The sequence below is a fragment of the Rhodococcus sp. SORGH_AS_0303 genome (assembly GCF_030819335.1).
Lineage (GTDB): Bacteria > Actinomycetota > Actinomycetes > Mycobacteriales > Mycobacteriaceae > Rhodococcoides.
Window position 1 is genome coordinate 3,564,855 of sequence record NZ_JAUTBO010000001.1, and the last position, 112,674, is coordinate 3,677,528.

115 protein-coding genes, 5 tRNA genes, 3 pseudogenes and 1 riboswitch (2 of these 124 running past the window's edge) are annotated in these 112,674 nt (G+C 68.8%); of the genes and pseudogenes, 60 read left to right on the plus strand and 63 right to left on the minus strand.

Features of this window, described 5'->3' with window-relative positions; genetic code table 11:
- Window positions 1-123: the 5' portion of a hypothetical protein gene (locus tag QE449_RS16780; RefSeq protein ID WP_307109197.1), read on the minus strand. It extends 1,116 nt beyond the left edge of the window; the window shows 123 of its 1,239 coding nt (coding positions 1-123); its start codon is at window positions 121-123; the stop codon falls past the left edge of the window.
- A 302-nt stretch (window positions 124-425) separates the two neighbouring features.
- Here QE449_RS16780 and QE449_RS16785 point away from each other — a divergent pair.
- The 3 genes from QE449_RS16785 to QE449_RS16795 all read left to right on the plus strand — a co-directional run bounded on the left by QE449_RS16785 (window position 426) and on the right by QE449_RS16795 (window position 1,616).
- Window positions 426-504 (plus strand) — tRNA-Arg (locus tag QE449_RS16785).
- Window positions 505-661: 157 nt separating this feature from the next.
- Window positions 662-1,048: a hypothetical protein gene (locus QE449_RS16790; RefSeq protein ID WP_307109198.1), complete on the plus strand. Its 387-nt coding sequence runs from the start codon at window positions 662-664 to the stop codon at window positions 1,046-1,048.
- Between the two features lie 13 nt (window positions 1,049-1,061).
- Window positions 1,062-1,616, plus strand: a complete 555-nt coding sequence (locus tag QE449_RS16795; RefSeq protein ID WP_307109199.1) for a hypothetical protein — start codon at window positions 1,062-1,064, stop codon at window positions 1,614-1,616.
- A gap of 1,808 nt (window positions 1,617-3,424) precedes the next feature.
- Here QE449_RS16795 and QE449_RS16800 read toward each other — a convergent pair.
- From QE449_RS16800 to QE449_RS16820, 5 genes are all read right to left on the minus strand, one after another.
- On the minus strand, window positions 3,425-4,705 hold the full coding sequence (locus tag QE449_RS16800; RefSeq protein ID WP_307109200.1) for a phage major capsid protein: 1,281 nt from the start codon (window positions 4,703-4,705) through the stop codon (window positions 3,425-3,427).
- Between the two features lie 18 nt (window positions 4,706-4,723).
- Entirely contained in the window at window positions 4,724-5,278 is a 555-nt protein-coding gene (locus QE449_RS16805) for an HK97 family phage prohead protease (RefSeq protein WP_307109201.1), read from the minus strand.
- A 273-nt stretch (window positions 5,279-5,551) separates the two neighbouring features.
- Window positions 5,552-5,842: a hypothetical protein gene (locus QE449_RS16810; protein WP_307109202.1), complete on the minus strand. Its 291-nt coding sequence runs from the start codon at window positions 5,840-5,842 to the stop codon at window positions 5,552-5,554.
- 164 nt (window positions 5,843-6,006) lie between these two features.
- Window positions 6,007-6,252, minus strand: coding sequence for a hypothetical protein (locus QE449_RS16815; protein ID WP_307109203.1), 246 nt, complete (start codon window positions 6,250-6,252; stop codon window positions 6,007-6,009).
- Window positions 6,245-6,457: a hypothetical protein gene (locus QE449_RS16820; protein WP_307109204.1), complete on the minus strand. Its 213-nt coding sequence runs from the start codon at window positions 6,455-6,457 to the stop codon at window positions 6,245-6,247. The genes QE449_RS16815 and QE449_RS16820 overlap by 8 nt, the downstream gene beginning before the upstream one ends.
- 82 nt (window positions 6,458-6,539) lie before the next feature.
- On the opposite strand from QE449_RS16820, the gene QE449_RS16825 reads away from it, so the two are divergent.
- Window positions 6,540-6,689: a hypothetical protein gene (locus QE449_RS16825; protein WP_307109205.1), complete on the plus strand. Its 150-nt coding sequence runs from the start codon at window positions 6,540-6,542 to the stop codon at window positions 6,687-6,689.
- Window positions 6,690-6,843: 154 nt separating this feature from the next.
- Here QE449_RS16825 and QE449_RS16830 read toward each other — a convergent pair whose 3' ends face one another.
- From QE449_RS16830 to QE449_RS16845, 4 genes are all read right to left on the minus strand, one after another.
- A complete protein-coding gene (locus QE449_RS16830; RefSeq protein WP_307109206.1) occupies window positions 6,844-7,299 on the minus strand; it encodes a hypothetical protein in 456 nt (151 codons plus the stop codon).
- The gene (locus QE449_RS16835; protein ID WP_307109207.1) at window positions 7,293-7,988 is read right to left on the minus strand and encodes a hypothetical protein; all 696 of its coding nucleotides are present in this window, start codon (window positions 7,986-7,988) and stop codon (window positions 7,293-7,295) included. Before QE449_RS16835 ends, QE449_RS16830 begins: the two co-directional genes overlap by 7 nt.
- 153 nt (window positions 7,989-8,141) lie before the next feature.
- Window positions 8,142-8,312, minus strand: a complete 171-nt coding sequence (locus QE449_RS16840) for a helix-turn-helix domain-containing protein (protein WP_307109208.1) — start codon at window positions 8,310-8,312, stop codon at window positions 8,142-8,144.
- Between the two features lie 248 nt (window positions 8,313-8,560).
- The gene (locus QE449_RS16845) at window positions 8,561-9,733 is read right to left on the minus strand and encodes a site-specific integrase (RefSeq protein ID WP_307109209.1); all 1,173 of its coding nucleotides are present in this window, start codon (window positions 9,731-9,733) and stop codon (window positions 8,561-8,563) included.
- 202 nt (window positions 9,734-9,935) lie between these two features.
- Between QE449_RS16845 and QE449_RS16850 the strand changes: the two genes are divergently transcribed.
- Together QE449_RS16850 and QE449_RS16855 are read left to right on the plus strand one after the other, a co-directional pair.
- The gene (locus QE449_RS16850) at window positions 9,936-10,832 is read left to right on the plus strand and encodes a DUF3089 domain-containing protein (protein ID WP_027504176.1); all 897 of its coding nucleotides are present in this window, start codon (window positions 9,936-9,938) and stop codon (window positions 10,830-10,832) included.
- 681 nt (window positions 10,833-11,513) lie between these two features.
- Window positions 11,514-12,851 (plus strand): DEAD/DEAH box helicase, encoded by a 1,338-nt coding sequence (locus QE449_RS16855; protein ID WP_051612974.1) that lies wholly within the window; start codon window positions 11,514-11,516, stop codon window positions 12,849-12,851.
- On the opposite strand, the gene QE449_RS16860 is transcribed toward QE449_RS16855, so the two are convergent.
- A complete protein-coding gene (locus tag QE449_RS16860; protein ID WP_027504177.1) occupies window positions 12,831-14,114 on the minus strand; it encodes an MFS transporter in 1,284 nt (427 codons plus the stop codon). The genes QE449_RS16855 and QE449_RS16860 overlap by 21 nt on opposite strands.
- A 69-nt stretch (window positions 14,115-14,183) precedes the next feature.
- Between QE449_RS16860 and QE449_RS16865 the strand changes: the two genes are divergently transcribed.
- Both QE449_RS16865 and QE449_RS16870 read left to right on the plus strand, forming a co-directional pair.
- The gene (locus QE449_RS16865) at window positions 14,184-16,244 is read left to right on the plus strand and encodes an ATP-binding cassette domain-containing protein (protein ID WP_027504178.1); all 2,061 of its coding nucleotides are present in this window, start codon (window positions 14,184-14,186) and stop codon (window positions 16,242-16,244) included.
- Window positions 16,241-16,972 (plus strand): energy-coupling factor transporter transmembrane protein EcfT, encoded by a 732-nt coding sequence (locus tag QE449_RS16870; protein ID WP_027504179.1) that lies wholly within the window; start codon window positions 16,241-16,243, stop codon window positions 16,970-16,972. Before QE449_RS16865 ends, QE449_RS16870 begins: the two co-directional genes overlap by 4 nt.
- A gap of 3 nt (window positions 16,973-16,975) precedes the next feature.
- Here QE449_RS16870 and QE449_RS16875 read toward each other — a convergent pair whose 3' ends face one another.
- The 13 genes from QE449_RS16875 to QE449_RS16935 form a co-directional block, all read right to left on the minus strand.
- Window positions 16,976-17,407 carry an SRPBCC family protein gene (locus QE449_RS16875; RefSeq protein ID WP_027504180.1) on the minus strand — a complete coding sequence of 144 codons (432 nt, stop codon included), beginning with the start codon at window positions 17,405-17,407 and terminating at the stop codon, window positions 16,976-16,978.
- 68 nt (window positions 17,408-17,475) lie between these two features.
- Window positions 17,476-19,137 carry a cation acetate symporter gene (locus QE449_RS16880; RefSeq protein ID WP_231476145.1) on the minus strand — a complete coding sequence of 554 codons (1,662 nt, stop codon included), beginning with the start codon at window positions 19,135-19,137 and terminating at the stop codon, window positions 17,476-17,478.
- Window positions 19,134-19,496, minus strand: a complete 363-nt coding sequence (locus tag QE449_RS16885; protein WP_027504182.1) for a DUF485 domain-containing protein — start codon at window positions 19,494-19,496, stop codon at window positions 19,134-19,136. The genes QE449_RS16880 and QE449_RS16885 overlap by 4 nt, the downstream gene beginning before the upstream one ends.
- A 141-nt stretch (window positions 19,497-19,637) precedes the next feature.
- Window positions 19,638-21,371: a cation acetate symporter gene (locus QE449_RS16890; protein WP_027504183.1), complete on the minus strand. Its 1,734-nt coding sequence runs from the start codon at window positions 21,369-21,371 to the stop codon at window positions 19,638-19,640.
- 31 nt (window positions 21,372-21,402) lie between these two features.
- Window positions 21,403-21,759: a hypothetical protein gene (locus tag QE449_RS16895; RefSeq protein WP_027504184.1), complete on the minus strand. Its 357-nt coding sequence runs from the start codon at window positions 21,757-21,759 to the stop codon at window positions 21,403-21,405.
- Window position 21,760: 1 nt separating this feature from the next.
- On the minus strand, window positions 21,761-22,585 hold the full coding sequence (locus tag QE449_RS16900; RefSeq protein ID WP_051612976.1) for a LytTR family DNA-binding domain-containing protein: 825 nt from the start codon (window positions 22,583-22,585) through the stop codon (window positions 21,761-21,763).
- A 33-nt stretch (window positions 22,586-22,618) separates the two neighbouring features.
- Window positions 22,619-23,758 carry a sensor histidine kinase gene (locus QE449_RS16905; RefSeq protein WP_037184426.1) on the minus strand — a complete coding sequence of 380 codons (1,140 nt, stop codon included), beginning with the start codon at window positions 23,756-23,758 and terminating at the stop codon, window positions 22,619-22,621.
- A gap of 29 nt (window positions 23,759-23,787) precedes the next feature.
- Window positions 23,788-24,966: a lipase family protein gene (locus QE449_RS16910; protein ID WP_051613065.1), complete on the minus strand. Its 1,179-nt coding sequence runs from the start codon at window positions 24,964-24,966 to the stop codon at window positions 23,788-23,790.
- 77 nt (window positions 24,967-25,043) lie between these two features.
- Entirely contained in the window at window positions 25,044-26,675 is a 1,632-nt protein-coding gene (locus QE449_RS16915; protein ID WP_027504188.1) for a Na+/H+ antiporter, read from the minus strand.
- A 24-nt stretch (window positions 26,676-26,699) separates the two neighbouring features.
- Window positions 26,700-26,888: an antitoxin gene (locus QE449_RS16920; RefSeq protein WP_027504189.1), complete on the minus strand. Its 189-nt coding sequence runs from the start codon at window positions 26,886-26,888 to the stop codon at window positions 26,700-26,702.
- A 5-nt stretch (window positions 26,889-26,893) separates the two neighbouring features.
- Window positions 26,894-28,015: an MBL fold metallo-hydrolase gene (locus QE449_RS16925; RefSeq protein WP_231476150.1), complete on the minus strand. Its 1,122-nt coding sequence runs from the start codon at window positions 28,013-28,015 to the stop codon at window positions 26,894-26,896.
- A gap of 51 nt (window positions 28,016-28,066) precedes the next feature.
- Complete coding sequence (locus QE449_RS16930; RefSeq protein WP_051612977.1) at window positions 28,067-29,749, minus strand: cytosine permease; 1,683 nt, start codon at window positions 29,747-29,749, stop codon at window positions 28,067-28,069.
- 160 nt (window positions 29,750-29,909) lie between these two features.
- On the minus strand, window positions 29,910-30,644 hold the full coding sequence (locus QE449_RS16935) for an enoyl-CoA hydratase (RefSeq protein ID WP_027504192.1): 735 nt from the start codon (window positions 30,642-30,644) through the stop codon (window positions 29,910-29,912).
- A gap of 93 nt (window positions 30,645-30,737) precedes the next feature.
- Between QE449_RS16935 and QE449_RS16940 the strand changes: the two genes are divergently transcribed.
- From QE449_RS16940 to QE449_RS16970, 7 genes and pseudogenes are all read left to right on the plus strand, one after another.
- Entirely contained in the window at window positions 30,738-31,823 is a 1,086-nt protein-coding gene (locus QE449_RS16940; RefSeq protein WP_307109210.1) for an NAD(P)-binding domain-containing protein, read from the plus strand.
- Window positions 31,820-33,460 carry an ABC-F family ATP-binding cassette domain-containing protein gene (locus QE449_RS16945; RefSeq protein WP_056446899.1) on the plus strand — a complete coding sequence of 547 codons (1,641 nt, stop codon included), beginning with the start codon at window positions 31,820-31,822 and terminating at the stop codon, window positions 33,458-33,460. Before QE449_RS16940 ends, QE449_RS16945 begins: the two co-directional genes overlap by 4 nt.
- 136 nt (window positions 33,461-33,596) lie before the next feature.
- Window positions 33,597-33,885, plus strand: a pseudogene (locus tag QE449_RS16950) (helix-turn-helix transcriptional regulator).
- Complete coding sequence (locus tag QE449_RS16955; RefSeq protein WP_037183974.1) at window positions 33,882-34,448, plus strand: hypothetical protein; 567 nt, start codon at window positions 33,882-33,884, stop codon at window positions 34,446-34,448. The pseudogene QE449_RS16950 and the gene QE449_RS16955 overlap by 4 nt, the downstream one beginning before the upstream one ends.
- On the plus strand, window positions 34,445-35,341 hold the full coding sequence (locus tag QE449_RS16960; RefSeq protein WP_027504196.1) for an ABC transporter ATP-binding protein: 897 nt from the start codon (window positions 34,445-34,447) through the stop codon (window positions 35,339-35,341). Before QE449_RS16955 ends, QE449_RS16960 begins: the two co-directional genes overlap by 4 nt.
- Window positions 35,338-36,559, plus strand: a pseudogene (locus tag QE449_RS16965) (ABC transporter permease). The gene QE449_RS16960 and the pseudogene QE449_RS16965 overlap by 4 nt, the downstream one beginning before the upstream one ends.
- 20 nt (window positions 36,560-36,579) lie before the next feature.
- On the plus strand, window positions 36,580-38,067 hold the full coding sequence (locus QE449_RS16970; RefSeq protein WP_307109211.1) for a carboxyl transferase domain-containing protein: 1,488 nt from the start codon (window positions 36,580-36,582) through the stop codon (window positions 38,065-38,067).
- Here QE449_RS16970 and QE449_RS16975 read toward each other — a convergent pair.
- Window positions 38,048-38,578 (minus strand): CGNR zinc finger domain-containing protein, encoded by a 531-nt coding sequence (locus tag QE449_RS16975; RefSeq protein ID WP_307109212.1) that lies wholly within the window; start codon window positions 38,576-38,578, stop codon window positions 38,048-38,050. The genes QE449_RS16970 and QE449_RS16975 overlap by 20 nt on opposite strands.
- A 165-nt stretch (window positions 38,579-38,743) precedes the next feature.
- Window positions 38,744-39,424 carry a GPP34 family phosphoprotein gene (locus QE449_RS16980; RefSeq protein ID WP_307109213.1) on the minus strand — a complete coding sequence of 227 codons (681 nt, stop codon included), beginning with the start codon at window positions 39,422-39,424 and terminating at the stop codon, window positions 38,744-38,746.
- A 42-nt stretch (window positions 39,425-39,466) separates the two neighbouring features.
- Here QE449_RS16980 and QE449_RS16985 point away from each other — a divergent pair, with 42 nt between their 5' ends.
- Window positions 39,467-41,350: a propionyl-CoA synthetase gene (locus tag QE449_RS16985; protein WP_222640864.1), complete on the plus strand. Its 1,884-nt coding sequence runs from the start codon at window positions 39,467-39,469 to the stop codon at window positions 41,348-41,350.
- A 13-nt stretch (window positions 41,351-41,363) separates the two neighbouring features.
- On the opposite strand, the gene QE449_RS16990 is transcribed toward QE449_RS16985, so the two are convergent.
- From QE449_RS16990 to QE449_RS17000, 3 genes are all read right to left on the minus strand, one after another.
- Window positions 41,364-42,719 carry a deoxyribodipyrimidine photo-lyase gene (locus QE449_RS16990; protein WP_307109214.1) on the minus strand — a complete coding sequence of 452 codons (1,356 nt, stop codon included), beginning with the start codon at window positions 42,717-42,719 and terminating at the stop codon, window positions 41,364-41,366.
- Window positions 42,720-42,757: 38 nt separating this feature from the next.
- Window positions 42,758-43,693 carry a triacylglycerol lipase gene (locus QE449_RS16995; RefSeq protein ID WP_307109215.1) on the minus strand — a complete coding sequence of 312 codons (936 nt, stop codon included), beginning with the start codon at window positions 43,691-43,693 and terminating at the stop codon, window positions 42,758-42,760.
- A gap of 151 nt (window positions 43,694-43,844) precedes the next feature.
- Window positions 43,845-46,022 carry a glutamine synthetase III gene (locus QE449_RS17000; protein WP_027504203.1) on the minus strand — a complete coding sequence of 726 codons (2,178 nt, stop codon included), beginning with the start codon at window positions 46,020-46,022 and terminating at the stop codon, window positions 43,845-43,847.
- A 232-nt stretch (window positions 46,023-46,254) separates the two neighbouring features.
- On the opposite strand from QE449_RS17000, the gene QE449_RS17005 reads away from it, so the two are divergent.
- The gene (locus QE449_RS17005; RefSeq protein WP_307109216.1) at window positions 46,255-46,962 is read left to right on the plus strand and encodes a response regulator transcription factor; all 708 of its coding nucleotides are present in this window, start codon (window positions 46,255-46,257) and stop codon (window positions 46,960-46,962) included.
- Entirely contained in the window at window positions 46,959-48,278 is a 1,320-nt protein-coding gene (locus QE449_RS17010; protein ID WP_222627756.1) for a sensor histidine kinase KdpD, read from the plus strand. The genes QE449_RS17005 and QE449_RS17010 overlap by 4 nt, the downstream gene beginning before the upstream one ends.
- 25 nt (window positions 48,279-48,303) lie before the next feature.
- Here QE449_RS17010 and QE449_RS17015 read toward each other — a convergent pair whose 3' ends face one another.
- Together QE449_RS17015 and QE449_RS17020 are read right to left on the minus strand one after the other, a co-directional pair.
- Complete coding sequence (locus tag QE449_RS17015; protein WP_027504206.1) at window positions 48,304-48,660, minus strand: FKBP-type peptidyl-prolyl cis-trans isomerase; 357 nt, start codon at window positions 48,658-48,660, stop codon at window positions 48,304-48,306.
- A 70-nt stretch (window positions 48,661-48,730) separates the two neighbouring features.
- Window positions 48,731-49,417, minus strand: coding sequence for a DUF2848 domain-containing protein (locus tag QE449_RS17020; RefSeq protein WP_307109217.1), 687 nt, complete (start codon window positions 49,415-49,417; stop codon window positions 48,731-48,733).
- 101 nt (window positions 49,418-49,518) lie between these two features.
- On the opposite strand from QE449_RS17020, the gene QE449_RS17025 reads away from it, so the two are divergent.
- Window positions 49,519-50,880: an MFS transporter gene (locus QE449_RS17025; protein WP_307109218.1), complete on the plus strand. Its 1,362-nt coding sequence runs from the start codon at window positions 49,519-49,521 to the stop codon at window positions 50,878-50,880.
- Here the strand turns inward: QE449_RS17025 and QE449_RS17030 are convergent.
- Window positions 50,877-51,518 carry a GntR family transcriptional regulator gene (locus QE449_RS17030; RefSeq protein ID WP_307109219.1) on the minus strand — a complete coding sequence of 214 codons (642 nt, stop codon included), beginning with the start codon at window positions 51,516-51,518 and terminating at the stop codon, window positions 50,877-50,879. The two genes, QE449_RS17025 and QE449_RS17030, sit on opposite strands and share 4 nt — an antisense overlap.
- A gap of 59 nt (window positions 51,519-51,577) precedes the next feature.
- Here QE449_RS17030 and QE449_RS17035 point away from each other — a divergent pair, with 59 nt between their 5' ends.
- Window positions 51,578-52,375: a carbon-nitrogen hydrolase family protein gene (locus QE449_RS17035; RefSeq protein WP_027504210.1), complete on the plus strand. Its 798-nt coding sequence runs from the start codon at window positions 51,578-51,580 to the stop codon at window positions 52,373-52,375.
- A 37-nt stretch (window positions 52,376-52,412) separates the two neighbouring features.
- Here QE449_RS17035 and QE449_RS17040 read toward each other — a convergent pair whose 3' ends face one another.
- Genes QE449_RS17040 through QE449_RS17050 form a run of 3 tightly spaced genes read right to left on the minus strand, consistent with a single transcriptional unit; the run spans window position 52,413 to window position 55,670 of the window.
- Window positions 52,413-53,720 carry a citrate synthase gene (locus tag QE449_RS17040; RefSeq protein WP_037183979.1) on the minus strand — a complete coding sequence of 436 codons (1,308 nt, stop codon included), beginning with the start codon at window positions 53,718-53,720 and terminating at the stop codon, window positions 52,413-52,415.
- Between the two features lie 52 nt (window positions 53,721-53,772).
- Window positions 53,773-54,699, minus strand: a complete 927-nt coding sequence (locus tag QE449_RS17045) for a carbohydrate kinase (protein ID WP_222627761.1) — start codon at window positions 54,697-54,699, stop codon at window positions 53,773-53,775.
- On the minus strand, window positions 54,696-55,670 hold the full coding sequence (locus QE449_RS17050; RefSeq protein ID WP_307109220.1) for an aldose 1-epimerase family protein: 975 nt from the start codon (window positions 55,668-55,670) through the stop codon (window positions 54,696-54,698). Before QE449_RS17050 ends, QE449_RS17045 begins: the two co-directional genes overlap by 4 nt.
- 53 nt (window positions 55,671-55,723) lie before the next feature.
- Here QE449_RS17050 and QE449_RS17055 point away from each other — a divergent pair, with 53 nt between their 5' ends.
- Window positions 55,724-56,470: a CPBP family intramembrane glutamic endopeptidase gene (locus QE449_RS17055; protein ID WP_307109221.1), complete on the plus strand. Its 747-nt coding sequence runs from the start codon at window positions 55,724-55,726 to the stop codon at window positions 56,468-56,470.
- Here the strand turns inward: QE449_RS17055 and QE449_RS17060 are convergent.
- Window positions 56,457-57,155: a TetR/AcrR family transcriptional regulator gene (locus QE449_RS17060; protein WP_307109222.1), complete on the minus strand. Its 699-nt coding sequence runs from the start codon at window positions 57,153-57,155 to the stop codon at window positions 56,457-56,459. The two genes, QE449_RS17055 and QE449_RS17060, sit on opposite strands and share 14 nt — an antisense overlap.
- A gap of 98 nt (window positions 57,156-57,253) precedes the next feature.
- On the opposite strand from QE449_RS17060, the gene QE449_RS17065 reads away from it, so the two are divergent.
- Entirely contained in the window at window positions 57,254-58,171 is a 918-nt protein-coding gene (locus QE449_RS17065) for an NAD-dependent epimerase/dehydratase family protein (protein ID WP_307109223.1), read from the plus strand.
- Here the strand turns inward: QE449_RS17065 and QE449_RS17070 are convergent.
- Together QE449_RS17070 and pdxH are read right to left on the minus strand one after the other, a co-directional pair.
- Entirely contained in the window at window positions 58,162-59,424 is a 1,263-nt protein-coding gene (locus QE449_RS17070; RefSeq protein ID WP_307109224.1) for an MFS transporter, read from the minus strand. The genes QE449_RS17065 and QE449_RS17070 overlap by 10 nt on opposite strands.
- A complete protein-coding gene (pdxH, locus tag QE449_RS17075) occupies window positions 59,421-60,032 on the minus strand; it encodes a pyridoxamine 5'-phosphate oxidase (protein WP_307109748.1) in 612 nt (203 codons plus the stop codon). The genes QE449_RS17070 and pdxH overlap by 4 nt, the downstream gene beginning before the upstream one ends.
- A 143-nt stretch (window positions 60,033-60,175) precedes the next feature.
- Here pdxH and QE449_RS17080 point away from each other — a divergent pair, with 143 nt between their 5' ends.
- The gene (locus QE449_RS17080; protein ID WP_027504219.1) at window positions 60,176-61,297 is read left to right on the plus strand and encodes a citrate synthase 2; all 1,122 of its coding nucleotides are present in this window, start codon (window positions 60,176-60,178) and stop codon (window positions 61,295-61,297) included.
- Window positions 61,298-61,385: 88 nt separating this feature from the next.
- Here the strand turns inward: QE449_RS17080 and QE449_RS17085 are convergent, their stop codons facing one another.
- The gene (locus QE449_RS17085) at window positions 61,386-62,414 is read right to left on the minus strand and encodes a hypothetical protein (RefSeq protein WP_307109225.1); all 1,029 of its coding nucleotides are present in this window, start codon (window positions 62,412-62,414) and stop codon (window positions 61,386-61,388) included.
- 103 nt (window positions 62,415-62,517) lie between these two features.
- On the opposite strand from QE449_RS17085, the gene serC reads away from it, so the two are divergent.
- From serC to QE449_RS17100, 3 genes are all read left to right on the plus strand, one after another.
- Window positions 62,518-63,639, plus strand: a complete 1,122-nt coding sequence (serC, locus tag QE449_RS17090; protein WP_307109226.1) for a phosphoserine transaminase — start codon at window positions 62,518-62,520, stop codon at window positions 63,637-63,639.
- Between the two features lie 127 nt (window positions 63,640-63,766).
- Entirely contained in the window at window positions 63,767-64,633 is an 867-nt protein-coding gene (gene sepH, locus QE449_RS17095) for a septation protein SepH (protein WP_307109227.1), read from the plus strand.
- An 82-nt stretch (window positions 64,634-64,715) separates the two neighbouring features.
- Entirely contained in the window at window positions 64,716-65,432 is a 717-nt protein-coding gene (locus QE449_RS17100) for a hypothetical protein (RefSeq protein ID WP_056446855.1), read from the plus strand.
- Here the strand turns inward: QE449_RS17100 and QE449_RS17105 are convergent.
- Window positions 65,429-65,704: a DUF2537 domain-containing protein gene (locus QE449_RS17105; RefSeq protein ID WP_222627779.1), complete on the minus strand. Its 276-nt coding sequence runs from the start codon at window positions 65,702-65,704 to the stop codon at window positions 65,429-65,431. The two genes, QE449_RS17100 and QE449_RS17105, sit on opposite strands and share 4 nt — an antisense overlap.
- Window positions 65,701-66,504 (minus strand): RNA methyltransferase, encoded by an 804-nt coding sequence (locus QE449_RS17110; RefSeq protein WP_307109228.1) that lies wholly within the window; start codon window positions 66,502-66,504, stop codon window positions 65,701-65,703. Before QE449_RS17110 ends, QE449_RS17105 begins: the two co-directional genes overlap by 4 nt.
- A 62-nt stretch (window positions 66,505-66,566) precedes the next feature.
- Between QE449_RS17110 and QE449_RS17115 the strand changes: the two genes are divergently transcribed.
- Entirely contained in the window at window positions 66,567-67,781 is a 1,215-nt protein-coding gene (locus QE449_RS17115) for a GNAT family N-acetyltransferase (protein WP_222640915.1), read from the plus strand.
- On the opposite strand, the gene QE449_RS17120 is transcribed toward QE449_RS17115, so the two are convergent.
- The 3 genes from QE449_RS17120 to QE449_RS17130 form a co-directional block, all read right to left on the minus strand.
- Entirely contained in the window at window positions 67,778-69,019 is a 1,242-nt protein-coding gene (locus tag QE449_RS17120) for an MFS transporter (RefSeq protein ID WP_051613067.1), read from the minus strand. The genes QE449_RS17115 and QE449_RS17120 overlap by 4 nt on opposite strands.
- Window positions 69,020-69,123: 104 nt before the next feature.
- The gene (locus QE449_RS17125; protein WP_056447507.1) at window positions 69,124-69,552 is read right to left on the minus strand and encodes a MarR family winged helix-turn-helix transcriptional regulator; all 429 of its coding nucleotides are present in this window, start codon (window positions 69,550-69,552) and stop codon (window positions 69,124-69,126) included.
- Between the two features lie 62 nt (window positions 69,553-69,614).
- Entirely contained in the window at window positions 69,615-71,069 is a 1,455-nt protein-coding gene (locus tag QE449_RS17130) for an NCS2 family permease (protein WP_027504226.1), read from the minus strand.
- Between the two features lie 52 nt (window positions 71,070-71,121).
- Between QE449_RS17130 and QE449_RS17135 the strand changes: the two genes are divergently transcribed.
- Both QE449_RS17135 and QE449_RS17140 read left to right on the plus strand, forming a co-directional pair.
- Complete coding sequence (locus tag QE449_RS17135) at window positions 71,122-71,385, plus strand: DUF2530 domain-containing protein (protein WP_051612979.1); 264 nt, start codon at window positions 71,122-71,124, stop codon at window positions 71,383-71,385.
- Window positions 71,386-71,524: 139 nt separating this feature from the next.
- Entirely contained in the window at window positions 71,525-71,659 is a 135-nt protein-coding gene (locus QE449_RS17140) for a hypothetical protein (RefSeq protein WP_261769702.1), read from the plus strand.
- On the opposite strand, the gene QE449_RS17145 is transcribed toward QE449_RS17140, so the two are convergent.
- From QE449_RS17145 to QE449_RS17155, 3 genes are all read right to left on the minus strand, one after another.
- Window positions 71,637-72,188, minus strand: coding sequence for a phosphatase PAP2 family protein (locus QE449_RS17145; RefSeq protein WP_027504228.1), 552 nt, complete (start codon window positions 72,186-72,188; stop codon window positions 71,637-71,639). The two genes, QE449_RS17140 and QE449_RS17145, sit on opposite strands and share 23 nt — an antisense overlap.
- Window positions 72,185-74,776, minus strand: a complete 2,592-nt coding sequence (locus tag QE449_RS17150; protein WP_307109229.1) for a sacsin N-terminal ATP-binding-like domain-containing protein — start codon at window positions 74,774-74,776, stop codon at window positions 72,185-72,187. The genes QE449_RS17145 and QE449_RS17150 overlap by 4 nt, the downstream gene beginning before the upstream one ends.
- A 125-nt stretch (window positions 74,777-74,901) precedes the next feature.
- Window positions 74,902-75,729, minus strand: a complete 828-nt coding sequence (locus QE449_RS17155; RefSeq protein ID WP_051613068.1) for a DUF3027 domain-containing protein — start codon at window positions 75,727-75,729, stop codon at window positions 74,902-74,904.
- Between the two features lie 52 nt (window positions 75,730-75,781).
- On the opposite strand from QE449_RS17155, the gene QE449_RS17160 reads away from it, so the two are divergent.
- The 4 genes from QE449_RS17160 (at window position 75,782) to QE449_RS17175 (ending at window position 79,385) form a co-directional block, all read left to right on the plus strand.
- A complete protein-coding gene (locus QE449_RS17160) occupies window positions 75,782-76,615 on the plus strand; it encodes a glutaminyl-peptide cyclotransferase (RefSeq protein ID WP_307109230.1) in 834 nt (277 codons plus the stop codon).
- A 69-nt stretch (window positions 76,616-76,684) separates the two neighbouring features.
- Window positions 76,685-78,364 (plus strand): MFS transporter, encoded by a 1,680-nt coding sequence (locus tag QE449_RS17165; RefSeq protein WP_307109231.1) that lies wholly within the window; start codon window positions 76,685-76,687, stop codon window positions 78,362-78,364.
- Entirely contained in the window at window positions 78,361-78,870 is a 510-nt protein-coding gene (locus QE449_RS17170; RefSeq protein WP_027504232.1) for a DUF2771 domain-containing protein, read from the plus strand. The genes QE449_RS17165 and QE449_RS17170 overlap by 4 nt, the downstream gene beginning before the upstream one ends.
- A 47-nt stretch (window positions 78,871-78,917) precedes the next feature.
- A complete protein-coding gene (locus tag QE449_RS17175) occupies window positions 78,918-79,385 on the plus strand; it encodes a hypothetical protein (RefSeq protein ID WP_307109232.1) in 468 nt (155 codons plus the stop codon).
- A 9-nt stretch (window positions 79,386-79,394) separates the two neighbouring features.
- On the opposite strand, the gene QE449_RS17180 is transcribed toward QE449_RS17175, so the two are convergent.
- The gene (locus QE449_RS17180) at window positions 79,395-79,814 is read right to left on the minus strand and encodes a cold-shock protein (RefSeq protein ID WP_027504234.1); all 420 of its coding nucleotides are present in this window, start codon (window positions 79,812-79,814) and stop codon (window positions 79,395-79,397) included.
- 280 nt (window positions 79,815-80,094) lie between these two features.
- Between QE449_RS17180 and QE449_RS17185 the strand changes: the two genes are divergently transcribed.
- The 4 genes from QE449_RS17185 to QE449_RS17200 all read left to right on the plus strand — a co-directional run bounded on the left by QE449_RS17185 (window position 80,095) and on the right by QE449_RS17200 (window position 83,084).
- The gene (locus tag QE449_RS17185) at window positions 80,095-80,313 is read left to right on the plus strand and encodes a hypothetical protein (protein WP_027504235.1); all 219 of its coding nucleotides are present in this window, start codon (window positions 80,095-80,097) and stop codon (window positions 80,311-80,313) included.
- A gap of 27 nt (window positions 80,314-80,340) precedes the next feature.
- Window positions 80,341-80,739, plus strand: a complete 399-nt coding sequence (locus tag QE449_RS17190; RefSeq protein WP_307109233.1) for a YccF domain-containing protein — start codon at window positions 80,341-80,343, stop codon at window positions 80,737-80,739.
- Window positions 80,740-80,828: 89 nt separating this feature from the next.
- On the plus strand, window positions 80,829-82,115 hold the full coding sequence (locus QE449_RS17195; RefSeq protein ID WP_307109234.1) for a glycosyltransferase 87 family protein: 1,287 nt from the start codon (window positions 80,829-80,831) through the stop codon (window positions 82,113-82,115).
- Between the two features lie 166 nt (window positions 82,116-82,281).
- Window positions 82,282-82,488: riboswitch (cyclic di-AMP (ydaO/yuaA leader) on the plus strand.
- Between the two features lie 8 nt (window positions 82,489-82,496).
- A complete protein-coding gene (locus QE449_RS17200; protein WP_307109235.1) occupies window positions 82,497-83,084 on the plus strand; it encodes a transglycosylase family protein in 588 nt (195 codons plus the stop codon).
- Between the two features lie 58 nt (window positions 83,085-83,142).
- On the opposite strand, the gene QE449_RS17205 is transcribed toward QE449_RS17200, so the two are convergent.
- Window positions 83,143-83,334 carry a hypothetical protein gene (locus QE449_RS17205; RefSeq protein WP_307109236.1) on the minus strand — a complete coding sequence of 64 codons (192 nt, stop codon included), beginning with the start codon at window positions 83,332-83,334 and terminating at the stop codon, window positions 83,143-83,145.
- Window positions 83,335-83,406: 72 nt separating this feature from the next.
- Here QE449_RS17205 and QE449_RS17210 point away from each other — a divergent pair.
- The 5 genes and pseudogenes from QE449_RS17210 (at window position 83,407) to QE449_RS17230 (ending at window position 90,481) form a co-directional block, all read left to right on the plus strand.
- Window positions 83,407-85,693, plus strand: a pseudogene (locus QE449_RS17210) (helicase-associated domain-containing protein).
- A 76-nt stretch (window positions 85,694-85,769) separates the two neighbouring features.
- Window positions 85,770-87,425: a DNA repair helicase XPB gene (locus QE449_RS17215; RefSeq protein WP_027504240.1), complete on the plus strand. Its 1,656-nt coding sequence runs from the start codon at window positions 85,770-85,772 to the stop codon at window positions 87,423-87,425.
- 1 nt (window position 87,426) lies between these two features.
- Complete coding sequence (locus tag QE449_RS17220) at window positions 87,427-88,110, plus strand: DUF3239 domain-containing protein (RefSeq protein WP_222627800.1); 684 nt, start codon at window positions 87,427-87,429, stop codon at window positions 88,108-88,110.
- Between the two features lie 41 nt (window positions 88,111-88,151).
- On the plus strand, window positions 88,152-89,435 hold the full coding sequence (locus QE449_RS17225) for a pyridoxal phosphate-dependent aminotransferase (RefSeq protein WP_307109237.1): 1,284 nt from the start codon (window positions 88,152-88,154) through the stop codon (window positions 89,433-89,435).
- Complete coding sequence (locus tag QE449_RS17230) at window positions 89,432-90,481, plus strand: AraC family transcriptional regulator (protein ID WP_056446817.1); 1,050 nt, start codon at window positions 89,432-89,434, stop codon at window positions 90,479-90,481. Before QE449_RS17225 ends, QE449_RS17230 begins: the two co-directional genes overlap by 4 nt.
- Here the strand turns inward: QE449_RS17230 and QE449_RS17235 are convergent.
- Window positions 90,470-92,059 (minus strand): GMC family oxidoreductase, encoded by a 1,590-nt coding sequence (locus tag QE449_RS17235; protein WP_307095500.1) that lies wholly within the window; start codon window positions 92,057-92,059, stop codon window positions 90,470-90,472. The genes QE449_RS17230 and QE449_RS17235 overlap by 12 nt on opposite strands.
- 1 nt (window position 92,060) lies before the next feature.
- On the minus strand, window positions 92,061-93,797 hold the full coding sequence (locus QE449_RS17240; RefSeq protein ID WP_307109238.1) for an aldehyde dehydrogenase family protein: 1,737 nt from the start codon (window positions 93,795-93,797) through the stop codon (window positions 92,061-92,063).
- A gap of 126 nt (window positions 93,798-93,923) precedes the next feature.
- Here QE449_RS17240 and QE449_RS17245 point away from each other — a divergent pair, with 126 nt between their 5' ends.
- Entirely contained in the window at window positions 93,924-95,141 is a 1,218-nt protein-coding gene (locus QE449_RS17245; protein ID WP_307109239.1) for a CdaR family transcriptional regulator, read from the plus strand.
- A 50-nt stretch (window positions 95,142-95,191) separates the two neighbouring features.
- A complete protein-coding gene (locus tag QE449_RS17250; RefSeq protein WP_222627809.1) occupies window positions 95,192-95,821 on the plus strand; it encodes an alpha-ketoglutarate-dependent dioxygenase AlkB in 630 nt (209 codons plus the stop codon).
- Here the strand turns inward: QE449_RS17250 and QE449_RS17255 are convergent.
- Window positions 95,787-96,863: a 3-deoxy-7-phosphoheptulonate synthase gene (locus QE449_RS17255; protein ID WP_307109240.1), complete on the minus strand. Its 1,077-nt coding sequence runs from the start codon at window positions 96,861-96,863 to the stop codon at window positions 95,787-95,789. The two genes, QE449_RS17250 and QE449_RS17255, sit on opposite strands and share 35 nt — an antisense overlap.
- A 244-nt stretch (window positions 96,864-97,107) precedes the next feature.
- Here QE449_RS17255 and QE449_RS17260 point away from each other — a divergent pair, with 244 nt between their 5' ends.
- The 3 genes from QE449_RS17260 to QE449_RS17270 all read left to right on the plus strand — a co-directional run bounded on the left by QE449_RS17260 (window position 97,108) and on the right by QE449_RS17270 (window position 99,113).
- Complete coding sequence (locus QE449_RS17260) at window positions 97,108-97,902, plus strand: DUF1206 domain-containing protein (RefSeq protein WP_307109241.1); 795 nt, start codon at window positions 97,108-97,110, stop codon at window positions 97,900-97,902.
- A 313-nt stretch (window positions 97,903-98,215) separates the two neighbouring features.
- A complete protein-coding gene (locus QE449_RS17265) occupies window positions 98,216-98,659 on the plus strand; it encodes a MarR family winged helix-turn-helix transcriptional regulator (RefSeq protein WP_307109242.1) in 444 nt (147 codons plus the stop codon).
- A 31-nt stretch (window positions 98,660-98,690) separates the two neighbouring features.
- Window positions 98,691-99,113, plus strand: a complete 423-nt coding sequence (locus tag QE449_RS17270; RefSeq protein WP_027504250.1) for an organic hydroperoxide resistance protein — start codon at window positions 98,691-98,693, stop codon at window positions 99,111-99,113.
- 4 nt (window positions 99,114-99,117) lie between these two features.
- On the opposite strand, the gene QE449_RS17275 is transcribed toward QE449_RS17270, so the two are convergent.
- Window positions 99,118-100,005 (minus strand): oxidoreductase, encoded by an 888-nt coding sequence (locus tag QE449_RS17275; protein ID WP_056446802.1) that lies wholly within the window; start codon window positions 100,003-100,005, stop codon window positions 99,118-99,120.
- 132 nt (window positions 100,006-100,137) lie between these two features.
- Here QE449_RS17275 and QE449_RS17280 point away from each other — a divergent pair, with 132 nt between their 5' ends.
- Window positions 100,138-100,986, plus strand: coding sequence for a pseudouridine synthase (locus tag QE449_RS17280; RefSeq protein WP_373428395.1), 849 nt, complete (start codon window positions 100,138-100,140; stop codon window positions 100,984-100,986).
- Here QE449_RS17280 and QE449_RS17285 read toward each other — a convergent pair.
- Window positions 100,928-102,022 carry a hypothetical protein gene (locus QE449_RS17285; RefSeq protein ID WP_307109244.1) on the minus strand — a complete coding sequence of 365 codons (1,095 nt, stop codon included), beginning with the start codon at window positions 102,020-102,022 and terminating at the stop codon, window positions 100,928-100,930. The two genes, QE449_RS17280 and QE449_RS17285, sit on opposite strands and share 59 nt — an antisense overlap.
- A gap of 70 nt (window positions 102,023-102,092) precedes the next feature.
- Between QE449_RS17285 and QE449_RS17290 the strand changes: the two genes are divergently transcribed.
- The 3 genes from QE449_RS17290 to QE449_RS17300 all read left to right on the plus strand — a co-directional run bounded on the left by QE449_RS17290 (window position 102,093) and on the right by QE449_RS17300 (window position 104,061).
- Window positions 102,093-102,554: a hypothetical protein gene (locus tag QE449_RS17290; RefSeq protein ID WP_307109245.1), complete on the plus strand. Its 462-nt coding sequence runs from the start codon at window positions 102,093-102,095 to the stop codon at window positions 102,552-102,554.
- An 81-nt stretch (window positions 102,555-102,635) separates the two neighbouring features.
- Window positions 102,636-103,775 (plus strand): M4 family metallopeptidase, encoded by a 1,140-nt coding sequence (locus QE449_RS17295; protein WP_307109246.1) that lies wholly within the window; start codon window positions 102,636-102,638, stop codon window positions 103,773-103,775.
- A gap of 1 nt (window position 103,776) precedes the next feature.
- On the plus strand, window positions 103,777-104,061 hold the full coding sequence (locus QE449_RS17300; protein WP_285187824.1) for a protealysin inhibitor emfourin: 285 nt from the start codon (window positions 103,777-103,779) through the stop codon (window positions 104,059-104,061).
- On the opposite strand, the gene QE449_RS17305 is transcribed toward QE449_RS17300, so the two are convergent.
- The 8 genes from QE449_RS17305 to QE449_RS17340 form a co-directional block, all read right to left on the minus strand.
- Window positions 104,000-105,448 (minus strand): DUF4153 domain-containing protein, encoded by a 1,449-nt coding sequence (locus QE449_RS17305; protein WP_222627820.1) that lies wholly within the window; start codon window positions 105,446-105,448, stop codon window positions 104,000-104,002. The genes QE449_RS17300 and QE449_RS17305 overlap by 62 nt on opposite strands.
- A 76-nt stretch (window positions 105,449-105,524) precedes the next feature.
- On the minus strand, window positions 105,525-106,487 hold the full coding sequence (locus QE449_RS17310; RefSeq protein ID WP_307109247.1) for a HAMP domain-containing sensor histidine kinase: 963 nt from the start codon (window positions 106,485-106,487) through the stop codon (window positions 105,525-105,527).
- Complete coding sequence (locus QE449_RS17315; protein ID WP_222627822.1) at window positions 106,484-107,185, minus strand: response regulator transcription factor; 702 nt, start codon at window positions 107,183-107,185, stop codon at window positions 106,484-106,486. Before QE449_RS17315 ends, QE449_RS17310 begins: the two co-directional genes overlap by 4 nt.
- A gap of 92 nt (window positions 107,186-107,277) precedes the next feature.
- Window positions 107,278-108,528 (minus strand): FAD-dependent oxidoreductase, encoded by a 1,251-nt coding sequence (locus QE449_RS17320; RefSeq protein ID WP_222640941.1) that lies wholly within the window; start codon window positions 108,526-108,528, stop codon window positions 107,278-107,280.
- 104 nt (window positions 108,529-108,632) lie between these two features.
- A tRNA-Phe gene (locus tag QE449_RS17325) sits at window positions 108,633-108,706 on the minus strand.
- An 89-nt stretch (window positions 108,707-108,795) separates the two neighbouring features.
- A tRNA-Asp gene (locus QE449_RS17330) sits at window positions 108,796-108,869 on the minus strand.
- Window positions 108,870-108,961: 92 nt separating this feature from the next.
- A tRNA-Glu gene (locus QE449_RS17335) sits at window positions 108,962-109,034 on the minus strand.
- A 96-nt stretch (window positions 109,035-109,130) separates the two neighbouring features.
- Complete coding sequence (locus QE449_RS17340) at window positions 109,131-109,781, minus strand: ScbR family autoregulator-binding transcription factor (RefSeq protein ID WP_027504258.1); 651 nt, start codon at window positions 109,779-109,781, stop codon at window positions 109,131-109,133.
- Window positions 109,782-110,101: 320 nt separating this feature from the next.
- On the opposite strand from QE449_RS17340, the gene QE449_RS17345 reads away from it, so the two are divergent.
- Window positions 110,102-110,174, plus strand: a tRNA-Lys gene (locus QE449_RS17345).
- Here QE449_RS17345 and QE449_RS21465 read toward each other — a convergent pair.
- Window positions 110,136-110,513 (minus strand): helix-turn-helix domain-containing protein, encoded by a 378-nt coding sequence (locus QE449_RS21465; protein ID WP_373428396.1) that lies wholly within the window; start codon window positions 110,511-110,513, stop codon window positions 110,136-110,138. The two genes, QE449_RS17345 and QE449_RS21465, sit on opposite strands and share 39 nt — an antisense overlap.
- Window positions 110,514-110,519: 6 nt before the next feature.
- On the opposite strand from QE449_RS21465, the gene QE449_RS17350 reads away from it, so the two are divergent.
- The 8 genes from QE449_RS17350 to QE449_RS17385 form a co-directional block, all read left to right on the plus strand.
- On the plus strand, window positions 110,520-110,708 hold the full coding sequence (locus QE449_RS17350) for a helix-turn-helix domain-containing protein (protein ID WP_307109248.1): 189 nt from the start codon (window positions 110,520-110,522) through the stop codon (window positions 110,706-110,708).
- A complete protein-coding gene (locus QE449_RS17355; RefSeq protein ID WP_307109249.1) occupies window positions 110,705-110,863 on the plus strand; it encodes a hypothetical protein in 159 nt (52 codons plus the stop codon). The genes QE449_RS17350 and QE449_RS17355 overlap by 4 nt, the downstream gene beginning before the upstream one ends.
- Before the next feature lie 97 nt (window positions 110,864-110,960).
- Window positions 110,961-111,266 carry a hypothetical protein gene (locus QE449_RS17360; RefSeq protein ID WP_307109250.1) on the plus strand — a complete coding sequence of 102 codons (306 nt, stop codon included), beginning with the start codon at window positions 110,961-110,963 and terminating at the stop codon, window positions 111,264-111,266.
- Window positions 111,263-111,472: a hypothetical protein gene (locus tag QE449_RS17365; RefSeq protein WP_307109251.1), complete on the plus strand. Its 210-nt coding sequence runs from the start codon at window positions 111,263-111,265 to the stop codon at window positions 111,470-111,472. The genes QE449_RS17360 and QE449_RS17365 overlap by 4 nt, the downstream gene beginning before the upstream one ends.
- The gene (locus QE449_RS17370) at window positions 111,472-111,609 is read left to right on the plus strand and encodes a hypothetical protein (RefSeq protein WP_307109252.1); all 138 of its coding nucleotides are present in this window, start codon (window positions 111,472-111,474) and stop codon (window positions 111,607-111,609) included. The genes QE449_RS17365 and QE449_RS17370 overlap by 1 nt, the downstream gene beginning before the upstream one ends.
- Window positions 111,606-111,839 carry a hypothetical protein gene (locus QE449_RS17375; protein ID WP_307109253.1) on the plus strand — a complete coding sequence of 78 codons (234 nt, stop codon included), beginning with the start codon at window positions 111,606-111,608 and terminating at the stop codon, window positions 111,837-111,839. The genes QE449_RS17370 and QE449_RS17375 overlap by 4 nt, the downstream gene beginning before the upstream one ends.
- 295 nt (window positions 111,840-112,134) lie before the next feature.
- Complete coding sequence (locus QE449_RS17380) at window positions 112,135-112,455, plus strand: hypothetical protein (RefSeq protein WP_307109254.1); 321 nt, start codon at window positions 112,135-112,137, stop codon at window positions 112,453-112,455.
- On the plus strand, window positions 112,455-112,674 hold the 5' portion of the coding sequence (locus QE449_RS17385; RefSeq protein WP_307109255.1) for a hypothetical protein. It continues 140 nt past the right edge of the window; 220 of the gene's 360 nt are visible here — the first part of the coding sequence; its start codon is at window positions 112,455-112,457; the stop codon falls past the right edge of the window. The genes QE449_RS17380 and QE449_RS17385 overlap by 1 nt, the downstream gene beginning before the upstream one ends.

Sequence of the window (112,674 nt, forward strand, 5' to 3'; positions counted from 1 at the left end):
GTAGCCGCCCGGGTCGCTACCGAAGATCGGCGCGAGGTAGGCGGCAGGGATGCGGCCAGGGCCGGTGGTCCACGGGTCGGGGCGGTGAAAGACGGGACGGCTGAGCGGTCGAGTGGTAGTCACTTGGTTCTCCATCAGTGCGAGGCGGTTGCTGGCTCCTCCTCCGCACGGCGAAGTGAGGGGTGGCCTCTGGCCTGATGGGTCCGGTGACCCTTCCGGTGCACCTGGCGGGCGCGCTGCGCCACTGCCTGGCTTGCTGTGCAGGCAACAGTAGGCACACCATCGGAACACCGCCACCCCGCCCCCACCCCGGCCACCGGGGGACGTACTGGGCGCTACCGCTGCGCAACCTGCGGTGTACCCAAGCACGCTATCTCCGCAGTTCAGTGCGGATTTACCGACCATTTCGGGGCGCATCAGCGCAGGTGGCAGCTACTCGGAAAACGGCCCGGCAACCCTCTCCTAAAGGGTAGGTCGCAGGTTCGAATCCTGCCGGGGGCACCACTGTTTGCACAGCCCAGGGCATGTTTTCGCACTCTCTCGGACGGCCCCGTTTGATCCCCGTTCGGGAGGAACGCAATTTGCGGGGTGGTTGAGTCCCGGCCGCCGCAGGGGCCGCAGGTAGCCGGAAATGTCGGTGTCCTCAGATAATCTGCGTCGCATGACTGACTACTACCCACACATCAAATCCATCTCGGACGACAGAGGTCACTCGATCTCGAATTTCAACTATTCGATGCCCGTCGACGCTCTTCGAACCGGCGATGAGGTGCGCCCCGGCGACGTAGTGAAGTTCACGTGCGTTGGGGAAGATCCGAAGAATCGTGAACTCGAGTGGACGCTGCAGTCTAAGGGCGGTCTCGTGATGCAGACAGCGACCGGCAACGAGGCGACCATGACGTGGACCGTTGAGGACGGACAAGTACAAGATAATCAGCTCATGGTGATCAGCATGCGAGCACTGGGCACCAAGTATCACCGTCACGGAACAACCGATCACGGGGTGCACTTGCGCTACCGCGTCATTCCTCCCAACGATGCCGACTGAGTAGGGAGCGAAGATGACAGAGACACGGGGTGGCCTCTCCTCTTTCCCCGGAGCGATGGAACCGATACCGGTGCCGCGATCTCGGGCAGTTGTCATTGGCGCGATGATCCGACGTTTCATCGACTCGATCGGATCGCTGAATCGAGCTACACAAAGCGTGTTCGCGCTTCTCGGCGTCGGCCTCATCGCAATCGCCGCGACCAAGCCCAGCGCGGTCACAATCACAATCGCGGTCACAGGGTTTCTCGCTGCCCTCATCGTGGCGGCTTGGTACCGCTCGGAGTCTGAGTACCAAGCGATGAGAGAGGGCTATCTCCAAGCCCTCGTTCGGGTCCGCGCACGCACCGGATACTCGGAAGGCCCCAACCCTTTCGGTCGGACCAACTACGCGGTAGATGGCGGGTTCGGGGGTGGGCCGTTCTCAGGCGGCAATGGTGGCAACGGTGGGAACGGTGGCGTCGTCTATGGCGAGGGCGGAAGCGCCAACGGTGGCAACGGGGGCGCGGGTGGTCCCGGAGGCTTCCCCGGCGGCGGCGGCGGCGGCGGGAGCGGCTGGCAACCTCAGTAGCTATGACCAGAACGCGCAACCATCGCGCGCCTCGGGGCTGGTCACGAGTAAGCTACTCGCCGGTAACTTAGAGGTCCGGTGATCGACTTCTCCGAATTCTACTTTCGTACTGCATTCCGGCCCCGAAACCGACCGTCTGCATGATCCCCTGACCTGCGGTTATGCCCCTGACCTGGGGTTATGCACTCTACCTCTCTAGTAAACGCCAGGATCTTCATGTCAGAGAGATCCGGGGAAGGGGCGAGTCGGGGTCGATCTCCCCCGAATTCCCCTGTGCCGCATAGCCCCCCCCTACCAATCGACCTGCACACAACACGCAATCAGGTTGCGCAACAGTCCCTCTCGGCCTCGAAGCATCGGAAGGCCATGACAGCGCGGGGATGACGGGTCATCGGCGGGTGTCGCTGGCGACGTGCTCGGGCCTTCCAACCGACGACGACCGACCATGACCTCTCGAGCTGGCGGGGTGTCGTGGCGCGGGGCAGGTGGCGAGATCCGCAACTCAGGACTAACCCTCGGTTGCCGCTGAGCCGTCCATGACGGTCGGGGGTACTCGTGCACGGCGACGGCAATCGAGATGTCACAGCGTCGACGTGAGAGGGCAGCACGAGCGACCACACGAGGCAGGCACACGAGGCAGGCAGCACGAGCACGAGGGCAGGCACACCACCACCACGGCCACCACCTCGGGCGCACGGGGTAGTCATGTGGTGAGGCCGTCGCGCTGCTGCTCTGCTCGTGCGAGTGAGAGGTAGTGAGCTGTGGTCAGGTGCGATGGGGTCTCACGGCACTGGCGTATGCGAGGGTGCACGTTCTGTCCGTTGCGATCACAGCACCACAGCGAGGACGGCAGGAGCACGCTCTGATGTGGCACTGCTGGTGTCGGCGCGGGGCGGGCAGGCAGGGCGGTAGCCACGAGAGCTGATGGTGGTGGCATACGTCGAGCTGGTCCTAAACCCTTGCGCGTGTTGCACTTTCGGTGGGTCGGCATGAGTCCTGTTGTGTCGCTGATGTCGTCGCGCAGTTCCATCGGGGTCTCGTGGTCTGTACAGAATTCCTGGGGCGAATTGCGCGGCGCATTCCTCGGTATCTCGGTCCCGCACAGATAGCAGATGACCGGGTTACCCGACGCGTAACATGCGGCCTTGAATTCGCGGGCTGCCTTTCGCCACGCATAGGAACTGTGATCTGCCATGTCATTCTCGATCCGTTGTGAATGCGAATGCGAATAGGGCTATATCCCCCGAACAAATGCCAACGGCCCCGGCTCTTACCCGCCATGCCAATGAACGGATTGTGCCGGGGCCGTTGGGTGAATCCGCTGGCGCTGCTGGGCCTAGGTGGTGCTATGCCGCGCTGCTCTGCGGACTCGAGATCGGTTCACGCCCTGGGCCAGTGGGTAGGAGCGGCTACGCGGCTGGAGAAAGGGACCGCGCATAATGCCGCCGCCAGAGTGTGAACCGAAGCTTTCGGGGGTTGGTGTGTGGCCCGCCCAAGCCATCCATCCGACAGAACGACACACCAACCCCGTCTCGGTTCGAGGGCTCAGTGCCCCGGAGCGAGGAAAGTAGCCAAGCCCTCCGGGAACCACCTCGAACCGTGCTCAATGCTACCCCGTCAGTTCGGCAGTTGCTGAACCAGTTTCGACGGGTCGGCGGTCGGAGAATCCGGGAGAGCGCGCCACGTCGAGACCGGGATACCCTCTCGGGTACCACCTTTCGGACCGATGTCCTGTTGCCGCCGTGCGACCTCGGATTTGAGCCACTGGCCCGCCCCGATCATCGCACCAAAAGCATTGATGCCGAACATCACAGGATGCCGGAGTCGACCACGAAGGCGCTCGGGTGCGCGACCTGCACATCGAGCCTCATCGTGGCCAGGAAGGCGATCTGCCCCGAGTCTGCATATCGTTCTGTGAGAGTGCGGATTTGGAACTGGGACCGAAGTCCGATCAGTACCTGCCTGTAATCACCGGTCACGATCTGTGATGCGGTGCTGGACGATCCGACCGTGAGGTTCACCGGGACATTCGTGCTCGTCAGGACCGGCAGACTTGAGGTCGGCGGGTCGAGGTACCGGCCCTGTGAATCCTTCAACAGCGCGAGGTTGGTTGCCGTGCGCGGTGCCACGATATGCGCGGTCGGATCCCAGTTCGCTGCTCGGACAGCGCCAGCGGCGGCGATGAGCCAGTCGTAGTTGGTCAGGGCGGTCCCGTTGGCTCCGTGCGCGGTCGCTGTGACCCCGGCGGTGTTGACGACGCCGGTCGGGTTTGCGCCCGTGCCTGAGCCGTACAGAGCTGCGAGATCGAGTCCTGCGGCGAACTGCGCGGCGAAAGCGTTCTCGATGACCGTGCCGACGCTGGGGTCGGAGTCCTCGAACAGTTCCTTGCTCAGAATGATCAGTCGCTCATACGACTTCGCGGTCAGGGTCACGGCGTCGAACGCGATATCCTGTGCCGACCGCTGGGCACCCTCGGAGTAGAACGCTGCTGCGCCCTCGTTCGTGATGCGCGGGATGCGCAATGTCGCTGCGGACATCGGGACGATGGTTGCCCCGGCCTGAATCACTCGGGCCTGAGCGCGGGCAACGTCGATGACCTGAGCCGCAACGGGAGTCGGGACGAGAACGCCACCGGCCGACTGCGTTCCTTCGACCAATGCGCGCTGCTCGGAGTCGACACCACGCCAGTCACCGATACCCACACCTCGGAGGATCTGGTCGAGACTGATTCCCGCGTGCTCGGTGTGACCGTTCTGCCGATTCCATTCGGAGAACGACTCATCCTTGCGGAGCAAGAGAGCACCCTTGAGACTGGGCTTCTGGTCGCGTCTCTCGGTCTTGAATCCACCGGGTGCACCGTCCTCGTAGCCAATTGCGCCAGCTGCAAAACCGTTTTTCACCGACTCGGCGCGTGCTTCGATCTGAGCCTTCCGGGTCTTCGCTTCATTGAGATCCCTCTCGAGAGAGTCGAATCGGTCCGCGTCCTCCCCCGTGAGGTTGTCACTGCGGGTTGCCAATTCGGTGGCCTCGGTGCGGGCCTCGGTGATGTAGGCGGTCAGTTCCGCCAGGTTCATCTTGCTGATCTTCATGTCTATCTGCCTTCAGTTCTAGAGATCGAGGAGCCGGAGTCGGCGGGCTGCCTGCTCGGGCGTGATGACGTTGGTGTCGTGTGATCGAGTGCCGAGAATGACCGCGCCGGAGTAGGCCCCGAAATTGACGGCGGACACCTCGGCCAACGCGATCTCGGTGATGCTGCGGCTCGTGTGGTCCCGGTTCCAGGTGTCGGAGATGACCCGCATACCGACCGAGAGCGCGTCGAGTGCACCATCATTGATGAGTTCGAGGACTTCGTCGCCTGCCTGAGTCTTCGAGACTCGGAACTCACCGTAGAGCCCGCTGGCATCCTCTCGGAGCAACGTAGCGCGGCCTAGGGGCATCGAACGGGCGTCGTGCAGCGCCAGGAATTTCACGCGATCACCGCGCTCGGCAATCGTCTTCGCGAAGCTACCGGGGCGAATGGTCTCGGAGAACCGGTATCCGCGCTCGGAGATGTCAGCGGCCTGATTGAACGGCGCACAGATGCCGACGACGGTTCGCCCGTCCGATCCCCGTAGTTCGAGGTCGACAGGTTGGGCGCGGTGCACAATGTTGCTGGGTGACATGGGAATTCCGTTCGAGGACGTGGATTGATCACACGGTCAGACTCGAGAGCGGCCCGGATACGCTGCGGCCCAATGGCTCCTGCCGAGAGGGTGCATCTGCGTTGGTGAGCGTTGCTTCGCTGCTGGCGGTCCCGGTGATCGTGCGCGAGCCGGGCGACCTGCTGGGGACCAGTCTATGCCGTTGCCGGACATCATGCTTCACACACGAGAAGGCCCCGAAACACCCAACGCGGGAGGTGTCTCGGGGCCTCTCAGTGCCCTTGTGGGGCGGTCTCACGCCTCGGGGTCTGGGTTCTCCTCCCAGTCAATCCCTTCGAGGCTGTCAGGCAACGTCTCAGCCCTCGGAATCATGTGCACCGTCGCATCCTCGAAACCGAGTTCGTCGTCCGTCAACCAGTCCCAGTCGACGGCGGCGTACAGGATTCCGGCGGCGCTGAACTCGGCGGTATCACCGACGCGCTGCATCGTCGTGCCCGGTCTGGCGGCGATCTTCTGCCGTGTCTCATCATCGAGTCCATCGAGACTTTCCCGTAGAACCCGCTTCACTTTCTCTTCGAATTCCACTCACTTTCCTTTCCGTTGGCGCTCGAAGTCTTGCCGGCTAATTGCCGGCTCACCTCTTGCGATTCTCGATCTGTTGTTCCGATCGAATTCTGCATCGACTTCGTTGTGCTTTTTCTGGAAGAATTTGTCGAATTCGTTTTTCGGTTTGCTGTTGATTCCTCGCCTCATGCGACGGCCACCTCGTCTGCCGCGTGCTCGGCTATCCGGTGTCTCGTGAGGCCAGCGTTGTTCTCACCCACCGGCACGACATCGCCATGCCGTTCCAGATTCTCGAGGATGGTCACGATCCGCTGTTCACTGCGCTTCACGATGTGGGCGAGACCCGTTCCCGTCATCGGTCCGTGCGCGGCGAGGAGTTGCAGAATGACCGTCTCGACCTCGGTGCGTTCGCGTGATGCGTTGTCAGACATGGTGTTCGGACCCCTCAGGCCCCGTCAGCGGCGGACCCCAGTGCGCCAGCACCCGGACCAACTTCCCGATCTCGGGGACGTACATGAGCCTGCCCGCCTGCCCATAGAAAATTCCGGAGGTCGGCGGACTGGGATGCGCGGCGAGGTCGATCTCGAAGCGCGGGTTGGGCTTCCGGTTCTCTTGTGAGTGATTGTCGCTCATCATGTTTCGCTCATTTCATGTGCAGCGTGACCCATCGGTCACTGGTAGAATTGTCCTGTCAATCGGACAAACTGGAGGTACTTCGATGACTGCTCAGACCCTCGACGCGTCGGCACGGCCCACGTTCACCCGCCCGCTGCGCCGACCGCCGGTCTTCTACGTCGACCCGGCAACCCGCCCCGTCGTGAGTTGCCCCCGTACCGGTCGCCCTGCTCGGGTGCTGGTCCGCTTCTGACACATCCCACACGAGAACGGCTCTCAGCGATCTGGGGGCCGTTTTCGTGTTTCCGGGCACTCGTTTGACCATCCGCGCCTGCCGATCCGTCTCCGTGGACGCTGGGCGGGCGGAATCGGGCGGCGGGCGAATCGCGGAGCGGGCCACTCTCGCGCTAAGCAACCGGGTCGGGTCGGTCATCGCCGTACACGTCCCACAGATGGCCCTGAGACTCGATGACCCACTCGGCGGCGCGGTAGAAGTCCTCCCGTGCCTCAATCGCGGCAGGCATGATCCCGGCCAATGAACCGGGTACGTCGTCAGGATTCACCGGCAGCATCACGTACGGCCTGCTGGCGTTCGGAGGGGAGCACGTTCCCCCGAAGCGCGCCACCAACCCGAGACATACGATGTCGTGAAACTCGGTGAACACGCTCGGGCCGCGTTCGTCTCTCCGATGACCGAGTTGACCGAATTCCGGTGGATAGTCGAGATTGGAATTCAGCCCACTGGGGACAGCGCGCCATTCAATAGCGATGATGATGTAATACCCCGATGACGCTATATCGTGCTGTTCTTCGACATAGAACGGTTCGTCCTCTACGGCGTAGTCGAACTCGATATTCACCATCGTGCACCCGGCCTGAATTCCGGCGGCAGTTTCGAGACGTCGAAAGGTTCCGGCAATTTCTCGTCTTCGTATTCGTCATCTTCATCAGCGCGGCCTGCACTGTCTTTCCGTTTTTCCGGCGAGACGGGACGGCCCCCGGCCGGATCCGGCGTAGCCGGGGGTTTGGTCTTTCTCTTCTCCTCCACTCCACTCTTCACTTCGTTCAGTGTCGTTTCGTTTCGTTTCGTATAGTGGTCCGGCACATCACCCGACACGTCACTCGTGTCGTCACGCGTCACGCGCTTGAGTGCCCAACACCTGTCGGGGTCGCATTTGCTATGGTCACCGGCCTTGTGGCGTCGACTTCGTTCACTGCGAAGGGCGTTGTTTTTGTTCCGCGTTTCGACCTCTTCGTGTGACAGTTGGTCGTCAAAGAATGCGACGATCCGTACCCCTTTTCGACCACCATCCGTCGTCGTTTCGGACAACAGCCCGTCCTCGATCAGTGCGTCGATCAGTGCGGAGGGTCGCGCCACGGTCGTCACGCTGCGCATCATGGCGTACTCGATGAACCCGTCAGTGCCCTGATCATTCGAGTAGCAGAGCATTTCGATATACAGCAGGCGAGCACTACGACTCTTCACGCGAAGCAAGTTCGGGTCTCGCAAGACATTCCCGTCGATGCGGGTCCACATACGCGCTTTACTCATTGCGTAGACCTTTCTTCGACCGACTCATTCTCACCGTCGACAGTCTTTCGAGCATTCCGTTTCAGGACCGCGCCCCGTGGGTCTATCTGGTCCTCGGAATAGTCGCGGGCATCGTCGTATCGGACCCCGCCGACCTGGCCGTAGTTCCGCATATCAGTTGACCGCCTTGAGGCATGACGCGAGGTCGGCTTCACGGATACGGACGGTGCGACCGCCGACGCGATACGCCTTCAATGTGCCGTCTGCGATGTACTTGCGGATCGTCTTCGGGGTGACCTGCAAAGCCTCGGCGGCGTCGTCCTGGGTCAGATACTTTTCGGGCATGGCTGTTCTCCCACAGTAGAATTCATGTGGGGAGGCACCCGCTCAAGCTGTCGTCAGCACCGACAGTGAGCGCGACCCCCACGAGATGCCGCATCGTCGTGGTTCGAAGGTTCCCGATCCATATGCGCCGCTGACCAGCACTCTCGGGGACAAGACACACACTAGAGACGTTTCGCGAACCTTGCTTTACACATCCGCATTTCGGCACGTGGTACCCGAACGTGTCGGCATCGGTGCAGGTGGTTCGCTCAACCTCGGGTCGAGAGTTTGGCCGCGTCGGGTCTAGTTCGTGCCGGTGAACATCGCGTCGAGCTTGTCGGCCAGGTGCGCAGGTCCCGCTCTGCCGATGCCTGCTGATACCGGACCGCCATCGCGTAGGTCGAGTGACCGAGACGGGACATGAGTTCCTTGACCGTCGCGCCGGTCTGAGCGGCCAGGGTGCCAGCGGTGTGGCGCAGTTCGTGCGGTCGTAGTGGCTTGTGGTCGTCGTCGGATCCGTCGAGCCCGATAGACCGGCCTGCCTCGGCCACAGCGCGGCGAAATTCCCAGTCGGTCATGTACTCGGCCCCGGTCCTGCCGGGGAAGAACACCGCGCCACGAGCGGCCCCGATCACGTCGAGCTGCGCCACGAGTGTCGGCCGCACGAACGCCGGGACGGCGATGGTCCTCACCCCCGCGTCGGACTTGGGTGCCTTCACGATCCACCGACCAGACCGGAAATTCACCGCACGGTTAACGGTGACAGTCGACCCGTCTGCGGCCACGTCGGACCGTCTCAGACCTTTCAGCTCGCCAGATCGCAACGTGCAGGTACCGGCCAGGAGAATGGCGGCGCGGTAGGCGGGGTCGGCGGCGTTCGCCACGGTCACGAGCTGCTGCGCGGTCAGGGCGCGGATACGGGCCTTCGACTTTGCGTTCTGCGCGCCGACGACCACGGCGGGGTTGCTGGTGCGTCGACCGGTTCGCACGGCGTCGGCCATCACGGAATGCAGGAGCGCGTACGCGTGAGCCCGTGCGGTCGGCCCGGTCACGAGGGATCGGTGCCAGTCTTCGACGTTGTCGACCGTCACGGCTGCCAGCGCGGTTCGTCCCAACTCCGTCGACGCGATGTGGAGACGAACAAGCCCTTCGTAGTGCTCGCGGGTGCGTTCGGACAGGGTCCGTGCTGCCACGCGCTCAGCGGCGTACTCAGCGACCGTGACGCCCTTTGCTGCCTCGGTGCGTTGGGCGGGCGGGGTCCACGTCTCGGCGTCGATCAGAGCGCGCTCGGCCTTGAGATAGGCGGTCGCGTCCATCCGAGTGGCGAAGGTCCGTCGCGGCGGGTTCCAAAGCTGCCCACGGTGCAGGTAGCTGGCGCGGTAGCGGCCACTCGGCAGCTCGTCCACACGGCCCCAGCTGTTGCGCTTCGAGCGTTTGACCATGACGTGCCGCCTCGGATCGTGGGAACAATCGTTTGACTCACGATGGTAGGCGGTTCCCCAGAAGGACACTTGATTCCGCACCGCGTCGAGACGTCAGACCAGCTCACGACGGTTTTACCGGGTCTGAGCTGCGGCGATGCTTTCAGTGTTCGGCATGTTCGAATCCTGCCGAGGGCACCGAAAGCCCCGCTACAGTCCAGCCATGACGCGCGCGCTCCTCCTGGTGGCAGCCCTGTTCGGCTCACTTTTCCTGTCGGTGCCGGCCGCGTCGGCAGCACCGTCGACAACCTGGCTCTGCCGGCCCGGCACCGCGGATCCGTGTGGTGGTGGCACCGACGCCCCTGTCGACTGCTTCTACGTCTACCCCACCGCCTCTCTGCAACCGGCGCAGTCGGCGAACCTCGACACATCCCCCGAACTCGCCTTCGCCGCGGCGGCGCAGGCCCGCCCGTTCGGCTACGTGTGCAACGTCTGGGCTCCGGTCTACCGTCAGGCCACGCTGCTGAGCCTCGCCACGGCCGACGGTCCCGCACGCGATGCGGCACTCGCCGCGGCCTACGTGGACATCGATGCGGCGTGGACCGATTTCCTCGCGCAGCGGAACTCGGAACGCGGTGTCGTGCTTGTCGGCCATTCGCAGGGTTCACGCATGCTACGCACGCTCCTGCAGCAACGCATCGAACCGGATCCCGCGACGCGAGCGCTGTTGGTGTCCGCCATCATTCCCGGCATCTCGGTGCGGACGTCGGACTTCACCACCGTCGCCCCGTGCACGGATGTGAGCGAGACCGGTTGCGTGGTCGCGTATTCCACGTTCTCGCGCACTCCCCCACCCGACTCCCGCTACGGCGGCGACGGCATCCTCTGCACCAACCCGGCGTCGCTCGAAGCGAATGCCAGGACGCCGGTACTGGGGCCGTTGCCGAACCTCACGGCGCAGTGCGACGGTGACAACGTGCTCATGATCGACGGCCCCGGAGCCTCGGCCCTGCCCACGCTGCCGAACGCGACCTGGGGGCTGCACCTGCTGGACCTGACGATTCCGCAACAGACACTGGTCGATCTGGTGCGGTCGCAGAGCGCGGCGTTCACTGCCTGACCGCACACCGATTCCGTGAGGCGCACACCCGCTGCGGCCTGCTGGGAGGGATGTGCGCCCACCAGAGGGGGGGTGCACACCCCTACCGGGCCAGCATCTCCCGCGCACCCACCGCAGCCCCGTGCGCGCCGGTCACACGGGGTGCGCACACGCGAACCAGACCCGCACGCCGAAGCGCACACCGATTCCGTGAAGCGCACACCCGCTGCGGCCTGCTGGGAGGGGTGTGCGCTCACCAGAGGGGGTGTGCACACCCCTACCGGGCCTTGCACCGAAGCGCACACCCACCGCAGCCGCGCGCGCTCATCACCCGGGTGCGCACACGCGAACCAGACCCGTACTCCGAACCGCACACCGATTCCGTGAGGCGCACACCCGCTGCGGCCTGCCGGGAGGGGTGTACACCCACCAGAAATGGTGTGCACGCACTGCCGATCCCGTTCCGCCACAACAACTCCACCCGGCAGAGCGTGCACAGCACCCACCCCACGCGCTGCGAGACGGCGGTCACAGCGACGGACCGGCTATACTGGGTCACGCTGCTGCGCCACTGTGCGCGGCGTACGTCGTGGAATCAGCACGAATTTTTCTTACGGCGATCGGAACTGCCCACCGGCAGTCTCGCCATTCTGCGCTCCGCCACAGGAGTGCTCAGATGCCCGAAAGGCACTCGAACTCTTCATGACTTCTTCCTCCTTCGCCGACCTCGGCGTCAGTGACCGTCTCGTCCGCGCTCTCACAGCTGCCGGCATCGCGTCACCGTTCCCCATCCAGGCGGACACCCTGCCCGACACGCTGAAGGGTCGCGACGTCCTCGGACGCGGAAAGACCGGCAGCGGAAAGACTCTCGCGTTCTCCATCCCCATGGTGTCCCGGCTCGGCGAGACGTTCTCGGGCGTCCGCAAGCCCAACCGCCCGCGTGGTCTGATCCTCGCCCCCACCCGTGAGCTGGCCACCCAGATCGCTGCCGCCCTCGAGCCGCTCACCATGGCGTCGAACCTGCGCGTCACCACGATCTTCGGTGGCGTCTCGCAGGCACGCCAGGTCACCGCGCTCAGCCGCGGCGTCGACATCGTCGTCGCCTGCCCCGGTCGCCTCGAGGATCTGATGAAGCAGCGTCTGGTGACGCTGGACGACATCGAGATCACCGTGCTCGACGAGGCCGACCACATGGCGGACCTCGGCTTCCTGCCCGGCGTCACGCGCATCATGAAGGCCACACCCTCGCACGGACAGCGCATGCTGTTCTCGGCGACGCTGGACAACGGCGTCGACAAGCTGGTCAAGCAGTTCCTCACCGACCCGGTGCAGCACTCCGTCGACGAGGAGAACTCCCCCGTCGCCGCGATGACCCACCACATCTTCGAGGTGGGCGGCGTCGACGGCAAGAAGGCGCTGGTCCAGCGCCTCGCCTCCGGTGAGGGTCGCCGCATCCTCTTCATGCGCACCAAGCACCAGGCTCGCAAGCTGGCGCGTCAACTCACCGAGGCCGGCATCCCGTCCGTCGACCTGCACGGCAACCTGTCGCAGGCTGCGCGTGACCGCAACCTCGCTGCGTTCTCCAACGGCGACGCGCGCGTGCTCGTGGCCACGGACGTCGCGGCGCGCGGTGTGCACGTCGACAACGTCGAGCTGGTCGTCCACGTCGATCCGCCCGCCGAGCACAAGGCCTACCTGCACCGCAGTGGCCGTACGGCCCGTGCGGGCAGCGCCGGCGACGTCGTCACCGTCGTCCTGCCGGAGCAGCGTCGAGACCTGTCGGTCCTGATGCGCAAGGCCAAGATCGACGCGGCGCCGCAGCGCGTGACCGTCGACTCACCGGCCGTCCAGGAGCTGGTCGGCGACGTCGCGGCCTACGTCAAGCCCGCTCCCAAGGAGGCCGCACCGGCTCCGAAGCAGCAGCAGCCCGGACGCGGACGCTCCACCCGCGGCGGTCATGCCGGCAACTCCAACGGGGGTTCGGGTCGACGTCGTCGCCCCACCACCGCGCGCAGCGAATCAGCCGGTTACCGGGGCTGATCGCCGAGCGATCCCGACGCTGAGCACCGCCGCCACGACGCAGAGACCAGCTGCGCCGAACCAGGCGGCGGTGTACTCACCGGTGGCATCGCGCACGACCCCCGCCACCACGGACGCGATGCCCGCGCCCACCTGGTGCGAGGCGAACACCCAGCCGAAGACCAGCGGCCCCTGCGTGCCGAACACCTCGCGGCACAGAGCGATGGTGGGCGGCACCGTGGCGACCCAGTCGAGGCCGTACACGACGATGAACACCACGATCGACGGGTGCAGGGCGTCGGACAGCAGCGCCGGCAGGAACAGCAGGGCGACGCCTCGGAAGGCGTAGTACGCGCCCAGCAGCAGTCTCGGATCCACCCGGTCGGTGAGCCAGCCCGACGCGATGGTGCCCACGATGTCGAAGATCCCTACCACGGCCAGCAGTCCGGCGGCCGTGGTCTGCGGCATGCCGTGGTCGTGCGCGGACGGGATGAAGTGCACCCCGACCAGCCCGTTCGTGGTGGCGCCGCAGATCGCGAAGCCCACCATCAACGCCCAGAACGTCCGCACGGACGACGCGTCCCGCAGTGCTCGGATCGCCCGCATCGCGGGATTCCCCGTGACGAGCACCGGGGCGGGCTGCTCGGTCGCCCCGTACGGCAGCTCCCCCACCTCCTCCGGAGAGTTCCGCAGAAACAGCAGGACGAACGGCACCACGGCCAGGGCACCGCCCGCCACGACGAGTGACGCCGTCCGCCATCCCGAGCTGTCGGCGAGCGCGGCGACCACGGGCAGGAAGATGAGCTGACCGGTCGCGGACCCGGCCGTGAGGATGCCGGACACGAGCCCGCGCCGCCGCACGAACCATCGGTCGGTGACCATGGCGGCGAAGACGAGTGCCATCGATCCGGTACCCAGGCCGATGAGCAGTCCCCACGTCAGCAGGATCTGCCACGGCGCGGTGACGAACACGGTGAGGGCGCTGCCCAGGGCCACGACGGTGAGGGCGACGGACGTCACCGTCCGGATGCCGAAGCGGTCCATCAGTGCCGCCGCGAACGGTGCGGTCAGCCCGAAGAGCAGCAGGTTGACACCCACCGCCGCGGACAGCACGCCGCGCGACCAGCCGAACTCGTCGGTGATCGGCACCATCAGCACCGACGGAGCGGCGCGGAACCCCGCGGCCCCGAGGAGTGCGAGGAACGCCACGGCGGCGACGATCCAGGCCCGGTGCACGCGTCTCGGGCGCGTGATCTGCACGGCGGCGTCGGAGTCGGACGTCATGGCTCACTTTCTCGTTCCGCGGGTCTCCGTCGGAACGGGAACCGGACACGCCGGTGGCACACTCGAGGGGTGAGATCCAGAACGGCCACAGGTCGCGGTACGAAGACGCTACACCCGGACGAACTCGCGACCGGATCGGTGATGACCGCCCTCGCCGTCGCGTTCTCGGTGATCGGCGCCCTCATTCCCGTGGCGGGTGCGCTGCAGATCGTCGCCATCGTCCCGTTGGCCGTCATCGCCCACCGCCACCGCCTGCGGGCACTGGCCGTCGCCGGTACCGCCGGCATGCTCGTGTCGTTCGTCGCGGGCGGGTTCGGCACCGCGCTGACGATGACGATCTCCGGAGTGCTGGCCGGCATCGTGGGAGTGAGCGTCCGACGCGGACGTGGGTTCACGTCGGTGCTCACCCTCTCGCTGCTCACCGGCGCCGTGGTGGGCGCCCTCTCCGTGCTGATGCTGCTGATCCTCAGCGGACTGCGCGAGCTGTTCCTCACCGTCCTCGACAACTCGATCCGCGGCAGCGCGGACATCGTCGGCAGGATCGCACCCGCCGAGGACGTCGCCACCGCCGTGGCCGACTACGCCTCCTTCGCCCTGGGGTACTGGTGGGTGCTCGTCTTCGTCTCGGCGCTGATGTCGACGGCCGTCAGCGGCGTCGTCGCGTGGTGGGTGCTGCGCGCCACCCTGTCCCGCCTCGGCGAGCTGGAGTCGCGGGGCGAGTTGCCCGACGTCGTGGTCACCCCCGACGACGCGGCCGCACCGCACCCCGTGCCCGTGCGGTTTACGGGCGTGACCTACCGCTACCGGGGCGGTCACGACGACGCGCTGGGCCCACTCGATCTCGAGATCGTGCCCGGCCGTTTCGTGGCCGTCGTCGGCGCCAACGGATCCGGCAAGTCGACCCTCGCTCGCATCCTGGTGGGCACCGAGCCGACGGGCGGCCGGATCGACCGGACGGGTTCCACCGGGCTCGGCCTGATCGGCGGAACCGCGATGATTCTGCAGCATCCCGAGTCCCAGATCCTCGGTACCCGCGTGGCCGACGACGTCGTGTGGGGCCTGCCGGCGGCGGCGCGGCCGACACCGGACCGTGTCGAGGCCCTGCTCGCCGAAGTGGGCCTGGCCGGGTACGGGCTGCGCGACACCGGCAGCCTGTCCGGTGGCGAACTGCAGCGCCTCGCCGTCGCCGCGGCGCTGGCTCGCGAACCACGGCTGCTTGTCGCCGACGAGGCCACCGCGATGATCGACCCCGAGGGACAGCGCGATCTCGTCGAACTGCTCGCCCGGCTCCCCCGTCGCCACGGCATGGCCGTCGTCCTCATCACCCATCGCGCGACCGAGGCAGCGCTGGCCGACGACGTCGTACGGCTGCACCGCGGCCGCCGGGTGATGCACGACCCGAACTGGATGTCGTCGACTCCGCTGCGGACGGATCCGCTGCCGCCGCCCGGACCACCGTTACTGGTGCTGCGCGGCGTCGGTCACGTGTACGACCGACGCGGTCCGTGGGCCACCCGCGCGCTCGAGGGAATCGACCTCACGGTGCATCGCGGCGAGGGGTTGCTCGTCATCGGCGGCAACGGCTCCGGCAAATCCACGCTGGCCTGGATCATGGCCGGCCTGACGAAGCCCTCCGAGGGCACGTGCGAGCTCTCGGGCAAGGCCACGTCGTCGTCCGTCGGCACCGTCGCGCTCTCGTTCCAGCACGCTCGATTGCAACTGCAGCGCCGCACCGTGTCCGAGGACATCGAGGCCGCGGGAGGAACCGACGTGGGCACCATCGACGTCAGCCGTGTCCTCGACCAGGTGGGACTCGATCGCCGCATCGCGGGCGCGCGTGTCGACGAACTGAGTGGCGGGCAGATGCGGCGCGTCGCGCTGGCCGGACTTCTGGTGGGCAAGCCGGACGTCCTGGTGCTCGACGAACCGCTCGCCGGACTCGATCCGCCGGGTCGACGGGAGATCACCGCCCTGCTCACCCATCTGCGCCGCACGGGGCTCACCCTCGTCATCATCTCGCACGACGTCGACACCCTGGCGTCCGTCCGCTCGCGCACCGTCGTGCTCGACCACGGCACCGTGGCGCCCGAGTCCACGAACGACACCATCGAACGAGGAGCGACCCGGTGAGAGGCACACTGCTCCGCGAACTTCCGCGGGAGACGTCGGTCCACCGACTCTGGGCGGGAACGAAACTCGTGGCGGTCACGCTGCTGGGCGGGTCGCTGGTGGTCTACCCGACCTGGCCGATGCTCGCCGCGGTGTCCGTCGTCCTGCTGCTCGCGGCGATCGCCGCACGAGTCCCGGTGTTCGCGATCCCCGTTCCGCCGTGGTGGCTCTGGGGACTGGTCGCGTTCGGTGCCGCGGTGAACTCGGTGGTCGGCGTCGACGCCGTGTGGATCTACTTCCGCGGCATCCTGTTCGGCGTCGTGCTGCTGTGGGCGACGCTCACCGTGGCCTGGACGACGTCGATGGCGGACATCGCACCGGCCATCGCCACTCTGTTGTCGCCCCTGCGCAGAGTCGGTGCGCCCGTGGACGAGTGGGCCGTCTCGATGGCTCTGCTGCTGCGGTCGCTGCCGATGTTGGTCGACGACGTCTACACGCTGGTGGCCGCACGCAAGCTCCGACCCCGCAAGAGCACGCGCAGCGGCAAGACGCAGGACACATTCCTCATCGACATCATGGCCGCCATCATGTCGGTGGCCATCCGGCGGTCGGCCGACATGGGCGAGGCGATCGCGGTGCGCGGCGGCAGCGGCAGCATCACGTCGGGCCGACGTCGCCCGCACGGATCCGACGCGGTCGCCCTGGTGCTGGTGATCGCCGCGTGCGCGACGGGGGTCGTACTGTCCTGACGCTCAGGAGAAGACGGTGACGAACGTGTCGACGGACTTCTCGATGTCGCCCTTGAGCGCACGCGCCACACCGGATCCCACGGGACCGAACAGGGGCGCGCCGCCGAGATCGATCGTCATCTTCAGCTCGGAGCCGTCCTTCTTCTCCGCGACGGTGAGCTTCAACGAGACCTTGACCCCGCCCTTGCCCGCGCCCTTCAGTTCGAGCTCGCGCGGCGGGGAGTACTTCTTCACGGTCCACTGCACCCGGTTCCGCATGCCCTTGACCGACACCACGGACGCCATCTGCGTGCCCTCGGACAGTTCGGCGGGCAGGTCGCCGCGCCACCCGTCGTGAATGCTGAGCCATTCCTCGTACCGCGTCAGATCGGATGCGCCGTTCCAGGCATCCTCCGCGGACAGAGGAACGATGCGGACCACCTCGAGTTTCGCCACGCCGTGAACACTAGCGCGTGACGACACCCGCGGTGGCCCGCATCGTGTCCGAACTTCCAGGACGAATCCTAGTGAGCGACCGGCTTCTCGGCGCCGACGCCGGTGAGGGATCGCACCTCCATCTCCGCCGCCTTGTCGGTGCTCTCGTTGTCCTTGCTCGTCAGCGTTCCCACGATGCCGAGGATGAAGGCGAGCGGGATCGAGACGATGCCCGGGTTCGACAGGGGGAACCAGGCGAAGTCCGAGCCCTTGATCATCGCCGTCGCCGAGCCGGACACGGCCGGGGAGAAGATGATGAGCACGATGGTGGAGATCAGACCGCCGTACATGCTCCACAGCGCGCCGCGCGTGGTGAAGCGTCGCCAGAAGAGCGAGTACAGGATGGTCGGCAGGTTGGCCGCCGCGGCGACCGCGAAGGCCAGCGCCACGAGGAAGGCGATGTTCTGTCCGTTGGCCAGGATGCCGCCACCGATGGCGAGGATGCCGATGACGACGGCGGTGATGCGGGAGACCTGGACCTGCTTCTTGTCGTCGACCTTGCCCTTCTTGATGACACCGGCGTAGATGTCGTGAGCGAAGGACGCGGACGCCGTGATGGTGAGGCCGGCGACGACCGCGAGGATCGTCGCGAAGGCGACCGCCGAGATGACGCCCAGCAGGATCACCCCGCCGAGTTCGAACGCGAGAAGCGGTGCGGCAGCGTTCTGTCCGCCGGCCGCGGCGAGGATGCGGTCCGGTCCGACGATGGCGGCGGCGCCGTAGCCGAGCACCAGCGTGAAGAGGTAGAACGCACCGATCAGCGCGATCGCCCAGACGACGCTGCGACGGGCTTCCTTGGCGGTGGGCACCGTGTAGAAGCGCATGAGCACGTGCGGCAGGCCGGCGGTGCCGAGCACCAGGGCGATACCGAGCGAGACGAAGTTCAGCTGCGACGTGGCCGAGCCGCCGTACTGGGCGCCGGGGGCGAGAACGTCACGCGCGGCGACGGTCTCGGAGACCGAGTCGCCGACCATGGTCTGCGCGCTGCCGAGGATCTCGGACAGGTTGAAGCCGAACTTGGCCAGCACCATCACCGTCATGAGACCGGCACCGGCGATGAGCAGCGCGGCCTTGATGATCTGCACCCAGGTGGTGCCCTTCATACCGCCGACGAGGACGTAGACGATCATCAGGACGCCGACGACCGCGATGACGATGGACTGTCCCGTGCGATCCGAGATGTCGAGGAGCAGTGCGACGAGGCCGCCGGCTCCGGCCATCTGCGCGAGCAGGTAGAAGAACGACACCGTGAGTGTCGACAACGCGGCGGCGGTACGCACCGGGCCCTGCTTGAGGCGGAAGCTCAGCACGTCGGCCATCGTGAACTTGCCGGTGTTGCGCAACATCTCGGCGACGAGAAGCAGGGCGACGAGCCACGCGACGAGGAAGCCGATGGAGTACAGGAAGCCGTCGTAACCGTAGACGGCGATGGCGCCCGCGATGCCGAGGAAGCTCGCCGCGGAGAGGTAGTCACCGGCGATGGCGACACCGTTCTGCGGTCCGGAGAAGCCGCCGCCCGCGGTGAAGAACTCCGCGGAGGTGGCGTTCTTCTTGCTGGCCTTGATCACCACGGCCATGGTCACGATGACGAAGACCGCGAAGATCGAGATGTTGACGAGCGGGCTGCCGACGGTCTCGGCCTCGATCGTCTGCTGGGCCAGGAACTGCTGCGCGGCAGAGTAGGTGGTCACTGGAGGGGTCCTTCGAGTTCGTCGCGGATCTTCGCGGCACGGGGGTCGAGCTCACGGTTCGCGAACTTCACGTAGATGCCGGTGATGGCGAACGTCGTCACGAACTGTCCGAGTCCGAGCAGCAGTCCGACGTTGATGTTGCCGAAGACGCGGGTGGCCATGAAGTCGTGTGCGTACGCCCCGAGGAGCACGTACGTCGTGTACCAGATGAGGAAGAAGGCGGCCATCGGGAAGACGAAGCCGCGCAGGCGCTTCTTGAGTTCCTGGAACTCGGGCGTGGCCTGCATGTCGACGAAGTCCTGGGGGGACGGGGTCCGGGGTTCGGGGTGTGCGCCCGAATGGGGTTGTGCGGTGGTCACGGGTGCTCCTACGTGTCGGGAGATACTCGGATGACGGTAGTGAGACCACCATCACACCGATACGGCGTGGCGCCGATCACACGCCGAGCAGCGCGCCGGTGCGCCGAACGGTCTGCCGGGCGGGACGAACGGTCGTGCCGCTCACTGCTTGCGCAGTCGCTCCACGCCCAGACCGAGGCGTTCGGGTGCGTGCATGGCCGACATGATGCGGCCGATGTCCAGCGGTATCGAGGACCGAGTCGCCAGCGACACCGTCACCATCCCGGCGAAGGCGAGGGGCACGCTGACCGCCGCCGGGTAGCCGACGATCGCCGCGGCCCACCCACCCAGGAGCTGGTCGGACACCCCGCCGAGCACGGCGAGGGATGCGGCGGCCGTGGAGACCCCGCCGCCGACGATCAGCCCCGCGGCGGCCCCGGCGGCGGTGAGACCGCGCCACCAGATGCCGAGCACCAGCAGCGGACACAGCGTCGACGCCGCGACGGCGAACACGAGCCCGACGGTGCGGGAGAGGTCGAGCGTCACCAGCCCGACCGACAGCAGCAGCGGACCGGTGCCGGCCACGATCGCGGCGATCCGGAAGTCGCGTACCCGGCCGCGCAGGACGTCGGTGCTGAGCACTCCGGCGATGGTCACCAGCAGTCCCGACGACGTGGACAGGAACGCCGCCATCGCGCCCGCGGCGACGAGTGCGGCGAGCAGCAGCCCCGGCACCCCGTCGATGGCCGCCGACGGCAGCAGGAGCACGGCCGCGTCGGATGCTCCGGTGATCAGCAACTGGGGAACGTACAGGCGTGCGAACACACCCAGCACCGTCGGGAACAGGTAGAACACCGACAGCAGACCCACCACGGTCAGCGCCGTCCAGCGGGCCGCCGGCCCGTCCGGGTTGGTGTAGAAGCGCACGAGGACGTGGGGCAGCCCCATCGTGCCGAGGAACGTGGCGAGGATCAGCGAGTACACCTGGTACAGCGGGAAGGGACCACCGAAACCGTTGCCGGGCGAGAGCCAGTCGGAGCCCTCGACCGGTGCGCCCGCCACCACGGGGACCGGCGATCCGGCCTCGAGTTCGAGCACCGTGCCCGACTGCAGGGTGTGGTCGCCCGCGTCGAGTGTCGTCGGTCCGTCCACCGCGGCGCCGTCGACGGTGCCGCGGACCACGACGTCGAGGTTCTCCTGCACCTGCACGACGACGTCGGTACTGATGTCGACAGTCGTGGCGGTGTCCACGGACGGCGGTGCGGGAGTGCCCATCTCGCGCGGATCGGCCGCGAAATGCACCGCGAGCACCAGCGCCGGTACCGCGACGGCCGTCAGCTTGAGCCAGTACTGGAACGCCTGGACGAACGTGATGGAGCGCATGCCGCCGCCGACCACGTTGAGGATCACGATCACCCCGATGACAGCCGCGCCGACCCAACTGGGAACGCCGAGAAGGATGTTGAGGGTGAGCCCGGCGCCCTGCAGCTGCGGGACGAGGTACAGCGCGCACACCCCGGCGACCACCAGCATGGCCAACGTGCGGAGCCGCGCCGAACCGAGGCGGAACTCGGCGAAGTCCGGCACCGTGTACGCACCGGACCGTCGCAGCGGCGCCGAGACGAACAGCAACAGCCCGAGATACCCGGCCGTGAAGCCCACCGGGTACCACAGTGCGTCGGCACCGTACTTGGCGATCAGGCCCGCGACCCCGAGAAACGATGCGGCCGAGAGGTACTCACCGGACACGGCCGCGGCGTTCCACCGCGGACCCACGCTACGGGAGGCGACGAGGAAGTCGGAGGTGGTGCGCGCCAACCGGACTCCGTACGCGCCCACCGCGACCGTGGCCACCGCCGAGAAGATGACGGCGAGCACCGTGGGGACGGACACCATCAGCGCGTGCCGGACGTGAGAGCGCCGGCCATCAGTCCTCCACCAGTTCGGTGAACTCCTGCTCGTTGCGCTCGGCCGAACGGACGAAGAGGTACCCGGCGACCAGCAGGACCGGGTACGCGGCGACGGCGAGTGCCCACCACGGAACCCCGATGCCGGCGATGCGTGCGGTACCCGCGGCCGGCGCGAACACCCACACCAGCGGGACGATGCCGAGGATCAGGACGACGACGGCCGCGGTGCGCAACGCGAGCGCCAACTGTGCGCGGACCAGGCCGTTGATCATGGCCTCGCCCACCTCGGTCTGCTCCTGGACCTCCACCCGGGTGCGCACGATGCGTGCGCCGCGGCGCTGGGCCAACACCACCTTCTCTCGCTGCGCCGCCATCTCAGGAACGGTGCTGTCCGGCGAGTGCCGCTCGTGGGCCGCGGACGAGCCGATCGCGGAGTTCGCGGGTGTGGCGGCGGCTCACCGGGAGCTCGACGGGTGGGCAGGCACCCGTGCCGCGCAGGCAGACCACCAGTCCGGACCCGACGGTGCGGGTCCCCCCGACCTGGCCGACGGACACGAGGTACGACCGATGGACGCGCAGGAATCCGTGGTCGGCCCAGCGGGACTCCAGCGTCGAGAGGGCGATCCGCACCAGGTGGGTGCCGGTCGTCGTGTGCAGCCGGGCGTAGTCGCCCTCGGCCTCCACCCAGACGACGGTGGATCGCGGCACCATCGTCGTCACACCGCCGAGCTCCACCGGGATCACGTCGTCCTGGTCGCTGCGCCCCGCGGGACCCGGTACCGCGCCGGACCTCTTGTCGACGACGCGGCGGACAGCGTCGGACAGGCGCTGGTCACGGATCGGCTTGAGGAGGTAGTCGACGGCCCCGATCTCGAAGGCGGCGACGGCGCGATCGTCGTGGGCCGTCACGAAGACGACCGCCGGCGGTGAGGCGAAGTTGCTCAGCACTCCGGCCAGTTCCATGCCGTCGAGTCCGGGCATGTCGATGTCGAGAAAGACACCGTCGACCGGCGCGTCGCGCAGGATGCGCAGCGCCGTGGTGGCGTCGCTCGCGCCCTCGACCGATCCGACCGCCGGGTGGCGGCGCAGCAGGTAGACGAGTTCGTCCAGGGCCGGCCGCTCGTCGTCCACGGCGAGCAGCCGCAGGGGCCGGTCGGCAGCGGCGGGCGTGGTCGCCTCGGTGGCATGGGTGGGGCTCATGGCGTCTTCATCGTGCCATGTCGCGCGCGCACGTCAGGGCCGGATGCCTGCCCGAAATTTCGGGATCCGCATACTCACCTTGGTGCCGGCGTCCGGCGCGGTCTCCACCACCAGGCCGTAGTCGTTGCCGAAGGCGGCGCGCAACCGGTCGTCGACGTTGGCGAGTCCGACGTGCACCCCCTCCTCCGATCCCAGGTCGCCGGAGCGCAGCAGTTCCGGATCCATGCCGACACCGTCGTCCTCGATGCTGATGGCCGCGTCCGTACCCGCGTCCGCCGCGATGACGGTGATGCGGCCGCGTCCCCGGCCGGCGACGCCGTGGCGCACCGCGTTCTCGACGAGGGGCTGCAGCGCCAGGAACGGCAACACCACTCCCAGTACCTCGGGAGCGATCTGCACCGTCACGTCGAGGGAGTCACCGAAACGCGCGCGCTCGAGCGTGAGGTACCGGTCGATGTTGCGGAGCTCGTCGGAGAGCACCGTGAACTCCCCCGCCGTGCGGAACGAGTAGCGCGTGAAGTCGGCGAACTCGAGGACCAGCTCGCGCGCACGATCGGGATCGGTCCGCACGAACGACGCGATGGTCGTCAGGGCGTTGTAGATGAAGTGCGGGCTGATCTGGGCGCGCAGCGCCCGGACCTCGGCCCGGTCGAGGCGTGCTCTGCTCGCGTCGAGTTCGGCCAGCTCGACCTGCTCGCCGACGTACCGCGCGACCTCGGTGCAGGCCCCGAGAAGACCGGGACCGGGTTCCTCCAGCGTGACCACGCCCAGCACGCAGACCACGCCGGCGCCCTCGGTGAGGACCGGCTGCACCACCACCGAACGTGCCGGGGCGTCCGCGGTCGCGGCGGTGCGCAGCAGCACCCGACGCTCGGTGTCGACGGCGCGGCGGGCGACCACGGGGAACTCGTCCAGGGTCCCGTCGACGGGACCGTCGTGGCCCAACACCGTCCCGTCCGGTCCCGCCAGGACGACGGCGGCGGCGCCGGTCAGTGTGCGCAGGTGCGGCGCCGCCTCCGACGCGGACGCGGCGTCGAGGCCCCGCCGCAACGGGCGTGCCGCGAGCGATGCGGTGTGCAGCGCGGCGTGCACCGCGCGTTCGGTGGGCGTGGTCAGCGGGCGCGTCCCCCGGCGCGTGATGACGACGACCGCACCGGCGACGACCGCGGCCATCACCAACAGGACGACCGCCGTGGTGGCTGTCACGGCACCTGGTCACACGTGTTCGTCGGTTGTCCGGTTCCCTCGAACCGCTGGGTGATCCAGTCGATGCCCTCGATGTTGGCGGCCGAGTCGGCGTGGCCCTGGTCCGCCCGGACCCGGTAGTCGATGACGTCGCCCTGCGCGCACGCTCGGCGGGACGCGTCCTCGGTCCACTGCGGCAGGATGAGATCGTCTCGCGAACCGACCAGCACCATCATCGGCGCCGCGGCCCGCCCCTGCGGTAGGGCGTTGTCCGACAACCACTCTCGAATGGCGGCGTACGCTTCCGGCGAGCTGGGGCGCACGTCGTCCGGTCCGATGGATCCCGCGGCCGTCAACTTGCCGGCGGCCAGGGGTCCCGTGCAGGCCAACAGGACGTCCTTGTTCTCCAGCAGTCCGCCGCTGAGGAAGTCAGCGTCGGTGTACTCCGGATGGTCCACGAGGAAGCCCTCGACGACGAACGGCATGATCGCCTTCTGGGGCAACGTGAGCTGCCCCAGTCCGGACTCCGGGGCGATCGGGCTGATGTCCGCGGCCGGGGACAGGTTGGCCGATCCCAGGAACTCGAGCCCGTCGCCGTACTCCGCGGCCATCTCGGCGGCGGCCCAGGTGGCCTGCCCACCCTGCGACACGCCCAGCGCCGCCCAGCGAGTCCCGCTGCCGGGCGCCACGTTCCGCGCTGCGCGGACAGCGTCGATGATGTCGTGGCCGGCCGACGGGGCGTTCAGGTACGGATGCGGATCGTCGGTTCCCAGGCCCTCGTAGTCCGTCACCGCGACGACGGCGCCGCGTTCGAGCATCGGCGTGACCAGGCCGATGGAGCCGAGCAGATTGGGATAGAGGGACGGTGCGCACTCGTCGGTCACACCCGTCGTGCCGTGCCCGACGGACACGACCGGCCATCCCCCCTCGGGCGGTGCGCCGGCCGGGACGAACACCGTGCCCGTGACGTCGACACCGCCGCCGTCCACCCCGGACGTCGAGCGGTACGTGATGCGGTGCGCCGTGGCGCCGAGATTGGTGACCGCCTGGTCGACCTGACCGAGGAGCACGTCGGCGACCAGCGAGCCGCGCTCGTCGCCCGTGGGGGCAGGAGAGCGGGGTGCCGCGTCGGTGGTCGCGTCGTTCCCCGGGGTGGGCGCGGGATCCGAGGACGCACATCCCGACAGCATCAGCATCGACGCCGCCAGTGCCGATCCCAGCAGGACCGGGACCCTGCCGCGCAGTCCTGGTCTCGAACCGATCCTGCACACGTTCACTCTCGACCTCTTTCCGCCATGAATCGCTGCAACCGTGTCTCGGTGGCGGCCTGCTCGATGTCGAGCCCGTCCAGAACCGCGGCGAGAACCTCGTCGTCGAGGTCCCCCGCGTCGCGTGCGGCGAGCAACGCCTCGCGCTGTCGCCGCAGTGCGGTGCGCCGCCATCGATCGAACACCGCGCCGGAGGACCGCGCCCGCGCGGCCCTCTCCTGATCGTCCTCGTCCTGCTCCGTGCGGAGTCGGCCCAGCATCACGCGGCGCACCCGATCGACGACCTCGGCGGCCTCGGTTCCCTCGACCTTCGTCATCGCCTCGTCGAGCGACTCCTCGACCGCACGGCGGGCGATCTGCCGAGCGAGTGCGCGCTGCTCGTCGAGATGCCGGGCCTCGTCCGGGTCGGAGATGTCCAGCCGTCGGATCACCATCGGCAATGTCACCCCCTGGATGAGCAGGGTTCCGACGGCCACGGTGAAGGCGATGGCCTGGATGACTCCGCGCCCCGGGAAGTCGTCCCCCGCGAGGGTGGTGAAGGGGACACCGGCGGCCGCCGCGAGGGTCACCACTCCGCGCATCCCGGCCCAGGACAGGACGACGTTCTGGCGCCAGGTCAGTTCCGCGTCCTCGGTCGATCGAGCCCGGTGGTAGACGCGTCGCAGCGCCGAGCCGGCGAACAGCATCACCGGACGCACTGCCATGACGAGCGCGAGGACCAGAAGTCCGTACAGGAAGATGTGGTGGACGGGCAGCCCCTCGCGGCTGATGTCGTCGATGACGAACTTGAGCTGCAGGCCCATGTAGGCGAAGACGAAGGTCTCGAGGAGCAGATCGAGCGTCGGCCAGACGTGCCGCTCCTGGATTCGCGTCGGGATCGCGTCGCCGCTGCGCGCCGAACCGAGCACGAATCCGGCGGTGACGACGGAGAGCACACCCGAGGCGTGGATCTGCTCCGCGGCGAGGTAGGCGGTGAAGGGAACGAGGATGCCCAGCACGGTCTCCAGCGCGCTGTCCGCCATACGGCTGCGGACGAAGCGCACGAGTCGGCTGAGCACGTATCCCACGGCGACGCCGCCCACGACCTCGTAGACGAAGAACAGGAGCGGCGAGTCGATGCCGACCCGGCTTCCCGTCACGGAGGCGACGGTGATGGTGAACAGGGTCAGCGCCGCCGCGTCGTTGACGAGTGATTCGCCGGTGAGGATCGCCATCATGCGCGCGGGCAGACCCAGCTTGCGCCCCACGGCCACCGCGGCGACGGCGTCGGGCGGCGCGACCACGGCGCCGAGGACCAGGGCGGCGCCCAGTGTCAGCTCCGGGACGAGCCAGTACGAGAAGTACCCCACCGAGACGGTCGTGACGACGACGAGACCGACGCCGAGCCGGACGATGGAGCGGAAGTTGTGCGCGAAGGAGCGGAACGAGAAGTTCAACGCTGTCGAGTACAGCAGGGGCGGAAGGATCACGCCCAGAAGGAGTTCGGGTTCGAGAGCGGGACGCGGCAGCCCGGGGACGAACGAGGCGAGCGACCCGACGGCGACGAGAACGAGGGGCACCTGCAGATCGAGGCGCTTGGCGAAGCCGGCGATGACGACGGCCCCGACGATCACCAGAAGCAGGAGCCACCCGTCCATCGACTCGACTACCGCGCGGGTCTGCTACTTCTCGGGGATCGCCTTCTTGGCGGCGTCCTGGACCTTGTCGATCTTGTCGGCGTACTTGCCCTGCGTCTTCTTGTCGGCGAAGTCCGCTGCCTTGTCCACGGCCTTCTCGATCTTGTCACTGTTCTGAGCGGCGGCCTTCTTGCCCTGGCCGATCAGCTTCTTGAGGTTGCCCACGAGTGCCATGGTCGTCACGATACCGCGCCGGACCACCAACGCCGGTGCGGGAGAGGACGCGCGAGATCGACACGCTGGCCCGGCATCGGCACCACCACCGAGATCCGCTCCGCCTCGGCGGCCGTCAGCAGCCGCTCCACGGGTTCGGACCACGGGTGGAACGCGAGGTTGAAGGTCGCCCAGTGGACGGGCACGACGATGCCGGAGGACGGGGTGCCCTGTTGCAGGTCACCGTGCGACCGCGCCGCCTCCTCGGGGTTCATGTGGATGTCCGGCCACCGGTCGTCGTAGGCACCGACGGGAAGCAGGGTCACGTCGAACGGACCGAGCCGCGCGCCGATGTCCGCGAACGCCTCGGTGTAGCCGGTGTCGCCGCCGAAGAAGGCCCGGTGCTCCGGACCCACCACCGACCACGACGCCCACTGCGTGGTGTCGCGCACCAGGGACCGGCCCGAGAAGTGTCGTGCCTCCAGGCACGTGACGGTGAGCGATCCGATGCGGACGTCGTCGTTCCAGTCGAGCTCGACGATCCGGTCCTCGGGAACCTTCCAGCGGCGCAGATGGGCGCCCACCCCCAGCGGCACCAGGAACGGCGCCGACTGCGACGTGAGCAGCGTGGCCACCGTGTCACGGTCGAGGTGGTCGTAGTGATCGTGCGAGATGACGATGGCGTCGACCTGCGGAAGCGCCTCGGCCGCAACGGGTACCGGGTGCAACCTGGCCGGTCCGAGAACCCGCGACGGTGAGACCCGCCGGCTCCAGACCGGATCGGTGAGCACGCGGTGACCGTCGATCTCGACGACCACCGAGGAGTGCCCGAACCAGGTGACGGCCAGGTCCCCGGCCTCCGCCGGCGCGAGCGGGGTGGCCAACGGCACGGCGCGCTCGGGTCGTCCCGAGCGGCCGCGCGTGAGCATCGCGGCTCCGATGCTCGCCTGCTCCCCCGCCGCGACCGGCGAGCTGCTGCGTGTGTTGTGGAACTTGCGGTCCCGGTAGTGCGAGGACGCGGCGGCGTACGGACGGATGGCACCGCGTCCGGCGCCGACGGCGGACGGCACACCCCACGCCGCGCGCGCGAGCCAGGACAACCCTGCGGCGGCGAGCCCGATGGACACTGCTGCGGTGGCTGGATTCACGCCTCCGACACTAGTCCACGGTTGATGTGTACCGACTTCACAAGTATCGGCTCACGTCTGTTCCGGCAGGATGTGCTCCCCCGTCTTGTCTGTGCTCAGCGACAGCGACGAGATGTAGAGCGTCTCCCCGTTCGGCCCCTTCTTGGCCGACGCGATCATGTCCGGCCGCTCGAACTCCATGCCCGACACCGAGCACAGCAGCGTCGCGTCGGACGGGTTGCCGTACTCGTCGAACATCGGCAGGTCGATGCCGTCGTCGGTGCGCCGCAGGTAGTACTTGCCCTTGGTCGCGATCGCCAGCACGGGCGGCAGCACGATCGCCAGTACCAGCGCCACGATGGGCGAGTACGGCTTGATCGCCGGCCCGAACGCCCCGAAGAACACGAGGATGGACAGGATCGCGGACACCGCCATGGAACCGAAACCGACGGGGTTCACCGCGTAGAGCATCCCCCTGCGGAACTCCGGCACCTTCGGGGACAGCTTCAGCAGGTACTTGTTGAACACGATGTCGGAGGCGACCACCGCGATCCAGGCGATACCGCAGTTCGCGTAGAACCCGAGGATGTTGTTGAGGAAGTCGAACATGTTGGCTTCCATCAGGATCAACGCGATCGCGAGGTTGAACAGCACGAAGACCAGTCGTCCGGGGTAGGACTTGGTGACGCGGGTGTACGAGTTGGTCCACGCCAGGGAGCCCGAGTACGCGTTGGTCACGTTGATCTTGATCTGCGAGATGACCACGAGCACCACGGCGAGGGTCATGGCGAGCCAGCCCGGCATGAAGTTCTCGTAGATCTCGAGGAACTGGTGCACCGGCTCGTTGGCGATCGACGATCCGTCGACCACGTTCGCGATGAGGTACACGGCGAGGAACAGTCCGACGATCTGCTTGAGCGCACCGAAGATGACCCAGCCCGGCCCCGCGAGCAGGACGGCCGTCCACCAGCGACGCGAGTTCTCCGGCGTCTTGGGCGGCATGAAGCGCAGGTAGTCGATCTGCTCCGCGATCTGAGCGATCAACGAGAGGCAGACACCCGCGGCCAGCATGACGGATCCGAGGTTCACACCGGTGCCGGCGGCACCGTCGGCACCACCGTAGGCCATGAACTGACCGATGGAGTCGGGGTTGCTCACCACGAGATAGACGAACGGCAGCACCATGAGGATCAGCCACAGCGGGGTCGTCCACACCTGCAGTGTGGCGAGCGCCTTCATGCCGTAGATGACCAACGGGATGACCATCAGGGTGGACACCGCGTACCCGATGGGCAGCGGGATGTTCAGCCCCAGTTCGAGGCCCTGGGCCATGATCGACCCTTCGAGCGCGAAGAAGATGAACGTGAACGTCGCGAAGATGACGTTGGTGACCACCGACCCGTAGTAGCCGAATCCGCTTCCGCGCGTGATCAGATCGAGGTCGATGTTGTAGCGCGCCGCGTAGTAGGCGAGCGGCAGACCCGTCAGGAAGATGACGACGGCGAACACCAGGATTCCCCACAGCGCGTTGCCGGTGCCGTAGGAGATGCCGATGTTGGCGCCGATGGCGAAGTCCGCGAGGTAGGCGATTCCGCCGAGAGCCGACGTCGCCACGACGCCGGTCCCCCACTTGCGGTAGCTGCGCGGGGCGAAGCGCAGCGTGTAGTCCTCGAGCGTCTCCTTCAGTGCCGCCGACTGCTTCTGACTGTCGGACGTGAGCGTGGAGTCGGGTGGAACGTCTCCGAGAGCGGTCATGGTCGGGTGCCTCCGGTCGTGTCGCACGCCGTGGCGGCGCGATGCGAGATGACCGTAGGAACGCTGTGTTGCCGGACTGTACGCACTCTGTGTCGAGTGCGTTACGTGGTGCCGGGGTGTCGCCTTTGCCCGAATCGGCAGGTCAGGGACCCCGATGTCGTCACTGGCCCTGGAAGACCGGGCGTCGCTTCTCCTTGCGCGCGATCCGCGCCTCCACGGCGTCGTTGCTCGCCCAGGCGGCCGCGAACGCGTCGAGCTGCGTGGCGTTCGCCTCGTCACGTGTGCCGTCGTCGTTGAAGACGAGTTTGAGGTGACGCAGCGACAGTGGCGCCAGCTGCGCGATCTCCTCGGCCCACGCGTGCGCGACGTCGAGATCGCCGAGTTTGTTGGCCAGTCCGCACGCCAGCGCCTGCTCGGCGGACAACTGCTCGGCACCCAGGAGCACCGTCCGGGCGGGACCGCCGCCGGCCAGCGACACCAGCCGCTTGACGGTCCAGTTGTCCACGGCGATGGCCAACCGGGTGGAGGGAATGGCGAAGAAGGCGCCCGAGTCGACCACCCGCAGGTCTGCGGCGATGGCCAACTGCGTGCCCGCACCCACAGCAGGCCCGTTCACGGCGGCGATGACCGGGACCGACACCGTCTGGAGCGCGCGGTTCATCGACAGCAGCGCCTCGGGGAACTCGTCGGCGATGGCTTCGCCCGACAGATCGGCGCCCGCGCAGAAGCTCGTGCCCTCGCCGGTGATCACGACGACGCGGGTGCCGTCCGCCTCGGCACCCTCCACCGCCTCACGCACTTCGGTGCACAGAGCCGTGTTCAGAGCGTTGCGGCGCTCCGGTCGCTGCAGTTCCACGGTGAGAACCGCGCCGTTCCTGGTGATACCAATGGTCACGTTGTGTCTTCTCTCTGCGTGGAACGAAGTGTTCTGTGAGACCCCCTTACGCGAATTTACCGGGTGCGGAGCCCTGACTGGTGTACTGGACGGGTGCAACACGTCGACGTCGCAGTGATCGGTGCCGGGCAGGCCGGTCTGTCCGCGGCCTATTTCCTGCAGCGAGCGGGGCTGCGGGCATGGGACGACTACGTCGTGCTCGACGGTGCGCCGGCTCCCGGTGGGGCGTGGCAGTTCCGCTGGCCCTCCCTGACCCTCGAGACCGTCAACGGGGTGCACGACCTTCCGGGCATGGCGTTCGCGGACACGCTGGCCCCCGACGTCGACCCCGCGCACGTGCCCGCGTCGTCGGCGGTGCCCGAGTACTACGCGGCGTACGAGAAGCACTTCGCGCTGCCCGTGCGGCGGCCGGGACGGGTGTCGGTCGTCTGCGACCGGGACGAGACGACGATGCGGTACCGGGTGGAGGCCGAGCAGGGCGACGTCCACGCACGGGGCTTGATCAACTGCACCGGCACCTGGGAGCACCCGTTCGTCCCGCGCTACCCCGGCATGGAGACGTTCACGGGGCGCCAACTGCACACGCGCGACTACACCTCGGCGGAGGAGTTCCGCGGCGAGCACGTCGTCGTCGTCGGAGGCGGGATCTCCGCGGTGCAGTTGCTCGACGAGATCTCGCGCGTGACCACCACGACGTGGGTGACCCGCCGCGAGCCCGTCTTCCTCGAGCGGGACTTCACACCCGAGGTGGGCCGCGCTGCCGTCGCGCAGGTCGAGGATCGGGTGCGCCGCGGACTGCCGCCGGGATCGGTGGTGTCGGTGACCGGTCTGATCCTCACCCCCAGCTTGCGCGAGGCCCGCGATCGCGGCGTCCTGGTACGGCAGCCCATGTTCGCGGAGGTCACACCCGACGGAGTGCGGTGGGACGACGGCACCGCCACCCGGGCGGACGTCATCCTGTGGGCCACCGGGTTTCGCAGCGCGCTCGATCACCTCGCGCCGCTCCGACTGCGCGGGCCGGGCGGCGGCATCACGATGACCGGCGCGTCGGCCACTCGAGTGGCCGCGCGGCCCACCGTCCATCTGATCGGATACGGTCCGTCGGCCAGCACCATCGGCGCCAACCGTGCGGGACGCACGGCCGTGCGGGAACTACTTCAGGAGCTGGGCGAGACGTGAGTGCCGTGGTCCGTGTCGACGACCTGTCCGCCTATCGCGGCGAGCGCACGCTGTTCGACGGTCTCGACCTCACCGTCGGACCCGGCGACGTCGTCGGGCTGGTCGGCGCGAACGGCGCCGGCAAGTCGACGCTGCTCGGCCTGCTGGCGGGCACGGCGACCGGGGTCGACCACGACGGCACGGTCACGCTCACCCCGTCGGACGCCACCGTCGGCCACCTGGCGCAGGAGGTCTCCCGCGTTCCCGGTGAGACCGTCGAGATGTTCCTGCAGCGCCGCACCGGAGTGCGCGCGGCCGAGGACGCGATGAACGCGGCGGCGGAGACGCTCGGCGACGCGAGCGCGTCGGACGATCTCTACACACCGGCACTGGAGCGGTGGTTGGCGCTCGGCGGCGCCGATCTGCCCGAGCGAGCCGAGTCGGTGCTCGCCGGCCTGGGCCTGGACGCGGCGCTCGACACCGAGATGTCCGCCCTGTCCGGTGGGCAGGCGGCCCGCGCATCACTCGCGGGAATCCTGTTGGCGCGCTACGACGTCCTGCTTCTCGACGAGCCCACCAACGATCTGGATCTCGCGGGACTGGACCAGCTCGAGAACTTCGTGACGAGTACCCAGTGCGCCGTGATGATCGTCAGTCACGATCGTGAGTTCCTGGCGCGCACCGTCACCGGCATCGTCGAGCTGGACCTGGCGCAGCAGCAGATAGCGGTCTACGACGGCGGGTACGAGGCCTACCTCGTCGAGCGCGACGTGGCGCGTCGTCACGCACGGGAAGAGTTCGAGCAGTACGCCGACACCAGGTCCGGGCTCGAGGATCGCGCTCGGATGCAACGGAACTGGCTCGAGCACGGCGTGCGGAACGCTCGACGCAAGAGCAAGGACAACGACAAGGCGAGCCGGAAGGTCCGCGCCGAATCGACGGAGAAGCAAGCCGCGAAGGCGCGCCAGACCCAGCGACGCATCGAACGGCTCGACGTCGTCGAGGAGCCGCGCAAGGAGTGGGAATTGCGCATGGAGATCGCGGCGGCGCCCCGCAGCGGCAGCGTCGTGGTCTCCGTGAACTCCGCCGTCGTGGAGCGGGGGGCGTTCCGGCTCGGGCCGGTGACGGCACAGATCGACGCCGGGGACCGCATCGTCGTCACCGGCGCCAACGGCTCGGGCAAGACCACCCTGCTGCACCTGCTGCTGGGCCGCATCACGCCGACCAGTGGATCCGTGAGCATCGGCTCCGGAGTCGAGATCGGCGAGATGGACCAGGCCCGTTCGGCTTTCGACGGACCCGACTCGGTCGCCGACGCGCTGGCAGCCTCCGTTCCGGACTGGCCGGACGCCGACGTCCGCACACTCCTGGCGAAGTTCGGTCTCCGCGGACAGGCCGCCCTGCGGCCGTCGGCATCCCTGTCCCCCGGCGAGCGCACCCGAGCGGGACTCGCGCTGCTGCAGGCACGAGGGGTGAACCTGCTCGTGCTCGACGAGCCCACCAACCACCTCGACGTCCCCGCCATCGAGCAGCTCGAATCGGCACTGGAGACCTACGAGGGAACGATGCTCCTGGTCACCCACGACCGGCGGATGCTCGACTCGGTGCGCAGCACGCGCCGGTGGACCGTCGCGCAGGGCGTTCTGCACCAGGACTGAGGATTTCCCCACCCGATCGTCGCAGTTCCTGCCGATCGGCAGAATCACGCACGATCGTGTGGTTCAGCGCGCGCTCGCCCGAACAGCGCTGCCTACGGTATTGACACATCGTTGGGTTTATACAACACTTCGATATATGAGTCCGGTCAAACGCGGGACCACGCTCCCCATCCACAACCGCATCGGGTGTGCTGCGCGCCGAGCGTCGGATGACCCGCGCCCAGCTCGCGGAACTCGTCGAGGTCAACCCGCAGACGGTCGGCGCACTGGAACGCGGCGACCACTACCCGAGCCTCGATCTCGCGATGCGCATCTGCGACGTGTTCGGGCTGCCGGTCGAGGCGGTGTTCTCGCGTACCGAGTTCGCGCCGCTGTCCACGGAGGTCTACCGACGCACCCAGCCCGAGGAAGGGACACCACGATGAGTGACACCGTTCTGGACCGCTATCAGGCGTTCCGCACCCGTCGATACCTGCAGAACGAGGCGCGGTACGCGCACTACCTCCCCGGCTGGCGCACCCGGTCACGGCGCCGGCTGCTGGTGTGGATTCTCGTCGCCTCGCTCGTCGCGCTCGCGGCATCGTCGATCTTCATTCTCGTCGGGCCCGAGTGGGCGCCGCTCACCTGGCTTCCCGGCGCGATCCTCATGAGCGTGTCGTGGACGACGCTGCAGATCGTCACCGGCCGCCGCAGCGATGCTCCCGCCGATGCGCTCGACGAGTGGGACCTGGAGCGTCGCAACGCGGCTCGCTCCATCGGGTTCGCGATCACTCAGGGCGCGGTGACGGTTCCGGCGCTCGCACTGGTGTGGGCGACCACCTTCACCGACGATCCCCGACTGGCACTCGGTGGCGGATTCATCATACTGAGTGGTCTACTTGTCGGGATCTGCTCTCCCGGCATCATCCTCGCCTGGACGGCGCCGGTCGACGAACCGGACGAATTCCCCACTCCCACACCCCACTCCCCCGAGAAAGGATCAGCATGAGCGGCTCGACTCTCGAGATCGACGACCTGCACAAGAGATACGGCGAGACCGTCGCACTCGACGGCGTCGGGTTCACCGTGAATCCCGGCGAGGTGTTCGGGTTCGTCGGCAGCAACGGTGCCGGCAAGACCACGACGATGCGCATCACCCTCGGCGTGCTGGGAGCCGATTCGGGAGAGGCACGCCTGAACGGGCAGCCCATCGACCTGAACGTCCGCCGCACCATCGGGTACATGCCGGAGGAGCGTGGGCTGTACCCGAAGATGAAGGTGGGGGCGCAGCTGAAGTACCTGGCCGAGCTGCACGGGCTGTCCACGTCCGACGCCTCCGCCGCGGTCGCGACCTGGACCGAGCGCCTCGGCATCGACGGCCGGGTGAACGACACGGTCGATTCACTGTCACTGGGAAACCAGCAGCGAGTCCAGTTGGCCGCAGCCCTGATTCACGATCCCGCCGTCCTGGTGCTGGACGAACCCTTCTCGGGTCTCGACCCCGTGGCCGTCGACACCATGAGCGAGGTGCTTCTCGAGAAGGCCCGCACCGGTGTCCCCGTGCTGTTCTCGAGCCACCAGCTCGATCTGGTGCAGCGCCTGTGCGATCGGGTCGGCATCATCGGTTCCGGCCGGATGAAGGCCGTGGGCAACGTCGACGAACTGCGCGGCAAGTCCGGCACCACCCTCGAGGTGCACGCCCCGGCCGCTCCCGCCGGCTGGGCCGACGCGCTGACCGGGGTCACCACCGTGTCGCACTCCGACGGGCGCACCAGCCTGTCGTTGGCGCCCGAGGCGGACGACCAGGCGGTGCTCGCCGCAGCGCTCGCCACCGGACCCGTGCACGAGTTCGCCCGCAGCACACCGTCCCTGACCGACCTGTACCGAGAGGTAGTGGCATGAGCGAGAAGTCGACCACCCGATCACCGCTCTCGGCGGGACGAGCCATCGCGCTCGTCGCCCGGCGCGAGTTCGACGTCCAGGTCCGGAAGAAGAGCTTCCTGATCTCCAACGCCATCGTGCTGCTGGTCATCGTCGGCGGCATCGTCGCGTTCTCGATCTTCTCCGGCGGCAGCGACTCCGAGGACCGGACGCCCCTCGGGCTGGTCGGTGACCAAAGCCTGTCCCAGACCCTCACCGCGGTGGGCGATCAACTCGGCGCTCCCGTCGAGGTCCGCGAGATCGGCTCGGCGGACGAGGCTCGCACGCAGGTCACCGACGGCGACGTGGACGTGGCGCTCGTCCCCGGGACCGGCGGCGCGTACACGGCCGTCACCGAGGACACCGTCGACGGCACCCTGAAGGCCGTCATCGACAGCGCGGTCGCCGCGCAGGCGCAGAACGACGCGCTCACCGGGCTGGGAGTCGATCCCGCCACCGTCACCTCGGCGACGAGCGCCGCCACGGTCACGGTCGAGGCGGTCGATCCGCCCGATCCCGCACAGGGTCAACGACTCGCGCTGAGTTTCATCGCCGTCATCCTGCTGTACGCCCAGATCATCACCTTCGGCATGTACGTCGCGATGGGTGTCGTGGAGGAGAAGTCGTCCCGGGTCGTCGAACTGCTGCTCTCCACCGTGCGCCCGCTGCAGCTGCTGTGGGGCAAGGTGATCGGCATCGGTGTGGTCGGACTGGTGCAGCTCACCGCGTACGGCGCCGCCGGCCTCATCGCGGGCACGGCCACCGGCACGCTCACGGTCACCGGTACCCGCCGTCAGCGTCTTCGTCTCCACCATCGGCTGGTTCGTGCTGGGCTTCGCGTTCTTCGCGGTGCTCTACGCCGCCGGCGGCTCCATGGTGTCGCGCCAGGAGGACGTCAACTCGACGACCATGCCGCTGCTGATCGTGATCCTGGCGATGTTCTTCGCGGCGTTCTCGTCCATCGACGACCCGGGAGCGACACTGCCGACCGTCCTGTCGTGGATTCCCCCGTTCTCCGCCATCCTCATGCCGCTGCGCATCGCGGCGGGCGTCGCGGACCCGATCCAGATCGTCGGCACCATCGTGCTGATGATCGTCGCCACCCTGGTTCTCGCCGTCGTCGCGGCCAAGATCTACCAGCGCTCCATCCTGCGCATCGGCCGCACGGTGTCCTGGAAGGAGGCGCTCGGGCGCGCCTGATCGCACGCCATACTGAGCGCATGACGACCTCGGCGCAGCAGTTCCTCGACGCGGTGCTCGATCCCGGGACTTTCCTCTCGTGGGATCGGGCGCCGCTCGTCGTCGCGGCGGACGAGCAGTACCTCGCCGACCTCGAGCGCGCACGAACCCGGAGCGGAGTGGACGAGGCGGTCCTGACGGGTGCGGGCACCGTCGGCGGGCGGCACGTCGCCGTGGTGGTGTGCGAGTTCGCGTTCCTCGCCGGATCCATCGGTGTGGCCGCGGCGGAGCGCATCACCCTGGCCGTGGAACGGGCCACGGCGGAGGGGCTTCCGCTGATCGCGTCCCCCACTTCCGGCGGCACGCGCATGCAGGAGGGCACCGCGGCGTTCGTACAGATGGTGAAGATCGCCGCGGCGGTGACCCTGCACAAGGACGTCGGCCTGCCCTACCTCGTCCATCTCCGGCACCCCACGACGGGCGGCGTGTTCGCGTCGTGGGGATCGCTCGGCCACGTCACGTTCGCCGAACCCGGTGCCCTCATCGGGTTCCTCGGACCGCGGGTCTACCAGGCCCTCTACGGCCAGGACTTCCCCGAGGGCGTGCAGACGGCCGAGAACCTGTTCCGCTGCGGCGTGATCGACGCGGTCGTCCGTCCCGCCGATGTCCGCGGCGTCCTCGAACGGGTCCTGGTGGTTCTGCAGGACGAACCGGAGGCGACCCCAGAGAACGCGGAGCCGTCCGACGAGGGTGCGGACACCTCCGTGTCGGCATGGCACTCGGTCCTGCTGAGTCGCCGCGACGACCGCCCCGGTGTGCGAGAGCTGCTGGCGGCGAACGTCTCTCATCACATCCCGCTGAGCGGCACGGGGCGCGGCGACTTCGACTCCACCGTGACCCTGTCCCTCACCCGATTCCGCGGACGATCGTGCGTCCTGTTCGGGCAGGATCGCACCGGGCAGACGCCGGAGAACACCATGGGTCCGGGCGCTCTCCGAGAAGCGTTGCGCGGCATGCGCCTCGCGGAGCAACTGGGCCTGCCGCTGGTCCTGGTGATCGACACGCTCGGCGCATCGCTGTCACGCGAGGCCGAGGAGCACGGGTTGGCTCCAGGAATCGCGCGCTGCATCTCGACGCTGATCACCCTGCGCACCCCCACCGTGTCGGTCCTGCTGGGGCAGGGCACCGGCGGCGGCGCGCTCGCACTGCTGCCCGCCGACCGCGTCGTGGCCGCGCAGCACGCGTGGCTGGCGCCGCTCCCGCCGGAAGGGGCGAGTGCCATCGTGCACCGCGACACCGCACACGCGCCCGCGATGGCCGAGGCGCAGGGCATCCGGCCCGTCGACCTCCGGTCGGCCCGGATCGTCGACACCATCGTGCCCGAGGATCCGGATGCCGCCGACGAACCGCACCGGTTCATGGGTCGCCTCGGGACCGCGATCGCCCGCGAACTCGACACCGTCACCGCCCTCGACCCGGGCGTCCGGCAGTCCGAGCGACTGCGTCGGTTCAGGACGCTGGGGCAGTAGCCTTCGCGCGGTGCCGCCGGACCGCGTCGCGGTTGGAACAGGCTGTGCCGCAGTACCGTTGGCGACCGGTACGGGAGAAGTCGGCGTAGACACGGTCGCAGTCGTCCGCCGAACACCGACCGAGACGGTGCATGCCGCGGCCCACCAGATGCAGCGCGGTACCGACGCTCACCAGCGCGCGCACGACGTCCGCGAGCGGCAGATCCGGATCCCGGTAGTGCAGGTGCCAGCCGTCGTCGGCGTGGTTCGTCAACCTCGGGTATGCCGAGGTCTGCGCGAGCAACGCGTTCAGTGCGAGCGCCCGTTGCTCGTGCGTCGGCGCGTCGACCACGCCGAGCCACTCCTCGAAGAACACCTCCGCCCGAGCCAGATCGGTGTGCATGGCCACCGTGTCGTCGGACATGCCCGCCTCGAGGCACCGACTCTCGAACTCCACCGCATCGGTCGGGGGCGAGTTCACGATGTCGACGGCCAGCTGGACCGCATATTCTCCGTAAGGGTTGAGGTGCACAAGACCATTACAGCAGACTCGTCGTCATGAGCACCGTGGAATGTCTGCATCGATGGACGGCCGAGTCCCGCCACCGCACCAGCGAGGGCACCGTCGTCTATCACCGGTGCCACTGCGGACGGCACCGCGTCACCCGGGAGACCCCGGTCCAGGAAGCGGTCGGGATCAGCTCCCCGACGTACCGGCCATGACGGGAACCATCACCGCCACGGTGACCGCGGTGTAGACGTCCTGCACCGCCTTGCGCACGGCATCGCTCGCCCACTCCCCCTGCGCGATGTCCTTGGCACGGTTCTTCACCGCGCGCTTGTCCGCATCGGGAAAGACCTTGTGCGTCGCGTCGATCGCCGACAGCAACGCCACCACCGCGGACGTCCGCGCATCGGGATCGAGACCGTCGATCAGGACGGAGTGCAGCGTCTCGCGGACCCGGTCCTCGTGCGACGAATCGAGCGTCGGCCACGTGGTGGTGGGGAACAGCCCCAGGACCGTGCCCTTCTCCTCGCCGACGAACCCACGCTCGACGACGCGGGCGACCACCTGCTCGCGAATGTCCTTGTGCAACTTCTCGACGGCCGATTTCGGCGTCATCGGACGTTTGGCCGTCTCGATCGCCTCCACGGCCCGCTCGAGTATCGGATCCGACACCGTTCGAGCGCCGGACACCGCGAGCCGGCCCTTCTTCGTCGTCTCGTTGTCGCCGGCCACCGACACGGTGCCGTCCATCGCGAGCTCGAGGATCACCGCGCCGGCGAGCACCCGCGGCAGCTTGGTGCTGTCGACGACGGGCTTGCCCGTTCCGTCGTCCAGCAGAAGAAGCAGCAGATCCTCGGCAATCAGGGTCATGTCTCGACCTTACGGAAGTGCGGCCGAGATTACAGTCGGCTCATGACCGAATCGGGCGCCTACCGCCAGGCCTACGACGCCGCTGCCGCCGACCCCGACGCCTTCTGGCTCGAGGCGGCGCGGGCGATCGACTGGGACGTCGCGCCGACCATCGCCCTGGACTCGTCGAACGCACCCTTCCACCGCTGGTTCCCGGACGGTCGACTGAACACGTGCGTCAACGCGCTCGACCGCCACGTCGCGGCCGGTGCCGGCGATCGGACCGCGCTGATCCACGATTCCGCCATGACGGGCGCGCGCGTGTCGTTCACCTACTCCGAACTCCTCGACCGGGTGTCCCGCTTCGCGGGGGCGCTCGCCGCTCGCGGCGTCGGTGCGGGTGATCGCGTCGTGCTCTACATGCCGATGATCCCGGAGGCCGTCGTCGCGATGCTCGCCTGTGCGCGCCTCGGTGCGGTCCACTCGGTGGTGTTCGGCGGGTTCGCCGCTAAGGAACTGGCCGCGCGCATCGACGACGCGGATCCCGTCGCGATCGTGACCGCCACGGGTGGTCTCGAACCCGGACGCACCGTCGACTACGTGACACCCGTCGCCGCGGCCCTCGCCATGTCGACGTCGTCCCCGCGTGCGGTCTTCCTCACGCGCCGACCGGAGATCGACATCGAGGCACCGGGCGACTGGCTGGACTTCCACCGGGAACTCGACGCCGCGACCCCCGCGGATCCCGTGTCGGTCGCGGCGACCGATCCGCTCTACATCCTCTACACGTCGGGCACCACCGGGAAGCCGAAGGGCGTCGTCCGGGACAACGGCGGACACGCCGTCGCGCTGCGCTGGTCGATGACCAACATCTACGACGTCGGACCCGGCCAGGTCATGTGGACCGCCTCGGACGTGGGCTGGGTGGTCGGCCACAGCTACATCGTCTACGGCCCGTTGCTGGCCGGAGCGACGACGGTGCTGTACGAGGGCAAGCCCGTCGGCACCCCCGACGCGGGCGCGTTCTGGCGAGTGATCGAGGACTACGGGGTGCGTGCGCTGTTCACGGCGCCCACGGCACTGCGCGCCGTACGCAAGGTCGATCCGGAGGCCGCGCTGCTGCGCGATCACGACGTGTCGTCCCTGGAAACCCTGTTCGTCGCCGGCGAGCGCCTGGATCCGGACACCTTCGCGTGGGCGTCCCGCATCCTGGACCGACCGGTGGTCGATCACTGGTGGCAGACCGAGACGGGGTGGGCGATCTGCGCGAATCTCCGCGGGCTGGAACCGATGCCGCTGAAGTCGGGCTCACCGACGGTGCCGGTGCCCGGGTTCCACGTCGGCATCGTCGACGGCTCGGGGGCCGAGGTACCCGCCGGCACCGAGGGCAACATCGTGCTCGAACTCCCCCTGCCGCCCGGCACACTCGCCGGCCTCTGGCAGGACGACGACCGGTTCCTGTCGTCGTATCTCGCCGCGTTCGACGGGTACTACCTCACCGGTGATTCGGGCTACGTCGACGAGGACGGCTACGTCTACGTCCTGGGGCGCACCGACGACGTCATCAACGTCGCGGGGCACCGATTGTCCACGGGCAGTATCGAAGCCGTCGTCGGCGCCCACCCGGCCGTCGCCGAGTGCGCCGTGATCGGCATCCACGACGAGACGAAGGGTCAACGCCCCAGCGCCTACGTCGTGCTCAAGACCGGCGTGGACATCGACGACGACACCCTGCGCTCCGAACTCGTCGCGGCCGTTCGCGAGGACATCGGCGCCGTTGCCACGTTCCGTGACGTGACCGTCGTACAGGCGTTGCCCAAGACACGCTCGGGCAAGATCCTGCGCAAGACGATGCGCCAGATGGTCGACGGCGACGAGGTGGTGGTGCCGTCGACCATCGAGGACGCGTCCGTGCTCGACGCCCTGGCGGCCCTCTTCAGGCCCTGAACGGTCCGCACAGTCAAGACTTGAGCGCGCCGAAGCGTCGGAGCGCTTCCTCCCGCTCGTGCTTGTGGTCGACGATCGGCTCGGGATAGTCCTCCGGCCGTCCGTTCTTCAGAGCGTGCACGGCTTTACCCTCGACACCGCGGAGCTCGGGAACCCAGCGACGCACGTAGTCGCCGTTCGGGTCGAACTTCTCGCCCTGCGTCGTGGGGTTGAACACCCGGAAGTACGGCGACGCATCGGTTCCCGTGCCCGCGGTCCACTGCCACCCGTGCTGGTTGCTGGCGATGTCGCCGTCCATCAGGTGCTGCAGGAAGAAGCGTGCACCCCGCCACCACGGCAGGTGCAGGTCCTTCACCAGGAAGGATGCGACGATCATCCGCACCCTGTTGTGCATCCAGTTCTCCGAGACCAGTTGGCGCATGCCCGCGTCGACGATGGGGAAGCCCGTCGTGCCGTCGCACCACGCCTGGAAGAGCTCGTCCGCGTGCGGCCCGGAGTCGAGCTCGATCTTGTCGAACCTCTTGTCGTAGTTCTCCCGAGCGCTGTCCGGTCGGCGAAAGAGGATGTCGGCGTAGAAGTCTCGGAAGCACAACTCGCGTCGGTACGCCTCCGAGCCGTCGTTCTTCAGTGAGGCCAGATCGGCCAGCATGGTGCGCGGGTGGATGGTCCCGTACTTCAGGTGCACCGACATCCGGCTGGTGCTGTCCTTGTCAGGACGGTTGCGCTCGTCGTCGTACCCGGTCGCACGGTCGTCGCGGAAGTCCGCCCACGAGGACAGCGCCGCCTTCTCGCCGGCCTCGACGTCCGCACGGGTCTTCTCCGTCGGAATGGTCACTCGCTTGCGGCCACCCGACACGTCGTCCGGATCGATCCACGACGCCGACGACGCGGAGGTGTCGGCGGGGCCGCGCCAGCCGTGGTCCTGCCAGCGGCGGTAGAACGGCGTGAAGACCTTGAAACCCTCGCCGTCGTCCTTGACGATGCGGCCGGGCGACACCGCGTACGGCGACCCCGTCCGCACCAGGTCGACCTTCTCGGCGACGGCGTCGTCGCGGCGTCGACCGTACGGACCGTAGTCCTCGCTCACGTGCACGGCGTCCGCTCCCACGGCCTTCGCCACGGCCGGAACCGCGGCCACCGGATCGCCCTTCACCACCATCAGGCGGCCGCCGAGCTGGTCGTCCAGCGCTGTCAACGACCGGAACAGCACGTCGCGGCGCGCGGCACCCGACGGGCCGAGGAGGTGATCGTCGAGCACGAACAGCGCCAGCACGTCCCGGCCGTCCTCCGCGGCGTGGGCCAGTGCCGGGTGGTCACCGAGGCGCAGGTCGCGGCGGAACCACAGGACGGAGGGTGCAGAAGAGCTCATGACAGACGTTCGTACCCGTTCCGCGCCCCGGCCGAACGTCAGGGTCCGGTGTAGGCCGGCTCGGCCGGAAGCACCTGCGTCTGGATCTGCGCGTCCACCAGGCCGGCGATGGCGGTGGGCGCGGTACGCAGCGGGCCGAGCGGATCGGTTCCGGGCGGAGTGAGCTGGAGACAACTCTGCGTGCCCACCCTCGACTCGACGGCCGGGCCGTCGTTGTCCAACGCGTCGGCCAGCATCGCGATCGCCGTGGCGTCCGACGGAAGCAGGACGTGGGAGACGTACTTCAGGGGGCAGACGTCCTGGATCACCAGATTCGACGCCCCTGCCATCGCGCCGGCGATCGGAGCCGGTCGGACGAGCTCGTCGAATGCCGTCGAGATCGTGGTGGCCGACGTGCCCGCCGGGAACGGCGTCGACGTCAGTGCGGCCATGAAGTCGGACCCCTCGGAGAACTGCCAGATGGGCGCCGCACAGCCGCCCAGCGCCGCGCACACCGCATCGGTGTCCTGCGGAGCACCCACCGGAGCGAGCCCGACCACGTCGTCCACCACCGCGGCGACCTCGGGATCGGACTTCACCGCCCACGCGGCGAGAGTTCCGCCCTGGCTGTGGCCGACCAGATCGACCGGGCCACCGCGGGTGCTCGCGGTGCGCAGCACGGCGTCCACGACGAAGCGGGTGCTGATCTGCACGTCGACCGTCGCGCGCCGAGGCAGTTCCACCGTGCAGAACGGTCGACCGGTCTGCGTGAGCCACGGTTCGAGCACCGCGCCGAAGTCCTCGACACTGTTCGTCCAAGTGCCGTGCACCAACACCACAGGGTCCTCCGCCGCACCCGCGACGTCGCCGCTGCACGCGTAGGTGGAGCCGACGGCCGGGTCGGCGGGCGCTGCGACCGCCGTGACGACGCTGACCACCACCGTCGCCGCCACCGCGGTCAGGACCAACCCGACCCGAACCGGTAGCGCGAACAACGACCCTGCATTCCACCCTGACGATCCTGATCCCGACGACCCCATGCCGCATCACCCCCGACGGGGAAGCTACCGCCCGCCGGAGGTGGTGCCGCACGGAAAACGGACATTCGGCACGCCTCGAGTGAATGTCACCAGCGCGCCGCGTGCATCACAGGACGAACAACATCTCCTGGTAGGTCGGCAGCGGCCACAGGTCGTCGGCGACGATGTCCTCGAGCTGATCGGCCGCCGCCCGCACCTCCGCCATGGCCGGAAGGAGTGCGTCCCTGGCGTGGGTGGCCTCGCCGAGCGCGTCGTGCCCGGTGTCGGCGTCCAGCGCGCCCTTCAGCGTCGCCAGCCCGGCCCGCAGAGCCGCGAGCGGCACGGACACGGTGTCCAGCGGTGCCCTGTCGATCTCCACGCCCACCGCCTGCAGCGCGGCCAGGTTCTGGGCGACCTCCGTCTGGTACCGCACTGCCGCCGGCAGCACGATGGTGGTGCCCATCTCGAGCGTCAACCGAGCCTCCACACCGATGGTGAGTGCGTACTGCTCGAGCCCGATCTCGTAGCGGCTGTGCATCTCTCGCGAGTTGAACACGTCGTACTTCGAGAAGAGGGCCAGTGCCTCGTCGGTGATGAGCTCCGGCAATGCGTCCAGCGTCGTGCGCAGGTTGGCGAGACCCCGCGCCTCCGCCTCGATGGGCCAGTTCTCCGAGTACCCGTCACCGTTGAAGACGACAGCGCCGTGGTCGGTGATGATCTGCGTCAACAGGTTCTGAACCGCGGTGTCGAAGTCGACCCCGTCCGCGACCGCCGTCTCGAGCTCGGTGGCCATGTGGTCGAGCGACTCGGCCATGATCGTGTTGATGACGACCATCGGCTCGTTCACCGTCTGCATCGACCCCGGGGCGCGGAACTCGAATCGGTTGCCGGTGAACGCGAACGGGCTCGTACGGTTGCGGTCGCCCGGATCGGTGGGCAGCACGGGTAGCGTGTCCGCCCCGATCATCATGGTGCCCTTGCCCTTCGAGGACGTCGCCGCACCCTTGGCGATCTGGTCGAAGACGTCGGCGAGCTGGTCACCCAGGAAGATCGAGATGATGGCCGGCGGAGCCTCGTTCGCGCCGAGTCGGTGATCGTTGGTGGCCGACGCCACCGATGCGCGCAGCAGCCCGGCGTACTTGTGCACCGCGCGGATCACCGCAGCACAGAAGACGAGGAACTGTGCGTTGTCGTGCGGGGTGTCCCCCGGGACCAGGAGGCTGCCGAGCTCGGAGTTGCCCAACGAGAAGTTGACGTGCTTACCCGACCCGTTGACGCCCTCGAACGGCTTCTCGTGGAACAGGATCTCCATGCCGTGCTTCTTGGCGATGGTCTTGAACGTCGTCATGAGCAATTGCTGGTGATCCGCGGCGATGTTGCCGCGCTCGAACATCGGCGCTATCTCGAACTGTCCGGGCGCCACCTCGTTGTGCCGGGTCTTGGCCGGGATGCCGAGCTTGAACAGTTCGCGCTCGGTGTCCATCATGAAGCCCAGGACGCGTTCGGGAATCGCGCCGAAATAGTGGTCGTCGAACTCCTGGCCCTTGGGCGGCTTCGCACCGAACAGGGTGCGCCCCGCGTTGAGCAGATCCGGACGCGCCAGGAAGAAGTGCCGGTCGACGAGGAAGTACTCCTGCTCCGGTCCGCAGAAGGACACGACGTGCTCGGGGTCCTCGTGTCCGAAGAGCGTCAGGATGCGCTCGGCGTGCCGGCCCATCGCCTGCTGGGAGCGCAGCAGACCCGTCTTGTGGTCCAGTGCCTCACCGGTCATCGACACGAACACCGTCGGGATGCACAGCGTGTTGCCGTTCGGATTCTCGAGGACGTACGCCGGGCTGGTGACGTCCCACCCCGTGTAACCACGCGCCTCGAAGGTGTTGCGCAGACCGCCGTTCGGGAAACTCGACGCGTCGGGTTCACCCTGGATCAGCGTCTTGCCGGCGAACTCCGCCAACGCGGAACCGTCCGACACCGGCTCGAGGAAACTGTCATGCTTCTCCGCTGTCAAACCCGTCAGCGGGTAGAACACGTGCGCGTAGTGCGTCGCCCCCTTCTCGATGGCCCAGTCCTTCATCGCGGACGCCACCGCGTCGGCCACCATCGGATCGAGCGGCGCACCGTGCTCGATCGTCTTCATCACCGACTTGTAGACCGATTTCGGCAGGCGCTTCTGCATCACCACGCGGTTGAACACGTTCTCGCCGAAGACCTGACCCGGAGTCTCCGTGTCGGTGTAGCTGACGGCGGGAGGCTGGTACGCCTCGACCGCTCGCAGAGCCTGGAGACGGACCGTGTTCGCGCTCATCGTGATACCCCTTGCATGCTCGACCCCGACCGCGCTGGATGCACCGACGGCTTCGAGAGACGATAGAGACGCTCTGTTCCGGGAAGATTGCGCAGACGTGACCACCGCGATCGTTCCCGGCCCGGCCGGTTGTGTGCAGTGATCCGCGGTGAGCGCGGATCACTGCACACAGGTCGACTCCCGCGGCGCGGGGCGTATCCGCACACCACGGGCGTTCCGGCACAATCGACGGATGACCGCTCCGGACCAGCCCACCGTCCTCGTGGTGGACGACGACGTCGACGTGCTGGCCTCGATCGAGCGCGGACTGCGGCTGTCCGGGTTCACCGTGCTCACCGCTCGCGACGGCGCCGCCGCTCTCGACCTCGTCGGTGCGCAGGATCCGGACGTCGTGGTGCTGGACATGAACATGCCCGTCCTCGACGGCAACGGCGTGGTCACCGCATTGCGCGCCCGCGGCAACGACGTCCCGGTGTGCGTCCTGAGCGCGCGCAGTTCCGTCGACGACCGCATCGCGGGCCTCGAGTCCGGCGCCGACGACTACCTGACCAAGCCGTTCGTCCTCGCCGAACTGGTGGCACGCGTCAACGCGATGCTGCGCCGCCGCGGCACCATCGGTACCAGCGTCCCGACCACTGCCGCCGTGGTGGTCGGACCGCTGAGCCTCGACGAGCCGGGCCACCGCGCCACCATCGACGGGCGGCCCCTCGACCTCACCAAGCGCGAGTTCGAACTCCTCGCCGTCCTCGCGCACAACGCCGGAGTGGTGCTCAGCCGGGAGCGGCTCCTGGAACTGGTGTGGGGGTACGACTTCGTGGCCGACACCAACGTCGTCGACGTCTTCGTCGGGTACCTGCGCCGGAAGATGGAGAGCGGTGGGGTGCCACGGATCCTGCACACCGTCCGCGGCGTCGGCTTCGTCCTGCGCACGGCTTCATGACGACCGGCCTCCGGCCTTCCCGGGTCTTCTCGCTGCGCGCCCGCGTGGCCGCCGCCACCGCCCTGGGCGCCCTCATCATCGTCTCGCTCGTCGGTTGGTACGTCGCAGCGGCCATCTCCCGCAACAACATCCTGCAGCTCGACCGTCGGCTCGAGACAGCGTCCGAGGTGGTGGTACCGCGTGCGCAGACGTTCGAGATGTTCCTCGGGAGCCTGAGCAGGTCCGAGGCCTTCGCCATCACGATCAGGCAGACCGATCAGGTGCGGGCCAGTACTCAGCCGCAGCTCCCCGCGATGCCGCTCGGTTCGGCGACCGCCGACGTCGACGGCACCCCGTTCCGCGTCTACACCGCCGCGGTGCCGGACCGGACGGACGTCACCGTGTCCATCGCGGTGCCGTTGTCGGAGGCGCAGGACATCACGGACGACCAGCAGCGGCAGGTACTGCAGGCCGGCGCTCTGGCGGTCGGCGCGTCGACGGCACTCGGCTGGATCCTCGGCGGACGGGCAGTGCGCCCGTTGATGAGGCTCACGCACGACGTCGCGAAGGACCCGCCGACACCACCCCGCAAGTCGACGGGTGTGCGGGAGGCGGACGCCCTCGCGGCCGCCGTCGGCGACATGCTGCAGCGAGTGTCGGACGCCCAGGCGCGCACCGAGAGCGCCCTCGAGACGGCCCGCGACTTCGCCGCCGTGTCGGCGCACGAGCTGCGGACGCCGCTGACCGCCATGCGTACCGACATCGAGGTGCTGCGCACGCTCGATCTCTCCGCCGAGCAGCGGCAGGAGATCCTCGACGACCTTCAGCGCACGCAGGGCCGGGTGGAATCGACTCTCGCCGCGCTGGAACGGCTGGCCACCGGAGAGCTGACCACCGACGCGGACCGGGTGAGCGTGGACGTCGTGGAGGTCGCCGACCTCGTCGCACGGGACGCCGCGCGGACGTTGCCGGAGACGCGGGTGCGGGTGGAGGCCGACGGGCCGGTGTCCGCCCTGGGCCATCCCACGGGACTACGGTTGGCGCTCGACAACGCCGTGCTCAATGCCGTGCGTCACGGCGGCGCGACGACCGTGGTGATCAGCGTGGCGCGCACGGCGGAGGGTGCGCGAATCAGCGTGGACGACAACGGGTCCGGCGTCCCGGAGGACGAGCGGGAACGTGTCTTCGGACGCTTCGAGCGCGGATCACGGGCCGCGGCGGGCGGATCCGGACTCGGGCTCGCACTGGTCGCCCAGCAGGCTCACCTGCACGGTGGAACGGTGCATCTGGAGGCGAGCCCGCTGGGCGGTGCGAGGTTGGTGCTCGACGTGGCGTGAGCCCGTCGAATCTGCGGAGCAGAGGTCAGGCGTTCAGCAGATCGATGACGAAGACGAGGGTCTTGCCCGACAGCCGATGTCCGGCGCCTGCGGGGCCGTAGGCGAGCTCCGGCGGGATGGTGAGCTGACGGCGTCCGCCGACCTTCATGCCGGGAATGCCGTCCTGCCAGCCCTGGATGAGGCCGCGCAGCGGGAAGGTGATGGACTCGCCGCGGTTCCAGGACGAGTCGAACTCCTCGCCGCTCTCGAACTCGACGCCCACGTAGTGGACCTCGACGGTGCCGCCGGGAACGGCTTCCGCGCCGTCACCGACCGTGATGTCCTGGACCACGAGGTCGGTAGGAGGGGGGCCGGCCTGGAACTCGATCTCGGGCTTGGTCACGATGAACTCCTGTAGTCGACTGATACCGAACGACGATGTCCTGTACCGATCGACTGTAACGTGACTGCGCTCAGCCTATCGGGGACGGCATGGCGACGGTGCGGTAAGCGCAGGTCAGAGTTCGATCGGTCGCCGGGTCGCGCAGCTCGACCTTCCACGCGCTCGCGAACTGGTCCACCCCCGGAACCATCGGCACCGTGCCGGACATCAGCACCGTGCCCGCCCGGAAGAGCCCCCGCTCGGTGAGGACGTCGAGCCAGTGATCGGGCGAGAGCAGATCGCCCAGAGTGCCGTCCTGAATCAGGGTCTCGTCGTCGCCGACCCACGCGCGCAGCGTGATGTCGTCGAGGCGGTCGGCGACCTCGGCGAGCCGCCAGGCCCCGGTGCCGAGCACGTCGGGTGAGGCGTTCTTGCTCCACGCGACGCTGTGCACCTCGAGATCGCGATCGGTGTGGTCGCACGCGACGGTCAGCAGCACGTCGTCGCGGGTGGGACCCGTGATCACCAGTGCCCACTCCGCCTCGCCCGAGGTGTGTCCGTGCTGGACGTGCACCTCGGAGGTCTGCTGTGCCAGGTAGGGCGAAATGGGGTACATCGCCGGAATGGTGGTCGGTGCGGGAACGCCGAGCTCGGCCAGTTCGGCGATGTGGGACGCGACCTCGGCCTGGTCACGGCCCGCGTACCCGGCGTTCAGGAGTGTGGTCACGGTGACCGACTCGGTGGAACCGTCGGGAAGTTCGAAGGTCAGTGTCGTCATCATTTCTCCTGTTACTTCTCTGTTTCGGAAGCGCTCGAGGGGTTGCGCATACGTTTTGTATACAGCAAGTATATGAACCACGACACCCGAAAGGACATCCCATGGACGGCACGACACCCGACGGCCGAGGGGCGGTGCGTCCCGACCGGACTGCGCTGACCAAGGCTTTCGCTGCCAGCCTGACCGGTACGGCACTGGAGTGGTACGACTTCGCCGTCTACTCCGCGTCGGCCGCACTGATCTTCCCCATCATCTTCTTCCCGGAGAGCGACCCGTTGACGGGAACGCTGCTCGCGTTCTCGACCTACGCCGTGGGGTACGTCGCGCGACCCATCGGCGGATTCGTCTTCGGCCGCCTCGGCGACGTCATCGGACGCAAACAGCTGCTCGTCATCACGTTGTTGCTCATCGGCGTCACGACGTTCCTCATCGGACTGCTGCCGGGCTACGCGACCATCGGCGTCGCGGCGCCGATCATCCTGGTGGCGTTGCGGTTCGCGCAGGGCGTCGCCGTCGGCGGCGAGTGGGGCGGTGCCGTCCTGCTCTCGAGTGAGTACGGCAATCCGCGCAAGCGTGGATTCTGGTCGTCCGCGGCGCAGATCGGCCCGCCCGCCGGCAACCTGATGGCCAACGGCGCTCTCGCGGCCCTGACCTTCGCCCTCACCGAGGAGCAGTTCGAGTCGTGGGGCTGGCGCGTGGCATTCCTGCTGTCGGCCGTTCTGGTCGGCTTCGGACTGTGGATCCGCCTGAAGCTCGAGGACACCCCGGTGTTCAAGGCGCTGCAGGAGAGCGGCGACCGACCCGCGGCACCGATCACCGAGGTCTTCCGCGAGCAGCGCCGCCCCCTGGTCGCCGCGATCCTCTCGCGCATCGCGCCCGACGTCATCTACGCCCTCTTTACCGTCTTCTCCATCACCTACGGCGTGCAGAAGTTCGGCTTCGTGCGCAGCGAGGTGCTCACAGCCATCCTCATCGGCTCGGCGTTCCAGCTGGCCACCATTCCACTGGCGGGCGCACTGTCCGACATCGTGAACCGGCGACTGCTCTACGCCGTCGCCGCCGTGGGCGGCGTCGTGTGGGTGGCCGTCTTCTTCCTCCTCATCGGCGGCAGCTCGTTCGGCATGCTCGTCCTGGGCGTCGTCGTCGGACTGACGTTCCACTCGTTCATGTACGGGCCGCAGGCCGCGTTCGTGACGGAGCAGTTCTCGCTGCGCCTGCGCTCCACCGGTGCCTCGCTGGCGTACACGATCGCCGGCGTCTTCGGCGGCGCGATCGCTCCGCTCATGTTCACGTTCCTGCTCGACCGCACCGGCAGCTGGGTGCCCGTCTTCGTCTACATCATGGCGATGGGTGTGCTCACCGTCCTCGGCCTCGCACTCGGCCGTGGTCCCGATCCCGCGGAGGAGGAGAGCTACGTCGCGCAGAACCTCGGCGCCGAGCAGCTCTCAGCGCGGGAGAGCTAGCCGCGCAGCAGGATTCGCATGGTGACGTCCAGGTGTGCATCGATCTGCGCGGACGCCGCGGCCAGATCCCCCGAGGCCAACGCGTCGACGATCGCGCGATGCTCGGTGCACACCTGGCGCTTGCGGTCGGGAGCGCCGAACAGCGCGGACAACCCGGCACGCAACTGCCGCGCCCGCAGCCCGGCGTACGTCCGGGACAGCATCTCGCTGCCTGCGGAGTCGATCAGTTCCTGGTGGAACGTCCCGTCGAGGTCGATGAAGGTTCGGGCGTGATCCTCGGCGGCACCGGCGGCCAGAGCCTCCTGCGACTCCAGAGTGGCCGTCATCGCCGCGATGGGTACGTTCCCGGCGTCGATCGCCTTCTCCGCGGCGTGCCGTTCGAGCACGCCGCGCAGGTCCATCAGTTCACCGATCTGGCGCCCGGACATCGGCGGCACGTACGCGCCCCGGCCGCGCACCATCTCGATGAGACCCTCGGACACCAACAGCAGCAACGCTTCTCGGACCGGGGTGCGCGACACCCCGATCTGCGACGCCAGCTCGCCCTCGTTCAGGAACGTGCCCGTGAACGCCGGTTCGGACAGCACGCGGTCGCGGAGATAGACATAGGCACGCTCGCGACCGGACTGTTCTTGCATACTGTGTGTATACCAGTCACGACCCTCGACACCCCGCACGCCGACGTCAGGAGCACCGCATGAGAATCAGCCTCGCCCAGATCACCGCGTCCCGCGATCCGAACGAGAACCTCGACCTGGTGCGCTCGTCCGTCCGTGACGCCGTGGACGCGGGCGCCCGGCTGTGCGTCCTTCCCGAGGCAACGATGCGCCGATTCGGCGGATCGATCGCCGACGTCGCCGAGCCGCTCGACGGCCCCTGGGCCACCGCGGTGCGCGAGATCGCCGACGACGCGGGCATCACCGTCGCGGCCGGCATGTTCACCCCGGCCGTCGGCGGTGACGAGCGGGTGCGCAACACCCTGCTGATCACCGGCGGGGGCGTCGAGGCGTCGTACGACAAGATCCACCTGTTCGACGCGTTCGGTTTCGCCGAGTCCGACACCGTCGCACCGGGAACCGAGCCGGTGGTCGTCGACATCGACGGCGTGGGTGTCGGCTTCGCGACGTGCTACGACATTCGCTTCCCCGGCCTCTTCCAGACCCTCGCGGACCGCGGCGCCCTGCTCACCGTCGTCGCCGCGTCGTGGGGCCGCGGCCCCGGCAAGGTGGATCAGTGGACACTGCTCGCCCGCGCCCGCGCACTGGACTCGACGACGTTCCTCGCGGCCTGCGGGCAGGCGGACCCCGCCGAGTCGGGTATCGAGATCTCCGGCTCGGCACCCGTGGGCGTCGGCAACTCGATGGTGGTGTCCCCCACCGGCCACGTGCTCGACCAGCTCGGCGCGGCGCCCGGTCTGCTCACGCTCGACATCGACCCGAACGAGATCGACGCGGTGCGCCAGAACTTGCCGGTGTTGGCCAACCGGAAGTTCTGACGCACCGCGTCGGGGGTGTCGCGAGGGGCAGGGCCGATCAGCGGCCGTCGATGCCCTCGTAGCCGCGCTCGGTGTAGCCCGTGTAGATCTGACGGGGGCGGCCGATCTTGGCGTTCGGGTCCTGGTGCATCTCCTGCCAGTGCGCGATCCACCCGGGCAGGCGGCCGAGCGCGAACAGCACCGTGAACATGCGCTCGGGGAAGCCCATGGCGCGGTAGATGAGACCCGTGTAGAAGTCGACGTTCGGGTACAGCTTGCGCTCGACGAAGTAGTCGTCGGACAGGGCGACCTCTTCGAGCTTCATCGCGATGTCGAGCAGCTCGTCGTTGGTGCCGAGCTTCTCGAGGATCGAGTGCGCCGTCTTGCGCACGATGGCCGCGCGCGGGTCGTAGTTCTTGTAGACACGGTGTCCGAAGCCCATGAGCTTGACACCGTCCTCCTTGTTCTTGACCCGCTTCAAGAAGTCGGCGCTGTCGCCGCCCTCACTCTGGATGCGGTAGAGCATCTCGAGGACGGCCTGGTTGGCGCCGCCGTGCAGCGGACCCCACAGTGCGTTGATACCGCCGGAGATGGACGTGAAGAGGTTGGCGTCGGACGAGCCGACCAGGCGCACCGTCGACGTCGAGCAGTTCTGCTCGTGATCGGCGTGCAGGATGAGCAGCATGTCGAGCGCCTTGACCATCTCGGGATCGGCCTCGTAGGGCTCGGCCGGGAAACCGAAGGTCATGCGCAGGAAGTTCTCGACGTAGCTCTTCGAGTTGTCCGGGTACAGGAACGGCTGGCCCACCGACTTCTTGTACGCGTACGCGGCGATGGTCGGCAGCTTGGCCAGCAGACGGATCGTCGAGAGCTCGACCTGCTCGGGATCGTTCGGGTCGAGCGAGTCCTGGTAGTACGCGGACAGCGCGTTGACCGCGGACGAGACGACGGGCATCGGGTGCGCGTTGCGCGGGAAGCCGTCGAAGAAGCGCTTGAGGTCCTCGTGCAGCAGGGTGTGCCGACGGATGCGGTCGGTGAAGTTCTCCAACTCGACGGTGGTGGGCAGCTCCCCGTAGATCAGCAGGTAGCTGACCTCGAGGAACGACGACTTCTCGGCGAGCTGGTCGATCGGGTATCCGCGGTAGCGCAGGATGCCCTCGGCACCGTCGATGTACGTGATGGCGGACTTGGTGGAGGCCGTGTTGACGAACCCACCGTCCAGCGTCGTGTACCCGGTGTTCGCGAGCAGTTTGCCCAGCTCGATACCGTCGTTGCCTTCGGTCGCTCTCGCAATGGTCATCTCGTGTTCGCCGCCGGGATAGATCAGCTTGGCGGTGGCGGCGTTGTCGGCATTCTCAGCGGGCACGAAGGGTCCCTCTCGAGCTCGGTGTAACGGAACTTGTGGTGTCTCGATAAAACTAGTCGTCGCCGACCTCGTCCGCCCAGGGAGGGTCCGCCCCCGGTCGTGACACGGTGATGGCGGCTGCCTTCGCGGCGAACGTGAGAGCCGCCGTCCAGGCCTGTGAATCGAGTCGCAGAAGGTCCGCCGACGAGCGCACGCCGTGCTCCGTCAGGTGGTGGAGCATCGCCCCGTGGACGGTGTCGCCCGCACCGATGGTGTCCGCGACCTGCACCGACACACCGGGGACGACTGTCTCGCCGGCCGTGGTGACCACCGACAGTCCGTCCCCGCCGCGCGTGACGACGACGGCCGTCACGCCCGCGTCCAACCAGTCTCGGACGGTGGTGCCCTGCGGCCCCTCCCCCAGCCATCCCGCGTCCTCGACCGACACCTTGAGGATGTCGATCGACGGAAGCCAGGTACGGAACCGGGCGCGGTAACCGTCGCCGTCCGTCATCGCGGCCGGGCGGATGTTCGGATCGAGCATCGTCAGGACCCCGGCGTCGTGCACCCTCGCGAGCAGCGCCGCGTACACGCTCGCGCCCGGCTCGTAGAGCAGCGACAGCGTGCCGAACGACGCCGCGGTCACCGACTCGGGGATGGTCGCGGGCGCCTCGACGAGTCGGTCCGCGGTGCCGTCGGCATAGAACGAGTACTCGGCGGCGCCGTGCGCGTCGAGCACGGTCAGGGCGAGCGTGGTCAGCTCCGGCCCACGCTGCAGCAGGTCGAGTCCCACCTTCGACGCCTCCAGCCACGCCACCAGGTCGCGGCCGAACGGGTCGCGGGAGATGCGGGAGAGGAACTGCACGTCCGCACCGAGGCGGCCGAGCGCGACGGCGACGTTGAACGGGCCGCCGCCCAGCTTCGGCGTCAACGCGGGACCACCGCCCCGGCGATCCGGCACCAGATCGACCAGCGCCTCGCCGCACACGAGGATCGTCACGAGGCGCTCCCGTCGTCCGCCCGGATGCCCCAGCTCCCGGTCCAGGTCTCCCCCGGCTCCAGCACGATCAGCCCCACCCCTGAGTTCAGCGCGTCCGGTGGGCACGTCATCGGTTCGATCGCCAGGGCGCGGCCGCGGTCCGGGTAGGCCTGATCGTGCGCCGGATCCGCCGTGAACACCTGCACCCACGGGAAATTCGCGTCGGTCCACAGCACGGTGGCCGCGCTGTCCGGCGGCGTCAGGTACTGCCGTGCGATGCCGTCCGCGTCCGGGACGAGGGCACTGAACGGGGTGTCGAGCCAGACTCCGGCGAGGCTCCGCGCCGCAGCGAAGTCGAGGTCCGTGTCCTGCACGGGCACGGGGCCGCCGCTGGGCAGGTTCCGCTCGCCGTCGAGCGGGAGACGCACACCCGCCGAGAGTCGGAGCGTGCACTCGTCCAGGGGCGCATCGCCTGCGCGGACGAACGAGTGGACGCCCATGCCGAACGGCGCCGTGCGATCCCCGACGTTCGTCGCCGTGTGGGTCACGGTCAGACCGTCGTCACCGAGGCTGTGCCGAGCTGTCAGCCGCAGCGCGAAGGGCCATCCCTGCTCGCCACCGATGTCGATGGTGTGGGTGATCGACGAGTCGGACCGCTCCGCGACGTCCCATTCCCGTCGACGGACGAGTCCGTGACTCGCATTGTTCCGGGCCGGTTCGGTGATCTCGAGCTCATGTGTCTCACCGTCGAACGTGAACCGGCCGTCGCGCGTGCGGTTGGGCCACGGTGCGAGAACAAGCCCCGCCGACAACGGGGGTTTGACGGCCACCCGATCCCGACCGGCCTCCGGCCTGCCCGCGTCCCACGTCTCGGTGAGCCGCCGGCCGGCATGCTCGAGGGCTCGCAGTCCCGCACCGGTGGCGGCGACGTCGGCTCTGTACGCACCGTGGCGCAGCGGATGGGACAGGGCGGATGGCGCGTCGTCGACCATGGCAGCACGCTACCGCCCTGATGTGACGCGCCGTTCTCTGTACGGTGGATCGGGTGTCCACAGTCGTCGTCGCCACCGAACCGGTGACATCCCGCCGTTGGTTCGACAGGACCCTCGTCGACATCGTCGTGGTCGTCGCCGCCCTCGTGGTCTTCAACCTGACCGCGCACTTCGCGCCCACTCCCATCGCGGTCGCCGCGGTGCCGGTCGGCGCCCTGCTGCTGCTCGCCTTCGCTCGTGCGCGCGGTGTCCAGTGGAGCGACCTCGGGCTGAGCAACATCGGGCGCGGAGCCCGTCACGGCGCCGCTGCGGCCGGACTCACGCTGGTGGTGGTGGCCATCGCTGCCTCGATCCCCCTCACCCAGAGCGCCTTCCTCAACGAGCGGTACGGAGTCAACGTCGGCGCCACGCTGTTCGCGGCCCTCGTCATCATCCCGCTCCAGACCGTCATTCCCGAGGAGCTCGCGTTCCGCGGCGTCCTGCACGCGAAGTTGTCGCGGCGCTTCGGCATTCGCGCGGTCGCCGTCATCGGCTCGCTGCTCTTCGGCCTGTGGCACGTGGCGTCGTCACTCGGCCTGACAGTGGGCAACGACGGGTTCTCCGCCGTGCTGGGAACCGGACTGTTCGGCCAGATCATCGGGGTGTGCGGCGCGGTCGCCGGGACCACCGTCGCCGGCTTCGTCTTCACCTGGCTGCGCCATCGCGGCGGGAGCATCCTCGCTCCCATCGGTCTGCACTGGGCACTCAACGGCGCCGGCGCGTTGGCCGCACTCGCGGTGTGGCACGTCACCTTCCACTGAGGTCGAGCGTCGCGGCGAGATTCCGCACGATGTCGGCGTAGAACGCGCCGGTGTCTTCGGTGACGCCGACCAGATGGCCGAAACGCTCGAACGACACCGCGCCGAAGACCGTGATCCACGCCGACAACGTGCGGGCCACCAGGTCGGTCGTCATCACGCCGCCGACGTCCTCACCGGTGGCCTGGCGATAGTGCCCCACGACGAAGTCGCGCGCCGGTGAATAGATGTCGTGCTCGATACGGACCGGCGGTGAGGACCGATGCGCATCGACGACGATGCTCACCACCACGAGAGTCGGGCGCGTGGCCGGACCGACGGTCGTCTGCGGCGCTCGATAGCCGGGCACGGGCGAGCCGTACAGCAGCGCGTACTCGTGCGGGTGCGCCGCGGCCCACGATCGCAGTGCGTCACACACCGCGACCCAGCGGTCGACAGGCTTCCCACCCTGCGGATCCGCATCCTCGAGGGCCGCACCCAGCTCGTCGTAGCACTGCACGATCAGTGCCGTGAGCAGCTCGTCCCGACTCGCCACGTAGCGATAGACGGCCGAGGACACCATGCCGATCTCCCGCGCCACGGCGCGCAGGGACAGTGCCGCGGGTCCGATGTCGGCGAGCTGGGTCCGAGCTGCGCCGAGGATCGCGGCCATCGTCTCCGTGCGGGCGGTCTCCCGAGGCGTGGGCATGCCTTCACAGTAACCGAGAGCACCGCTCTTGACTTTCGAGAGCGGTGCTCTCATAGTTGTGGCGAGAGCGGTGCTCTCCACTACGGAAGGTGTTTCCCATGTCCGATCGTCACGTCGTCGTCGGGGCCGGCCCCGTCGGTACCCACGTCGCCCGCCTGCTCGCCGACCGCGGCTCCGAGGTCGTTCTCGTCTCCCGTCGCGGCACCGCCGTCCCGGGTGTCACGGCCGCCGCCGCGGATGCTTCCGACGCCGACGCTCTCAGCGCGCTTACGGACGGTGCCGTCGCGCTGTACAACTGCGCCAACCCGGGCGACTACACGCAGTGGCATCAGGTGTGGCCCCCTCTGGCGCGGTCGCTGCGCACCGCTGCCGAACGGACAGGCGCCGTCCTGGCTGTCACGGGCACCCTCTACCCGTACGGGCCCGTCGCCGACGGTGTCATGCGCGATGGAATGCCCGACGCCGCCACCGACCACAAGGGAATGCTGCGGGCGCAGATGTGGCGCGACCTCGCCGACGCGCACCGCGCCGGAACCCTGCGGGCAGTCGAGGTACGCGGTTCGGACTACGTGGGAACGGGAGTGGGCGCGAACGGCCACGTCACGCGCCTCCTCCCTGCGGCACTCGACGGCAAGGCCGTGTGGGCGATCGATGCGGCCGACGTGCCGCACTCGTTCACCGACGTCCTCGACGAGGCGCGGGCACTGATCGCCGCCGTCGACACCCCCGAATCATGGGGTCAGGTGTGGCACGCGCCGACCAATCCCGCTGTGACACTGCGGCAGGCGATCACCGACACACTCGCGGCCGTGGGCAGACCCCCGGTGCCCGTACGCGTCGTACCCCGCGTGATCACGCGGGCGGCGGGTCTCGCCGTACCGATGCTGCGGGAGCTGAACCAGTTGTCCTACCAGCGCACCGCGCCCTACGTCCTCGACTCGACGCGGTCACAGCAGATGCTGGGCATCGAGCCCACTCCCTGGGCGGAGGTGTGCCGCCGCACCGCTCAGGTGTGAGCCGTGACGCGGTACTTGACGAAGGCCGGGATGGCGAGGGCCGCGATCATCACGCCGACGATGACCAGCACCCCGCCGCCCGCCGCCGCGGCCGCGGTACCCACCATGAAGGCGGCCGCGCCGTGCAGGACGTCGCCCACCCGCGGGCCGCCCGCGACCACCACGATGAAGACTCCCTGCAACCTGCCACGCATGTCGTCGGTGGCCACGGACTGCAGCATCGAACTCCGGAACGCGGCGGAGATCATGTCGGCGCCGCCGCCGATCGCCAGGAAGCCCAGCGCCAGGTACAGCGCCCACCCTCGCTGACCGACGGTCGCGAGCGCCACGGAGACGCCGAACCCGATCATCGCGCCGCCCCACACCACGATGCACGCGATCACCGCGACACCCTGACGCTGCACGCGCGGCAACCACCCCGAGAAGATTCCGCCCAGCACCGCGCCCGCCGACAGGGACGCGAACAGCAGACCGAGGACGAGTCCACCCTCGGCCGGGTCACCGAACGTCTCGGTGGCCACCTCGGGGAACAGGGCGCGCGGCATCCCGAACACCATCGCGATGATGTCGACGACGAACGAGGCGAGCAGCACCTTCTGCGTCGCCAGGTAGGCGAACCCCTGGAACACCTCGCGCAGACCCGCGCGTCGCGACTCCCCCGTCGGCGGAATCTTCGGCAGTCGCGCGACTGCCCACAGGGTCACCGACAGCGCAATGGTGTCGAGCAGGTACAGCGTCGGCAGCCCGAACGCCGGAATCAACGCACCGGCCAGCATCGGGCCCGCGATGGCACCGAAGTTGAACACCGTCATGTTGAGTGAGTTGGCAGCGGGCAACTGCCGCACCGGAATCAGGCGCGGGATGATGGCGCTGCGCGTGGGTTGGTTCACCGCGAAGAAGCCCTGCTGCACGCCGAGCAACACCAGCACGATCCACACGTTGTTCAGCCCCAGGTGCGCCTGCAGCCACAGCATGAACGACGTCGCGCCGATCCCCACCGTGGTGATCATCAGCAGGGTGCGCCGGTCCATCACGTCGGCCAACGCCCCGCCCCACAGCCCGAACACGACCAGCGGAATCAACGCGAACGCACCCGCGAGTCCTACGTACGCCGAGCTCGACGTGATCTGGAAGATCTGTTGCGGCACAGCGACGACCGAGAGCTGGGCACCGATGACCGTGACGACGCCCGACGCCCACAGGCGTCGATAATCGGGGTTCTGGAGAGGAGTGGTGTCGGCGAGGAGTCTCACGGTTGCAGACGCTCGACGCCGGACGCCGTGACCACCAGCCTGTTGTGCAGACGGTTGTTCCGGCCCTGCCAGAACTCCACGGACTCGGGCGCGATGCGGAGGCCGCCCCAGTTCGGAGGCACCGGCACATCCTGGTTCTCGAACCTGTCGGTCACGTCGGCGAGGTGCCGTTCCAGGACCTGACGCGATCCGATGGGGCTCGACTGCTGCGACGCCCACGCACCGAGCTGCGACCCCCGCGGCCGGGTGGACCAGTACGCGGCCGTCTCGTCGGCACTCACCCGCGTGACCGGTCCGCGCACCGTGAGCTGGCGCTGGATGCCGATCCACGGGAACGTCGCCGATGCGAAGGGCGTCGACTCGAGATGGCGGGCCTTCGCGGATCCGTAGTTCGTGTAGAAGACGACGCCCGACTCCGACAACTCCTTGCACAGCACCGTGCGCGTCGCCGGTCGGCCGTCCGCGTCCACCGTCGCGAGGGTGATGGCATTCGGCTCCGGCAGACGCGCGTCGATCGCCTGCTGCAACCACACACGGGCGAGCGCGAGCCAGCCGTCGGCGAGGTCGCTCTCCTCGAGATCGTCGTCCCCGCCATACGCCACCCGCATATCCGCCAGGTCGATGTTCTCGCTCACCGCGCAGACGCTACTCCCGGAGTACGGTGCGGCCCGCGCTACCCACTAGGGTGCGGTGAGGTGCAGGTCCACGCACTAAAGCGGGGTCCGCGGACACAGGAGAACGAGGGATCTTCATGGCCCAGGAAACAGTGGTACCGGAGGGCTTCGTCGCCGGACTCGAGGGCGTCGTCGCCTTCACCACCGACATCGCCGAACCCGACAAGGACGGCGGCGCACTGCGCTACCGCGGCGTCGACATCGAGGACCTCGTCGGCAAGGGCGTCACCTTCGGCAACGTGTGGGCACTGCTCGTCGACGGACGCTTCGGCCCCGGACTGCCGCCCGCCGAACCCTTCCCCCTCCCCATCCACACCGGCGACGTCCGCGTCGACGTCCAAGCCGGACTCGCGATGCTCGCACCGATCTGGGGGTACGAGCCGCTCCTCGACATCGACGACGACACCGCCCGCGAACACCTCGCCCGCGCCTCCGTCATGGCGCTGTCCTACGTCGCCCAGTCCGCGCGCGGCATCTACCAGCCGGCCGTGCCGCAGACGCGAATCGACCAGTGCTCCACCGTCACAGAACGATTCATGACTCGGTGGAAGGGCGACCCCGATCCCGCCCACACCGAGGCCATCGACGCCTACTGGGTCTCCGCCGCCGAGCACGGCATGAACGCCTCCACCTTCACCGCCCGCGTCATCGCCTCCACCGGAGCCGACGTCGCCGCCGCCCTCTCCGGAGCCATCGGCGCCATGTCCGGACCGCTCCACGGCGGCGCCCCCGCCCGCGTGCTCCCCATGATCGAGGAGGTCGAGAAGTCCGACGACGCACGGGCACTGGTCAAGGGCATCCTCGACCGCAAAGAGAAGCTCATGGGCTTCGGGCACCGCGTCTACCGCGCCGAGGACCCCCGCGCCCGCGTCCTCCGCGCCACCGCGCAGCGCCTGAACGCACCCCGCTTCGAGGTCGCCGCCGCCCTCGAACAGGCCGCACTCGCCGAACTGCGCGAACGCCGCCCCGACCGCGCCATCGAGACCAACGTCGAATTCTGGGCCGCCGTCATCCTCGACTTCGCCGAAGTACCCGCGCACATGATGCCCGCCATGTTCACCTGCGGCCGCACCGCCGGCTGGTGCGCCCACATCCTCGAACAGAAACGCCTCGGCAAGCTCGTGCGCCCCGCCGCCATCTACACCGGTCCCGCACCGCGCTCCCCCGAGAGCGTCGAGGGGTGGGGCACCATCGCGTGAGGTAGGTGGGGTGCCCAGGTTTCCGCCACGCGCACCGATTCGTGTGGCGCACCCCCCATCGGGAGTGCGCCACGCGAACGGCGGTGCATCAACGACGACGAGTACACGGCGTGGGCATCGTCGCCGCAATGTCGAAGGCCCGGCGCAGCCGACGCCCGACGACGTCAGGCGTCGCCAGCTCGGACCACACCCAGCGCACCACCATCCACCCGTACGAGCGGAACTCGTCTTCCCGTCGCTTCTCGGCGAAAGCGACCCGACTCGGACTGCTGCCCTTCGGCACCAGGGACGAGTACTTCACGAAACCGTCGAATTCCCCGATCACTCCCTGCCGGTCGAACAGGAAGTCCGGACGTCCGATGAGTCGACCCGCGGGATCGAGCACCGAGATCTGCAACTCCGGAGAAGGCATGCCGAGGGCTCTCAGCATCACCCGACTCCTGGATTCGCCGACACTCTCGCTCCGTGGGTCGAGGAAGTCGACGACCCGGCGCGCGGAGGTCCCACCACGGGCAGGAGCCGAGTCCAGGCACGCTCGGATCGCCTCGATACTCGTCGACCCCGAGTTCAGCGCGGAGTCCCCCACACAGACCGCCGCCTCGAAGTCGAGAGTGCGGCTGAGGTCGGCGATGGTTCGAGCGGCGCTCGTCACCTGGAGACCGTCGACAGACACCACGTCGTCGGCTGGGAGCGACGCGACGTGCACATGCCTCCGCGTGGTGATCCTGCCGCCCGCCGCACGATCGACCGTCACGTGCACCAGCGTCAGATCGGGCTCCCACAGGGAGAACCCGTGCACGAGAGCAGCCGACTGGTGGCTGACGACACCGGCCGACACCGAGGCCGCACGAACACTGTGCAGATGGCGGACGTCGGCAGACGAGCCCTCGAGAACTGAGCGCGCGACGTACACGCCCGGGCGCACTGTGGCCAGGACGCCGCGTGCAACAGCACGCCGAATCTGGTTGTCGGTCATTCCGCACGCGAGCAACCGGGCACGCGTCCACGTCTCCTCGCCGAAGTTCACCCGTCGAGCGTGACCGGTGAACCCCACACGGTCCACGACCACGTCGGGCCCGGGGACGGCGCTCCACAGTTCGCGTGATGCTCTTGACATCGGGGGTGCACGTGACCGAACGGGGTGCACGACCCCTGTCACGGCTGCACTACCCTGATCTCGCCGGTACCGCCCACACCGAAACTAAGGACGCGAACCCCGTATGGCCGAGAACCTGACCATTCCTTCCGACCTCAAGCCCGGCGACGGACGCTTCGGGTGCGGTCCGTCGAAGGTCCGGCCCGAGCAGCTCCAGTCCCTGGTGGACGTGGGCGCGTCGGTGTTCGGCACCAGCCACCGCCAGAAGCCGGTGAAGGACGTGGTGGGTCGGGTGCGCGACGGTCTGCGCGAGCTGTTCTCGATCCCCGAGGGCTACGAGGTCGTGCTGGGCAACGGCGGCACCACCGCATTCTGGGACGCAGCGGCGTTCGGCCTGATCAAGGAGAAGTCGCTGCACCTCACCAACGGTGAGTTCAGCTCGAAGTTCGCCTCGGTGGCCAAGGCCAACCCGTTCATCGGTGACCCGATCGTCGTCTCCGCGGAGCCGGGCAGTGCTCCGGAGCCCACGTCGGATCCGTCGGTCGACCTGATCGGGTGGGCTCACAACGAGACCTCGACCGGTGTCGCCATTCCCGTGTCGCGCCCGGCGGGCTCGGAAGACGCCCTCATCGCGATCGATGCGACCTCCGGCGCCGGCGGCCTGCCCGTGAACGTGGCCGATTCGGATGTCTACTACTTCGCTCCCCAGAAGAACTTCGCTGCGGACGGTGGCCTCTGGGTCGCGCTGATGAGCCCCGCGGCACTGGCCCGCGTCGACGAGATCGCGGCGAGCAAGCGCTGGGTCCCCGACTTCCTGTCGCTGCCCATCGCCATCGACAACAGCACCAAGAACCAGACGTACAACACCCCCGCGGTGGCGACGCTGCTCCTGTTCGCCGACCAGATCGAGTGGCTGAACGGCAAGGGCGGCCTGGACTGGGCGACGTCACGGACCGCCGACTCCTCGTCGCGGCTGTACGACTGGGCGGAGCGCTCCGAGTACACGACGCCGTTCGTCGTCGACCCGAAGCATCGCTCGCAGGTGGTCGGCACCATCGACTTCGACGAGAAGGTCGACGCTGCAGCCGTCGCGAAGACGTTGCGCGCCAACGGCATCGTCGACACGGAGCCCTATCGCAAGCTCGGCCGCAACCAGCTGCGCGTCGGCATGTTCCCGGCCGTCGAGCCCGACGACGTCACCGCCCTGACCGCCTGCATCGATCACGTGGTCGAACACCTGGCGTGAGAGCGTGCGTGTCCCCCCGACTGCTGCACTGTGGTGCATTACAGTCGGGGGAGGCACCGAACCCGACCCCGTGCTCGGACAGCGAGCAGCCGAGGGGCAGGGGCCGTCGCGACGCAAAGGAGTGATCGTGCGAGAGATCCACGTGATCGGCCTGGCGTCGGACGGCAAGCACATCGTCTGTGCCGATTCCTCCGGTGAGAAGTTCCGTCTGCCGGCCGACGAGAAGTTGCGTGCCGCCGCCCGTGGTGACGCCGCGCGACTCGGACAGATCGAGATCGAGATGGATTCTCTGATGCGACCGCGCGAGATCCAGGCGCGCATCCGGTCCGGCGCCTCCATCGAGCAGGTGGCCAAGGAGTCGGGTATGCCGGCGAGCAAGGTGGAGCGCTACGCGCACCCCGTTCTACTGGAACGCTCCCGCGCTGCCGAACTCGCCCAGCTGGGCCACCCCCTGCGTGCCGACGGACCCGCCGTGCTCACCCTCGTGGAGATCGTGGGACTCGCGTTCCGCGGCCGCGGGCATTCGATGGACCAGGCCGAGTGGGACGCGTGGCGCGACGAGGACAATCACTGGATCGCTCAGCTGACGTGGCCCGCGGGACGCACCACCAACACCGCGCACTGGCGTTTCCAGCCGGATGCCCACGGCGGCAGTGTCACGCCCCTCGACGACGCGGCGTCCGAGCTGATCGACCCCGACTTCGGCCGCCAGCTCCGAGGGCTGGCCCCCGTCGTCGCCGCCGAGGAGGACTCGCCGTCGCAGCAGACCCTCGACGACTACTACGGGGTCGACGCGGACTCGGACTCGGACACGGAGACCACGGCTGAGCAGGCCGAACCCCCGGAGACACCCGCAGCCGAGCCCGAGCCCGAGCCCGAACCGACGCAACCCAAGCCGGCGCCGGGCCATGCGAACGCGAAGGACAAACGGGGAAAGCCCGCCATGCCGTCGTGGGAGGATGTCTTGCTGGGAGTGCGCAGCAACGGCCGCTGAGCCGAGCAGTGTTCACGGCAGAGCGATCTTCACGGCCGAGAAAGTGACCGTCTGAGACCGGACGACGACAAGGGGGCGCCCGGTGGGGCTGGGAACAGCAGCGTTGTGGTTCGTCGACGCACCTGATCCGATCGCGGTACTGCGGTCCGGAGTGCAGTCCGACACCGATGCGGCCGCGGCCGTCGCACGGAAGCTCCACCCCGGTCTCGAGCCCACCCTCGTCGGCATGGCTCCCCTGACGGCGTTCGCCGTGGCGTCGGAGCCGAATCGCGTGCTGGTCGGCTGCTACCCGGGCATCACCGTCGTCTGCGCGTCCGAGCCCGCCGCGGTGCGCCCGTCGACTCTCGAGGAGTCGTGGACGTCGTTGCTGCCGTCCACGCACACCTTTCTCGTCGCCTCCGAACGCGAGCACGCGTGGGGCGCCTTCGCGCAATGGGACTCAGGCACCCTGAAGCGCTCGTTCAGCGCCGGCCCCACCTACATCCACGAGGACGAGGGTCTTCCCTTCCCGTGGGAACGGCCCTTCTGGTCGGGCGACCATCCGCTGCAGTTCGACGGCGAGAAGTTTCCCGATCCCCAGGCGCTGCCGTTCCACCCCCAGGAGTTCGCCGACGCGGCGAGCGCCCACTGGCTCGGCGTCCGCATGATCGGCGGTGCCCGCGACGGGGACACCGACCCCGGGTCGGTGCTGTTGTGCGACTTCGCGATGCGCGATCCGGCGGCGACCCCTCCGCCCGAACCGCCGCGACCGGAGACTCCGGAGCCGCAGCGCAAGCGCGGCCTGTTCCGGCGCCGCTAGACCGACGCGTCGACGGCGAACGCCAGCACACCCACGGCCGCGCCGGCGGCGATGCCCGGAACGACGAAGCGCCACACCGGATCTGCACGCCGGCGGGCGACCGACGGCGCGGCGCCGCCCACCATCACGGCCATCACCAGGACAGCGAAGAGGCTGCTGACCCGGAGCAGGGTGAGGCCCAGCGAGATCACCGCGGCGGCGGTGACGAGTGCCGCGGCGACGGCACACGCAATTCCCGGGCCCCACGGTGTCGGTTCGTCCGGATCCCTCATCCCGTGCGCACCCGCTCGTAGAACGCCATGGCGGCCGCGGTGGCGACGTTGAGCGAGTCGGTGCCCGGTGCCATCGGGATCCGCGCCCGGACGTCGGTGGCGCGCATCGCGTGTTCGGTGAGTCCGGGCCCCTCGGCGCCGAGCAGGAGCGCGACCTTCTCCCCCGTCATCGCCTCGGCCAGCGGAACGGCGGTGGGATTCGGAGTCAGCGAGACGAGCTGGAACCCGTTGTCGCGCAGCACGGACAGCCCGCGCGGCCAGTCGGGGACCGTGGCGAACGGCACGCGCAGCACGTGGCCCATCGAGACACGCACCGACCGTCGGTACAGCGGGTCGGCGCAGGCGCCGCCGAAGAGGACGGCGTCGGCACCGAGGCCGGCGGCATTGCGGAACATGGAGCCGAGGTTCTCGTGGTCGTTGACGCCTTCGAGAATCGCCACGGTCCGCGCGTCGGCGACGACGTCCGCGAGGTCCAGCGGTGCGGGGCGCCGGGCGGCCGCGAGCACACCGCGGTTGAGGTGGAACCCGACGGCCTCCGCCATGACGTCCGCCGTGGTGCGGTAGAACGGCACGTCGACGTCCACGAGATCGTCCGCGAGCTCACCGAGCCGCCGCTCGACGCCCAGCAGCGAGAGGGGCTCGAAACGTGACGCGACGAGGCGCCGGACCACCAGAACACCCTCCGCGATCACCAGCCCCTTGCCCTCGGGCAGGTCGGGGCGGCGGTCCGAGGAGTTGAGGTCCCGGAAGTCGTCGAGGCGAGGATCGGCTGGGTCGGTGATGTCGACGACGTGTACCACGGACCCATCTTCTCAGGACGTGTTCCGGCGGTGCATCGGCGCGGCCGATAAGGTCGTCTGCGATGACTACCGACGACACGATCACCATCCGTACCGCCACCGAGGACGACTGGGACGCCATCGCGCTCCTCGACGCCCACGCTTTCGGTGAGCACCAGAACAGCGAGGACATGGAGGAGACCAAGATCCTCACGGCCTCGTCCGAGATCTTCCTGGCGTGCGACGGTGACCTGCCGGTCGGTGTCACGATGCACTTCCCGATGGACGTCACCGTCCCCGGTGGCCGCACCCTGCCCGCGACGGGGGTGTCGTGGGTGTCGGTCGCTCCCACGCATCGCCGACGCGGCATCCTGCGCCGGATGTTCACCGCGCAGCACGAGCGCTTCGAGGAGGCGGGCAAGCCCCTGTCGGTGCTCACGGCGAGCGAGGCGACCATCTACGAGCGGTTCGGGTACGGCGCCGCCACGCAGGGTGTCAACTACACCATCGACCGGCGCTTCACCGCGTTCCGCAAGGATCTGCCGCCGCCCCGGGGCGCCCGTCTGGTGACGTCCGCGGAGGCTCGTGAACTGCTGCCGGAGATCTACGGACGGTGGCAGCGACAGACCGCCGGCGCCCAGCCGATGCCCCAGACCCGGTGGCATCGCTTCTTCGCCGATCGCAAGAACTCCCGCGGTGGTTTCTCCAAGCTCTTCTTCATCGTCCACCCCGACGGATACATCGCGTTCCGCCGCGGCTACCGCGTCGGGACAGCGGGGGCGCAGGAGGCGCGCATCGTCGACATCATCGCCGCGACGGACGAGGCACGCTCCGATCTCTGGCAGGTGATGTGCGGCATCGATCTCGTGGAGACGATCGAGGTGACGCTTCCCGTCGGGGATCCGCTGCTGACACTGCTGACCGATCGCCGTGTCCCGCAGGTCACCGGCGTCAAGGACGGCCTGTGGGTGCGGTTGATGGACGTCCCGGCGGCGCTGTCGGCGCGCACGTACGCCATCGACACCGATCTCGTGATCGGCGTGGAGGATCCGTTCCTGCACGCCGGCGGCGCCTATCGCTTCGTCACCCGCGACGGGCACGCCGAGGTCACCCGCAGTGACGACGACCCCGACGTGACGGTGTCCTCGTCCGTCCTCGGCAGCCTCTACCTCGGCGCGCACCGCGCTCGCCAGTTCGCGGCCGCCGGCCGAGTGGCGTCGACGTCGGAGAAGGCGTTGCACGAGTTCGATCTGGCTTTCGGCACCCCGAGCCAGCCCCAGATCGGCTGGTTCTTCTAGGCGGGTCGGGGTTCGTCGACCCCGACGTCGGGCATCGCGATGTCGGCGACATGGGTGCGGCGCACGACCAGCGCCGCGCCCAGGCCCGCGATCAGGGAGACGATCCCGCCGAGCACCAGCGGTGCGCGAGGATCGACGACGTCGGCCACCCAGCCGAGCAACGGGCTGCCCAGCGGGGTTCCGCCGAGGAAGCACAGCATGTAGATGCCCATGACCCGGCCGCGCATGTCCGACGGGACCGACGCCTGCAGGATGTTCATCGCGATGGTGCTGAACGTGAGTTGGACTGCGCCGGCCGGGATCAGCATGACTGCGACGGCCCAGAACGCGGGCATCACTCCGGCCAGAGTCTCGAAGATGCCGAACACCACCGCGGACAGCACGAAGAGACGGATCCCGGGGGTGCCGCGTCTCCGGGCGGCGAGAGTCGCGCCGATCAAGGTGCCCACCGCGAGCACCGTGGACAGGAATCCGTACGCGTCCGCACCCTTGTCGAAGGTGTTGCGCGCGATCACCGACAGGCTCAGCGGGAAGTTGATGCCGAACGTCGACACGACGAACACGGTCGCCAGGAGCACGCAGAGATCCGGCCGCCCCGCGACGTAGCGGAATCCCTCCCGCACCTGCCCTTTCCGACGCGGTGCACGCTCGACGGTGAACAGTTCGGCGGGCCGCATGGCGGCGAGGGCGCCGAACACCGCGGCGAACGAGGCTGCGTTGACGAGAAAGACCCAGCCGGTGCCGACCAGCGTGATGCCCACGCCGGCGATCGCGGGGCCGACGATGCGGGCGAGGTTGAACGTCATCGAGTTGAGGCCGATGGCGTTGGGAAGCCGTGCGGGACCGACCATCTCGATGGTGAACGACTGCCGGACGGGCGCGTCGATCGCCGACGAACAGCCGAGGAGCAGCGCCAGGACGTAGACGTGCCACAGCGCCACGACACCGCCGACGTCGAGCAGCCCGAGAACGAGCCCGAACACGGCGGCAGCGGCCTGAGTGGCCATGAGGAGACGTCTCTTGTCGTACCGATCCGCGAGCACCCCGCCCCACACGGACAGCACCAGCGTGGGACCGAACTGCAGTGCCATGACGATGCCGACGGCGAGCCCGTTGCCCCCGGACAGTTCGAGAACCAGCCAGTCCTGGGCGATGCGCTGCATCCAGGTGCCGATGAGCGAGACGATCTGACCCGACGCCCACAGTCTGTAGTTGCGCGAGTGCAACGCGTCGAACAGAGAGGGCCGGGCCGCGGACCCGTCCGTCCGCCGATGAAGTAGTTGCACGAAGTACCAATCTACTCCGGTGGCGGAGACCTCGGCCCGAGGTCAGGCGGGGAGCGTCACTCCGACTCGTTGACGATGGCCGACATGATGTCGACCGCGGTACGCATCGCCACGAGCTGGTCCGCGTCGAGCCCGCGCAACTGTTCGGTCAACCACGCCTCGCGGGCGTTGACCTCGTCCTCGATGACCTGACGGCCCGCGTCGGACAGCGACACGATGATCTGACGGCCGTCGGTGGGGTGGGGCATCCGGTCCACGTACCCGAGATCGCCCAGGGACGCGACGACGCGCGTCATGGACGGCGGCTGTACGCGCTCGCGCGCTGCCAGGGTGCCCGGAGTCATCGCGCCTTCGCGTGCGAGGGTCGCGAGAGCGGAGAGCTGCGTGAGCGTCACCTGGCTGGTGCGGCGGCCTCGCAGGTGCCGCGTCATACGGACGACAGCGAGGGAGAGGTCGCCGGCCAACGCACGCAGTTCCTGAGGCATCGCCACAGGATACGGCACGTGCGGGTGCTGAACGACCCGCGCGAGCAGCGGATCTGCGCCGACTACGTGAGCGCGTCCGTGATGGGCCCGAGGGCGAAGTACGCGACGAAGAGCAGGGCCACGATGCCGAGAAGTGGGTGGACGCTGCGGATCTTGCCGCGACCGACGGCGAGGACGACCCAGGTGATGAATCCGACGCCGATGCCGTTCGCGATGGAGTAGGTGAACGGCATGACCACGATGGTGAGGAACGCGGGCAGCGCCACATGGAATTTGGTGAAGTCGATGTCGGCGACCTGCCCGATCATCAACGCCCCCACCACGACGAGGGCCGGTGCGGCCGCCTCGATGGGGACCACCGAGTACAGCGGTGTCAGGAACATCGCGGCGAGGAACAGCACGCCCGTCACCACGTTGGCGAGGCCGGTGCGCGCACCCTCGGCGATTCCCGACGCCGACTCGACGAAGACCGTGTTCGACGACGCCGAGCCCGCGCCGCCCGCGACCGCGCCGACACCCTCGACGACGAGCGCCTTGCCGACGCCCGGCAGCGTGCCGTCCTTGCTCGCGAGCCCGGCCTCCTTGCCGAGCCCGGTCATGGTGCCCATGGCGTCGAAGAAGTTGGCCAGCACCAGCGTGAACACCAGCAGGCTGGCCGCCAGGACGCCGATGCGGGTGAAGGCGCCGAACAGATCGACGTTGCCCACGAGTGACAGGTCGGGGAGGTCGACGACGACGTCGGGCAGCGCCGGCACGCTGAGGTTCCAGCCCTTCGGGTTCACTCCCGCGGAGGCACCGGTGTCGGTGATCGCCTCGATGATCGCGGCCACCACGGTGGTGACGACGATCCCGATCAGCAACCCGCCCCGCACCTTTCGCGCCACGAGGATGCCCATGAGAAGCAGACCGAAGACGAAGGTCACCGTCGGCCACGACGCGATGGACCCGTCGATGCCCAGGCCGACCGGAACGGTGGTGCCGGCGATGTCCGGCACACGACGCACGAAGCCTGCGTCGACGAGACCGATGAGCGCGATGAAGGCGCCGATGCCCGCCGCGATGGCGGCCTTGAGTTCGCTGGGGATGGCCTCGAACACGGCGGTGCGGAATCCGGTGAGCGCCAACACCACGATGATGATGCCGTCGATGACGACCAGCCCCATGGCCTCGGCCCAGGTGACCTGCGGGGCGATGGTGACGGCGAGCAGCGTGTTGATGCCGAGTCCCGCCGCGATGGCGAACGGGTAATTGGCGATGACACCGAAGAGAATGCTCATGACGCCGGCCACGAGCGCCGTGACGGCGGCGACCTGGGGCACCGGGAGGATGTCGCCCAGCACGTCGGTCTTGGCCGCCGCGTCGTCGGGCGAGAAGCTGCCGAGGATCAGCGGATTCAGCACCACGATGTAGGCCATGGCGACGAACGTGACGACGCCTCCCCGCACCTCGGCGGACATGGTCGATCCGCGATCGGTGATCTTGAAGTACGAGTCGAGGAGAGACGTCGCGCGAGACATGAAGTGGAGACTAGGCCATGACCCGGCGAGGGGCGCGGGTAGCGTCGGCGCCGTGCGCCCCACCCCCGCCACCCCGCCCGGACTGCCACCGCGCGTGACCGATCCCGCTCCGGTGCTCGCTGCCGGGACGCTACTGTTCCTCGTCGCCGCCGTCCTGTGCTCGGTGGTCGACTCCTTCTCGGGCGCAGTCGCGGTCTGCTGGACGGGAACCGCTCTGGGCGCGTTGGGGTTCGGACTGTTCGCACTGCAACGCCGAGCTGCTCGCCGCGGCCGACGCACGGCCCAGAAGGGGCTCGTGCACCCGCCCGAGGTGTGACCCGGGCGACAGGTTCCGGGCGCGAAAACCCCCTCTGACGTGCTGGAACTCACCCTCCTCGAGGTTGAGTAACACGGACGTAACGTGGAGAATCGATTATGTCAGTTCAGCTACTCGAGCAACGTCCGGAGAGATAGAAGTGAAGTACGTCGAAAGTTTCCTCAACCGCCGCCGCCACGTTCGGGCACTGCGTGATCTCTACGCACGCGCGAACAACGTGGGCAGCCCCGCGATGCGTGACGAGCTTCTCGTCATCGCCCAGCGCGACCGCTGAGTCGCGACACCACCGCGATACCCGCGACACCGACCAGGGCCCCCAGGAGCCAGCCGACGACGACGTCGCTGAGCCAGTGCGCCCCGAGGTAGACGCGGGAGAACCCGATGAGCAGCGTTGCCGCCGTGACCACGGCGGCCGCTGCTCTCGTTCGTTTCCGGGCACTGTCGAACGCGCCGAGCGCGACCAGCAGCGTGATCACCGCCGCCGCGAAGGTCGCCGACACCATGGCGTGACCGGACGGGAACGAGTAGGTCGAGATGTCGACGAGGCGCTCGGGCACCGGCGGCCGGGTCCGGCGGATCGCGTACTTGAGAGCGTTCATGACGAGCCATCCGGTGAACACCGTGGCCACGAGGCCCGGCCCGAGATGGCGGTGCCCCCGGCGCACCAGGATCAGCGCGACCACCACCGTCACGAGTGCGACGCCCGCGGTGTTGCCCACCGTGGTGATCACGGTCATGGCGTCCGTCAGGGCCGCGCTCCGGTGATCCACCATCCAGTCGAGGACATCACGGTCCGCGCTCACGGCAGCACCGTCCGTGACACGTGCGTCTCGCCGTCGTCGGTGACCCAGAAGGGCACCGCTCGCTCCACTCGCACGGTGCCGCGACACCGCACCACCAGGTCGTCGTGCAGGACGACGACGTCCGGGACCGGCCACGACGAGATCGCGCGTGCGGCCGCGAGGGCGGGATGGGTGTCCACCGTCGCCCGCTCCCCCACCGACACGATCTCGACGCTCAGCGCCGTCGACGCCGTCTCCACGTCGAGGAGATCCGCGAGGGTGTCGGCGGACGCCGTCGACCCGAGCACGACTCGGTCGGCGGGTAGCAGGGCGATCCACCGCGGGTGATCGAGGACGACCACCGCGGCGGGATCGGCCACGCTGCCGGCGAGAGTGCGTACCGCCACGGGCGGATCGATGTCGCGTAGATCCACCCGCCCGGCGTCCACCGCCTCGGCGAGGAGCGTGTGGACCCGGATCGCCACCGCGGGAGACACCACACGATCGGGATCGGCCGCCGCGGCGAGCAGATCGGCCGCCGTGTCGGCGTCGTCGATCGCGGGACCCGCCAGCGCCGCGGCGAACTCGGCGGCGCGGGGATGGTCGACGGGGTCCAGCAGTCCACGCAGGGAGTCGTCGCCGGGCAGACGGAGCAACCCCAGCGGTGTCTCGTTCACCCGCGCGTGACGACGCAGCCACCAGGCGGTGTAGCCGGTCCGGTCCCGCACCGCCGCGGCCGTCACCGGATCGTCGACGATCTGGGTGAGCGCGTCCGCCCAGCGCGCCTCGTCCACCAGATCGAGATCACGCACGGCGACCAGGGTGCCGGGCTCACCGGAGAGACTGTCCCACCACGCCTCCTCGTCGTCGAGATCGTGATCGGGACCCGCGGGGGTCTCGTCCACCACGACGCCGAAGCCGTGACCCACGCCCACCACCCGCAGGGCGTCCGCGCCGTACCGGTCGACGACGGACCGATCCACCACGCCGAACGGGCTGTCCCGCTGCAACACTCGCCGTAACAGCGAGTCCGGCAACAGCAGTTCGTCCGCCGCCCGCATCTCGCCGTCCGACGAGAGCAACGGCAACGACCCGACGGAGCCGATCCTCGTCTCGCCGCCGACGGCTACCGCGAGGGTCAGCACGTCGTGCACCAGTTCCTCCGGCACGTCGTCCGGATCCTCGAGCATCGCTGCCAACGCGGGGTCGGCGAGCAGGTCGGCCGGGCGAGCGGTCCGCGCTCCCGCGCGGCGGAGCAACGGATGGGCGGCGTCCGGGTGCACCACACGAGCCCACCCGACCGAGCCGAGACGGTCGCCGTCCACCAGCACCACCGCGCGGGGACCTGTGACGGTGCGGCCGTCCGTCAGCGGAACCGGCAGCGCCGCACACTCGTCGACGTCCGCCGAGTCGTGCACGATGTCGGTCAGTGCGTCGTACAGGCGGTGCCACCAGATCGGCGGTCGCGACACCCCCGACAGGCTCTCGACGATGCCCGCGAGCCCGAGCCGACCCACACCGACCGCCGCCAGAGCCGTCGCCGACGCGCGATCCGATGCCTCGGGTGCCACCAGACCCGGCACGACGTCCACGAGGAGTTCGGCCAATTCGGCTGAGATCGAGTCCACCACCGCGGCATTCGCGGGCCGTACCGCCCGGCCCGCCGCCGTCGGGACCCACGCGGTCGACTCCAGGTCGCGGACGAGCGCCGCGCGGACCGCCTCGTCGACCTCGGACGCCGGCAGTCCCGGACGCGGTACCGCGGCGGCCCGATGAGACGCCGGCAGGTCGGCGACCAGTGCCGCGTATCCGGTCGCCACGACCGAGAGGTCGGCGCCCGGAAGGACCCGTCGACGGTCGGGCTGGAGGGGGACGTCCGCGATCAGGAGCAGCGGAATAGTCAGCACCTCATCGGATCTGGTGGGCGCACGCAGCACGTCCCGCGTCAGTGGCGCGGGCGAGTCCGGCGTGAGACCGTCGTCCTCGAGCGGCAGAAACCAGCGTGCGGCCGCCGCGTCGCCGCGCCACCATCGTCGGCCGCCGACCCGCACGTCCGTCCACGCTCCCGGGCCCGACGACACCTCACGCACGAGTTCGGTCCCGTCGACGGAGATCGACCGCAGCGCATCGAGTTCGAGCATCAGATCGATCGACTCACGGGCGGCCGCGGTCAGCACTTCGGCGACGTCCACGACGCCGTGCAGCACGACCTCGGTGTCCCAACCCGGGGTCGGCACGTCGTCCGACGCCCACGGCAACCGGAGGACGGGAACGCCCTGCTCCGGCTCACTGAGCCCACGCGCGGCGATCGCTCGGCGCGTCCTCGATCCGTCGAACACGATCGAGCCCGACGTGGATCGGATCTCGATACGCTCGGACACCGCACGGACGGCGGTGAACCCGACTCCGTATCGCCCGACGGACGTGGCGTGCTCGGAAGTCTTGTCGGACGCTCGCAGCGCGGACAGCGCCTGCACCCCGGTGATCGACAGCGGCACACCGACATTCGCGACGTACAGCGCGTCGCCGACGGACCACACCGCCAGGCGACCGGGAACGTCGGCGCGGGAGGCGGCGTCGGCGGCGTTCTGCGCCAGCTCCGTGATCACGCGATCGCGGTAGCCCCCCACCACCAGATCGGCCTCCGTGGCCGCATCCTCCCGCAGTCGGGTGGGCGACGACGACCAGGCCGCGAGAACGGACTCGCGCAGTGCCTCCGTCCCGAAGGGGTCGGTCAGAGGGTCGACGACGACTCCGTGATGTCGGTGACCGCCTCGGTGTCCCGAGGCTCGGTGTTCCGGGGCTCGGTGTTCTCGGTCGGCGTGGTCTCCAGGGCACCGTCGTCGTAGGCCGCGTACGCGGGCGATCCGGCGCCGGTCGGTCCCTCGGTGTCCGAGTGCGCACCGCAGCCGTACGCCGCGTGCACCACGTGTCCGTCCGCGGCCAACTCGTTTCCGCACACGCCGAACGCAGCGCTCAGCGAACCCTGCAGAGCGAGATAGAAACCACACGTGACGCACGTGCCCGGCGCCGCCTTGGCCATCGGGGAATCGGGACCGAAGTCGCTCTCGGCCCACCGCTCGGCGGCCTCGAGCCGACCCTCGCGGCTCATGACCTGCTTGCGACCGAGACCGAGTTCGAGGGCGACGTCGTCGACGGCGGGATCGCCGGTGGCCAGGTACCCCGGCACCAGTCGGACGTCCTCGTGGCGTGGCGGCAGCAGGTCACCCGGAGCCAGATCGCCGGGACGGATGCGCTCGTCCCACGGAACCCACGTCGGCGCCACCAGGGCGTCCGGACCGGGAAGCAGGGCGAGTTCGCTGACGGTGACGGTCTCGGAGCCGGGGGGCGCTGCGACGACGACCGCCCACTGCCAGCCGCCGTATCCGGGCAGGTCGGCCGCGAAGCGGTGGATCGCAGAGGCCTCGTCGACGGCCTCGACCCCGAGGTGGGCTCCGACCGGGCCTTCGCCCGACTCCACGACGGCGGCCTGCGCCACGGACACGGCGTCGGCGAGGAGCGGGGGGATCTCGGTCACGACAGGGGCACTCACGCCCCCTATTTTGCAGCATCGGCTCGCGTCGTGCGCCCACCGGGCCTGACAGGATGGCCGTATGCGTTCGGGTCTCTTGCGTTCAGGTTCGGGAGTCGGCCGCGCGATCAGGTCCGGAACCGTCGCCGCCGCGGTGGTGCTCGGTGGATGCGCGCCGGATCCCGCACCGCCGGCCGCGGACGTGCCCCGCTTCGGCGTCGAGATCGTCGGCACGTCGCCGCACGACACCGACGCCTTCACCCAGGGTCTCGAGATCGACGGTGACCGATTGCTCGAGGGGACGGGCCGCGAGGGCCGCTCCCGCGTCACGGCGTCCGATCGGGAGACGGGTGACGTGCTCGCGGAGGTGGACCTTCCCGCACCGCTGTTCGGCGAGGGCCTCACCGTCGCCGGCGACACGGTGTGGCAGCTGACCTGGCAGGACGGGATCGCGGTGGCCCGAGATCGCGAGACTCTGCTGGAGCGGCGACGCGTCGACTACGACGGCGAGGGCTGGGGTCTGTGCCTCGACGAGTCGAGTGCGGGATCGAGCGGCCGCCTCGTGATGAGCGACGGCACCGACACCCTCACCTTCCGAGATCCGGTCACCTTCGAGCCCACCGGCAGCGTGCGCGTGACTCGGGGCGAGCGGCCGGTGACGTCGATCAACGAGCTGGAGTGCACCGCGGACGGGATCTACGCCAACATCTGGAAGACCGACGACATCCTGCGGATCGATCCGTCGACCGGCGCCGTGACGGCGATCGTCGACGCCTCGCCGTTGCGTGCCGCACTCGAGGACACGTCCGGAATCGACGTCCTCAACGGCATCGCGGCCGTCCCCGGCACGTCCCGCTTCCTCGTGACCGGCAAATTGTGGCCCACTCTGTTCGAGGTCGAGTTCCGACCACGGTGACCGAGGGACGCCGCCCCCGCCGAGCGAGTCGCCCACACTCCCCGACCCGAGGTGGGGGACAATGACGGGGTGACAGGTCCCGACGATCCGCGCCCCGGTTCGCGACATCCGGGATGGGACAACTACTCGCCGTCCGAGCGACTCCCACCCCGTCGATCGCCGCTGCCTCCGCTGCATCCACCGACGGCCGGACCGGGCGAGACGATCCCGGGCGACCCGACCACGGCGCCCGACCCGACGACACGCATGCCGAACCAGGACACCGGTCCCCGCCGTCCCCGCGTACCGCGCAAACTGACGGTCACCCGCGTCGCGGCGATGCGTGGTCGTGAAATCACGGGCAAGGGCATCGCGACGTTCCGACGCGCCGCCACCGCCGACGGAGCCGACAAGTCCGGTCTCACGGCGCTCACCTACGCGACGATGGCCAACTTCGCCTCGGACGCGGCGATGGCGGTGGCGCTGGCCAACACGCTGTTCTTCTCCGCCGCGACGGGCGAGGACAAGACCAAGGTCGCCCTGTATCTGCTCATCACCATCGCCCCGTTCGCGATCATCGCGCCCCTGATCGGCCCCATGCTCGACCGCCTGCAGCAGGGTCGCCGCATCGCGCTGGCCACCTCGTTCGTCCTGCGTGCCGTCCTCGCCGTGGTGCTGGTCTTCAATTTCGACACCTGGCTGCTCTATCCCGCCGCGCTCGGGATGATGGTGCTGAGCAAGTCGTTCTCGGTGCTCAAGTCAGCCGTCACCCCTCGGGTGCTGCCACCGGACATCGACCTCGTCCGGGTGAACTCCCGCCTGACCGTGTTCGGGTTGCTGGGCGGCACCATCTCGGCGGGAGCGGTCGCGGCTGCCATCGCGTTCGCACTGGGTTCCGCCGGGGCACTGTGGTTCACGTTCGCCGTGACGGTGTTCGGCGCGTATCTCTCCATGCGCATCCCGTCCTGGGTGGAGGTCACCGAGGGTGAGGTGCCCGCGACGCTCGGGTACCACGCCGAGGCGACCACCGGCGCGATCGGCATCGTCCCGGCGCCCAGCAAACGCCGGCAGCCCCTCGGCCGCGACGTCCTCACCGGACTGTGGGGCAACGGCACCATCCGCGTGCTCACCGGCTTCCTCACGCTGTACGTCGCGTTCGTGGCGAAGTCCCGCACCGAGCACGAGCCACTCCAGCAGGCACTCATGTTGGCGTTGGTGGGCGCGGCGGCCGGTCTCGGCAACTTCGGCGGCAACGCCGCCGGCGCCCGGGTGAAGCTCGGTCGCCCGTCGGTGCTGGTGGTGCGCTGCACCGCGGCCGTCACTGCGGTCGCGATCGTCGCGGCTCTGACGAACAGCCTGCTGACTGCCGCGCTCGCGGCTCTCGTCGCGTCGGGCGCGAGCGCGCTGGCGAAGGTGTCGCTCGACGCGTCGTTGCAGAACGACCTGCCTCCCGAGTCGATCGCGTCCGGCTTCGGGCGCAGCGAGACGGTGCTGCAGCTGAGCTGGGTCATCGGCGGCACGTTCGGCGTGCTGCTCCCCACCGAGTACTGGCTGGGTTTCACCGTGGTGTCGGTGGTCCTTACGATCGGCCTGGTGCAGACATTCGTGACCCACCGGGGCGGCTCGCTGCTTCCCGGCTTCGGCGGCAAGAGACCGGTACGAGCGGACCAGGAGGTGGCGGGCAGCGAACTGCGCCACGCCACCGGCCGAATTCCCCGAGTGGATCAGGACGCGGGCCGCGCACCCGCGGGCGAGGACGCTCCCCGATGACGACACGCAAGATCCTGTACGGACTGTCCGCACTGGTCGCCGTCGTCGGCGTCGCCTTCGTGCTGGTGGTCGGCAAGGCGATCCTCGACGCCCCGGAGGAGTCCCCGCGGGTGTCCGCGTACGCCGACGGCCGGTACGAGGAAGTGGAACCGTTCCGGTACTGCCCGGTGCAGGAGCCGCTCTGCGACTACGAGGGCACGACCGCGACGATGCCCGTGCGCGAGGGCCATCCGCTGCAGTTGTCCCTGCCGGGGGCCATCTCGGAGAACCCGTGGGGCTTCGCCAGCGTCTACGGAGACCCGGACTCCGGCGACGTCGTGGAAGCAGACGAGTACTTCGCCCCCGGGACTCGGAACACGCTCACCGTGCCGCCGGTGAACGAGGACGGACTCGTGCTCATCGGCGTCGAGGTGCGCCTGCCGTCCGGTGTCATCGACGTCGACACCGACCAGGAGGAGATCGTCAGCCACGCCATCTGGTCGATCGCCACCACGACGGCCCTCTAGGACTCGGGGCTCGGGTGGTGGTGGAGGAAGCACTGACCGAGTTCGTCATGACCCCCCTGGACTCCCTGAAGCAACGGGACGTCTCCATGGTCGTCGTCGTGGCAACGGTGATATTCGTCGTCACCAACACGGCGTGGAACTGGACGTCGGTGTGGTGGACTCCGGCTGTCCTCGCGTTCGCCGCGGTGTTCGTGTGGACGGGGCGGGACGCCCCGCACCGACGGACCGTCGTGTACCCGGACCGACTCGAGGTTCATCGGCGCAAGGGCGTCACGTCCGTGATTCCCCGGGACGCGATCGAGTCGTTCCGCGGGAAGCCCGACGACGAGGGAGGACCCGTCGTCGGCGTGGTCGATGTGTACGGACGACGGACGATGCTCGAGGGAACCGGGCATGCCGTGCAGAAGCGATGGCGAGACGGCGTCAGGAAGTACTTGTCCGACGCACATCGACGCGAGGTGGACGCTCTCGTCGCGCAGTTCGAGCACTGGCGCACGCACGGCCGCTTGGAGTGACCGCCCGGGTCAGCTGTCCAGTTCGCGGGCGACGGCCCGGACCACCTCGGAGATCTTCTGGGCGGTCTTGCGGTCGGGATACTTGCCCTTGCGCAACTCGGGCTGCACGGTGGCCTCCAGAAGCGTGATCATGTCCTCGACCATGCCGTGCAACTCGTCGGGCGTGTGCTTGCGAGCGGTCGGCTGATCGCGGCGGGCGGCGGCACCCGCCTGACGCAGTGAGGGCGCCGGGTCGAGAACCTTCAGCGACAACGCCTGGGGTCCGCGGCGTCCGGCGGCCATGCCGAACTCGACGCGCTGGCCGGCCTTCAGGCCCTCGACTCCCTGCGGGAGCGCGGACGACCGGACGTACACGTCCTCACCCTCGTCCTGCGAGAGGAAGCCGAAACCCTTGTCGACGTCGTACCACTTCACCTTGCCGGTCGGCACCGATCTCACCCATTCGTCTCGTTGATCGCGTCACATGAATAATCGCGCCCGTTGCCGCCGCCCATGACGGGCCCTGGCGCTCGGGACGCGATGAGTCGATGGTACTCCGCTGCGCGAACGACGAGCACCTCGATATCGCGGGGCAGGCGCCGGGTAGGCCGGAGGCCGGTCGGGTCGTCAGGCCGGGAAGGCCGGAGGCCGGTCGGGTCGTCAGGCCGGGAAGGCCGGAGGCCGGTCGGGGCATCAGGGCGGGAAGGCCGGAGAGATAGTGTGCTCTCTCGTGACCGACTCCCCCCGTACCGGAACCCCGGCGCTCCTGGTCGCCGCCCTCGTCTGTTTCGGGTTGGGCCTGCTGGCGATCGTCGTCATGTTCGTGACGCTGCTCGTCTGGGACGATCCGCCCGGACTGTGGATCTATCTCTCGGCGATGCTGTGCCCGCTGGGGTTCCTGCTCGGTCTGATCCACGCGCTGCGGTCGGGCCGCCGAGCCCGGCGCTGACACGGCGGAACCGGGCATACTGGTCGCATGCGCCTGCTGCTGAACGTCATCTGGTTGATCTTCGGCGGCCTGTGGCTCGCTCTCGGCTACTTCGTGGCCGGCATCGTCTGCTGCATTCTCATCGTCACCATCCCGTTCGGTATCGCGGCGTTCCGCATCGGGGTGTACGCCCTGTGGCCCTTCGGCCGGACCGTGGTGGACAAGCCCACGGCGGGCGTCGCCTCGGTGATCGGCAATTTGATCTGGATCGTCGTGGCAGGAATCTGGCTGGCCATCGGGCACATCCTCACCGCGATCGCCATGGCGATCACCATCATCGGGATCCCGCTGGCGTTGGCGAACCTCAAGCTGATCCCGGTGTCGCTCATGCCGCTGGGCAAGGACATCGTCGACTCGGACGCACCGTTCGTGGCCACGCGCTACTGACGTCGGGGCGCGCACTCAACAGAACGAACGGTTCCTTCTCGGCGTGGCCCGAGGGGTGATACACGTCGGATCGGTCTACCATCCTGTGCGTGATACTGAAGAAATCCGATGACCGCACCTTCGGATCACACAGGATCTTCGTCGCCCTCACCGTGATCGGTGCCGCCGTGGCGCTCGTCGCGCACGATCGGCTCATCCCGTTCGACGTCCCCAAGTTCGGGTTGTTCCGGTTCGGCATCGACGCTCTCGTGTACCGCGCCGGCGGAGCGACGGTGCTCGACTCGTCCCCGCTGTACGCCCACGATCTGGTCGGCGAACTCCCCTTCACGTATCCCCCGTTCGCCGCGCTGGTGTTCGCACCTCTCGGGGCGATGTCCACCGCGACGACCAACATCGTCTTCTGGCTCGGGAACATCGCGCTGCTCTATCTGATCGTCCGGTCCTGCTGGATGGTCCTCGGCTTCCGCGACGACCGCAGTCTCCGCATCGTCAGCGTCGCACTGTCCATCGTCTTCACGTGGCTCGAACCGGTGCGCATGACCATCTGGCTCGGTCAGATCAATCTCGTGCTCCTGGCGCTGGTGCTGTGGGACCTGTCGCGGCCCGAGGGCAGCCGGCTCCGCGGCATCGGGGTCGGCATCGCCACCGGCATCAAGATGACTCCCGGACTGTTCCTCGTCCACCTCGCGCTGACACGGCAGTGGCGGGCACTGGTCGTCGGCGTCGTCACCGCCGCGGCGACCGTGGTGCTCGGCTTCGTCGTGCTCTTCTCCGACGCGGTCACCTACTGGTTCGGCGCCATCTCCGACTCGTCCCGCATCGGCGACATCTCGTCCGGCGCGAACCAGTCGCTGCGCGCGTCGATACCGAGGTGGTTCGGCATGACCGAGGCGCCGACGCTGCTCTGGATCGTCATCGCCGGAGCCGTCTGCGTGGCCGGCCTTCTCGTGGGCGCCGCGGCGCACCGCCGGGGGTTGCCACTCCTCGGCCTGATCGTCATCGGCCTGACAGCGCCTCTGGTGTCCCCGTTCTCCTGGGGTCACCACTGGGTGTGGCTCCTGCCGCTGGTCATCGTCTGCATGGACGTCGCACTGCGTGCCTCGAACCCGCTCGCCTGGCTCCTGCCGCTCGTCGCGAGCCTGCCGCAGATCGCCTGGTTCTGGGTGGCGCCCGGTGACGTCTACGCGATCGGCACCTTCATGCTCCCGCCGTCGAACCGACTCGAGGGTGTGGTGCTGCAGACCGTCTACCCGACCACGGGTGTTCTGGTGCTCGTCGTCGTGGCTGTGATCCTGCGCACATGTGACGTCGGACACATAACGAAGCGGTCACGAACGGGTGACGAGACGGTGGTCAGCACGCCTTCGCCGTCCTAGCTGCGACGACCCGTTCGAACACCTCACAACGGCGGCGCGACGCGCGCACCAGGGGAAGTTATCGAACAGTGACATGTGTGCCCGTTTCGTAATACTGTCCATCACGGCCGGAAGTTCGGCCGACGTCCGGCCCGCCGCGCCAAACCTCGTCCCGCGGGTACCGGACATCCCTCACAGACATGATCAGGGACGAGGGCGGGGGACCCACACGTCCTTCGTAGATATCCGGCCGGCTCTCGCGGCGCCCCACCGGGCACCGAGCAGTCGACCTAGGGGTGAAGCCTCTCCGCTCCAGCCAGGAGCGCACCGAGGCCGGGCTACCTCTCAGCCCGAATCCGACAGCTGACCTCGCAGGCGCGTGTGGAGAGGATTTCTTCCCTTATGAGCGGACGTCATCGCAAGCCGAGCACCACGGGCAAGACCGTCGCCAAGGTCGCCGTCACCGGCGCACTGGTCGGCACCGCAGGTCTCGCATTCAGCGGCACGGCCAACGCAGCCCCCGATTCCGACTGGGACCGTCTTTCGCAGTGCGAGGCCGGCGGCAACTGGGGCATCAACACCGGTAACGGTTTCCAGGGCGGCCTGCAGTTCTCGCCGAGCACCTGGACCGGACACGGCGGCGGAGAGTTCGCGGCCACCGCGAACCAGGCCAGCCGTGAAGAGCAGATCGTCGTCGCCGAGCGCGTGCTCGAGTCGCAGGGCTGGGGCGCCTGGCCGTCCTGCTCCTCGCAGCTCGGACTGAGCAGCGGCCCGACGCAGCGCGACGCACCGGCGCCCACGGCGCCCACCGCACCGGCACTCCCCGATCTGACGAGCATCCCGTCGACCGAGCAGGCCGTGCAGGGACTCACCCAGGTCGTCCAGAACTTCACCAACGATCCGGCGATCCTGGGCTTCGTCCAGGCCGCCACCGCGGATCCGCAGGTGGCGAGCTTCATCGCAGCGAACCAGGATCTCCTGCCCCGCTGACCCACTCCACGAGAAAGGCCCCCACCGACTGGTGGGGGCCTTTCTCGTGTCTCGCGCGTCAGCGGTTGATGACCGTGTGGGGATGCGCGTAGGGCAGCGAGTCCACCGGCAGCGGGAACTCCGTCTCCTCACCGAACGGGGACAGGTTTCCGGCGCGCGCCGCCATCAGTTCGGTGACGGGATGATCGTCGTCGTCTGCACTGTGCGGCCAGCCCGGGTCGACATATCGCTTCTTCTCTGAGTTCGCCATGCTTCATTTCACCATTCGGAGTAGCGCCTCTGCCAGTCCAGGTCCCCGGACCGGTCTCTACGCTTGACCTCGATGACCGACAACGAGGGCACGCCGGCGGACACACTCACCGAGTGGTTGTCCGCGCGCAGCGACGACGAACTGGCCGAACTGCTGCGGCTCCGCCCCGATCTGACCATCCCGCCGCCGCCCACACTCGAGGTTCTGGCGGGCCGGTCCGAGCAACGTGCCTCGGTACTGCGCGCGGCCGAGGACCTGGACACCACGTGCCTGACCGTCGTGGAGCTGCTCGCGCACGAGGGCGCCGACAACCGCCCCGGTCGCCCGCGCCCGACTCGACGAGATCGTCGGCCGCCGAGCGACGAAGAAGGCGGTCGACGCGGCTCTGTCGGTGTTGCGTGCGCGTGCGCTGGTGCGCGGCACGACGTCGCTCACCCTGGTCGCGGCCGCACGCGACGCCGTGCCGTGGCGGGTCGGACGGTTCTTCGACGTCGACGCCTCGCTCACCGCCGAGGTGGTCGGTGCGAAGCTCGCGGAGATCGACGACCGCAGCCGTGAGCTGCTCACCACGCTGACCCGCTCGTCGTCGATCGGCCGGACGCGCGACGCCGCACCCGGTACGCCCGCGGATCGGCCCGTCCAGCGCCTGCTCGCCGCCGGGCTGCTCACCTGGCTCGACGACAACACGGTCGAACTGCCGCCGCAGGTCTCGCAGGTACTCCGCGGCGAGCCCGTCACCGATCCGGTGTCGCTGGCCCCGCCGGCGGCGTCGACCACCGCTGTCGGGGTGGCGGACGTCGACGCGGCCGCCGCCGGGGAGGCCCTCGAGCTGCTGCGGCACTGCGAGGACATCGTCGACTCGCTCTCCCGCACGCCCGCGCCCGCACTCAAGGCGGGAGGACTCGGCGTCCGGGAGATCCGACGCATCGCGAAGGCAGCCGATCTCGACGAGGCGCGGGTCGGCCTGCTGGTCGAGGTCCTGGCGGGCGCCGGACTCATCGCGGTGGGGCTGCCCGATCCGGGACCGCTCACCGACATCGACGACATGTGGACGCCCACCCCCGCGGTCGACGCGTGGGTCACCGCATCGCCGGCACAGCGCTGGGCCACCCTGGCCGGAGCCTGGCTGGATCTGCCCAGGGTGCCGTGGTTGATCGGCATGCGCGACGCCAACGACAAGCCGATCGCCGCACTGTCCGACGAGGCCCGCTCGGCCGCCGCGCCCCGAGACCGGCGGATCGTGCTGGGCGTGATCGCCGATCTCGCCTCGGGAAAGGCCCTCGCCACCGAGGACGTCGTCCGCATCACCACCTGGCGCAGGCCACGCCTCGCCGCTCGCCTGGGCGTCGGCCCGGTCTCCCGCTACCTGGCCGAGGCCGGCGCTCTCGGGGTCGTCGGCCGCGGAGCACTGTCCACCCCCGGACGCGCACTGATCGGTGATCCCTCCTCGGCCGCGGCGGCGATGCACCGCGTCCTGCCCGAACCCATCGACCACGTTCTGGTCCAGGCCGACCTGACCGTCGTCGCCCCCGGGCCGTTGACTCCCGAGCTCGCGCAGCGGATGTCGACGGTCGCGGACATCGAGTCGGCGGGCGCCGCGACGATGTACCGCATCGACGAGCGGACGCTGCGACGTGCTCTGGACGGCGGCACCACCGCCGCGGAGCTCCATGCCCTCTTCGCCACCCATTCGCGGACGCCTGTCCCGCAGTCGCTGACCTACCTCATCGACGACGTCGCCCGCCGCCACGGACGCCTGCGTGCCGGGGTGGCGTCGTCCTTCGTCCGCTGCGAGGACCCCGCACTGCTCGCGGAGGTGCTCTCCTCTCCCGCCGCCGAGGCCCTCGCGTTGCGGGCACTGGCCCCGACCGTCGCGATCTCGCAGGCGCCGCTGGCCGACGTGCTGGCCGGGCTGCGCGCAGCCGGGTTCGCACCCGCGGGCGAGGACTCCTCCGGCACCATCGTCGACGTCCGCGATCGCGGTGCGCGCGTCGTCCCCCGTCGCGGTCGCTCGCCCTACCGCACGCCCGCCGTCCCCACGGACGAGCAACTGGGGCGCCTCGTCTCGGAGATGCGGGCCGGCACCCGAGCCGGAGAGGTGCGCCGGACCGAGCGTGAACGGGTGCGGTCCGACGGCACCCGTGCGTCCGGCGCCGCGACGATCGCGCTTCTCCAGCGCGCCGCGTTGTCCCGCTCACCGATCAGCATCGGTTACGTGGACGCTGCCGGTGTCTCGAGCAACCGTGTCGTCGAACCGGTGACCGTCGGCGGCGGCCAACTCGACGCGTGGGACCCCGACGCCGGTGTCATGCGTCACTTCACGTTGCACCGCATCACGTCTGTGGCCCTGCTCGCCTGAACCGCCGCGCCGGTGCAAGGCACAATGGACTGGTTGCGCCCCGGTTCGTCCATGCGGGGCGCGTGAAGGAGAGACCGTGACCGACGGACCGTTGATCGTCCAGTCCGACAAGACCCTGTTGCTCGAGGTCGACCACGAGCTCGCCGGGCAGGCCCGCGCGGCCATCGCTCCGTTCGCCGAGCTGGAACGCGCACCCGAGCACGTCCACACCTACCGCATCACCCCGCTCGCGCTGTGGAACGCGCGCGCCGCGGGCCACGATGCCGAGCAGGTGGTCGACGCCCTCGTGACCTTCTCCCGCTACGCGGTTCCGCAGCCCCTGCTCGTCGACATCGTCGACACGATGGCCCGCTACGGCCGGCTCCAGCTGGTCAAGTCGCCCGTGCACGGGCTGTCCCTGGTGAGCCTCGACCGCGCCGTGCTCACCGAGATCATGCGGCACAAGAAGATCGCCCCGATGCTCGGCGCGCAGGTCGACGACGACACCGTGCTCGTCCACCCCAGTGAGCGCGGGCGCCTCAAGCAGATGCTCCTCAAGGTCGGCTGGCCGGCCGAGGATCTGGCCGGATACGTCGACGGCGAGGCGCATCCCATCGATCTGGACTTCTCCGGTGGCCACTGGGAGCTCCGCGACTACCAGCAGATGGCGACCGACTCGTTCTGGGCCGGTGGATCCGGTGTGGTCGTCCTCCCCTGTGGTGCCGGCAAGACGATGGTGGGCGCCGCGGCCATGGCCAAGGCCCGCGCGACCACATTGATCCTCGTCACCAACACCGTCGCCGGTCGGCAGTGGAAGCGCGAGCTCATCGCCCGCACCTCCCTGACCGAGGAGGAGATCGGCGAGTACTCCGGCGAGCGCAAGGAGATCCGCCCGGTCACCATCGCGACCTACCAGGTGATCACGCGCCGCACCAAGGGTGAGTACAAGCACCTCGAGCTCTTCGACTCCCGCGACTGGGGCCTGGTGATCTACGACGAGGTGCACCTCCTCCCCGCTCCCGTGTTCCGCATGACAGCCGACCTGCAGTCGCGACGCCGACTCGGACTCACCGCGACGCTGGTGCGCGAGGACGGCCGCGAGGGCGACGTGTTCTCGCTCATCGGCCCCAAGCGTTACGACGCACCGTGGAAGGACATCGAGGCACAGGGCTGGATCGCGCCGGCCGAGTGCATCGAGGTGCGCGTCACTCTGACCGACGCGGAACGCATGTCGTACGCCGTGGCGGAGCCGGAGGAGCGTTACAAGCTGTGCTCCACGGCGCACACGAAGATCGCCGTGGTGAAGTCGATCCTGGCACGGCACGAGGACTCACCGACGCTCGTCATCGGCGCGTACCTCGACCAGCTCGACGAGCTGGGTGCGGCCCTGGATGCTCCCGTGATCCAGGGCTCGACCAAGAACAAGGAGCGCGAACTGCTCTTCGACGCGTTCCGCCGCGGCGAGATCAAGACCCTCGTGGTGAGCAAGGTCGCCAACTTCTCCATCGACCTCCCCGAAGCCTCGGTGGCCGTGCAGGTCTCGGGCACCTTCGGATCCCGGCAGGAGGAGGCCCAGCGACTGGGCCGACTGCTGCGCCCCAAGCACGACGGTGGGCAGGCGCACTTCTACTCGGTCGTCTCGCGCGACACCCTCGACGCGGAGTACGCGGCTCACCGCCAGCGCTTCCTCGCCGAGCAGGGCTACGCGTACCGCATCACCGACGCCGACGACCTCCTGGGACCGGCGATCTGACGTGCGCACCTTCGACTTCCCCGTCGACCGCGCGCACGCCCGGTCGGTGAACGAGACCCTCGGCGACGTGCGGCGGTTGCGCATCTCGTCCGTCGTCTTCGCCGTGCTCCTCGCGGGCGGCGCGGCCTGGCTGTACGTCCTCGACCACGCGTGGTCCTACATCCTGTGTGCGGTGCTGGCCGTGGCCGCCCTGATGTCGCTGTGGGTGTCCGTGTGGGCGCCCCGCAAGGTCGGGTCCATCGACGAGCTGTACGCCTCGAGCGCGTTGGTGCCGGCCATGGTGTCGGAGACGCGACCGCGTGGAGCCACGATCCTCGCGCTGATCGACATCGCCAAACCGGAGACCACCGTCCCGCACTACGCACTCGTCGTCCGGAACGTGCGGGCGCTGCCGGGACACACGATGACCGAGGGCGAGCGCGTCCCCGCCGTGGCCGTGCTGTCCGACCGGAGCGCCAAATCCATCTCGGAGACGTGGCAGATGGTCAGCCCCATGCCCATCGCCTGGGGTACGCGGGACAGGACCGTGCTGCGGACGGCCATCGAGGCCATCGATCCGGTCGAGTGGAAGCTGCTGCGCAAGAACCTGTCCGTGTCGGAGACCGTGCGGCAGGCCGAGAACGATCAGCTCCTCATCGACCCCCACGACCTGCCCGAGGAACTGCTGCAGAAGCGCGCGGACTGACGCGTCGAGGGACTCGTGACTCGAACGCTAGGCTCCCCCTCATGGCTGTGACGTCGAACGACCGCGCATCGAGTCCGGCCGGCCTCCGGCCTTCCGACTCCGACCCGGCCGGCCTCCGGCCTTCCTCCCGCGACTCCGAACCGGCCGGCCTCCGGCCTTCCCGCACCGTCGCCCGGCTGCGCCCCTTCGCGTCCACCATCTTCGCGGAGATGACCGCGCTGGCGGCCACGCACGACGCCGTCAACCTCGGTCAGGGTTTCCCGGACACCGACGGCCCCGCGCGCATGCTCGAGGTGGCGCGCGAGGCCATCGCGTCCGGCCTCAACCAGTACCCGCCCGGGCCGGGCATGGCGGTGCTACGCGACGCTGTCGCCCGGGACCGGGCAGGCCGCTACGGCACCGAGTACGACCCGGACTCGGAGATCTTGGTCACCGTCGGGGCCACCGAGGCGATCAGCGCCGCGATGCTCGGCCTCGTCGAGAGCGGTGACGAGGTGCTGCTCGTCGAGCCGTACTACGACTCCTACGCGGCCGCCGTCGCGCTCGCGGGTGCGCAGCGGCGCACCGTCCCCCTCGTCGTCGACGGCGATCGGTTCGCCCTCGACGTCGATGCCCTGCGCTCCGCCGTCGGCCCGCGTACCCGCATGATCGTCGTCAACTCCCCGCACAATCCCACCGGAACCGTGTTCACCGCATCGGAGCTGGCCGCGATCGCCGAGGTCGCGTGCGAGCACGACCTCCTGGTCCTCACCGACGAGGTCTACGAGCGACTGGTGTTCGACGACGCCGTCCACACCCCCATCGCCACACTCCCCGGCATGGCCGAGCGCACCATCACGGTGTCGAGCGCGGCGAAGACGTTCAACGCCACCGGGTGGAAGACGGGGTGGGCCTGCGGACCCGCCGACCTCATCGCCGCGGTGAAGGCGGCCAAGCAGTTCATGACCTTCGTCGGCGGCGCCCCCTTCCAGCCGGCGGTGGCCCACGCCCTCGACCACGAGAGCGCCTGGGTGGACGCCCTGCGATCGGGACTGCAGGCCAAGCGGGACACGCTGTCCGCCGCGCTGTCGCATGCCGGGCTGGACGTCAAGCGCAGTGAGGGCACGTACTTCGTCTGCGCCGACATCGCTCCACTGGGCGAGTCCGACGCCGACAGTTTCTGCCGTGCGTTGCCCGAACGCATCGGCGTCGTCGGCGTACCGGTGGACGCGTTCGTCGATCACCGCGAGGGCTGGGACACCCTGGTGCGCTTCGCCTTCTGCAAACAGGATCACGTGCTCGCCGACGCGGCGTCGCGATTGGCCCGATTGTCCGCCACCCCATGACGATCGACACTGCGGCGCCGCCGACCATCTCGGTGGAGTTCGTCCGCACGGCGGTGACCCTCGCGCGGGAGACGGGTGTGGACCTGTCCGCCTGCCTGCGCGAGGCCGACATCGACCCGCACGTCCTCACTCGACCCGGCGCCCGCCTCACCACCGACCAGGTCACGCGCCTCACTCGCGCGCTGTGGCAGATGACGGGCGACGAGCTGATGGGTCTCGGATCGGCTCCGGTGCGCCGCGGCACCTTTCGGGCACTCAGTCTGACGATGATCCACCGCCCCGATCTGGGGAGCGCGCTCGAGCGGATGGTGGACGTCGGTCGCGCCTTTCCCGGCGTCCCGCGCGGTGTGCTGATGCGCGGCGGGGGACGCGCCCGGCTCGAACTCGTCGACTCCCCGACGATGATCGCCGATCAGCTCTCCCCGGAGGCGGCCGAGGCGGCGCAGCGCATCCGCATCGAGTTCCTGCTCATCCTCTGGCACCGCTTCTCTGCGTGGCTCATCGGGCGGCGCGTGAAACTGCTGTCCGTCCAGGTGCCCTTCCCCGAACCGCAGCATCCGTCGCCGCGGGTGTACGACGACATCTTCGGGGTGCACGTGACGTTCGGATCCGACGTCGCGGCACTGGAATTCGACGACGCGATCATGGCGTCACCGCTCGTGCAGACGGAGGAGAGCCTCGAGGAGTACCTCCGCGAGTCGCCCAATCGCCTGTTCTCGGAGCGGGACTACGGCTCCAGCGCGGCGAGTGTGGTGCGGCGCGCCCTCGCACTGGGCGCGATGGGCCGCGCCTCGACCACCACCGACATCGCGACGATGTTGTCCATCAGCGTGCCGCACCTGCGCCGGTTGCTGCGCCAGGAGGGCACGTCACTGGGTCAGCTGCGCGACGAGGTGCTGCGCGACGCGGCGGTCGCCGGGCTCGAACGAGGCGAGACGGCCGAGGAGATCTCGTCGCGTCTCGGCTTCTCCGAACCCAGCGCCTTCCGCCGCGCCTTCAAACGGTGGACCGGGATGACGCCGGGGTCGTACCGCTCACACGCGTGAGGCGAGCACGAACTCCGACAGCTTCTCCCCGATGAGCACCGACGGTGCGTGGGTGTGGCCGCGGATGATCGTCGGCATCACGGACGCGTCGGCCACGCGCAGCCCCTCCACCCCGCGCACCCGCAGCTCCGGATCCACCACCGATGCCGCGTCCGAGCCCATCCGGGCGGTGCCCACCGGGTGATAGAGGGTGTGAGACATGGTCTCCAGCGACTCGCTCAGCGCTTCGTCGAGTGCCTCGCTGTTGCGCAGTACCGGGCGCACCATCTCCCCCAGTCGCGATTTCAGCGGCTCCGTCTGCGCGATGTCGGCGCAGTAGCGCAGCCCGCTGAGCATCGCCGTGCGGTCCACACCGCCCGGGTCGGACAGGTAGCGCGGATCCACGATCGCCTTGTCCAACGGTGCGGACGACCGCAACGAGATGCGTCCGCGGCTCTCCGGCTTGAGCAGGATCGAGGCCAGGATGGCCGCATGCGAGTCCGCCGGGATGAGACCCTCGTCGAAGAAGGGCGCCGGCGCGAAGAGCAGTTCGATGTCCGGGAGGTCGAGCGAGTCTCGGCTGCGGACGAAGCCGTACGCCTCCGCGACGTTGGAGGTCAGCATGCCGCGTCGACGCGCGAGGTAGTTGATCAGCTCCGGGATCTTCTCCGCGGTGAACAGCGTGTCGGACTGCACCCCGTATCCGAGGGCGGACACCAGGTGGTCCATGAGGTTCTCGCCCACCTCGGGGGCGGCGTGCACCACGTCGATGCCGTGCTCGGCGAGATGTTCCGGCGCACCGATCCCCGACAGCATCAACAACTGCGGGGTGTTGATGGCACCGCCGGACAGGATGACCTCCTTCGAGGCCCGAACCGTGTGCAGCGCACCGTCCTTCGAGTACTCGACACCCACCGCGCGGGTTCCCTCGAAGAGCACGCGCGTGGCCTGCGCCTCCGTCACCACGGTGAGGTTGGGCCGTGACATGGCCGGCCGCAGGTACGCGTCGGCGCAGCTCCACCGGGCGCCGCGCTTCTGGTTGACCATCGTCTCGGTCATGCCCTTGGGCGTGGGGAGATTGGCGCGCTCCGTCGACAAGCCCAGTGCCGCGGCCGAATCGAGGTACGCGCCGGTGATCGACCGGGGACTGCGCTGCTTCGACACGTGCAGCGGTCCGCCGCTGCCCTCGTCGGACTCGGTGGCACCCTCGATGTTCTCGATACGGCGGAAGGTGTCCACCACGCTGTCGAACGACCACCCGGGTCCCGCTGCCTCCGCCCAGTCGTCGTAGTCGGCTGCGAACCCGCGCACCCACATCATGGCGTTCATCGACGAGGAGCCGCCGAGCATGCGCCCACGGGGCCAGAAGATCCGTCGGCCGGCGAGTTCGGCCTGCGGCTCGGTGTCGTAGTCCCAGTCCAGTTCCGAACGGAAGAGCTTCGAGAACCCGGCGGGAATGTGGACGAACTTGTCCTTGTCCTCCGGGCCCGCCTCGAGGACGACGACGTCGGTGTTCGACGCGGCACTGAGCCGATTCGCGACGACGCATCCTGCGGATCCTGCGCCGACGACGACGTAGTCGGTGGAAGTCTCGGTCATGTCAACCTCTCAGAGCGGACGCGAAGATGGCGGGCAGGGCTTTCCAGGACGGAGCCGCGGCGAACGCGGTGAACCGCTTCGCGGTGGTGGCCGCGGTGCGGTTGGTGACGAACCACGGCGGCTTCGGCGACAGGGTGAACTCGCCCTTCAGGATCGAGCGCGGCGCGGGTCGGAAGGGCCCGCGGACGATGGTGCGCTCGGGTCGGTCGATCAGCAGTGCGTTGTGCACGACGCCGATTCCGCTCTGGACGTCGTCGAGCGTGTGGCCCGGGAACGCACCCCAGGTCGCCGCCGCCGTGAGGAAGCCGACGCCGGTCCACGCGTTGAGCGCGATGGTGCCGTAGCGCAGGTCCTCGAGCATCTCGTCGACGGCGGTGCCGAGCGACGACAGCGTGTCGGGATGCGCGATCACGTTGACGCCGAGCGTGCCGACGAACTCCTCGTTCGACATGCGGACGGCCTCGTCCACGAAACGTTGCCCGGTGTAGGGGATCTCGATGACACCGAGCACCGGTGCGAAGTACTCGGTGGTGAGCAGAGCGCGGTAGCTGTCCGGATCGAGGTCGCTCACGAGGGTGCGGCCGCCGGACGGGCCGAGCGACTCCGCGCCCGGGTAGTCCGCTCGGGCACCGGCGACGCGGGTGGCGCTGCCGGGGTAGTACGGCTCGCGGTCCGGCGCCTCGTGGAGTGCCGTGCGCAGTGCCGCCAGGAACGCGTCGCGCTGCGGCCACTCGGAGGAGATCACCACGACCTGCGCGGCGACGCAGTTGTAGCCGCCGTTGTGCAGCCGCTGGGTCACCACGTGCTCGGCCTGGAACCGGATGTCCGCGTCGGACCACTCGCCCGGGATCACGATGACCGGCGAGACGCCGCCGAGTTCGCTCGAGATGGGCACGTCGAGCAACGGGGTGTTGGCCTTCCTGCGCTCGGCACCCTCCTCGCCGGTGCCGAAGACGATGGCGTCGTGCGTGATCGAGCTGCCCGTCATGTGCACGTGCGCCACGGCGTCGTGGTGCACGAGGTACGAGCCGACGTCCGGGCCACCGGTGAGGATGCGCACCGCGCCCAGCTCGACCAAGGGAGCGAAGACGGCGCGGAGCACCGGTTCCATCGGATCCGTCACCGGGTTGAGCTTCAGCGCGACGACGCGGTTGTGCGCGACCAGTTCGTAGAGCGTGTCGAGCGGGGCGATGGACGTGATGTTGCCGGCGCCGAGCACCGCACCGATGCCCCCTGTCTCGGTCGGGTTCCGTTGCGCGAGTCCGGCGTCACGGCGCGCGGTGTCCGCGTCGACACCCGGTTCGAGCCACACCTCGGCGGAGAACCCGTTGAGCAGCAGCGTGTCGAAGATGTTCGACGGCAGCACCTGCACGGTGGTGCGCCCGCCCGGACCCGAGCCGATCCGGGCGTCCGCGAGCGGGCTCTTCCCCACGGCGAGCTGCCGCAGACTCTGCGCGAGCACGTGGCACGCGGTGACGACGGAGTACGGCCCGGAGAGCCATTCCTCGCCGAGGAGTGCGGAGGCCGCGGGCAGCTTCTTGAATCGAGCGGCCGCGTCGACCCACTCCTGCGCCTTCGACGCCGTGAGGGCCGCGACCCGGTCGAGAAGGTCCGCGCGGTCGCCGAGCGAGGCACGTGCCCATGCGGCCTCGCCCTGTTCGAGGTCGCGGAGAGCCGCGTCGACCTCGGGAAAGGCGGATGCGCCGGTGGTACTCGGGGTGAGTTCGCCTGTGGTCATACCGTTGATTGTGACCTGTACTACATCGGGTGGCCATAGGCGGACGTCGGCAGCTCACGCGCCCGGTTTGTGCCGAAGCACAGCCGCCCTGTGGTGTCCGTCACCGGACAGCCGTACGGTGGAGTGATGTCGACTCCCGTGGCCGTCCGCCGCTCCGCACCGGAACCGCTCACCTCGCAGGGTCTCGCCGCGCTGCTGGGAGAGCACGTCGGCGAGCTCAGCGAGCGTCTCGTCCTCGACATCCTGGTCGCCGAACAGTCGTACCTCGAGGCCACGTCGCTCACGCGGGAGGAGCTCGCCACGGTGTGCACCGGCAATCTTCGGTCCATGCTCGACGCTCTGACCACGGGCGCGAGCGGCGACCTGGAACCCGCACGCGCGGCCGGCCGGATCAAGGCCGAGAACGCGGTGCCGCTGGCGGCGTTGCTGCACGCGTTCCGCCTCGGTGGTCGTCTGATCTGGGCCGAGCTCACCGCGGCGGCCGCGGGCCGGGCTCCGGAGGTGCTGCTCGCGATGGCCACCGAGGTGTGGGCACTGGTGGACACCTATTCCGACGCGGCCGCGGAGGCGTATCGCGACGCCGCGGACCGGCTCGCCCTCGACGACGCCGATGCGCGCCGCATGGTGCTGCGCGCTCTCTTCGACGAGACCGCCTCGGACCCCGCTGCCGTGCAGGACGCCCTGCGGGCCTTCCGCATCCCGGACGCGGGCCACTTCGCCGTCGTGTCCGCCGAGACCACCGTCGACCGGGGTGCCACTCCGGGCAGCGCGCGCGAGAGCATCCTGCCGCTCGGTGTCGAGTCGGTGTGGGACACCGATGCGGACGGTCACCTGGGACTGCTGGTCGCCTCCGCGCCGGCGGTGCTCGACGACGCGGTGGACACCCTGGGCCGGCTCTACGGCACCCGACTGGGTGTCGGCACGTACTACGAGCGGTCGCTGTCCACCCCGACGGCGGTGGCGCAGGCCCGGACGGCTCGTCGCTGCGCACCGCCGGGGAGCGCGCGCATCAGTCGCTACGACGCGTGTCCGGTTCCGCTGCTGCTGGTCTCGACTCCCGACGCCGCCGCGCGGGCCGCCCGGCAGATCCTGGGTCCGCTCGCCGTGGCCGAGGGCCCGCACCGCCTCGCGGACCGGGACAGCCTGCTCGAGACGCTCGACGCGTGGTTCGCGGCCGCCGGTTCCACCACCGCGGCGGCCGACCGCTTGCACTACCACCGCAACACTGTGCTCTACCGGCTCCGCCGTATCCACGACCTCACGGGCCGTGATCACACGAACCCGGTGGACGCCGCCGAACTGTACGTCGGTCTGCGCGCAGCGGAGCTGGCCCGCGTTCGCTGACGACGGCCGCGTAGGAACATACGTTCGAACGACCGCGCTACGATGGCCCCGTGACCTACGCACTCCAGGCGTCCCTGTTCGACGACGGCGCGGACGGACCGTCGCTCGGCTCCCTCACGTCCGTCCGCCGGACGGTGTTGACCGACGGCGCGTGGATCGACGTGCTGCCGAACTGGGTGAGCGGCTCGGACTCCGTCTTCGACCGGCTGGTGGAGGAGGTTCCGTGGCGGTCGGAACGCCGACCGATGTACGACCGCGTCGTCGACGTCCCGCGCCTGGTCTCCTTCTTCCCCGATCCCGAGCGGCTGCCCGCCCCCGTCCTGGTCGATGCCGGTCGACAGCTGAGCGAGCACTACCGGGCCGAACTGGGCGAGGACTTCGCCACGGCCGGACTCTGCTTCTACCGCGACGGCAAGGACAGCGTCGCCTGGCACGGCGACGACCTCGGACGCGGAGCGCGCGAGGACACCATGGTCGCCATCGTGTCCCTCGGCGCCGCACGGCCGCTGTTGCTGCGACCGCGCGGCGGCGGTCCGTCGGTGAGACACACTCTGGGACACGGTGATCTGATCGTCATGGGCGGGTCCTGCCAGCGGACCTGGGAGCACTGCGTGCCCAAGAGCACACGCGCCACGGGGCCCCGGATCAGCGTCCAGTTCCGACCGCACGGCGTGCGCTGACGGCGTCGGCCAGCGCCCGCACGGCGCGTTCGGTGTCCGCCCACCCGAGGCAGGCATCGGTGATCGACTGGCCGTAGGTGAGCGGCTCCCCCGGCGTGCCGAGGTCCTGACGGCCCTCGACGAGGAAGCTCTCCACCATCACCCCCACGACGCCGCGGTCGCCGCCGGCGATCCGGTCGGCGAGGTCGCCCAGCACGTCGAGCTGGCGTCGGTGGTTCTTGGCACTGTTGCCGTGGCTGACGTCCACCACCACCCGCGGGTCCGCGCCCGAGCGCCGGAGCCGCTCCCCCGCGTCGGTCACCGAAGCCGCGTCGTAGTTCGGGCCGGAGGACCCACCCCGGAGGATGACGTGGGCGTCCTCGTTGCCCGTCGTGCGCACGGCGGCCAGTCGGCCGTCGTCGTCGACCCCGGCGTACACGTGCGGCGACCTCGCCGAGCGCACCCCGTCGACGGCCACCTGCACGTCGCCGTCCGTTCCGTTCTTGATGCCCACCGGCATCGGCAGACCGCTGACCATCTGGCGGTGAACCTGCGACGACGCGGTGCGGGCACCGATCGCCCCGTACGTCACCAGGTCCGAGAGATGGCCGGACAGAGCAGGATCGAGGAACTCCGTCGCCGTGGGCAGGCCGCCGTCGACGATGGCGGCCAGAATGCGCCGCGCCGCCCGGAGCCCGGCGTCGAGATCGTCCGAGCCGTCGAGGCCGGGGTCGCTGAGCAGACCCTTCCAGCCCACCGACGTCCGCGGCTTCTCGAAGTAGACCCGCATGATCACCTGGAGTCGATCCCCCACCTCGTCGGCCAGGACGGCCAGCCGGCGGGCGTAGTCCAGTGCCGCGATCGGGTCGTGCACGGAGCACGGGCCCACCACGACGGCCACGCGGTCGTCGGCTCCGGTCAGGATGGCGCGCAGGGCGTCACGGCTGTCGGCGACGCGGAGAGCCGCGTCGGCGGATGCGGGCTCCGCGTCCCGCAGCGCACGCGGCGAGACGAGCGGACCTGTCCGCGACAGGTCGGGAAGAGTGTCGAGTGCGAGAGTCACGATGAGTCCTCGGGGCGGTCGGGTGAGACGTCACGACCGGGACACGCATTCCACGCGAGCCGGTCCTGCCGGCTCGTCGGGTGGAGTGGGTCAGCGCATGGTTCCGCTGACCGGACCACCGAGGGCCGGCCTGCTGAACCAAAAATATGCTCGCTGCACACAGGCACTGTAGCGCACGGCCGTGCCGACGAGCCCGGGCGGCGGAAGCGGACATTCTTCTCCCTCAACGTGGGACCATGGTCCGATGGCGATCGACACCTCTCGCGGGGACCGCATCCAGAACAGCACGGCGTTCGAGAGAGCCGCCCGCGCAGGGCATCTCGTGAGCGGCGTGCTGCACCTCCTGATCGGATACATCGCGGTGCGGCTCGCCTTCGGACAGGGCGGCAACGCCGACCAGTCCGGCGCGCTGGGCGAGCTGGCCTCCAAGCCCGGCGGTGCCGTCATGCTGTGGATCGCCGTCGTCGCCTTCCTGGCCCTCGCCGCGTGGCGCATTCTCGAGGCGGTGGTGGGTAAGAAGACCGAGGCCGATTCCGGCAGTGCGACCGATCGACTCAAGGCCGGTGCACTCGCCGTCGTGTACCTCGCATTCGCCTGGTCCGCGCTGAACTTCGCTCGCGGTGCCGGGCAGTCGACGGGTCAGCAGAACGCCGGGCTCACCGCCCGCCTCATGGAGTCGACGATCGGCAAGGTCGTTCTCGTCGTGGCCGCGGCCGTCATCATCGGCGTCGGCGCCTATCACGTCCACAAGGGGATCTCCACGAAGTTCGAGAAGGACCTCGAGGGTCACGTCGGGCGTCCGGTCCGGGTCATCGGCGTGGTCGGATACACCGCCAAGGGCCTCGCCCTCGTCGGTGTCGGTGTGCTGGTGGCCGCCGCCGTGCTGACCGCGGACCCCGGCAAGGCGACGGGTCTCGACGGAGCCGTCAAGACCCTGGGGGCGCAGCCGTTCGGACAGATCCTGCTCGTCCTCGCCGGAGTCGGCATCGCCCTCTACGGCGTCTACGCCGTCGTGATGGCCCGGCACGCCCGGATGTGACGTCCCTTAGGACACGCCACGGACCGCACGGGCTGTTCACAGCCTTTTCGCAGACGGGTGGTGCACAATACGGGGTATGAGTCTGGACCATTCCGCCGAAACCACCACTGCACCCGTTACCGACGGTCAGTACCCATCGGTGCCCATGACGCCGCTCCGACCCGCGCCCGCCGCCTCGCAGCCGCGTGACGACGCCTACCCCGGCGTTCTCCGCACCCTCGCGATGTTCCTGTTCGCACGCTGACGTCCGCCTCGATCGCTGCGACGCACTTTCGTCCTGCGCGAAAGGTTGTGCACAATTCAATTGTGCGCTATGTTAAGCCTTGTGAACGACGCGCTGACACTGGACAAGCAACTCTGCTTCGCCCTGTACTCGGCGTCGCGGGCCACCACCGCGGTCTACCGGCCCCTGCTGGACGACCTGGGCATCACCTACCCGCAGTACCTGGTGATGCTCGTGCTGTGGGAGCGGGACGGACTCAGCGTCTCGGAACTGGGCGATCGACTCGGCCTGGATTCCGGAACACTGTCCCCCCTGCTCAAGCGCATCGAGACACTGTCGCTCGTCACCCGCGAACGGTCAGCGGAGGACGAACGACGCGTCGAGATCCGGCTGACGGACACGGGCCGCGCCCTGCGTTCCGCGGCCGCGCACGTTCCCGAGTGCATCTTCACCGCGACCGGCCTCACCGAAGACGAGGCGACCACGCTGATCGCGCTCGTCCGCAAGACCACCGCGTCGCTTCGCTCCGCCTGACCCGTCCATCCCCACCACGAGAGGTTCACCCATGAAGACGCTGTACACCGCAGAGGCACTGGCCACCGGCGACGGACGCAACGGCCACGGCCGCACCACCGACGGCAAGGTCGACGTCGACCTCGCCGCCCCCACCGAGATGGGCGGCAGCGGCAACGGAACCAACCCGGAGCAGCTCTTCGCCGTCGGCTACGCCGCGTGCTATCACTCCGCTCTGCGCCTCGTCGCCGGCCAGCAGAAGGCCGACGTCACCGACTCCTCCGTCGGCGCGAAGGTCAGCATCGGCCCGAACGACGCCGGCGGCTTCGAGCTCGCCGTGGTCCTCGAGGTGACCCTCCCCAACCTCGATCACGACACGGCGCAGGCCCTCGCGGACAAGGCCCACGAGGTCTGCCCCTACAGCAACGCGACCCGCGGCAACATCGACGTGCAGATCACCGTCAGCGACGACTGACCGTTCAGATCGGGTAGGTGACGCCCGTGAGCTCGACCGACCTGGTCCAGAGCTCACGGGCTTTCGCCTCGTCACGCGAGGCCTTGTTCGATCCGACCTTCTTCGGGTGCCCGCTCAGCTCCTGGAACCCGTCCGGTCCGAAGTAGCCGCCGGACTGCAGCCCCGGTGCCGTCGCGGCGTAGAGCTCCGGCAGGCTTCCCATGTAGGCCGACTGGGCGAAGACCCGGCCGAGTGACATGAACGCGTCCTGCACACTCTCCGTCCGACCCATCAACTCGGTACTCGAGTAACCGGGATGCGCCGCCAGCGAGAGCACGGGTGACCCCGCCGCACGCAGTCGGCGATCCAGCTCGTACGCGAACAGCAGGTTCGACAGCTTCGACTGCCCGTAGGCACCCCACCGGCTGTAGCGACGCTTCTCGTAGTTGAGGTCCGACAGCTTCAGTCCCGGTACCTGGTGCATGAAACTCGACATGGTGACCACGCGGTCGGTGATCCTGTCCAGCAGGAGGCCGGTCAGCGCGAAATGCCCGAGATGGTTCGTGCCGAACTGCATCTCGAAACCGTCGGCGGTCCGCTTCAGCGGCAGTGCCATGACGCCGGCGTTGTTGATCAGTACGTCCACGGTGGGCGTGTCGTCGGCGAATTCCCGCACCGAGCTCAGATCCGCGAGGTCGAGTCGACGCACCTCGGCGCGCTCACCGATCTCGTCCGCGATCGGCTTCGCCTTCTCCACGGTCCGGCAGGCCAGCACCACCGTCGCGCCCGCGCGACCGAGTGCCTTCGCGGCCTCGGCGCCGAGCCCGCTGTTGGCTCCTGTGACCACGAAGGTCCGGCCGGACTGATCCGGTACGTCGGTCTCGACCCACTTGTGTGCAGACTTCTGTGCCATGCGCTTCCCCCCTGAGACTTCTCTCGGCCGCTCGCCGCGGCCGACCGCGTTCGAGGGTACCGGCGCACTACGCTCGATCCGGTGCCCGCACCGCTGCCGATCCGAGACGGTCTCAATCCGACGCGGATCCGCATGCCGGACGCGCCGGCAGAGCACAGGACCATAGTCGAGTACCTCGTCGCACGCTTTCCGCGCGATGCGGAGGCCCTGCGCGGGAAGGTGACGGACGGCGAGGTCGTCGATGCCGCAGGACGGCCCGTGCTGGTCGACACTCCCCTGGTCCCCCGCGCCGACGTCTACCTGTACCGGGATCCGCCCGTGGAACCCGAGGTGCCGTTCACCGCCCCGATCCTGCACCGAGACGATGCGATCGTGGTGGTGGACAAGCCGCACTTCCTGGCTACGACACCACGGGGGCGCTTCGTCGTGCAGACCGCCCTGACCCGGCTGCGACGCGAACTGGGAAACGACGCACTGTCCCCGGCGCACCGCCTCGATCGCCTCACCGCGGGCGTGCTCGTCTTCACCGCACGACAGGACGTCCGCCGCGCATATCAGGAGATGTTCCGGGAGCGCAGCATGGTCAAGGTCTACGAAGCGGTGGCCCCCGACTCGCCGATCTCGTTCCCGCACACCGTGATCAGCCGCATCGTCAAGGACCGTGGATCACTGCAGGCGACCGAGGTGCCGGGTGAGCCGAACAGCGAGACCGTGATCGAGAAGGTGCGCACGGTGGGCGACCTGGCGCTCTACCGCCTGCATCCGCGCACGGGCAAGACCCATCAACTACGCGTGCACATGGCCTCTCTCGGCCTGCCCATAGTCGGCGACTCGCTGTATCCCGTGCCGCGCGAGGTCGCCGTCGACGACTACCGGGATCCACTGCGACTGCTGGCGCGGAGCATCGAGTTCACCGACCCGCTCACAGGCGCACCGCGGCACTTCGCGTCGCAGCGGACCCTCGCGCTGTCTCCGCCGTGATCCGGTGCGAGATCGCGGCGAGCGTCAACAGTCCGATCGCGAGGTTGGTCAGGGCGGCGAAGCCCGTCTCGGCGAAGTCGACGAGCGCACCGAGCAACGCGTAGATCAGGGCCGCCGACCGGAGTCGGTGCAGAGGCCAGAGGGACGCGTTGCGCCGCCGTGCGATCAGCGACGGGAGCCCGAGGGCGACCGTGACGCACGCCGTCACCCACAGGATGCCGCCCGAGATGGTCATCCGGTCGAGGGTGACATCGAGGTCGTCGCGCTCGATGACCAGACCGCCCGTGGCCAGTTGCGCGATGCCCGCCACGACCGTCGCGGACGCGGTGACCACCATGAGCCAGGACAACGCGATCGCCCAGCGCGTACTGGTCACGAACGACGGGACGGCGCGCGAGAACCACGCCCGCCGACTCGTCGGCCGGGACGGTGCCGGAACGCACCGACTCAGCAGGGTGTCGATGCTCGCGACGAGCTCAGGATCGGCTCCCGTCGTCCGCGCTCGGTCGAGCAGTTCGCGGGCCAGCTCCCGGCGCGATCCCGGTACCCCACCGACGAGTCCTTCCGACGCGATGGCGGCAGCGTTCGCGAGGCATTCCCGTGGCGTCGGTTCGCGGACGTCGCGGACGGTTCGTCCGAGCACCAGGACCAGAACCACCGTCACGTACATGATCTCGGCGGACGGGCCGTAGAAGTAGTCGTTGTCCCTCGTCACGAACTTCCCGACCTCGTCCAGGAACAGACCGAAGCCGACGCCGCCCAGCAGCACGGCCGACGAGCGCGCTCCGAAGCCGAGGAACAGCCATCCGACGACGAGCGCCGTCATCATCAGCGCACCGCCCCACAGTGCGTGGGCGATGTGCAGGCTTCCACCGCCCACCTGCGGATAGTCGGTGAGTTCGAGGTAGGCGCGGGTGAGCAGGATGGTCGCGACCGCGGCGATGACGAACGACTCCACGGACGACGTCCCGTCGGCACTGCGCACGATCGGCGTCCGCACCCGCCGCGCACGCGCACCCCGCTGCATGATGGCCATCGACGATCATGGTCATTCACAGGCCTCTTTCGCGGTGGAATGCGACGGTACGCCCGGTAAAGTTCGTCCGATGAGACTCCTTCCCGCCACGCTCGCCGCTGCTGCCACCCTCGCCCTGGTCCTGGGTGGATGCAGCTCCGAGGATCAGCAGTCCGCACAGGACACCGCGAACAACGCCGCGGAATCGGTGGGCGACGCAGCTCAGGGCGCACTCAGCTCTGCACAGTCGGCCGCACCCGGCATCCAGTCGAGCGCCGGCAGCCTGGCCGACGATGCCGGCAACGTGTTCGACGACGCCAAGCGCGCGACCTTCGTCGCCGCCTACAAGGCGCAGTTCTCCGCGCTCTCCGACGGAAAGTCCGACGAGGACATCGAATCGCTGCTCGGCAGCATCTGCCAGCAGATCACCGACGGCAAGGAGAAGGACGCCGTGGTCACCGACATCCGGTCACAGGCCACCAACAACGGCAACGAGCCCGGTGTCGACGAGGCCGGTCGCATCTACGACCAGGCGAAGGTCGCCTGCCCCTGACCGCACGAGCTCCGCGAGGTGCGCGGGCTGTCGGTGATCGGGGTTAGCGTGGCGATCGTTCCCCTTCGGAAGGATCTCATCGTGGCCACCCCCGACCTCTCGCGCACCACGCCCTGCTGCCAGGGCGTCGTTCCTCCCTACCTTCTGCAGCGCCTCGCGTCGGCCCCCGCGGAACGCAGTGCCCGCCTGGACACCGCCCCGTCCGTCGCGAGCCGCACGCTGGAACTCGACGACGAGATGCGGCGCCGACGCGACTCGACGCGGTCCACCGTGTCGCCCACCGCTCCCCGCGGCGCCGTCGCGGATCGGCTGCAGCGCACCATCGCCGACGCGAGGAACACGCAGACTCTGCCCGGCGACGTCGTGCGTACCGAGGGCGGCGAACCTGTCGGCGATCCGGCGGCGGACGAGAGCTACGACGGCCTCGGCGTCACCCACGCCCTGTTCGCCGAGGTCTACGGATGGTCCAGCCTCGACGGGCAGGGGCTGCCGCTCGACGCCACGGTGCACTACGGCGAGCAGTACGACAACGCGTTCTGGGACGGCACCCGCATGGTGTTCGGCGACGGTGACGGCGAGGTGTTCACCCGCTTCACCGTGTCGCTGTCCGTCATCGCGCACGAGTTGGCTCACGGTTTCACGCAGTACACCTCACAGCTCGAGTACGCCGGACAGTCCGGCGCCCTCAACGAGTCGGTGTCCGACGTGTTCGGCGTCCTCGCAGAACAGCGCTCGCGTGGGCAGAACGCCGAGGACGCGTCCTGGCTCGTCGGCGAGGGGCTCTTCCTCCCCGACGTGCAGGGCAGCGCACTCCGCTCGATGCTGGCACCCGGTACCGCGTACGACGACGACGTCCTCGGTAAGGACCCCCAGCCCGCGGACATGGCGGGATACGTCGAGACCACCGAGGACAACGGCGGGGTGCACATCAACTCCGGCATCCCCAACCGCGCGTTCGCCGAGGCCGCCGTCGCGCTCGGCGGGCCGGCCTGGGATCGTCTCGGACAGGTCTGGTTCGACGCCCTCACGTCCGGCAGCCTGACGCCGACCGCCGATTTCGCCGCCTTCTCCGCCGCGACGGTCGCGGCGGCATCGGCGCGCTACGGAACCGGGTCCGACGTTCACCGCGCCGTGGTCGGCGGGTGGACTACCGTGGGCCTCGAGCCGGCCGGGACGGGATCCGCGTCCGATGCGGCGGACGAGGCGAGCAAGAGGACGTGACATGGTCATCGTGGTGGTACGCAGCGGCGGCGTGGCCGGGACGACCCGCCGCGGCAGCGTCGACACCACGGCCCTCGGCGACACGGCACCCGAGTGGGAGCAGCTGGTCACCCGCGCGCTCCCCCTGTTGAACGGCCTGCCCGAGTCGTCGTCCCTCGCCCGCGACACCTTCCGGTGGCGACTCGAGATCGGCGAGCACTCGTGCGAGACCGGCGATTCGGCACTCACCGGCCCGCTTCGCGAGCTGGCAGAGCGCACTCTGCGAGAGGGTCGCTCGCCGCGATGACGGCGGCCTCACGGCGTGCGAGGTTCGCGTTCCACCACGGGTCGCTCCCGGGCTCGTCGACGATGCAGTCGCGCAGCGTGGGCGGCAGGGTCGACACGGCGGGCACCGCGTCCGCCGACAGCGTGCCGAGATAGTCGACGTCGATCAGTCCGGTCCGCTCGTAGCGCTCGACTGCCCGCTCCGCGACCAGCGCATCGACGTTCACCACCGCCATCACCAGCACGCCCAGCGCCGCCGTGCCGACGATCACCGCGGGCAGTAGGCGCGCGGACCAGCGCGCACCGGCGACGATGACGGCGAGCACGACGACGCCCAACCACACCTCGACGGCCATGACCCCGACTCGCAGCCGAGTGAGACCGAACTGCTGCTCGTACAACGACATTCGGTACACCGCCGACCAGACGACCACCAGCGTCAGCACACACAGCGACCCGAAGGCGATGCGCGCGAGCACCCGGTCGCGCCGCACCTCGGCGTCGACCTTGCGTACCTGCACGGCGACCACGACGAGCACGCCGACTGTCACCGTGATCAGCTGCCAGAATCCCGATCGGGCGTGGTCCGCGAAGGTCAGGTCGTCCGTCGTCATCACGTGGTCGTGTCCGCCGAACAACGTGGCTGCCTGCACCACCACGAACGCAGCGAACACGACGACGAGCGCGCAGACCGGCACCGCCCACTCCCATACCGGTCGTCGTCGACCGGCGCCGGGAGCGAGCGCATCGAGTGCCATCGCGTGACGCTTCGCGTGGGCGACACCCAGAATCCACAGCGCGACGCACAGAGCCACGACCGGCCCCAGCGGGTCGACGTCGACGGACACGGTCGGGATCACCGCGTCGACGAGCGAGGCGAAGCGATCGTCGGCACCCGCGAACAGCAGCGTGAACACGGTGACCAGCAGGGCCGTGCTCACCACGACGCGCAGCGTGCGTACCGCGGACCCCCGAGACGGGAGCGTCACCTGTGCGGCACCGGTTCCGAGCGAGCGGAGCACGGCTCCCTGCACCACGACGGGCACGATCGGCGCGAGCACCGTGGCGGTGAACGTCGTCGATCTCGTGGTCGACAGAGCCACACACCACACGGCCAGTCCGACGGACGACGCTGCGAGCCATCCCGAATCGCGGACGAACGGGACCACCAGCAGCGTGAACGCGGCGCCGATCCATGCCACGGACCAGCGCGACCGGTCCGGCAGTCGAGCGGCGAGGACGGCAGCGACGCCGACGGCGAGGTAGGCCACCGACGGCCGGTCGGTCAGTATCGCGCCGGCGACCACCCCGACCGCTGCGGCGGAACCCACGGCCCAGCGACGCGGAGACTCGGTGACGGTGCGGACCGGCGACTGCGCCGCCGGATCGGGAAGAAGGTCGGTGGTCATCGTGAACCTCTTTCGGGCAGGGGTGATCGCGCGAGCACCGGATGCGGTGTCACGTGCCGAGTGCGGACGGTGGGGGTCAGACGGGAAGAGTGAGCCGGAAGCAACACCCGGCGCCGACGTCGACCACATCGAGTGTGCCGCCGTGCAACTCGGCGGCCCATCGAGCGATGGCGAGCCCGATGCCGGTGCCGCCGTCGGTCGACCCGCCGCGGACGAACCGGTCGAACACCCGAGCGCGATCGGCCGGCGCGATCCCGTCGCCCTCGTCGACCACGTCGATGCGCACCGTGTCGTCACCCACCACGGCCGACACGGCCACTGCACCGTCGGGCGGACCATGGCGCACGGCGTTCTCGACCAGATTGGCCATCACCTGCCGTACCCGTTCCTCGTCGGCGGTCACCGTCGCACCGGGAGGCTCGACCGACACCGAGAACCGGATCGCCGTGCTCTGGGTGACCACGCTGGTCAGGAACTGACGGAGGTCGAACGTGCTGCGCGACAGACCGAGTGCGCCACCCTCGAGCTTCGAGAGATCCAGGAGGTCGTCGACGAGCCGAGCCAGACGTTCGGTCTGCTCGAGGGCGACTCCCACCGTCGCCGGGGTCGCCTCCTGCACCCCGTCGGCGATGTTCTCGAGCACGGCCTGCAGCGACGCGATCGGTGTCCGGAGTTCGTGCGAGACGTTGCCGATCAGCTCCCGACGGTAGCGGTCGGCCTCTGCGAGGTCTGCCGACATCGTGTTGAACGCGACGGCCAACTGGCCGATCTCGTCCCGCGACGTGGCACGAACCCGGTGCGTGTAGTCCCCGTTCGCCATCGCTCGCGAGGCTGCGGTCATCTCGCGCAGCGGCGAGGTCATCCCGTGCGCGACGATCTGCGTGACCACCAGAGCCACGACGAGTGCGAGCAGCAGCGCGTACCGGAACGGCTGCTGCGCCGCGAGCCAGAAGGTGCCCGACGCCGCGAACAGCGCGATCACCACCACCAGGCCGGTCTTGACCTTGAACGAGCGCAGCGAGTCGAGAGGGCGGATCATCCGCGTGCCCGGAACGCGTACCCGACGCCGTGGACGGTGCGCACGACGTCGGACCCCAGCTTGCGCCGCAACGCCTTGACGTGGCTGTCGACCGTGCGGGACGGCACGGACGTCATGGAGTCGTCGCGCGACCACCCCCACACGTCCGACAGCAATCGATCTCGCGCGTAGGCCGCGCCCGGCCGCCGAGCGAGGAACAGCAGGAGATCGAACTCCGTGCGTGTCAGGTGGACCTCGTCGCCGTCACGGAAGACCCGCCGCGCGCGCTCGTCGACCCGGACGTCGTCGAACTCGTGCACGACGGTCGGCGACGGCGCGGGATGGCGTTCCACCCGGCGCAGCAGTGCGTGCACGCGGGCCACCAGGGTGCGCATCGAGAACGGCTTGGACATGTAGTCGTCCGCACCCACCCCGAGGCCCACCAGCTGGTCCGTCTCGTCCGACCGCGCCGTGAGCATGAGGACGGCGACGGCGCCCTCGGGGCGGGACTGGATGCGTCGGCACACCTCGAGACCGTCGAACCCGGGCAGCATCACGTCGAGGACCACCAGGTCGGGGTTCGTGCGGGCCACCGTCTCCACGGCGGCCGGTCCGGTCGACGCGAGGTCGACGTCGAAGCCCTCGGACCGCAGCCGTGCCGCGATCGCGTCGGCCAGAGCCCGTTCGTCCTCGACCACCAGAATTCGTCGTCGATCCATGAAACAGACCGTAACGGCATCATGCGCGGGTCTCGGGGACACGTTGTGAAGATTCCGTGGAGATCGCTCCGGCCCACGAACCGGACGCCGCGTCAGCCGAGCAGCCGCGCCACCTCGGCGGCCGCGCGACCACCCGACACCAGAGCACCCTGGATCGACGGGGTGTCGCGATGGTCGCCGGCGAGCAGCACGCGGTCACCGACCTGCAGCGATCGCCGGAGCGACGTCCCGGGTGCCTGGACCGGGAGCGCACGCCGCACGTCGTGACGCACGATCACCCGCCACGACGCGGTGGACCGACCCCACAGCCGATCGAGAACGGCGCGCACGACGGACTCCTCGGCGGGACCGGCGTCGTCCAGCAGCGTGGTCGCCTGCACCAGGGTCTTCCCGGTCGGCGCGTATCCCGGTGCGATGGAGCTCATCTCGGCGGTGTTGACCACCACGCCGCCCGTCCCCGAGATGCGGAGGAACTCGTCGGATTCCGCGGCGTCGGCCTCGAACCACCACGTCGACAACCCGCGCATGGGAGAGGTCCGGGTGTCCGTCAGCTCGGTCGCGCCTCGCGCGTCCGTCGCCACCACCACCGCGCGGGCCTGCAGCACCGACCCGTCGGCGATCCGCACGGCGGGTGCCGCGCCGTCGGTGACCTGCTCGACGCGCGAGGAGTACGCGATGTCGACCCCGGCATCGCGGGCGAGCTGCTCGGGGAACGCCTGCATTCCGCGGTTCGGCACACCGGGTGTCGCGAGAAGAAAGCTGCGGAGCACGAGCCGGACGTAGCGGTCCGACGTGTCTCCCGCGCCGTCGGCGAGGACCCCGCTGAGAAACGGAGCCAGCAGTGCGGAGCGCAGCGGACCGCGGAGGCCGACGCGGTCCCAGTCGTCGGCGAGTGCAGCGTCGGGGGACGCGGCCAGGCGGCGCACCGGTCCGACAGCGGGCAACGCCCACCGCGCGGCACCGACGACGGCGCCCGGGTGCAGCAGGCCGAGGCGAGCCGCGGACCGCACCGTCCCGAGCAGCAGGCCCGGGTGCCGTGTCGGGTCGGCGATCGTGTGCGCTCGCCCCGAGTCGTCGACGATCCGCACACCGCGACCGGCGACCCGCAGATCGAGCGCGGACACGTCGACATGACGCTTCACGGCCGGGTAGGAGGGGTTGAGGAGCTGGAAGCCTCGATCACAGCGAAAGCCGTCCACGACGTCGGTGCGGATCCGTCCCCCCGGGGCGTCGCCCGCCTCCACGACCCGCACCGTGAATCCACGCCGGCGCAGCGCTCCGGCGCACCGTAGACCGGCGATACCCGCCCCCACCACGATCACGTCAGCATCGATGTCAGTCATGCCCTATCGATACCACCCGGGCGTCGGCGACCTAGGACGACGGGTCCGGAAACGAGAAGAACCACCTGCGCGGGCAGGTGGTTCCAGTCTGTGTCCATTCTCGGTGGCCAGAGCCGGGATCGAACCGGCGACCTTCCGCTTTTCAGGCGGACGCTCGTACCGACTGAGCTACCTGGCCGTGGGCACCCTCGCGGGTACCGGTGATGCTGTACTACTCGGTGCTGACGATCATCGCATCACTGAGGTATTGCGACCTCTGAGGTGTTGCGACCCTGACGGGACTCGAACCCGCGACCTCCGCCGTGACAGGGCGGCGCGCTAACCAACTGCGCCACAGGGCCATGCTGTGAAGCATGTACTGCGTGGAAGACCCTACTGCATCTTCGTCCTACTTCTCACCACTCCCGCTCCAGCGTTGTCACTCGCTGAAACGTACCCCCTACGGGATTCGAACCCGCGCTACCGCCTTGAAAGGGCGGCGTCCTAGGCCGCTAAACGAAGGGGGCCCGTCGAATCGCTCCGACCGTACCCCAACGGCGTTCCGTTGGGAGCTTGGATAGCTTAGGACACCGCTTCGGAATTTCACAAATCCGCAGGTGAGGCTATGTTTCGACGCTCACAGCGTCGACTCGGGGCCACCCGTTGACGCGCCACTTGTCGAGCCATTCCCGCGACGCCATCGCCATCAGGAGAACCTCGAGTGACTCCTCGAACAGCACCACCAGGTCGGTGTCCTCGGCGGTCAGATCGGCCATGTACCGCTGGCCGGCGAGCGAGGTCACCAGCACGCGGGTGAACATGCGCGGATCGATGTCGGGGCGCAGCAGACCGGTCTCGTGCGCCTCGGCCGCGAGCTTGTGTGCGGTGCGACCCCACACGGCGCCCGCTCCCTCGCGGATGCTCGCGTGGAACTCGGGCTCGACGACGAGACGGAACTCCGCACGCACGACGACGTTCTCGTCGAAGGACCGGGCGAGCTGGAAGATGAGGTTGTGCAGCCACTCGAGGGCGTCGACGCCGTCCGGGCGCTCCACGTCCATGATCGCGACGTACTTCTCCATCGCGGTCTGCAGAACGGCGCGAGCCAGTTCTTCCTTCGAGCTGAAGTGGAAGTACATCGCACCCTTGGTGGCGCGTGATCCCTCGAGAATCGTGTTGACCGACGCCGCGGTGTACCCACGCTTGCTGAACTCGTACGCGGCTGCCTCGACGATCGCGGCCCGGGTGCGTCGAGCACGTTCCTGCTGTGCCATTGCGCTGCTGCCTCCGAAATTGAACACCCTGAAGGGCCCTGATACTGAGTGAAGGGTAGCCGACAAACCTGAGAATCCCCTCGGACGTGGCCGCAAACATCGAGCTCGAGCGGGTTCGTCCGGCGTGTTCGGACGGCCCCACCAGCGTGTCGTGCGTTCCGATGACCGGTTTGTCGGATATATGCCCGGCCCGCGTCCGAATGTCGACCGGCGAGAATGGTGATGATTCATAGCGAATAGGTGAATGGTGAATGCGTCACTCCCGACGCGAGGCCAGGTCGAGAGCGACCGCCCGGGGTCCATTACACTCGTCGAGCACCGCCCCTATAGCTCAGTTGGTAGAGCTACGGACTTTTAATCCGCAGGTCCCAGGTTCGAGCCCTGGTGGGGGCACGCCGGCGTCGGGGGAACCTCGACGCCCATCAGCCAGTCCCAGTCGACGCCCGTGGCGAACGCCCACGCGAGCGCAACCGGTCGCTTCGGCGTGGCCGTCCCCTGCTCGATGCGAGCAACAGCGCTGCGGCCGACCTCCATCGCCTGCGCCAGCTCGATCTGGCTCAGGCCCGCGTGCTCACGCGCCTTGCGGAATCTGTCCGCGAGCGTCCACTCGGGGATCGTCGTCCCCACCCTCACTGCACTGGTCATGAGACTGATATTAGGCCGGTGGGCCAATTGGTGCAATAACGGGGCGTAGGTCTTTTTGTTGACAGTTGCAATCAATTGATTCACCATCGTCCTGTGACCGATTACAGCGATGTGATTAACGCACGTGAGGCAGCCAGAATCCTCGGGCTGACGAAGTCGACGCTCCAGCGCCGCATCGCGGCCGGCGTCGTGCCGTGCAGGAAGCTCCCCGGTCGCCTCGGTCAGTTCGTCTTCGACCGGGCCGAGATCGAGCACCTCGCAGCAGAGAAGGCCACCCGATGAACTTCGACCAGGAAGCCGCGCTGTGGATCGACCAGACCCGTGCCCTCGACGCATCGCTCGGACTGTCGGACATGGACCGGCGGCGGGTACTGAATCACCTCGCTGAGTCGTCGCCGGCCGAGCTGCTCGCTGCCATCGAGAAGGTGCAGGCATGACGCGCCGCGTGTGGCTGGCGCTCCTGCCGGCACTGTGGTCGTTCGGCTTGGTGGCTCTGCTCGCCGCGGTGTACGTCCTCGCGCACGGGATGCCGTCGTGACCGCGCCGGCCGTCAGTGTCCTGACTATCGAGCACCTCGACTTCCAGCCGACGTGCGATGCACGTGACGGAAAGAAGGCGTGCGAGGCACCTTCCGATTTCTCGGTGACGGTGCACGGGCATGTCTTGGCGTACAAAAACGGCACCCAGGTCAAAGAGGGCGACATGACCTGCCACTTCTGCTCTGACCACCTGGCAGCATTCAACGAGTTTGCGCGCAAACGCCTGCCGAGCAGGTGCCGCGGTTGCACCAGGGTTTTCACCCGGCTGTCAGACATCATCCTGCACGTGGTCGCGCTGTGATCGCCATCGACGACCAGCTCGTCACCGATGCCCGGTCGCTCGGCATGACGCGCCGCGAGGCCCTGTTCCTGTCTGAGCGGAATTACGCCCTCGCGCTGAAGGAGATCGACCCCAAGACCGGCCTGCCGTCCGTCGTCGGTGAGCACGACCTGGAGCGGTCGGACTACTGGGAGCGGCTCGCCTTCAAGCTGCCCGCGGACGACTGATGATCGACCAGGGCGACAAGTACAAGCGCGTCGTGTGTGACGTGTGTGAGCGCCCGTTCAACCCGAAGCGCGTCATCCCTGTGCCGCCGATCTGCATCGAGTGCCGCCAGGACGCCCAGGCCGAGGCCGGCCGATGACCGCCACCACCGAGCACCGCATCCATGCCGTCGTGAGTGAAGCCGACGAGCTAGAGCGCATGGGCTTCACAACACGCAGGCCGGCCGAGTGGGAGTGGCAGCGCATCTGCGCCCTCACACCATGCGCCGGCCGTCAGGTGTACGTGCAGGGCGGTCGCTACGGCCAATACCTGCACGACATGACAGTGCACGGCATCGCCACCATCCGGGGCGGTGATGCCGGCCGCTGACCCGTTCAAGGCTCCACGGCGCTATCTGGCGGGTCAGCCGTTAACCGACCGCTCTAGGCACGAGTTCCCTTACGAAGCCATCAGACCTAGCTGGTGGGACCGGACCAAAGACTGATCATTGGCGGGCCGGTATTACCAAAAGCCTTGTGTCCATTCGGACGCGAGGCCAGAGGCGTTGGGCTGACAACCGGGGAGCGGAAAAACTGGGTGGTTCGGGCTGGGTGGTCAGCTCGACACCGGCACCCTTGGGTGCTCCATTAGGTAGACCGTATGACTCACTGGGACTGGAGGATTCATGACTGTTGTACGTCTCTACAGTCGGCAGGTCTCTCTCGTGCGTGAGTGCAACCGGTCTGTCGTGACCCCGTTTGGTGTGGTGCTTGAGGTCAACAGTGCTGCTCCCCCGTTCGATGCGTCTTTCGTTCTCACCACTGCGAAGCCTGGCCGTGAGGTGGTGGTGATGGCGCAGCGGCTCGGTGCCACTGTCGTCGTCCTGCCCGAGGCTGCGTACTTCCTGTACTCCCAGGTGCATTCGGCCGGCGGCGTGGTGATCGCTGTCGGTGCTGATCATGTTCGATCCTCTTCCCTGCAACCCCAAGATGGAGCTCTGTTCTGATGACCAACGAGGTATCCCGCACGATCGACGCGGTGGCGTTCGCTGCGGCCGATCTGGTGCAGCCGATCACGGTGCTGCACGCGGCCGGCCGCTTCCTGCTGACGGAAATGAACGAGACGGACCTGCTGCGGTGGGACGTCACCCAGGCGCTCGGGTCGATCGCGGCGGCGCGGAAGTCGGTCGAGTCGGCCACGGAGACGCTGATGCGTATGGTGGCGA

Bases quoted from the DNA above. Each gene is read 5' to 3' on its own strand.
- QE449_RS16790 (WP_307109198.1), top strand. From the start codon at position 662: ATGACTGACTACTACCCACACATCAAATCCATCTCGGACGACAGAGGT.
- QE449_RS16795 (WP_307109199.1), top strand. From the start codon at position 1,062: ATGACAGAGACACGGGGTGGCCTCTCCTCTTTCCCCGGAGCGATGGAA.
- QE449_RS16800 (WP_307109200.1), bottom strand. From the start codon at position 4,705: ATGAAGATCAGCAAGATGAACCTGGCGGAACTGACCGCCTACATCACC.
- QE449_RS16805 (WP_307109201.1), bottom strand. From the start codon at position 5,278: ATGTCACCCAGCAACATTGTGCACCGCGCCCAACCTGTCGACCTCGAA.
- QE449_RS16815 (WP_307109203.1), bottom strand. From the start codon at position 6,252: ATGTCTGACAACGCATCACGCGAACGCACCGAGGTCGAGACGGTCATT.
- QE449_RS16820 (WP_307109204.1), bottom strand. From the start codon at position 6,457: ATGATGAGCGACAATCACTCACAAGAGAACCGGAAGCCCAACCCGCGC.
- QE449_RS16825 (WP_307109205.1), top strand. From the start codon at position 6,540: ATGACTGCTCAGACCCTCGACGCGTCGGCACGGCCCACGTTCACCCGC.
- QE449_RS16830 (WP_307109206.1), bottom strand. From the start codon at position 7,299: ATGGTGAATATCGAGTTCGACTACGCCGTAGAGGACGAACCGTTCTAT.
- QE449_RS16835 (WP_307109207.1), bottom strand. From the start codon at position 7,988: ATGAGTAAAGCGCGTATGTGGACCCGCATCGACGGGAATGTCTTGCGA.
- QE449_RS16840 (WP_307109208.1), bottom strand. From the start codon at position 8,312: ATGCCCGAAAAGTATCTGACCCAGGACGACGCCGCCGAGGCTTTGCAG.
- QE449_RS16845 (WP_307109209.1), bottom strand. From the start codon at position 9,733: ATGGTCAAACGCTCGAAGCGCAACAGCTGGGGCCGTGTGGACGAGCTG.
- QE449_RS16850 (WP_027504176.1), top strand. From the start codon at position 9,936: ATGACGCGCGCGCTCCTCCTGGTGGCAGCCCTGTTCGGCTCACTTTTC.
- QE449_RS16855 (WP_051612974.1), top strand. From the start codon at position 11,514: ATGACTTCTTCCTCCTTCGCCGACCTCGGCGTCAGTGACCGTCTCGTC.
- QE449_RS16860 (WP_027504177.1), bottom strand. From the start codon at position 14,114: ATGACGTCCGACTCCGACGCCGCCGTGCAGATCACGCGCCCGAGACGC.
- QE449_RS16890 (WP_027504183.1), bottom strand. From the start codon at position 21,371: ATGGTGTCCGTCCCCACGGTGCTCGCCGTCATCTTCTCGGCGGTGGCC.
- QE449_RS16895 (WP_027504184.1), bottom strand. From the start codon at position 21,759: ATGGCGGCGCAGCGAGAGAAGGTGGTGTTGGCCCAGCGCCGCGGCGCA.
- QE449_RS16900 (WP_051612976.1), bottom strand. From the start codon at position 22,585: ATGAGCCCCACCCATGCCACCGAGGCGACCACGCCCGCCGCTGCCGAC.
- QE449_RS16905 (WP_037184426.1), bottom strand. From the start codon at position 23,758: ATGGCCGCGGTCGTCGCCGGTGCGGTCGTCGTCATCACGCGCCGGGGG.
- QE449_RS16910 (WP_051613065.1), bottom strand. From the start codon at position 24,966: ATGCTGATGCTGTCGGGATGTGCGTCCTCGGATCCCGCGCCCACCCCG.
- QE449_RS16915 (WP_027504188.1), bottom strand. From the start codon at position 26,675: ATGGACGGGTGGCTCCTGCTTCTGGTGATCGTCGGGGCCGTCGTCATC.
- QE449_RS16920 (WP_027504189.1), bottom strand. From the start codon at position 26,888: ATGGCACTCGTGGGCAACCTCAAGAAGCTGATCGGCCAGGGCAAGAAG.
- QE449_RS16930 (WP_051612977.1), bottom strand. From the start codon at position 29,749: ATGACCGCTCTCGGAGACGTTCCACCCGACTCCACGCTCACGTCCGAC.
- QE449_RS16955 (WP_037183974.1), top strand. From the start codon at position 33,882: ATGAGTGACACCGTTCTGGACCGCTATCAGGCGTTCCGCACCCGTCGA.
- QE449_RS16960 (WP_027504196.1), top strand. From the start codon at position 34,445: ATGAGCGGCTCGACTCTCGAGATCGACGACCTGCACAAGAGATACGGC.
- QE449_RS16970 (WP_307109211.1), top strand. From the start codon at position 36,580: ATGACGACCTCGGCGCAGCAGTTCCTCGACGCGGTGCTCGATCCCGGG.
- QE449_RS16980 (WP_307109213.1), bottom strand. From the start codon at position 39,424: ATGACCCTGATTGCCGAGGATCTGCTGCTTCTTCTGCTGGACGACGGA.
- QE449_RS16985 (WP_222640864.1), top strand. From the start codon at position 39,467: ATGACCGAATCGGGCGCCTACCGCCAGGCCTACGACGCCGCTGCCGCC.
- QE449_RS16990 (WP_307109214.1), bottom strand. From the start codon at position 42,719: ATGAGCTCTTCTGCACCCTCCGTCCTGTGGTTCCGCCGCGACCTGCGC.
- QE449_RS17000 (WP_027504203.1), bottom strand. From the start codon at position 46,022: ATGAGCGCGAACACGGTCCGTCTCCAGGCTCTGCGAGCGGTCGAGGCG.
- QE449_RS17005 (WP_307109216.1), top strand. From the start codon at position 46,255: ATGACCGCTCCGGACCAGCCCACCGTCCTCGTGGTGGACGACGACGTC.
- QE449_RS17010 (WP_222627756.1), top strand. From the start codon at position 46,959: ATGACGACCGGCCTCCGGCCTTCCCGGGTCTTCTCGCTGCGCGCCCGC.
- QE449_RS17020 (WP_307109217.1), bottom strand. From the start codon at position 49,417: ATGACGACACTGACCTTCGAACTTCCCGACGGTTCCACCGAGTCGGTC.
- QE449_RS17025 (WP_307109218.1), top strand. From the start codon at position 49,519: ATGGACGGCACGACACCCGACGGCCGAGGGGCGGTGCGTCCCGACCGG.
- QE449_RS17030 (WP_307109219.1), bottom strand. From the start codon at position 51,518: ATGCAAGAACAGTCCGGTCGCGAGCGTGCCTATGTCTATCTCCGCGAC.
- QE449_RS17035 (WP_027504210.1), top strand. From the start codon at position 51,578: ATGAGAATCAGCCTCGCCCAGATCACCGCGTCCCGCGATCCGAACGAG.
- QE449_RS17050 (WP_307109220.1), bottom strand. From the start codon at position 55,670: ATGGTCGACGACGCGCCATCCGCCCTGTCCCATCCGCTGCGCCACGGT.
- QE449_RS17060 (WP_307109222.1), bottom strand. From the start codon at position 57,155: ATGCCCACGCCTCGGGAGACCGCCCGCACGGAGACGATGGCCGCGATC.
- QE449_RS17065 (WP_307109223.1), top strand. From the start codon at position 57,254: ATGTCCGATCGTCACGTCGTCGTCGGGGCCGGCCCCGTCGGTACCCAC.
- pdxH (WP_307109748.1), bottom strand. From the start codon at position 60,032: ATGCGGGTGGCGTATGGCGGGGACGACGATCTCGAGGAGAGCGACCTC.
- QE449_RS17080 (WP_027504219.1), top strand. From the start codon at position 60,176: ATGGCCCAGGAAACAGTGGTACCGGAGGGCTTCGTCGCCGGACTCGAG.
- QE449_RS17085 (WP_307109225.1), bottom strand. From the start codon at position 62,414: ATGTCAAGAGCATCACGCGAACTGTGGAGCGCCGTCCCCGGGCCCGAC.
- serC (WP_307109226.1), top strand. From the start codon at position 62,518: ATGGCCGAGAACCTGACCATTCCTTCCGACCTCAAGCCCGGCGACGGA.
- QE449_RS17105 (WP_222627779.1), bottom strand. From the start codon at position 65,704: ATGAGGGATCCGGACGAACCGACACCGTGGGGCCCGGGAATTGCGTGT.
- QE449_RS17115 (WP_222640915.1), top strand. From the start codon at position 66,567: ATGACTACCGACGACACGATCACCATCCGTACCGCCACCGAGGACGAC.
- QE449_RS17125 (WP_056447507.1), bottom strand. From the start codon at position 69,552: ATGCCTCAGGAACTGCGTGCGTTGGCCGGCGACCTCTCCCTCGCTGTC.
- QE449_RS17130 (WP_027504226.1), bottom strand. From the start codon at position 71,069: ATGTCTCGCGCGACGTCTCTCCTCGACTCGTACTTCAAGATCACCGAT.
- QE449_RS17160 (WP_307109230.1), top strand. From the start codon at position 75,782: ATGCGTTCGGGTCTCTTGCGTTCAGGTTCGGGAGTCGGCCGCGCGATC.
- QE449_RS17170 (WP_027504232.1), top strand. From the start codon at position 78,361: ATGACGACACGCAAGATCCTGTACGGACTGTCCGCACTGGTCGCCGTC.
- QE449_RS17175 (WP_307109232.1), top strand. From the start codon at position 78,918: ATGACCCCCCTGGACTCCCTGAAGCAACGGGACGTCTCCATGGTCGTC.
- QE449_RS17190 (WP_307109233.1), top strand. From the start codon at position 80,341: ATGCGCCTGCTGCTGAACGTCATCTGGTTGATCTTCGGCGGCCTGTGG.
- QE449_RS17200 (WP_307109235.1), top strand. From the start codon at position 82,497: ATGAGCGGACGTCATCGCAAGCCGAGCACCACGGGCAAGACCGTCGCC.
- QE449_RS17205 (WP_307109236.1), bottom strand. From the start codon at position 83,334: ATGGCGAACTCAGAGAAGAAGCGATATGTCGACCCGGGCTGGCCGCAC.
- QE449_RS17225 (WP_307109237.1), top strand. From the start codon at position 88,152: ATGGCTGTGACGTCGAACGACCGCGCATCGAGTCCGGCCGGCCTCCGG.
- QE449_RS17230 (WP_056446817.1), top strand. From the start codon at position 89,432: ATGACGATCGACACTGCGGCGCCGCCGACCATCTCGGTGGAGTTCGTC.
- QE449_RS17235 (WP_307095500.1), bottom strand. From the start codon at position 92,059: ATGACCGAGACTTCCACCGACTACGTCGTCGTCGGCGCAGGATCCGCA.
- QE449_RS17240 (WP_307109238.1), bottom strand. From the start codon at position 93,797: ATGACCACAGGCGAACTCACCCCGAGTACCACCGGCGCATCCGCCTTT.
- QE449_RS17245 (WP_307109239.1), top strand. From the start codon at position 93,924: ATGTCGACTCCCGTGGCCGTCCGCCGCTCCGCACCGGAACCGCTCACC.
- QE449_RS17260 (WP_307109241.1), top strand. From the start codon at position 97,108: ATGGCGATCGACACCTCTCGCGGGGACCGCATCCAGAACAGCACGGCG.
- QE449_RS17265 (WP_307109242.1), top strand. From the start codon at position 98,216: ATGTTAAGCCTTGTGAACGACGCGCTGACACTGGACAAGCAACTCTGC.
- QE449_RS17270 (WP_027504250.1), top strand. From the start codon at position 98,691: ATGAAGACGCTGTACACCGCAGAGGCACTGGCCACCGGCGACGGACGC.
- QE449_RS17275 (WP_056446802.1), bottom strand. From the start codon at position 100,005: ATGGCACAGAAGTCTGCACACAAGTGGGTCGAGACCGACGTACCGGAT.
- QE449_RS17280 (WP_373428395.1), top strand. From the start codon at position 100,138: ATGCCGGACGCGCCGGCAGAGCACAGGACCATAGTCGAGTACCTCGTC.
- QE449_RS17285 (WP_307109244.1), bottom strand. From the start codon at position 102,022: ATGGCCATCATGCAGCGGGGTGCGCGTGCGCGGCGGGTGCGGACGCCG.
- QE449_RS17290 (WP_307109245.1), top strand. From the start codon at position 102,093: ATGAGACTCCTTCCCGCCACGCTCGCCGCTGCTGCCACCCTCGCCCTG.
- QE449_RS17300 (WP_285187824.1), top strand. From the start codon at position 103,777: ATGGTCATCGTGGTGGTACGCAGCGGCGGCGTGGCCGGGACGACCCGC.
- QE449_RS17305 (WP_222627820.1), bottom strand. From the start codon at position 105,448: ATGACCACCGACCTTCTTCCCGATCCGGCGGCGCAGTCGCCGGTCCGC.
- QE449_RS17310 (WP_307109247.1), bottom strand. From the start codon at position 106,487: ATGATCCGCCCTCTCGACTCGCTGCGCTCGTTCAAGGTCAAGACCGGC.
- QE449_RS17315 (WP_222627822.1), bottom strand. From the start codon at position 107,185: ATGGATCGACGACGAATTCTGGTGGTCGAGGACGAACGGGCTCTGGCC.
- QE449_RS17320 (WP_222640941.1), bottom strand. From the start codon at position 108,528: ATGACTGACATCGATGCTGACGTGATCGTGGTGGGGGCGGGTATCGCC.
- QE449_RS17340 (WP_027504258.1), bottom strand. From the start codon at position 109,781: ATGGCACAGCAGGAACGTGCTCGACGCACCCGGGCCGCGATCGTCGAG.
- QE449_RS21465 (WP_373428396.1), bottom strand. From the start codon at position 110,513: ATGGTGAATCAATTGATTGCAACTGTCAACAAAAAGACCTACGCCCCG.
- QE449_RS17355 (WP_307109249.1), top strand. From the start codon at position 110,705: ATGAACTTCGACCAGGAAGCCGCGCTGTGGATCGACCAGACCCGTGCC.
- QE449_RS17370 (WP_307109252.1), top strand. From the start codon at position 111,472: ATGATCGACCAGGGCGACAAGTACAAGCGCGTCGTGTGTGACGTGTGT.
- QE449_RS17375 (WP_307109253.1), top strand. From the start codon at position 111,606: ATGACCGCCACCACCGAGCACCGCATCCATGCCGTCGTGAGTGAAGCC.
- QE449_RS17380 (WP_307109254.1), top strand. From the start codon at position 112,135: ATGACTGTTGTACGTCTCTACAGTCGGCAGGTCTCTCTCGTGCGTGAG.